Origin of the sequence: Thermoanaerobacter siderophilus SR4 (assembly GCF_000262445.1) — a bacterium.
Taxonomy (GTDB): domain Bacteria; phylum Bacillota; class Thermoanaerobacteria; order Thermoanaerobacterales; family Thermoanaerobacteraceae; genus Thermoanaerobacter; species Thermoanaerobacter ethanolicus.
This window is the reverse complement of sequence record NZ_CM001486.1, coordinates 23,501-138,843: the sequence shown is the minus strand read 5'-3', so window position 1 is coordinate 138,843 and position 115,343 is coordinate 23,501. Positions and strand designations below refer to the sequence as shown.

General features: G+C 34.0%; 104 protein-coding genes, 3 tRNA genes, 15 pseudogenes and 1 riboswitch. Of the genes and pseudogenes, 99 read left to right on the top strand and 23 right to left on the bottom strand.

All coding sequences use genetic code 11. The features are described 5' to 3' along the window. The first annotated feature begins 19 nt into the window (after positions 1–19). The 7 genes from THESIDRAFT1_RS00705 (at position 20) to THESIDRAFT1_RS00685 (ending at position 3,722) form a co-directional block, all read left to right on the top strand. Positions 20–715 (top strand): CPBP family intramembrane glutamic endopeptidase, encoded by a 696-nt coding sequence (locus THESIDRAFT1_RS00705; RefSeq protein ID WP_006569188.1) that lies wholly within the window; start codon positions 20–22, stop codon positions 713–715. 262 nt (positions 716–977) lie between these two features. After that, a complete protein-coding gene (locus THESIDRAFT1_RS00700) occupies positions 978–1,418 on the top strand; it encodes a radical SAM/SPASM domain-containing protein (RefSeq protein ID WP_244262694.1) in 441 nt (146 codons plus the stop codon). Continuing rightward, positions 1,406–1,954, top strand: a complete 549-nt coding sequence (locus THESIDRAFT1_RS13610) for an MFS transporter (protein WP_083837411.1) — start codon at positions 1,406–1,408, stop codon at positions 1,952–1,954. Before THESIDRAFT1_RS00700 ends, THESIDRAFT1_RS13610 begins: the two co-directional genes overlap by 13 nt. Continuing rightward, complete coding sequence (locus THESIDRAFT1_RS13605; RefSeq protein WP_083837410.1) at positions 1,930–2,598, top strand: MFS transporter; 669 nt, start codon at positions 1,930–1,932, stop codon at positions 2,596–2,598. Before THESIDRAFT1_RS13610 ends, THESIDRAFT1_RS13605 begins: the two co-directional genes overlap by 25 nt. Positions 2,599–2,600: 2 nt before the next feature. Continuing rightward, positions 2,601–2,753 carry a hypothetical protein gene (locus tag THESIDRAFT1_RS13140; protein WP_157631998.1) on the top strand — a complete coding sequence of 51 codons (153 nt, stop codon included), beginning with the start codon at positions 2,601–2,603 and terminating at the stop codon, positions 2,751–2,753. A 182-nt stretch (positions 2,754–2,935) separates the two neighbouring features. Continuing rightward, a complete protein-coding gene (locus tag THESIDRAFT1_RS00690; protein WP_157631997.1) occupies positions 2,936–3,223 on the top strand; it encodes a helix-turn-helix transcriptional regulator in 288 nt (95 codons plus the stop codon). 250 nt (positions 3,224–3,473) lie between these two features. After that, the gene (locus THESIDRAFT1_RS00685; protein ID WP_006569185.1) at positions 3,474–3,722 is read left to right on the top strand and encodes a hypothetical protein; all 249 of its coding nucleotides are present in this window, start codon (positions 3,474–3,476) and stop codon (positions 3,720–3,722) included. Between the two features lie 146 nt (positions 3,723–3,868). Here the strand turns inward: THESIDRAFT1_RS00685 and THESIDRAFT1_RS00680 are convergent, their stop codons facing one another. Further along, on the bottom strand, positions 3,869–4,786 hold the full coding sequence (locus THESIDRAFT1_RS00680) for a 1-phosphofructokinase family hexose kinase (RefSeq protein ID WP_006569184.1): 918 nt from the start codon (positions 4,784–4,786) through the stop codon (positions 3,869–3,871). Between the two features lie 235 nt (positions 4,787–5,021). Here THESIDRAFT1_RS00680 and THESIDRAFT1_RS00675 point away from each other — a divergent pair, with 235 nt between their 5' ends. From THESIDRAFT1_RS00675 to THESIDRAFT1_RS00645, 7 genes and pseudogenes are all read left to right on the top strand, one after another. Then, complete coding sequence (locus tag THESIDRAFT1_RS00675; RefSeq protein WP_003867113.1) at positions 5,022–5,351, top strand: DUF1648 domain-containing protein; 330 nt, start codon at positions 5,022–5,024, stop codon at positions 5,349–5,351. 66 nt (positions 5,352–5,417) lie between these two features. Continuing rightward, a complete protein-coding gene (locus THESIDRAFT1_RS00670) occupies positions 5,418–5,741 on the top strand; it encodes a DUF1648 domain-containing protein (RefSeq protein WP_006569183.1) in 324 nt (107 codons plus the stop codon). A 268-nt stretch (positions 5,742–6,009) separates the two neighbouring features. Continuing rightward, a complete protein-coding gene (locus THESIDRAFT1_RS00665; RefSeq protein ID WP_244262693.1) occupies positions 6,010–6,207 on the top strand; it encodes a hypothetical protein in 198 nt (65 codons plus the stop codon). 14 nt (positions 6,208–6,221) lie between these two features. After that, complete coding sequence (locus THESIDRAFT1_RS00660; RefSeq protein WP_006569182.1) at positions 6,222–6,935, top strand: ABC transporter ATP-binding protein; 714 nt, start codon at positions 6,222–6,224, stop codon at positions 6,933–6,935. Further along, a complete protein-coding gene (locus tag THESIDRAFT1_RS00655; protein WP_006569181.1) occupies positions 6,932–8,524 on the top strand; it encodes a putative ABC exporter domain-containing protein in 1,593 nt (530 codons plus the stop codon). Before THESIDRAFT1_RS00660 ends, THESIDRAFT1_RS00655 begins: the two co-directional genes overlap by 4 nt. A 12-nt stretch (positions 8,525–8,536) precedes the next feature. After that, on the top strand, positions 8,537–9,310 hold the full coding sequence (locus THESIDRAFT1_RS00650; protein WP_006569180.1) for a helix-turn-helix domain-containing protein: 774 nt from the start codon (positions 8,537–8,539) through the stop codon (positions 9,308–9,310). Positions 9,311–9,429: 119 nt separating this feature from the next. Continuing rightward, a pseudogene (locus THESIDRAFT1_RS00645) lies at positions 9,430–10,063 on the top strand (transposase); the annotation flags it as partial. A gap of 8 nt (positions 10,064–10,071) precedes the next feature. Here THESIDRAFT1_RS00645 and THESIDRAFT1_RS00640 read toward each other — a convergent pair. Beyond that, positions 10,072–11,300, bottom strand: a pseudogene (locus THESIDRAFT1_RS00640) (IS256 family transposase). A gap of 104 nt (positions 11,301–11,404) precedes the next feature. On the opposite strand from THESIDRAFT1_RS00640, the pseudogene THESIDRAFT1_RS12785 reads away from it, so the two are divergent. The 18 genes and pseudogenes from THESIDRAFT1_RS12785 to THESIDRAFT1_RS00565 form a co-directional block, all read left to right on the top strand. Continuing rightward, positions 11,405–11,860: pseudogene (locus THESIDRAFT1_RS12785) on the top strand (transposase); the annotation flags it as partial. Positions 11,861–12,036: 176 nt separating this feature from the next. Further along, complete coding sequence (locus THESIDRAFT1_RS00635) at positions 12,037–12,669, top strand: SPASM domain-containing protein (RefSeq protein WP_039929062.1); 633 nt, start codon at positions 12,037–12,039, stop codon at positions 12,667–12,669. Then, complete coding sequence (locus THESIDRAFT1_RS00630; RefSeq protein WP_039929060.1) at positions 12,653–12,862, top strand: radical SAM protein; 210 nt, start codon at positions 12,653–12,655, stop codon at positions 12,860–12,862. The genes THESIDRAFT1_RS00635 and THESIDRAFT1_RS00630 overlap by 17 nt, the downstream gene beginning before the upstream one ends. A 46-nt stretch (positions 12,863–12,908) precedes the next feature. Further along, the gene (locus tag THESIDRAFT1_RS00625) at positions 12,909–13,874 is read left to right on the top strand and encodes an ABC transporter ATP-binding protein (RefSeq protein ID WP_006569176.1); all 966 of its coding nucleotides are present in this window, start codon (positions 12,909–12,911) and stop codon (positions 13,872–13,874) included. Between the two features lies 1 nt (position 13,875). After that, positions 13,876–14,643: an ABC transporter permease gene (locus THESIDRAFT1_RS00620; protein ID WP_006569175.1), complete on the top strand. Its 768-nt coding sequence runs from the start codon at positions 13,876–13,878 to the stop codon at positions 14,641–14,643. Continuing rightward, positions 14,636–15,457, top strand: a complete 822-nt coding sequence (locus tag THESIDRAFT1_RS00615; RefSeq protein ID WP_006569174.1) for an ABC transporter permease — start codon at positions 14,636–14,638, stop codon at positions 15,455–15,457. The genes THESIDRAFT1_RS00620 and THESIDRAFT1_RS00615 overlap by 8 nt, the downstream gene beginning before the upstream one ends. Further along, a complete protein-coding gene (locus tag THESIDRAFT1_RS00610) occupies positions 15,433–15,927 on the top strand; it encodes a nitroreductase family protein (RefSeq protein WP_006569173.1) in 495 nt (164 codons plus the stop codon). Before THESIDRAFT1_RS00615 ends, THESIDRAFT1_RS00610 begins: the two co-directional genes overlap by 25 nt. Then, complete coding sequence (locus THESIDRAFT1_RS13130; protein ID WP_167317668.1) at positions 15,917–16,075, top strand: hypothetical protein; 159 nt, start codon at positions 15,917–15,919, stop codon at positions 16,073–16,075. Before THESIDRAFT1_RS00610 ends, THESIDRAFT1_RS13130 begins: the two co-directional genes overlap by 11 nt. A gap of 166 nt (positions 16,076–16,241) precedes the next feature. Next, positions 16,242–17,455 (top strand): annotated as a pseudogene (locus THESIDRAFT1_RS00605) (IS256 family transposase). Positions 17,456–17,689: 234 nt separating this feature from the next. Then, the gene (locus THESIDRAFT1_RS00600) at positions 17,690–18,037 is read left to right on the top strand and encodes a DUF3796 domain-containing protein (RefSeq protein ID WP_006569170.1); all 348 of its coding nucleotides are present in this window, start codon (positions 17,690–17,692) and stop codon (positions 18,035–18,037) included. 311 nt (positions 18,038–18,348) lie between these two features. Then, positions 18,349–18,491 (top strand): annotated as a pseudogene (locus THESIDRAFT1_RS14860) (ATP-binding cassette domain-containing protein); the annotation flags it as partial. Between the two features lie 28 nt (positions 18,492–18,519). Further along, a pseudogene (locus THESIDRAFT1_RS00595) lies at positions 18,520–19,050 on the top strand (hypothetical protein). Between the two features lie 15 nt (positions 19,051–19,065). Beyond that, on the top strand, positions 19,066–19,797 hold the full coding sequence (locus tag THESIDRAFT1_RS00590; protein WP_006569169.1) for an ABC transporter ATP-binding protein: 732 nt from the start codon (positions 19,066–19,068) through the stop codon (positions 19,795–19,797). Then, positions 19,778–20,971: an ABC transporter permease gene (locus THESIDRAFT1_RS00585; RefSeq protein WP_006569168.1), complete on the top strand. Its 1,194-nt coding sequence runs from the start codon at positions 19,778–19,780 to the stop codon at positions 20,969–20,971. The genes THESIDRAFT1_RS00590 and THESIDRAFT1_RS00585 overlap by 20 nt, the downstream gene beginning before the upstream one ends. A 191-nt stretch (positions 20,972–21,162) precedes the next feature. Then, on the top strand, positions 21,163–21,783 hold the full coding sequence (locus tag THESIDRAFT1_RS00580) for a hypothetical protein (protein ID WP_003870933.1): 621 nt from the start codon (positions 21,163–21,165) through the stop codon (positions 21,781–21,783). A gap of 272 nt (positions 21,784–22,055) precedes the next feature. Continuing rightward, complete coding sequence (locus THESIDRAFT1_RS00575) at positions 22,056–22,322, top strand: peptidase (protein ID WP_083837408.1); 267 nt, start codon at positions 22,056–22,058, stop codon at positions 22,320–22,322. Positions 22,323–22,337: 15 nt separating this feature from the next. Beyond that, entirely contained in the window at positions 22,338–23,093 is a 756-nt protein-coding gene (locus THESIDRAFT1_RS00570; protein WP_003871092.1) for a DUF429 domain-containing protein, read from the top strand. 36 nt (positions 23,094–23,129) lie between these two features. Then, positions 23,130–24,074, top strand: a complete 945-nt coding sequence (locus THESIDRAFT1_RS00565; protein WP_003871093.1) for an alpha/beta hydrolase — start codon at positions 23,130–23,132, stop codon at positions 24,072–24,074. On the opposite strand, the gene THESIDRAFT1_RS00560 is transcribed toward THESIDRAFT1_RS00565, so the two are convergent. After that, entirely contained in the window at positions 24,057–25,004 is a 948-nt protein-coding gene (locus THESIDRAFT1_RS00560; protein WP_006569166.1) for an AEC family transporter, read from the bottom strand. The two genes, THESIDRAFT1_RS00565 and THESIDRAFT1_RS00560, sit on opposite strands and share 18 nt — an antisense overlap. A 65-nt stretch (positions 25,005–25,069) precedes the next feature. Here THESIDRAFT1_RS00560 and THESIDRAFT1_RS00555 point away from each other — a divergent pair, with 65 nt between their 5' ends. The 4 genes and pseudogenes from THESIDRAFT1_RS00555 (at position 25,070) to THESIDRAFT1_RS00545 (ending at position 27,711) form a co-directional block, all read left to right on the top strand. After that, positions 25,070–26,071, top strand: coding sequence for a YCF48-related protein (locus tag THESIDRAFT1_RS00555; protein WP_006569165.1), 1,002 nt, complete (start codon positions 25,070–25,072; stop codon positions 26,069–26,071). Between the two features lie 100 nt (positions 26,072–26,171). Next, entirely contained in the window at positions 26,172–26,339 is a 168-nt protein-coding gene (locus tag THESIDRAFT1_RS12770) for a stalk domain-containing protein (RefSeq protein WP_244262691.1), read from the top strand. Positions 26,340–26,351: 12 nt separating this feature from the next. Further along, a pseudogene (locus THESIDRAFT1_RS12765) lies at positions 26,352–26,810 on the top strand (copper amine oxidase N-terminal domain-containing protein); the annotation flags it as partial. Positions 26,811–27,252: 442 nt separating this feature from the next. Next, positions 27,253–27,711 carry a hypothetical protein gene (locus THESIDRAFT1_RS00545; protein ID WP_244262690.1) on the top strand — a complete coding sequence of 153 codons (459 nt, stop codon included), beginning with the start codon at positions 27,253–27,255 and terminating at the stop codon, positions 27,709–27,711. A gap of 41 nt (positions 27,712–27,752) precedes the next feature. Here the strand turns inward: THESIDRAFT1_RS00545 and THESIDRAFT1_RS00540 are convergent, their stop codons facing one another. Beyond that, positions 27,753–28,442: a peptidoglycan-binding protein gene (locus THESIDRAFT1_RS00540; RefSeq protein ID WP_003871099.1), complete on the bottom strand. Its 690-nt coding sequence runs from the start codon at positions 28,440–28,442 to the stop codon at positions 27,753–27,755. Positions 28,443–28,786: 344 nt separating this feature from the next. Between THESIDRAFT1_RS00540 and THESIDRAFT1_RS00535 the strand changes: the two genes are divergently transcribed. From THESIDRAFT1_RS00535 to THESIDRAFT1_RS14690, 5 genes and pseudogenes are all read left to right on the top strand, one after another. Next, entirely contained in the window at positions 28,787–29,857 is a 1,071-nt protein-coding gene (locus THESIDRAFT1_RS00535) for a beta propeller repeat protein (protein WP_244262689.1), read from the top strand. 46 nt (positions 29,858–29,903) lie between these two features. Continuing rightward, positions 29,904–30,101, top strand: a complete 198-nt coding sequence (locus tag THESIDRAFT1_RS13600; protein WP_244262688.1) for a hypothetical protein — start codon at positions 29,904–29,906, stop codon at positions 30,099–30,101. 29 nt (positions 30,102–30,130) lie between these two features. Then, complete coding sequence (locus THESIDRAFT1_RS13595; RefSeq protein WP_244262687.1) at positions 30,131–30,325, top strand: hypothetical protein; 195 nt, start codon at positions 30,131–30,133, stop codon at positions 30,323–30,325. A gap of 64 nt (positions 30,326–30,389) precedes the next feature. Continuing rightward, entirely contained in the window at positions 30,390–31,115 is a 726-nt protein-coding gene (locus THESIDRAFT1_RS00525) for a SurA N-terminal domain-containing protein (protein ID WP_006569160.1), read from the top strand. Between the two features lie 521 nt (positions 31,116–31,636). Continuing rightward, a pseudogene (locus tag THESIDRAFT1_RS14690) lies at positions 31,637–32,024 on the top strand (hypothetical protein). A 136-nt stretch (positions 32,025–32,160) separates the two neighbouring features. On the opposite strand, the gene THESIDRAFT1_RS00515 reads toward THESIDRAFT1_RS14690, so the two are convergent. From THESIDRAFT1_RS00515 to THESIDRAFT1_RS13590, 4 genes are all read right to left on the bottom strand, one after another. Then, positions 32,161–32,958, bottom strand: a complete 798-nt coding sequence (locus THESIDRAFT1_RS00515) for an ABC transporter ATP-binding protein (RefSeq protein ID WP_006569158.1) — start codon at positions 32,956–32,958, stop codon at positions 32,161–32,163. Beyond that, entirely contained in the window at positions 32,958–33,548 is a 591-nt protein-coding gene (locus THESIDRAFT1_RS00510) for a hypothetical protein (protein WP_003867548.1), read from the bottom strand. The genes THESIDRAFT1_RS00515 and THESIDRAFT1_RS00510 overlap by 1 nt, the downstream gene beginning before the upstream one ends. 150 nt (positions 33,549–33,698) lie before the next feature. Further along, positions 33,699–33,896: a GntR family transcriptional regulator gene (locus THESIDRAFT1_RS15025; RefSeq protein ID WP_341853114.1), complete on the bottom strand. Its 198-nt coding sequence runs from the start codon at positions 33,894–33,896 to the stop codon at positions 33,699–33,701. A 9-nt stretch (positions 33,897–33,905) separates the two neighbouring features. Continuing rightward, the gene (locus THESIDRAFT1_RS13590) at positions 33,906–34,469 is read right to left on the bottom strand and encodes a hypothetical protein (RefSeq protein WP_244262686.1); all 564 of its coding nucleotides are present in this window, start codon (positions 34,467–34,469) and stop codon (positions 33,906–33,908) included. A 159-nt stretch (positions 34,470–34,628) separates the two neighbouring features. On the opposite strand from THESIDRAFT1_RS13590, the gene THESIDRAFT1_RS13585 reads away from it, so the two are divergent. The 5 genes and pseudogenes from THESIDRAFT1_RS13585 (at position 34,629) to ltrA (THESIDRAFT1_RS00480) (ending at position 40,146) form a co-directional block, all read left to right on the top strand. Then, entirely contained in the window at positions 34,629–35,027 is a 399-nt protein-coding gene (locus tag THESIDRAFT1_RS13585; protein WP_244262685.1) for a hypothetical protein, read from the top strand. A gap of 216 nt (positions 35,028–35,243) precedes the next feature. Beyond that, positions 35,244–36,287: a M42 family metallopeptidase gene (locus THESIDRAFT1_RS00495; RefSeq protein WP_006569156.1), complete on the top strand. Its 1,044-nt coding sequence runs from the start codon at positions 35,244–35,246 to the stop codon at positions 36,285–36,287. Continuing rightward, positions 36,278–37,296: pseudogene (locus THESIDRAFT1_RS00490) on the top strand (M42 family metallopeptidase). Before THESIDRAFT1_RS00495 ends, THESIDRAFT1_RS00490 begins: the two are co-directional and overlap by 10 nt. Then, a complete protein-coding gene (locus tag THESIDRAFT1_RS00485) occupies positions 37,293–38,276 on the top strand; it encodes a M42 family metallopeptidase (protein ID WP_006569154.1) in 984 nt (327 codons plus the stop codon). Before THESIDRAFT1_RS00490 ends, THESIDRAFT1_RS00485 begins: the two are co-directional and overlap by 4 nt. A gap of 457 nt (positions 38,277–38,733) precedes the next feature. Further along, on the top strand, positions 38,734–40,146 hold the full coding sequence (gene ltrA, locus THESIDRAFT1_RS00480; RefSeq protein WP_006569145.1) for a group II intron reverse transcriptase/maturase: 1,413 nt from the start codon (positions 38,734–38,736) through the stop codon (positions 40,144–40,146). Between the two features lie 166 nt (positions 40,147–40,312). Here ltrA (THESIDRAFT1_RS00480) and THESIDRAFT1_RS00475 read toward each other — a convergent pair whose 3' ends face one another. From THESIDRAFT1_RS00475 to yjeM, 3 genes are all read right to left on the bottom strand, one after another. Further along, complete coding sequence (locus tag THESIDRAFT1_RS00475) at positions 40,313–41,401, bottom strand: VIT1/CCC1 transporter family protein (RefSeq protein ID WP_006569153.1); 1,089 nt, start codon at positions 41,399–41,401, stop codon at positions 40,313–40,315. A 297-nt stretch (positions 41,402–41,698) separates the two neighbouring features. Next, the gene (gene nifJ, locus THESIDRAFT1_RS00470; RefSeq protein WP_006569152.1) at positions 41,699–45,226 is read right to left on the bottom strand and encodes a pyruvate:ferredoxin (flavodoxin) oxidoreductase; all 3,528 of its coding nucleotides are present in this window, start codon (positions 45,224–45,226) and stop codon (positions 41,699–41,701) included. A 289-nt stretch (positions 45,227–45,515) separates the two neighbouring features. Further along, entirely contained in the window at positions 45,516–47,057 is a 1,542-nt protein-coding gene (gene yjeM / locus THESIDRAFT1_RS00465; protein ID WP_006569151.1) for a glutamate/gamma-aminobutyrate family transporter YjeM, read from the bottom strand. A gap of 313 nt (positions 47,058–47,370) precedes the next feature. On the opposite strand from yjeM, the gene THESIDRAFT1_RS00460 reads away from it, so the two are divergent. From THESIDRAFT1_RS00460 to ltrA (THESIDRAFT1_RS00380), 17 genes and pseudogenes are all read left to right on the top strand, one after another. Beyond that, positions 47,371–47,970: an HD-GYP domain-containing protein gene (locus THESIDRAFT1_RS00460; protein WP_006569150.1), complete on the top strand. Its 600-nt coding sequence runs from the start codon at positions 47,371–47,373 to the stop codon at positions 47,968–47,970. Between the two features lie 14 nt (positions 47,971–47,984). Continuing rightward, a complete protein-coding gene (locus tag THESIDRAFT1_RS00455) occupies positions 47,985–49,964 on the top strand; it encodes a methyl-accepting chemotaxis protein (RefSeq protein WP_006569149.1) in 1,980 nt (659 codons plus the stop codon). Between the two features lie 119 nt (positions 49,965–50,083). Further along, positions 50,084–51,733: a urocanate hydratase gene (hutU, locus tag THESIDRAFT1_RS00450; RefSeq protein ID WP_003869236.1), complete on the top strand. Its 1,650-nt coding sequence runs from the start codon at positions 50,084–50,086 to the stop codon at positions 51,731–51,733. A gap of 23 nt (positions 51,734–51,756) precedes the next feature. Further along, positions 51,757–52,652, top strand: a pseudogene (gene ftcD / locus THESIDRAFT1_RS00445) (glutamate formimidoyltransferase). Between the two features lie 9 nt (positions 52,653–52,661). Next, positions 52,662–53,909, top strand: coding sequence for an imidazolonepropionase (hutI, locus tag THESIDRAFT1_RS00440; RefSeq protein WP_004402001.1), 1,248 nt, complete (start codon positions 52,662–52,664; stop codon positions 53,907–53,909). Positions 53,910–54,197: 288 nt separating this feature from the next. Then, complete coding sequence (locus THESIDRAFT1_RS00435) at positions 54,198–54,839, top strand: cyclodeaminase/cyclohydrolase family protein (protein ID WP_006569147.1); 642 nt, start codon at positions 54,198–54,200, stop codon at positions 54,837–54,839. Between the two features lie 212 nt (positions 54,840–55,051). Next, the gene (locus THESIDRAFT1_RS00430; protein WP_004402538.1) at positions 55,052–56,107 is read left to right on the top strand and encodes a BMP family lipoprotein; all 1,056 of its coding nucleotides are present in this window, start codon (positions 55,052–55,054) and stop codon (positions 56,105–56,107) included. Between the two features lie 58 nt (positions 56,108–56,165). Beyond that, entirely contained in the window at positions 56,166–57,695 is a 1,530-nt protein-coding gene (locus THESIDRAFT1_RS00425; RefSeq protein WP_006569146.1) for an ABC transporter ATP-binding protein, read from the top strand. After that, entirely contained in the window at positions 57,695–58,753 is a 1,059-nt protein-coding gene (locus tag THESIDRAFT1_RS00420) for an ABC transporter permease (protein ID WP_003869242.1), read from the top strand. Before THESIDRAFT1_RS00425 ends, THESIDRAFT1_RS00420 begins: the two co-directional genes overlap by 1 nt. Next, positions 58,750–59,673 (top strand): ABC transporter permease, encoded by a 924-nt coding sequence (locus THESIDRAFT1_RS00415; protein WP_003869243.1) that lies wholly within the window; start codon positions 58,750–58,752, stop codon positions 59,671–59,673. Before THESIDRAFT1_RS00420 ends, THESIDRAFT1_RS00415 begins: the two co-directional genes overlap by 4 nt. A 15-nt stretch (positions 59,674–59,688) precedes the next feature. Beyond that, a complete protein-coding gene (locus THESIDRAFT1_RS00410; protein ID WP_003869244.1) occupies positions 59,689–60,414 on the top strand; it encodes a GntR family transcriptional regulator in 726 nt (241 codons plus the stop codon). Between the two features lie 15 nt (positions 60,415–60,429). Continuing rightward, on the top strand, positions 60,430–60,837 hold the full coding sequence (locus THESIDRAFT1_RS00405; RefSeq protein ID WP_003869245.1) for a cytidine deaminase: 408 nt from the start codon (positions 60,430–60,432) through the stop codon (positions 60,835–60,837). A 42-nt stretch (positions 60,838–60,879) separates the two neighbouring features. After that, positions 60,880–62,049 carry a phosphopentomutase gene (locus THESIDRAFT1_RS00400; RefSeq protein WP_004402531.1) on the top strand — a complete coding sequence of 390 codons (1,170 nt, stop codon included), beginning with the start codon at positions 60,880–60,882 and terminating at the stop codon, positions 62,047–62,049. A gap of 15 nt (positions 62,050–62,064) precedes the next feature. Continuing rightward, positions 62,065–63,360 carry a pyrimidine-nucleoside phosphorylase gene (locus THESIDRAFT1_RS00395; protein WP_003869247.1) on the top strand — a complete coding sequence of 432 codons (1,296 nt, stop codon included), beginning with the start codon at positions 62,065–62,067 and terminating at the stop codon, positions 63,358–63,360. A 121-nt stretch (positions 63,361–63,481) separates the two neighbouring features. Beyond that, on the top strand, positions 63,482–65,128 hold the full coding sequence (locus tag THESIDRAFT1_RS00390; protein ID WP_003869248.1) for a methyl-accepting chemotaxis protein: 1,647 nt from the start codon (positions 63,482–63,484) through the stop codon (positions 65,126–65,128). A gap of 122 nt (positions 65,129–65,250) precedes the next feature. Continuing rightward, on the top strand, positions 65,251–66,198 hold the full coding sequence (locus THESIDRAFT1_RS00385; RefSeq protein ID WP_003869249.1) for a DUF7916 family protein: 948 nt from the start codon (positions 65,251–65,253) through the stop codon (positions 66,196–66,198). 470 nt (positions 66,199–66,668) lie between these two features. Next, the gene (ltrA, locus tag THESIDRAFT1_RS00380; protein ID WP_006569145.1) at positions 66,669–68,081 is read left to right on the top strand and encodes a group II intron reverse transcriptase/maturase; all 1,413 of its coding nucleotides are present in this window, start codon (positions 66,669–66,671) and stop codon (positions 68,079–68,081) included. A 63-nt stretch (positions 68,082–68,144) separates the two neighbouring features. Here ltrA (THESIDRAFT1_RS00380) and THESIDRAFT1_RS00375 read toward each other — a convergent pair whose 3' ends face one another. Further along, positions 68,145–68,732: a Uma2 family endonuclease gene (locus tag THESIDRAFT1_RS00375; protein ID WP_006569144.1), complete on the bottom strand. Its 588-nt coding sequence runs from the start codon at positions 68,730–68,732 to the stop codon at positions 68,145–68,147. A 284-nt stretch (positions 68,733–69,016) separates the two neighbouring features. Here THESIDRAFT1_RS00375 and nagE point away from each other — a divergent pair, with 284 nt between their 5' ends. The 5 genes and pseudogenes from nagE (at position 69,017) to THESIDRAFT1_RS00350 (ending at position 75,094) form a co-directional block, all read left to right on the top strand. Next, positions 69,017–70,417 (top strand): N-acetylglucosamine-specific PTS transporter subunit IIBC, encoded by a 1,401-nt coding sequence (gene nagE / locus THESIDRAFT1_RS00370; protein WP_003869251.1) that lies wholly within the window; start codon positions 69,017–69,019, stop codon positions 70,415–70,417. 113 nt (positions 70,418–70,530) lie between these two features. Beyond that, positions 70,531–71,017 (top strand): annotated as a pseudogene (locus tag THESIDRAFT1_RS00365) (PTS sugar transporter subunit IIA). 17 nt (positions 71,018–71,034) lie between these two features. Further along, positions 71,035–71,861, top strand: a pseudogene (gene glcT, locus THESIDRAFT1_RS14680) (glucose PTS transporter transcription antiterminator GlcT). 131 nt (positions 71,862–71,992) lie between these two features. Then, positions 71,993–73,144 carry a homocitrate synthase gene (gene nifV / locus THESIDRAFT1_RS00355; RefSeq protein ID WP_004402522.1) on the top strand — a complete coding sequence of 384 codons (1,152 nt, stop codon included), beginning with the start codon at positions 71,993–71,995 and terminating at the stop codon, positions 73,142–73,144. A gap of 24 nt (positions 73,145–73,168) precedes the next feature. Next, positions 73,169–75,094, top strand: coding sequence for an aconitate hydratase (locus tag THESIDRAFT1_RS00350; protein ID WP_006569141.1), 1,926 nt, complete (start codon positions 73,169–73,171; stop codon positions 75,092–75,094). Positions 75,095–75,126: 32 nt separating this feature from the next. On the opposite strand, the gene panD is transcribed toward THESIDRAFT1_RS00350, so the two are convergent. The 7 genes and pseudogenes from panD to THESIDRAFT1_RS00315 form a co-directional block, all read right to left on the bottom strand. After that, positions 75,127–75,480: an aspartate 1-decarboxylase gene (panD, locus tag THESIDRAFT1_RS00345; RefSeq protein ID WP_006569140.1), complete on the bottom strand. Its 354-nt coding sequence runs from the start codon at positions 75,478–75,480 to the stop codon at positions 75,127–75,129. Next, the gene (panC, locus tag THESIDRAFT1_RS00340; protein ID WP_006569139.1) at positions 75,480–76,331 is read right to left on the bottom strand and encodes a pantoate--beta-alanine ligase; all 852 of its coding nucleotides are present in this window, start codon (positions 76,329–76,331) and stop codon (positions 75,480–75,482) included. Before panC ends, panD begins: the two co-directional genes overlap by 1 nt. Beyond that, positions 76,328–77,152, bottom strand: a complete 825-nt coding sequence (panB, locus tag THESIDRAFT1_RS00335) for a 3-methyl-2-oxobutanoate hydroxymethyltransferase (RefSeq protein ID WP_004402508.1) — start codon at positions 77,150–77,152, stop codon at positions 76,328–76,330. Before panB ends, panC begins: the two co-directional genes overlap by 4 nt. Beyond that, positions 77,112–78,003, bottom strand: a pseudogene (locus THESIDRAFT1_RS00330) (Rossmann-like and DUF2520 domain-containing protein). The gene panB and the pseudogene THESIDRAFT1_RS00330 overlap by 41 nt, the downstream one beginning before the upstream one ends. Before the next feature lie 197 nt (positions 78,004–78,200). Then, positions 78,201–78,965 carry a tRNA (adenine-N1)-methyltransferase gene (locus THESIDRAFT1_RS00325; protein ID WP_004402502.1) on the bottom strand — a complete coding sequence of 255 codons (765 nt, stop codon included), beginning with the start codon at positions 78,963–78,965 and terminating at the stop codon, positions 78,201–78,203. A gap of 73 nt (positions 78,966–79,038) precedes the next feature. Next, on the bottom strand, positions 79,039–79,422 hold the full coding sequence (locus THESIDRAFT1_RS00320) for a DUF4363 family protein (RefSeq protein ID WP_003869261.1): 384 nt from the start codon (positions 79,420–79,422) through the stop codon (positions 79,039–79,041). Between the two features lie 2 nt (positions 79,423–79,424). Further along, positions 79,425–80,099: a YetF domain-containing protein gene (locus THESIDRAFT1_RS00315; RefSeq protein WP_006569137.1), complete on the bottom strand. Its 675-nt coding sequence runs from the start codon at positions 80,097–80,099 to the stop codon at positions 79,425–79,427. A 222-nt stretch (positions 80,100–80,321) separates the two neighbouring features. Between THESIDRAFT1_RS00315 and THESIDRAFT1_RS00310 the strand changes: the two genes are divergently transcribed. From THESIDRAFT1_RS00310 to THESIDRAFT1_RS00290, 5 genes are all read left to right on the top strand, one after another. After that, positions 80,322–81,143, top strand: coding sequence for a Cof-type HAD-IIB family hydrolase (locus tag THESIDRAFT1_RS00310; RefSeq protein WP_006569136.1), 822 nt, complete (start codon positions 80,322–80,324; stop codon positions 81,141–81,143). Positions 81,144–81,460: 317 nt separating this feature from the next. After that, positions 81,461–82,477 (top strand): LacI family DNA-binding transcriptional regulator, encoded by a 1,017-nt coding sequence (locus THESIDRAFT1_RS00305; RefSeq protein WP_004402491.1) that lies wholly within the window; start codon positions 81,461–81,463, stop codon positions 82,475–82,477. Between the two features lie 53 nt (positions 82,478–82,530). After that, a complete protein-coding gene (locus THESIDRAFT1_RS00300) occupies positions 82,531–83,208 on the top strand; it encodes a response regulator transcription factor (protein WP_006569135.1) in 678 nt (225 codons plus the stop codon). A 10-nt stretch (positions 83,209–83,218) separates the two neighbouring features. Then, complete coding sequence (locus THESIDRAFT1_RS00295; RefSeq protein ID WP_006569134.1) at positions 83,219–84,619, top strand: sensor histidine kinase; 1,401 nt, start codon at positions 83,219–83,221, stop codon at positions 84,617–84,619. Between the two features lie 83 nt (positions 84,620–84,702). Then, on the top strand, positions 84,703–86,142 hold the full coding sequence (locus tag THESIDRAFT1_RS00290) for a Gmad2 immunoglobulin-like domain-containing protein (protein WP_006569133.1): 1,440 nt from the start codon (positions 84,703–84,705) through the stop codon (positions 86,140–86,142). A 2-nt stretch (positions 86,143–86,144) separates the two neighbouring features. Here THESIDRAFT1_RS00290 and yyaC read toward each other — a convergent pair whose 3' ends face one another. Continuing rightward, positions 86,145–86,654: a spore protease YyaC gene (yyaC, locus tag THESIDRAFT1_RS00285; RefSeq protein ID WP_006569132.1), complete on the bottom strand. Its 510-nt coding sequence runs from the start codon at positions 86,652–86,654 to the stop codon at positions 86,145–86,147. 93 nt (positions 86,655–86,747) lie between these two features. Here yyaC and THESIDRAFT1_RS00280 point away from each other — a divergent pair, with 93 nt between their 5' ends. After that, on the top strand, positions 86,748–87,392 hold the full coding sequence (locus THESIDRAFT1_RS00280) for a hypothetical protein (protein ID WP_006569131.1): 645 nt from the start codon (positions 86,748–86,750) through the stop codon (positions 87,390–87,392). Positions 87,393–87,394: 2 nt separating this feature from the next. Here THESIDRAFT1_RS00280 and THESIDRAFT1_RS00275 read toward each other — a convergent pair whose 3' ends face one another. Next, complete coding sequence (locus THESIDRAFT1_RS00275; protein ID WP_006569130.1) at positions 87,395–89,758, bottom strand: phosphodiester glycosidase family protein; 2,364 nt, start codon at positions 89,756–89,758, stop codon at positions 87,395–87,397. Positions 89,759–90,098: 340 nt separating this feature from the next. On the opposite strand from THESIDRAFT1_RS00275, the gene THESIDRAFT1_RS00270 reads away from it, so the two are divergent. The 18 genes from THESIDRAFT1_RS00270 to THESIDRAFT1_RS13565 all read left to right on the top strand — a co-directional run bounded on the left by THESIDRAFT1_RS00270 (position 90,099) and on the right by THESIDRAFT1_RS13565 (position 106,238). After that, positions 90,099–90,174 (top strand) — tRNA-Pro (locus THESIDRAFT1_RS00270). Between the two features lie 4 nt (positions 90,175–90,178). Beyond that, positions 90,179–90,254, top strand: a tRNA-Val gene (locus tag THESIDRAFT1_RS00265). Between the two features lie 22 nt (positions 90,255–90,276). Continuing rightward, positions 90,277–90,362: transfer RNA gene (locus THESIDRAFT1_RS00260), tRNA-Tyr, on the top strand. A 137-nt stretch (positions 90,363–90,499) separates the two neighbouring features. Beyond that, positions 90,500–91,003 (top strand): rubrerythrin family protein, encoded by a 504-nt coding sequence (locus tag THESIDRAFT1_RS00255; RefSeq protein WP_003866895.1) that lies wholly within the window; start codon positions 90,500–90,502, stop codon positions 91,001–91,003. 113 nt (positions 91,004–91,116) lie between these two features. Further along, positions 91,117–91,221: riboswitch (SAM riboswitch) on the top strand. Positions 91,222–91,279: 58 nt separating this feature from the next. After that, positions 91,280–92,467, top strand: coding sequence for a methionine adenosyltransferase (gene metK, locus THESIDRAFT1_RS00250; RefSeq protein WP_006569129.1), 1,188 nt, complete (start codon positions 91,280–91,282; stop codon positions 92,465–92,467). A 198-nt stretch (positions 92,468–92,665) separates the two neighbouring features. Further along, on the top strand, positions 92,666–94,873 hold the full coding sequence (gene recD2, locus THESIDRAFT1_RS00245; RefSeq protein ID WP_006569128.1) for an SF1B family DNA helicase RecD2: 2,208 nt from the start codon (positions 92,666–92,668) through the stop codon (positions 94,871–94,873). Between the two features lie 110 nt (positions 94,874–94,983). Further along, positions 94,984–95,673, top strand: coding sequence for a ComF family protein (locus THESIDRAFT1_RS00240; protein ID WP_003866891.1), 690 nt, complete (start codon positions 94,984–94,986; stop codon positions 95,671–95,673). A gap of 37 nt (positions 95,674–95,710) precedes the next feature. After that, positions 95,711–96,154 carry a TIGR03826 family flagellar region protein gene (locus THESIDRAFT1_RS00235; RefSeq protein WP_006569127.1) on the top strand — a complete coding sequence of 148 codons (444 nt, stop codon included), beginning with the start codon at positions 95,711–95,713 and terminating at the stop codon, positions 96,152–96,154. A gap of 30 nt (positions 96,155–96,184) precedes the next feature. Beyond that, complete coding sequence (locus THESIDRAFT1_RS00230; RefSeq protein WP_006569126.1) at positions 96,185–96,460, top strand: flagellar biosynthesis anti-sigma factor FlgM; 276 nt, start codon at positions 96,185–96,187, stop codon at positions 96,458–96,460. Positions 96,461–96,476: 16 nt separating this feature from the next. Then, positions 96,477–96,953 carry a flagellar protein FlgN gene (locus tag THESIDRAFT1_RS00225; protein WP_006569125.1) on the top strand — a complete coding sequence of 159 codons (477 nt, stop codon included), beginning with the start codon at positions 96,477–96,479 and terminating at the stop codon, positions 96,951–96,953. Between the two features lie 10 nt (positions 96,954–96,963). After that, positions 96,964–98,406 (top strand): flagellar hook-associated protein FlgK, encoded by a 1,443-nt coding sequence (gene flgK / locus THESIDRAFT1_RS00220; protein ID WP_006569124.1) that lies wholly within the window; start codon positions 96,964–96,966, stop codon positions 98,404–98,406. An 81-nt stretch (positions 98,407–98,487) separates the two neighbouring features. Then, positions 98,488–99,381: a flagellar hook-associated protein FlgL gene (flgL, locus tag THESIDRAFT1_RS00215; protein ID WP_006569123.1), complete on the top strand. Its 894-nt coding sequence runs from the start codon at positions 98,488–98,490 to the stop codon at positions 99,379–99,381. Positions 99,382–99,385: 4 nt separating this feature from the next. Beyond that, positions 99,386–99,943, top strand: coding sequence for a DUF6470 family protein (locus THESIDRAFT1_RS00210; RefSeq protein ID WP_006569122.1), 558 nt, complete (start codon positions 99,386–99,388; stop codon positions 99,941–99,943). 15 nt (positions 99,944–99,958) lie between these two features. Beyond that, complete coding sequence (fliW, locus tag THESIDRAFT1_RS00205) at positions 99,959–100,411, top strand: flagellar assembly protein FliW (protein WP_006569121.1); 453 nt, start codon at positions 99,959–99,961, stop codon at positions 100,409–100,411. Continuing rightward, complete coding sequence (gene csrA, locus THESIDRAFT1_RS00200; protein ID WP_006569120.1) at positions 100,392–100,619, top strand: carbon storage regulator CsrA; 228 nt, start codon at positions 100,392–100,394, stop codon at positions 100,617–100,619. The genes fliW and csrA overlap by 20 nt, the downstream gene beginning before the upstream one ends. A gap of 122 nt (positions 100,620–100,741) precedes the next feature. Next, positions 100,742–101,542, top strand: a complete 801-nt coding sequence (gene hag, locus THESIDRAFT1_RS00195; protein ID WP_006569119.1) for a flagellin Hag — start codon at positions 100,742–100,744, stop codon at positions 101,540–101,542. Between the two features lie 1,214 nt (positions 101,543–102,756). Then, the gene (locus THESIDRAFT1_RS13570; protein WP_244262684.1) at positions 102,757–104,946 is read left to right on the top strand and encodes a glycosyltransferase; all 2,190 of its coding nucleotides are present in this window, start codon (positions 102,757–102,759) and stop codon (positions 104,944–104,946) included. Positions 104,947–105,008: 62 nt separating this feature from the next. Further along, positions 105,009–106,238, top strand: coding sequence for a tetratricopeptide repeat protein (locus THESIDRAFT1_RS13565; RefSeq protein WP_039929047.1), 1,230 nt, complete (start codon positions 105,009–105,011; stop codon positions 106,236–106,238). Positions 106,239–106,277: 39 nt separating this feature from the next. Here THESIDRAFT1_RS13565 and asnB read toward each other — a convergent pair whose 3' ends face one another. Beyond that, positions 106,278–108,119 (bottom strand): asparagine synthase (glutamine-hydrolyzing), encoded by a 1,842-nt coding sequence (gene asnB, locus THESIDRAFT1_RS00180; protein ID WP_006569117.1) that lies wholly within the window; start codon positions 108,117–108,119, stop codon positions 106,278–106,280. 140 nt (positions 108,120–108,259) lie between these two features. On the opposite strand from asnB, the gene THESIDRAFT1_RS00175 reads away from it, so the two are divergent. The 5 genes and pseudogenes from THESIDRAFT1_RS00175 (at position 108,260) to flgN (ending at position 111,631) form a co-directional block, all read left to right on the top strand. Further along, entirely contained in the window at positions 108,260–108,445 is a 186-nt protein-coding gene (locus THESIDRAFT1_RS00175; protein ID WP_006569116.1) for a Spo0E family sporulation regulatory protein-aspartic acid phosphatase, read from the top strand. Between the two features lie 142 nt (positions 108,446–108,587). Beyond that, positions 108,588–108,929 carry a flagellar protein FlaG gene (locus THESIDRAFT1_RS00170; protein ID WP_003869289.1) on the top strand — a complete coding sequence of 114 codons (342 nt, stop codon included), beginning with the start codon at positions 108,588–108,590 and terminating at the stop codon, positions 108,927–108,929. Between the two features lie 15 nt (positions 108,930–108,944). Next, positions 108,945–110,756 (top strand): flagellar filament capping protein FliD, encoded by a 1,812-nt coding sequence (gene fliD, locus THESIDRAFT1_RS00165; RefSeq protein ID WP_006569115.1) that lies wholly within the window; start codon positions 108,945–108,947, stop codon positions 110,754–110,756. Positions 110,757–110,770: 14 nt separating this feature from the next. Further along, positions 110,771–111,156: pseudogene (gene fliS / locus THESIDRAFT1_RS00160) on the top strand (flagellar export chaperone FliS). Next, the gene (flgN, locus tag THESIDRAFT1_RS00155; RefSeq protein WP_006569113.1) at positions 111,143–111,631 is read left to right on the top strand and encodes a flagellar export chaperone FlgN; all 489 of its coding nucleotides are present in this window, start codon (positions 111,143–111,145) and stop codon (positions 111,629–111,631) included. The pseudogene fliS and the gene flgN overlap by 14 nt, the downstream one beginning before the upstream one ends. A gap of 309 nt (positions 111,632–111,940) precedes the next feature. On the opposite strand, the gene THESIDRAFT1_RS00150 is transcribed toward flgN, so the two are convergent. After that, positions 111,941–114,049: a methyl-accepting chemotaxis protein gene (locus THESIDRAFT1_RS00150; protein WP_006569112.1), complete on the bottom strand. Its 2,109-nt coding sequence runs from the start codon at positions 114,047–114,049 to the stop codon at positions 111,941–111,943. Positions 114,050–114,279: 230 nt separating this feature from the next. Here THESIDRAFT1_RS00150 and THESIDRAFT1_RS00145 point away from each other — a divergent pair, with 230 nt between their 5' ends. Beyond that, positions 114,280–114,477, top strand: a complete 198-nt coding sequence (locus tag THESIDRAFT1_RS00145) for a zinc-ribbon domain-containing protein (RefSeq protein ID WP_003869296.1) — start codon at positions 114,280–114,282, stop codon at positions 114,475–114,477. Between the two features lie 489 nt (positions 114,478–114,966). Continuing rightward, positions 114,967–115,343, top strand: a pseudogene (locus tag THESIDRAFT1_RS12735) (group II intron reverse transcriptase/maturase); the annotation flags it as partial.

Genomic DNA, 115,343 nt, shown 5'->3' with positions numbered 1-115,343 from the left:
CTGAAAAAAATTTGATTATATGAAATATGTCAAAATTTCTTTAAAAGCGTTTTTGAAATTGATAGTTTTTACGATATTACTGGTAGGAATTACAAAGTGTTTGTTGGATATATTTCATATATACAATTTTACTATTTGGACCGGCATAAAGGAGAAGTCGTTATATTGGGTTAGTTGGGTAGATTATGTAGGAGCAATATTATTTATTTTTTTATTTGTGTTTGTTGCCCTAACGGAAGAATACTTATTTAGAGTTATTATTTATCATAAAGTATCAGAAATAATTAGTCTGAAGAATAAAGTTTTACATGCAATAATTGCTGTTTTATTGACAAATATATTATTTGCGATAGGACATTGGCCTTCTCATGGTTACAAATTATTACCGTATTTATATTTAACTTTATGGGGAATATATTTTAGTTATTTGTATTTGCGGACAAAAAACATATATACAGCCTGTGTAATGCACTTCATATTAAATGCTGGAATTATAGTAACATGGCCTCTTAAGAATCTTTCACTTATTTTAAATGCAGGTGAGATTTTTTATATTATTGTCTCTATATTTTTAATAGAAGCATATAAAATTTTTAAATATTTCAATAGAAACAACAAAACTCTAAATAAATTATCAGAGAGAAATATTGAAACAGGTGAAAACCAGACCTTTTATGAAATTAATAAAAATGAGTTTTGGAAAAGGATGTTTTAAGGGAAAAGTAAGTTTCTAAAGCAATATCAATTTTAATCCGCTATTGATAACAAATTTGGAGGTATATGATTATAAGTAATGATTGAGGGCATAAAAATGTTTTTGAATTTGTTGATTTACCTTCTCAACAGAATTTTTTTTATTTTGATAATACTATTTAATTTATTTGGCTTCTGATATAACAACTGTAAAATTGTTAAGCGATTTGGGAGTTACTTCAGTTAAATTTGCACGCTTGAAACCTTGGGATTGGGGGCAACAATTGTCAAACATTGTACCAAATAAGGAGGAAATAAAGAAAGTTAATGAAAAAATTTGGGATATAATAGGGAAATATAAAGGCATTAAAATAATGGGAGATGTACCCAAGTCTATTGAAGACCAAAAGGTTCCAGGTTGCAATATAAACGTCGGTTTTGAAATTCAACCTGATGGGAATGTGCTTCCATGCCGTATTTTCGAGCAAAGAGTAGATGATAAAATAATTCTAGGCAACATAAAATCACAAGATATTTTTGAAATATGGAATAGTGAGAAAGCGAAAAGGATAAGAAGTTATTCCAAAAGATTAAGCAAAAAATTTCTGTGTACCAAATGTGAATTTGCTCGCTTCTGTTCTACGAATTATTGTATTGCTGAAAATTTCCTAAAATTTGATAAATTTATTCCTTCAGAGGAGGATTTAAATAAATGCAAAATTTAAAAAGGAATGAACGATTTTTCTTGACGGTAACATTGTTTTCAAGTTTTTTTACATCTTTAATGGCACCATTTTGGGTAATATATTTTAATAAAATTAATTTAGATTTTTCACAAATTTCACTCCTCATAATAATAAACCACATAGCGGTCATATTATTCGAAATACCTACGGGTGCTTTTGCTGATACATATAGCCGTAAATTTTCTGTTCTTTTATCTTTATTGATTGGCAGTTTAACTTCTATTGGGATATATTTCAACACCTCTTTTACAGTTTTATTATTTTTATATTTCTTATCAGGAGTTGGAGCAACTCTTAATTCTGGAGCCTTTGAATCTTGGTTTGCTGATTCATTTCTTTTCGGTCAAAAAGAAATAGACCTGACAAAATACTGGGGACGTCTTACAAGTTTTAACTATTTAGGTAGTACGATAGGATTTTTAGGAGGCAGCGTTTTAGTACGTTATAATATCTTTAGAGAAATCTGGCTAATAGAAGGTATAGGGATTTTTTGGTTTTTATTTACGTATTTTTAGCGGGCAAAGAAGCTAAATTACAGAAAAAAACGGACGAATACAGTTACAGAGAGTATTTTAATAAAATTGCTAAAGGAACTGTGTATCTATTTAAACACGGGATTTTATTATTTATTACAATTGGAGCTTTTTTCTTTTTCTTTTCATCGGGAATCATGTCAATGTTGTGGCAGCCCTATTTCGAAAGGGCAGGCATACCTGTAGAATTGTTTGGTATTATTTTAGCATTAACGATGGTACTTAGTATTTTTGTGCCCCGTTATGCTGACAGGATAGCTGAAAGATTTAAAGGGGCAGCTCGCACACTAATGATTGTCAGTATTACATCTGCATTGTTTATATTTATGATGTATGCGATTCCCAAGTATTCGTTTATACCTTATATTATTTATACAGCAGTATATTCTGCACACACTCCGATTTTTATGTCTTATTTTAATAAGTTAATACCTTCTTCAGAGCGTGCAACGATTATTTCAATATATAGTTTGTTTATTAGTGTTTCTACAATTCTATGTACTTACTCCTTTGGAGTCTTAAGTGACAAAAAGGGTCTTTATGCTGCACTTTTCTTATCTTTAATTACAGCTTTAATTTCCAGTATACCTTTTAAAAGGGCAATAGGATTAGAAAAAGAGCTGTGACTTTGAGTACTTTAGACAATAGGGGAAGAACTGGTGGAAGTCTTGAAAAAAGCAGGACTATTGGGTGGTTTAAATATCTGCCAGAGGGCTTTGAGGTAGTTTTTGACATGAGTAGTAGGTACGCCAGAAAAAATGGATTATTGGGTACATATTAATAAAGCGGTACACCGGGTATAAACAGTTTTATGATTTTTACTGCTATAAATCCGTATTTTTAAACAAATGCAGCAAAAGTGTTGTATGAAGCACTTGAAAGAGTAAAGAAGATGAGCGAATTTATTATCATGGTTATGTTGATATATCAACTATTAATAAAAAAATCACAAATGAAGTATCAATGGAAATAAAACTGCTGGCTGAGAAAATAGCAGTTGAATATGAAAAGATATTGAAAGAAGAGATAAAGATAAAATTAAATGACAACCAGATAAAAATACTGGTATTGGAGGCAAAGAAATACAGAGAATTAGACATAGCAGAAGCTCTTGGAATAGGGGTTGTGACTGTGAAATATCACAAGAGAAAGATATTAGAAAAACTTGGAGTAAAAAATATCAAAGAGGCAGTGATAAAAGCAGAAGTTAGGTTTAATAGATGTAGATTAAAATTTGAGACTATACTTTAGTATAGTTTTTTTCTTATTTATGTAAGCATTAACTGGAAATATAAAAAAGACTATACTAAAATATAGTAGACAGAGTATAAATTTGGATATTATAATGGTAGTAGGAAAAGTTTAGTATAAAAGGAAGGAGGTATATTATGGAAAATTTAAATGTTAACAAGAAAGAGAATGAAGTGATAGAAAGTGAAAATAAGAGAGACATAAAAAAACGTTAAAAACGATCTATTTTCTCATCGCCGAGGGAGGGTTAGTGTGCCTTCTGGCAGTAGGGTTTAATACATTGAAGGTGGAATATAATTTTGTGTATGGAATACTGCTTGCGATTTTATCTTTTCCTGTTTTTGCAGGTGTTGTGTATTATCCTCTTAGGAAATACGCCAGTGAAAATTTGCGGTTTATTAACGCTTCCGTTGACGGATTTATTTCTGATTTAATATTGGTACTATCTTTCCTTTTCTTCGTATTGATATTTAAGATTCCACTATTAAAATTGGGTTAAAAATATATAGGAGGCAGTGTGCATGTCTAAAAAATCTGAGATGACAAGATAATGTAATATGAATGGGCGTAGCCCTTGACAGACTTTGTAGCATTTATATATGTAGTGCCATTTTTTATTTTATGGTAGGCTTACGCCCATTTAAGTTATATCCTTTTTACAGTAGCTTTATCAAGAAGATTTACCACATCCTTTATTTTACACAGAGTTGTTCCTTCATTCATAACTGAAGCAGAACTGCTGGCTACCGCCCATTTTAATGCTTCTTCTACCGACTCATCTCTTTTATAAACAAATCCTGCAAGAAAAGAGTCTCCAGCTCCTACTGCGCTTTTTACTTTTACTTCTATTGGATCTATTTTGTATGTCTTTTTATCCACATAAACAATAGCACCATCTTTTCCAAGGGTTACAAGCACATCATTTATGCCGTATTTTTCACTTATTTCTTTTGCCGCAGAAGGTACTTCATCCTTTTTTAAATCTCTTCCTAATAATCTTGATAGCTCAAACAAATTAGGTTTTATACCAAAAGGATGTGCTTTTACAGCCTCTTTAAGATTATCCCCATCGGTATCAACATATACCCTAAGGCCCATATCATTACATAGTTTTACAATATCAAAATAAACTGATGGAGATAAACCTTCAGGCAAACTTCCAGAGACCACTAAAGTATCTTTCTTTCTTGTTATTGCTTTTAGCATATCTATTATAAGGTCGTATTCCAAACTTGTAAGCGGCGCACCAGGTAGGCTCATTCTATACTGGCCTTTTAAAGTTTGTATTATAATATTCATGCGTGTTTCTTTCTCTATTCTTATTGCTGAATATAATACTCTTTCATTATCAAGAAGAAATTGTATCTGATTTCCATTATTGCCTCCTAAAGGGCATATAGCAATGGAATTGCCGCCAATTTCTTTTATAACTCTTGAGACATTAATTCCTTTTCCTGCTGCATAATCTTCAATTCTATATACTCTTATTGTATCTTCAGGTATAAGCTCATCGATATATAAATATCTGTCTAAACATGGGTTTAGTGTCAGTGTAAAAATCAAAATTATCTCCTCCTTACGTATACTCTTTTTTCCATTATAAACTATTGGGAGATGAGTTACAAGGTATTATAGTTTGAGATACTATACGAAAGTATAGTGGATTTTATAGGAAGCGAGTGTTATAATTATAACGAATCTTTGGTTGATATTTTTAGCTCTTATATTTGGCTTGATGTATGAAAAGAAAAAAGCTAAATGAAGAGAAAAACGTAATATAAGAAGGGAGAAAAATTTTATGCGAGCAATAAATTTTTTAGGCAAAAATAACTGGTTATTTGCTGTTTTAACATTTATCATAAACATCATTTTTTATAAGGCATTGCCACAGACAGTTGCTATTCAGTGGCATTTTGATGGTAGTATTTCAAATACTGTCTCTAAAATGACATTTGTTTTTATACTTCCTTTAATACAATTGTTATTTTATGGATATGTAAGACTCAAGACAAAAAGTATAGGGGAAACACTTTATACGTATTTATACGCTATTTTTGTTAATCTGCTTATGCTAATTGTAGATGTAATAATTCTTATAATAAATTTAAAAAGCGTTTTGAAAGGGTAATTGTAATTTTAACTTTTTAAAAACATTTTATAGTAAAATAAGTAAATAAAGGTGGATGGTACTAAAATGTCAAGAAGAATAATAAATTATTTTTATAAATGTGGTTATATTTTTCCAGTTATAACCTTTATTATAAATATTTTCGCATATAAGTATCTACCTGAAAGTATACCACTTCAAAGGGATACATTTGGAAATATAAATTATGCTGTATCTAAGTTGGAATTTATATTTTTTATACCTATATTGCAGTTGTTTTCTTATATTGCAATAAAATATCCTCAAGCAAAAGGGAAAAAGAAAATTTTTCATGGGACATATGATATTGCAGCAGGGGCTATACTTTTATTTTTTGACATTTTTCTATTGTATGTTTTTATACGAAAATAGTAAGCTTTTTGATTATAAATAGTTAGAAGTGTGAAGAGGCAAGCTGATAAAGATTTGTTAAAAGCATGTAAAATTTTGATATGACTTGGAAATAAAAGAAGGATTTTGGGGGAATTTGTAGAATTTATAATATTGTGTTAAAAATTTCTTGTCTAATAACTTTTACGATAGAGGTAAGTCTCTTGATATATTTTATTGTTGCGATATTTTATCATTTTGAAGCTTTTTGTTAATAATTCTTGCAGGCTGTTCACAGAATGCAGAACCTATGGGGATTGATAAGATTCCGGGGGGAGATTATCAGAGATTAACGTATGATATTTTTGAAAATGATAAGCCAATCGGCACAGTTGAATTTACAATTGAAAAATCTCAGAGTACAGAAACTTATGAGATATCGTCTATCACAAAGATTGACTCAACACAACTGAATACTGTTACCACAACAGTTGAAAATTCACACTAAAATGGAGGGTTACGATGAATAGCGTATTGTCTATTAAAAATTTAAAAAAGTATTACGGCAAAATAAAAGCGGTTGATGGCATTACTTTTGAACTTTATCCCGGTGAAGTCGTGGGTCTTATTGGTCCAAACGGGGCAGGTAAAAGTACTACTTTAAAGACTATAATGGGACTTTTGAGAAAGACAGAGGGAGAGATAAAGGTATGCGGTTATGACTATAAAGACAAAGAGGCGCGAAAAAAGCTTTCCTACATACCTGAAATTCCTGACATATACCCAATGCTTACAGTTTGGGAGCATATGAAATTTATAGCTCTTGCCTATAATCTTGGCAACTGGGAAGAAGATGCTCTAAGATACCTTGAAGCCTATGACCTTTTGGATAAAAAAGATGAATTAGGAGCAAATCTGTCAAAAGGTATGAGGCAAAAGGTGATGGTTATTTGCGGCCTTTTGCACAAACCTGAGGTAATGCTTTTTGATGAACCCTTTGTAGGGCTTGACCCTAAGGCGATTAGAGAGCTAAAAGATACCATACGCGAACTTAAAAAAGAAGGCAAATCTGTTCTTTTGAGTACACACATGCTAGATTCAGTTCAAAATCTTGGAGACAGAGTGCTTATTTTAAAAGCGGGAAAGCTCATCTATGAAGGTACTCTTGAAGAGGTTATGGAAAAAGCAGGACCTAATGGCACATTAGAAGACCTCTTTTTGGAGGTGACAAAATGACAGAAATAAAGGCTTTGCTTACATTGGACTTATTAAGATTTAAAAATTTTGTGAAGGATATAATTAAAAACCCCAAAAGAATATTTATATATCTTCTTCAATTTATCTGGTTTGTATTCATTTTAATACCTGTGATAACAAACAGGGGAAAGACATTCAATGAAATAAGTACGATAAAATTTGAAGTTTTTAATGCAGTTTTGATAGCGGTTATGCTTTTGGGAGTTTTTGCTTCTTTATTTACCTCCTTAAGACAGCCGGGAATTATATTGAGCCCAGGAGATACAGATTTTTTGTTGTCTTCCCCGATAAGAGAAAGAATGATATTTTTCTGGTACATGGTAAGGAGCATTTTTAAAAATTTATTTATTGCTGTTCTATTTATCATATATCTGCCTTTTTTAAGTGTTACAATGGAAATTTTCAAATATTCACAGAACTTAATTTGGGGATACCTCGGAATATTTACTTTTTATCTTGCACTTAGTCCTTTAAGCTTTTTATTTTACTCCATTTCAATGAAGTTTAATGCAAAAGAGATAATAAAATACATTTTATGGAGTGTATTAGTCTTGGTTCTCGGTTCTGCAGTGTATTTTGCCTATAAAGAGCAAAACATTTATGGTTTTATTGAATATTTTGACTTAAAAGGATGGGATTATGTTCCTATTATAGGACCTTCAAAAGGACTTATACTTTCATATTTTACTGGTAATTCTCACAACGCAATAATACAGATAATTTTACAATTTGTAACAATAGGTTTGCTTGTATTTATAGGACTTTATTTTGCGACAGACTATTATGAGGAAGTTGTCACTTACAATGAAAATATAAGAAAAATAAGAGAAAAGGCCGATAAAGGTAACTTGTCAGGTACGGAAGAAAATATAAAAAAGAAAAAAAGAAAAGTAGAAGTGAAATTTTCACCAAAAGGTCCATGGGCATTTATATGGCTTAAAATGGTAGAAAATAAAAGACAGATAGGCTCTATATATTTTAATTTTTATAACCTCTTTTTGCTTGTAATTTCAATTGCTTTTGGATATTTTCTTCCTAAAAATGATAGCACTATAATATTTGTTTTGGCTTTTATGTACGCTTATATGGCTTGGCTTTTGAGTATGGTCTCAGCAATAGGGGCAGAATTAAATAGAATGTACATTTATATAATTCCGGGAGAAGGCATAGAAAAGCTTATTGCAGTAAACTTTGTACCTCTTTTAAAATCGTTTATAACGGCGATACTTCTTATAGTACCTGCTTCAATTTTTATAAAACCCGGCTTGCTTAATACTATTGCAGCTATACTGTTTATAATAAGTCTTTCGGTTTTACAGAATTTTTCCTACGCTTTTTTGCTTATTTTTATGCCATCAAAAGAAGACCTTAAAGTAGCAATACCTTTTTTTAGGTTGTTTGGATTATTATTTGTGCTTATACCTGTAGGATTAGTTTCCATTCCTTTGGGCATTGCGACAAAAAGTATGGGAATAGGCATTTTATCAGCTTCTATAATAATGCTTTTAGAAGCGGGAATGTTTTTGCTCTTTGCAAATTATATATTTGAGAGGTTGGAGCTGAAGTGAGGGAAAATTTTGATGGGAGATATGAAGTCTAATGAAATACTTTTTTCTTATAAAAAGTGTCTGGAAATAGGACTTACAAAATCGATAGTTACTCCATTAATATCTTTAGAAGAAGAGGAATTGAAAAGGAAATTACAAGAGAATAAAAAACTCATAGAAGTTTTTAGAAAATGTGTTAATAAGGTACGTGCACAATTGAAGAAAAGATATATTTTCTTGCTGGTAGATAGTGAAGGATACCTTTTAGATGTTTTATGTAATAGAAAAATATACAAGGATATTACTGACTTAGGTATTAAGAGAGGAACCTCTTTTAAGGAGGAAAGCTGTGGTACAAATGCCATTTCATTGGCTATGAAATTAAAGCAGCCAATTTACTTAAAGCCGGAAGAGCATTATTGTGATATTTTCAAACAATGGTACTGTATAGCCACGCCTTTTTACATAGATAATCAGATAGTAGGCTATTTGGATATATCAATAATAGAACATAATATGGCAGATGAAATGATGGGATTTATAGATTTATTAGTATATAAAATTGTCAACGAATATAAAAGAGAAATGGGTTTAGAATCACAAGAAGACCTTGAAAAATTGACAGATAAACAGATTGAAATAATAAAAAAGTGTGCAAAAGGATACACAGAATTAGCCATATCGATGGAACTCGGACTAAAACCATCTACGGTAAAGTATCATAAAAAAGAAATTATTAAAAAATTGCGAGTAAAAAACTTTCAACAGGCGATTGCAAAAGCTATTAAGCTTAATTTAATAGATTAAATTTGGACTATACTTTTGTATAGTTTCAGACTGTTTACAAAATATCGGGAACCCGTTATGATGAGAAGGGTTCTTTGTTTTTTTAACGGTACAAAGCAAAAGAGGAGAGGAGAAGAAAGATGTTATCAAAGAAAGAGGATACAAGACATCAAATAGAATTTGTAAGCATAGAACAATTAGTACCAAAAGATCACCTTTTAAGGAAGATAGTAAGAGTCATAGATTTTAGTTTCATATACGATTTAGTAAAAGACAAATATTCCGAAGATCACGGCAGACCAAGCATAGATCCAGTAGTACTCATAAAAATACTTTTCATTCAATATCTTTTTGGCATACCATCGATGAGGAGGACAATAGCAGAAATAAAAACAAATGTAGCGTATAGATGGTTTTTAGGGTATGGGCTGACAGAAGAAATACCTCATTTTTCAACATTTAGTCAGAACTACATAAGAAGATTCAAGGGGACGGATATATTTGAAAAAATATTTACGAAAATTTTAGAGGAAGCAATAAAACATGGGCTAGTAAATGCGGAGGAAGTATTCATAGATTCAACTCATGTAAAAGCAAGCGCCAACAAGAAGAAATACACAAAAGAGATAATAGAACAAGAAGCTAGGACTTATCAAGAAAAACTAGAAGAAGAAATAAACAAAGATAGAGAAGCTCATGGCAAAAAGCCATTAAAAAACAGACCCAGATAGCGGAATGTTAAACAAAAACGGAAAAGAAAAATGTTTTGCATATGAGACTTGTCAAGAATTTTGTGTTTCCAACTTATAACGTAAGTTGTAAAGTTGGGTTATGTTATTGATGCATTTTCTAATACTGGGAACTCCATGTTTCCATTTTGTACGGCGTAAGTTCTCTCGCTGTAAGTAAATATTAATTTCTAAGACTTCAACAGACTGAAAGTATCCACCTGAATTTACTCTAATCTTTTCAATCATGCTATTTACACTTTCAACGGCGTTTGTGGTATAGATATGCTTCCTTAATTCCTCAGGGTATTTTATATGGGCAAGATAAAACTCTGCTTTTTCTGATATTGCTTTAACAAATCGAGGATATTTTGAAAGGTATCCATCACAAAGTTCTTTAAATTTCAGTACAGCTTCGTCAAAATCGGAGGAAGAAATTCTAAGTCTGTCTAAACTCTTGTTAAAAGCTGAAGCATCCTCTTTTGTCATATGTTTTCTGACATTACGTTGGAGGTGGACAAAACACAGTTGATGGTCAGCAAGAGGATAAGCAAGTTTGACAGCATCTATAATACCAGGGAAGTCATCACTTATGACAACTAGAATCTCTTTTAGCCCTCTTGTAATTAAGTCTTCAAATACTTTCATCCAATCAGCCTTGTTTTCTTTGCCGAAGAAAGTGTAGACACCGAAAATGTCTTTTTACCTTCTAAGTCGATACCGAGGACAACATAACAAGTAGCTTGTTTAACCTTAGAATTATCCTTAACTTCACAATGATAACCATCGATGATGAGAGCAAAAGCACTTGTTGGTAGTTCTCTTTGTTTGAATAACTGAAGCTCATTTTTGAGGTCTTCTTTGATTTTTAGTATTTCATTTTCGGAATATGGAAGATTCAAAGCTTTCAAAGTCTGGACAAGGGAACTTTCGGAATAACCATTGACAACTAAAGACATAAGCAGGTCAGTGTATGAACTATCAACTCTTTTGTAGCGGTCAGGGAGGATAGAAGGTCGGAAATTACCAGTACGTGTGCGAGGGACAGAGATTTCAAGACTGCCAACAGGAGTTGCAAGTTTTCTATCGTAAAAACCATTGCCTTTGTCATTATCGTTTTTAGCAAGGTAAACAGTTCTTTCCGACAACATAAAACAATCGAGCAAGTTTTCTAAGAGTTGCTTTAAAGCTGGGCGGTTAGGATCATCTTTAGAGCAATACATATTTAATACTTGCTCTACAGCCATGTTTTTGGCAGTTTCATAAATTTCGTTTTTATTCATTCTCGGTGACCTCCTTTGAGGATTATTTCAATTCTAATTATACAGTGGACACAATTTTATTTTAACTCCCTTGCATATTCCTTTCACACAGCCTGCGATAAAAAATAAGAGAAAAGTGTACCCAAAGTAAAGACTATACAAAGAGGATATTCAGGCACATATGGGAAGGATATGTAGAAGAAGCAGAACACTTAAGGCATACACCTTACTGTAAAGAAGTATATGAGAGAAGGAAAGAGACAATAGAGAGAGTATTTGCAGATTTAAAGGAGAAGCATGGTTTGCGATGGACGACGTTAAGAGGGAAGGAAAAATTGTCCATGCAAGCGATGCTTGTTTTTGCTGCCATGAATTTAAAGAAAATGGCCTTATGGTTATGGAGGAAGGGCAAAGGGCCCTTTGACATTTCAAAACTTTATTCATTATTTGGAGTTTTAAAGAAAATTTTATCCAGATATATACAGCCCCTGCTTTCGGTACTAAGAAAACAGGGGCTAAAATTTTGCTTTGTCAACAAACTGGGACTATACTTTTGTAGAGTTTTTTTATTTTTTTGCTAAAACTATACAAAGATATAGTAGACATTGGAAAAAGTGTATTATAAAATAGAAAATAAGAAAGAACTTCAATCTATTAAAGATTTACCCTAATATGATATCTTCGTTGTGTTTTAACGATGGGACATTTGAGTATGTAACCAATATTGCTGATTGTAACCTTAGAGGCAATTTATCATTTGAAGAATGCTAATGTCCCTGTATTAATAGCTACTTTAGTCCATAAGAAAAATGTTGATGACTTATATGCATTAATCGATTTTTTAAATAGTGTTGGAGTATCAAATATGAGATTACAATTTCTATTGCCACAAGGAAATGCTATTAACAATTTAGATAAACTATTTGTTGATTTAGATAATACAAAGAGAATAATTTATAAACTTTATGAACACCCTCTTATTAAGCAAAAAAAGTTTGATTTGGTATTGCCATGCTTTATCCCAACTATAATAGGGCAGAAAAATTTTAATATTGGTAGAAGCTCTTTCTTGATTAATAGTTGTGGCGCAGGCACATATAGTGTAAATATTAATCCATTTGGAGATGTGACAGCATGTGGAGTTTTAACTGATGAAAAATGGGTATGTGGAAATATTAGGAATGATAGTTTAAAAAACATATGGAACAAAAGTGAAGGTTTTTCCATATGGAGACAAGTTCCACAGTTAAAAGGTAAATGTAATTCTTGCGATATTTTCAATGAGTGCAGAGGTGGATGCAGGGCTAGTGCATATCTTATAACTGGGGACATAAATGCATCTGATCCATTGTGCTGGAGAGGGGAGAAAGTAAATGAAGAGACCTGTTAGTTGCGAATGGAATATAACAAACTATTGTAATTTAAAATGTTCATTTTGTAGTATGAATTCTTCTAATCAAAAGGACTTTGAAAAACTTAACATTAGTAAAATAAAAGAGGTAGCAAAAAAAATTAAGGAAGTTGGATGCATATATGTATCATTAAGTGGTGGAGAAATAATGAGAAATTTAGAGAGCAAATAAAATCAATTATAAAGGCACAAGAAAATAATTTATTAAGGTGATAAAAATGGATACTGTAATTAATTGCACAAATATATATAAATCATATATTAAGAAGAGATGGTTTAAAGTTGTAAAAAGAAATGATGTATTAAAAAATTTAGATATAAAAGTAAGAAAAGGTGAAATCTACGGTTTACTAGGGCTTAATGGAGCAGGTAAAACTACCCTTATTCGAATTATAACAGGGATTTTATTGCCAGACAAAGGAAATGTTGAAATATTTGGAATGAGATATGATAAACATGAAAAAGAAATTAAATCCAAGATAGGTGTAGTTATGGGAGGAGATCGCTCCTTATATTGGAAACTGTCTGCGGAAGAAAATCTGGAATTTTTTGGGACTTTATATAATGTCCCAAAGAAAAAGCTTAAGAAAAATATAGAAATATATTTGGACTATGTTGGATTAGGTGAACATAAAAAGGATTTAGTTGAAACCTATTCTAAAGGTATGAAACAAAGACTGTTAATAGCTAAATCCTTAATAATTGATCCTGAAGTTTTAATTTTGGATGAACCAACAGTTGGATTGGACATACAAGTAGCATTTGAATTTAGAAAATTATTAAAAAGGTTAAATGAAGAATTAGGTTTGACTATATTATTAACTACTCATTATTTACATGAAGCAGAAGAGTTATGCTCCAGAGTAGGTATATTGAAGGGTGGCAGAATTGTTGAAGAGGGAACAATTGGTTATTTGAAGAGAAAAAATAAAATGGAAGAAGTGGTCGAATTTAAGTTAAAAACGGAGATAGATGATAATTTAGAAAAGGAGATTTTAAATTATGGTTCAATAAACAAATTATCTGTGGATAATTACTTTACATATCAAGTAAGGACTAGCAGTATATATAGAGAAAAAATCATTAGTTTATTAAGTTCTCAAAGTAAATTAACTTTTTTAGAGGTAAAAGGGGTTACTTTAGAGGATATAGTTTCAAATTATTTTGAAGAAGGGGTTATTTAATATGAGACATATATTAGCAGCTGCAAAGTCGGAGTTTTTAATTTTAAGTAGATATCCGCTGAATTTATTTTATAACATAATTGCTGCTCTTTTTTCTTTGTTACCATTATTTTATATTGCAAAAATTTACAACGTTGAACAAGCACAGTATTTGTGGATTTTATCTGGAAGCCTATTTTGGATGTATATATCTCAGGCACTATGGACTATAGGTCTTTCACTTAGAAAGGAACAAGAAATGGGCACATTAGAGCAAATTTTAATGTCACCTTCTAATCTGATTTACATAATGTTAGGAAAAAGTATAGTCACTGTTGGAATTAATAGTTTGACATTGTTAGTAGGTTTGCTGTTGATTAGATATGTATTTGATTGTCGGATTAATTATGCTTTAATAGTAGTAGTTATATTAATTAGTATGCCGGCTGTTTTTGGATTTTCGTATATAATATCTGGTATAGTATTAAAATTTAAAGAAATATTTGCATTTTTACAGGTTATAAGTGGAGTTTTGCTTATTTTTAGTGGTGTAAGCCAACCTGCAACATTCCTGCCTTACAATTTAGGGAAATTAAGTAGATTTATAGTTTTTGAAAAAATGATTTATACATTTAGACGAGTTGTAATTGATTCTGCATCTTTTTTAGCAATATATAGTCAATTGATATATATATTTATTTATGGATTTGTTCTGAATATAATTGCTGTCTTCGTCTTTTATTATTTTAAGAAGAAAGTGATGAAAAATGGGGATGTGTTTTATGTTTGATAAAGCATATGTATTTTTAAAAAAGGAATTACTTTTTCTAATTAGATATCCGATGCAAATAATTTTTGAAATACTTTTACCTGTGATTAATATGTTACCTGCTATATTTCTAGCAATATATCTAACATCATCTAACCATATTAAAAGTTTTGAGAAAGTTACAGGAACAAATAATTATTTTGTTTTTATTAGTATTGGTATTGTTTTTTCTATATTTAATTCTATCCAAGAACAAACAAGCTATGTTTTATCTAAAGAAATGTGGATGGGCACTTTAGAGCAAATTTGGATTTCTCCCGTAAAGAAAATTAATTTGGTATTAGGGTGGATATTCTTTAGTTTTATAAAGGCAATATTGTATACTATTGCTTCAGCAATAATTTTAAAGTTTATATTTATATACTTAAATATAAGTTTTAGTATTTATAGTTTACCATTATTAGTTTTATCGTTTTTGCTTTTATTAGCTGTTTCGGTTTGTAGCGGGATAATCATATGTAGTATTACTCTAAACATAAAGCAGGTAGATTCTTTTGTATTTTTAATAACGGGAGCTGTGCCATTGTTAAGTGGAAGTACATTCCCGATTTCTGTGCTTCCACCGAAAATACAACTGATTTCAAAGGTGTTGCCAACAACTTATATATTTGATTTAATTAGACATTCTATACTTAAGAGCAATACTATATTCGACCCAATTATGGAATTAACCCTGGTTTTCTTTTATGTGATTATTATGATGATTATATCTGTCTTTATCTTTAAACTATTAAAAAGAAGGGTTGAAAAATGTGGGACAATCTATATGATGTAAGAGATAAATTTTGTTCACGAAAAAGCGTTAGGAATTATTTGAATGTTAGTCTTGACCAGGATGTAATTAAAGTATTAATGGAAATCGGATATAGTGGACCTGTCTCAGGAGGACTAAGGTGTGTTTTTATAAAAGAGATAAGTAATAGCGAAGAAAAATACATTTGTTATAAAGGAACTTATTATCAGAAACATGTTTTAAGAGCACCACATATTTTTTTAATTGGATGTAATGATTCGATTATTGAAGAGAAATATAACGGAGAGTTTGTAAATATATTTAGTTGTCAAAATTCGGTTATTGCTGCACAAAACATTATTATTGCTGCACATGAAATGGGAATCGGGACATGTTTTGTAGGGGCAATTAGAAAAGATGTAATAATAGATGGGTTAAAACTGGACAAAGGCTATAACCCTTGGTGTATATTATGCCTAGGTATAGGTAGGGATGATAACATTGGAATATAAAAACATGGATATGATTATAAAATTTGATGATGAGCATAAAAATTTTATTCTTATAAAAGGTAATAATCAAATAGTAATGGATACTAAGCAGGCTATAGGCTGTATTGTTATATTTAGGGATATATTAGAAAAAATAAAGGGTAAATAACCTTAGAAGTTTTATCAAGATTTTAATCCAATATGAAACAGAGTTGAAAAACAGACAATAGGGAGTTAAGTCTATATAATTGTGTAAAAAGGAGTTGAGCCATTCCCCACTCCTGGTTAGAATAGAAATAGAAACGAACCAAAAAATCTAACCGGAGGGATAGGAAATGGCTCAATACAATATTACCATAGATTCTGAAATTTTGCATTATCTTTTTGTACAAGGGACTAAGGATGAAAAGCTAGCTAAGTTGTTGGAATCTGTACTTAATCAAATTTTAGCAGCTCAAGCTACTGAACAAGTTAAGGCTGAACCTTATGAAAGGACAGAAGAAAGACAGGATTATCGTAATGGTTATTATTCAAGAAGTTTAATTACCAGAGTTGGAACTCTCACCTTAAGAGTTCCAAGACTCCGCAATGGCAAATTTACCACTGACCTTTTTAACCGTTACCAGAGAAGTGAGCAGGCCCTTTTGTTGGCACTAATGGAGATGGTGGTTAATGGAGTATCTACCCGAAAAATCGAAGAAATCACTTATGAACTTTGTGGGACTGAATTTTCAAAATCCACAATTTCCGAGCTTTGCAAAAATCTCGATCCTATTATTACAGCGTGGAACTCAAGACCTTTAAGAGAAAAAAGTTTTCCCTTTGTTATAGTTGATGCGATGGTGATAAGAGTAAGAGAAGAGGGACGTGTTCGTCAACGCAGCGTATTAATTGCTGTAGGCATAAATGAAGATGGCTATAGAGAAGTATTAGGCCTTATGATAGGAGACAGTGAATCAGAAAAAGCTTTTGCGAATTCTTTTCATGGCTGAAGCAGAGAGGGCTCCATGGAGTTGATTTAGTAGTTTCCGATCATCATAGAGGACTTGTACAAGCTATTTGCCGACACTTCCAGGGAGCTACGTGGCAAAGGTGCCAAACACATTTTATGAGAAATATCCTTGATAAGACTCCAAAAGCTTTACAAAAAGAATTACATGCCAAACTAAGAGCCATATTTGAAGCACCAGATCCCAGAACAGCGAGAATGCTATTAAATCAAGTATTAGATGAATATAGAGATAAAGCTCTTAAAGCAATGGAGATTTTAGAAGAAGGATTTGAAGATGCAATAGCGGTTTTAGAACTTCCTGAGCCTTATCGAAGGAGACTTCGTACTACTAATATGTTAGAGCGTCTAAATGAAGAAATTCGTCGTCGTGAAAGAGTTATAAGAATATTCCCAAGCCGAGAATCTGGCATTCGTCTAATAGGAGCGTTGTTAATGGAACAAGATGAAAAATGGGCTTCAGGGAGGAAGTATTTAGATATGACTGAGTATTTCGAGTGGCAAAAAGACGGGCTAAAGCCCGGCGTAGCGTATCCTTGACACCATGGGGCGGAAGCAGTACAATGAATTGAACGGCGGTGATAAAGAAGATTCATATTCTAATCAGGGGGATTTTACACAAAAATTTGGACTTGACCCCTAATGTATTTGCAGTATATTTTTTTTATCAATTTTTCTTTTAATTTCAAACCATCTTTCTTATTGTGAAAAATATTAGTAATTTGGTATAATTTTAACATAAGGTTATAATTATGCATGTTAGGAGGAATTTGTATGAAAAAATTCTTTTGGTTGTTAGGCTTTCTTGGTTTTCTTGGCTTTTTAGGATTTTTTAAATCTTATATGTATTTTGCATTTTTTGCTTTTTTCTCTAACTTTTTTACTAGTCGATATATTAACATCCCACAAGATAAACAACTTCAAAACAAAATGGCAGAAGCGCATACAGTGAGTTTTGTTGTGACAAGTTTTTTCTTATCATTCATGCTAATAATGCTGATATTTAACGTAAGTTATGAAATTTTTAAAGCTATGTTTTGCATTGTTTTTGCTTTAATTTTTATTATAGATTCGTACTTACTTTATATAAATACACGGGAATTAATCAAAAATAAAACTTAGACTTCTGTTTTATCAGCCTATAACAGAATTATCAATTGGTACATAATTAACCTATTGGAGATGAAAAGAAATTACTCCACTACCTGCTGCAATATTTTTATGATTTGGATTACGCTTTAACTGTTAGAAATATAAAAAGGTAATAAGGTATAATTATGTTAAGCTTACGTTAAATTTTACTGTAGATTGGAAATAGAAGAAGGATTTTAGGGAATTTTGTAGAATTTATAGTATTGTGTTCCAGTGGTTGTTTTTTATTATAGTTTGAGAGATTATAATTTGTATAAATTTTGCATAAACGGAGGATGAAAATGGACAGTGTACTTTCAGTAAAAAATCTAAAAAATATTATGGGAAGGTAAAGGCAGTTGATGGGATTTCATTTGAGATGTATCCTGGAGAAGTTGTAGTGCTTATAGGTCCAAATGGTGCAGGGAAAAGTACTACTTTAAGGATTTGATAGTGAGATGGGAGTGAGAGATATGTCAAAAGAAAGAGAATATTATTACATAGGAAAGAGGAGAGATACTGATATATGGGAAGTTATGCTTAAATATGGTGTACTTTCAGCATCTCATTTTTAAGTTCGATTTCCTGATGATCCAACAATGACACTTTCTGAAGGAAGAGAAGAATTTCTTGGGTTACCTAAAATTTCTGTGGAGCCATGGAGTGGTATGAAGGGAGCTATTGCTATAAAAGGGGAGATGACAAAAGAGGCAAGAGAATTATTCTTACAAATTATAGAAACCAGAAGAATAAGACTTTGGGATTTTATACTTTTTAGGGATGGAAGAAAACTTCTATCGGTTTCAGATTTTGATGATCGCATTGTAACGGAGAATTTTGCTAAAGAATTTATGGAAAAACTCTTTCTTAATTGGTTTGAACCTATTCCAGAACCGGAAATTAAATCAGAGGGAATTTCAAGAGATTTTCTTGAAGAAGTCAGTCAGGCGATTCAAAAAGCATTATCTAAATTGGTACTAGACCTAGAAAATGATAAAAATTGAAGGTGAGGGATAATTTTGGTAGAAGTAAAGGGATTGACTAAAGTGTTTAAAAACATAAGAGCAGTAGACAATTTAAGTTTTAAGGTAAAAGAAGGAGAAATATATGGGCTTTTGGGTGAAAATGGTGCTGGTAAAACCACAACTTTAAGAATGCTTGCTACAATGCTTAAGCCTACGAATGGGACAGCCATTATAAATGGAAAAGACTTAATAAAAGAACCAGAAGAGATAAGAAAAGAAGTTGGGATACTTTTTGGAGGAGAAAGCGGTTTATACGACAGGCTTACTGCAAGGGAAAATATACTTTATTTTGCAGAGCTTCATGATATGGATAAAAAGGAGGCAAATAAAAAAATTGATATATTAGCCCGTAAATTTGATATGACTGAATTTATTGATAGACCAGCAGGCAAGCTTTCAAAAGGAATGAAGCAAAAGGTAGCAATTGTGAGGTCAATAATACATGACCCTAAGGTGATGCTTTTTGATGAGCCAACGTCAGGACTCGATGTAGGTTCAGTAAGAGAAGTGCACGACTTTATAAGGTTTTGTAAAGAAGAAGGAAAGACAATTATTTTCTCAAGCCACAGCATGTCAGAGGTAGAAAAACTTTGCGACAAGATAGGTATAATACACAAAGGAAAACTTATAGAGGAAGGGACTATTGCAGATTTAAAGGAGAAATACAAAACAGACAATCTTGAAGAGTTATTTATGGAATTGGTAGGTGAGAAAATTGAAGTTTAAGCATGTATACATAGTTTTGAAAAAAGAGCTAAAGGACATTTTTAGAGATAAAAAGACATGGATTGTTACAATTTTACTTCCTGCCTTGTTTATTCCTATAATGATGTACATAGTAATAGGTGGAGCAGAAAGCATATCAGAACAAAAAATAAGCGATACAAAAATAGCAATTATAGATGAAGGAAATAATGCAAAATTTATAAATTATTTAAAATCGACAGGAATAAGTATAGTAACGGGTTTGCAAAATCCCAAAGAAAGTCTTGAAAAAGGCGATATAAGGGCAATTGTAGTTATACCTTCTGATTTTGATAAAAATATAGAAGAAGGCAAGAACGCTGATTTAACAATTCAGGTAGACATGTCAAATATGAAATCTTCAAATGCAGAGAATATGATAAGAGGTCTTATAAAAGAATATGCGAATAATATTGTAAAAGAAAGACTTATAACAAAAGGCATAGATCCTAAAATATTAGATCCAATTGCAATAAAGACAGAAAATATTGCCTCACAGAGTAAAATGGCAGGGTCTTTTTTAGCATTCATTGTGCCAATGCTTTTGACTTTATGGACGGCAACAGGAGGTATGGGAGCAGCTGTTGATTTGGCAGCAGGTGAGAAAGAAAGAGGTACGTTAGAACCTTTACTTACGACTTCTGCATCAAGGCTTTCTATAATGGCAGGCAAATACTTGGCTGTAACAACCATGGCACTTATAAGTGCTATTGCTTCACTTTTGGGACTTTTTGCTTCCTTTTCTTTAAATAAAGATATGGCATCTTTAAATGCCGATTTTAGGTTGAGCGTAGCGGCAATAGTTGTCATGTTCGTGGCTGCCTTTTTTACAGCATCAATATTTGCTGCACTGGAGCTTGCTTTAAGTGCATATGCAAAATCTTTTAAAGAAGGGCAGACATATATTTCACCTTTAATGTTTATTGCAATAATTCCGGCATATTTGGTGATGTATAAAATGCCAAATGAAATACCTATATCTTATTTTGCAATACCTGTATTTGGAACTATTTCGGTTTTTAAAGAATTGCTTTATGGTATTGTAAATATGACACATATAGGTATATTTGTATTTTCATCAATAATATATGTGGGTATTAGTGTATATTTGGCAGCTTTGATGTTTAAGCAGGAATGGGCACTATTTAGGGTGTAAAAAATCTTTTATAATTTGCAAATAGCAGGGGAAACCCTGTATTTTTTTGCTTGTATATAGGACAGCAATTTACATTGTAACCATTTTGTAACCAGAATTTAAGAATTTCTTAATAAATTTTAACATTTAAAAGGGTATAATGGAAGAAAGAGTCTTTGAGATATTAAAAAATATATGGAAAGGGTCAATAAATGATGTTTAAACAACCTTTAAAAATCATGCTTGTTTTATTTACTTTATCCGGATTATTATCGGCATGTGGTTATACATTTAAAAATGAAGAAGACCATGTTAAGTATACAATTGAAAAGTTTTACAATGTGCAGTATAAAGCGTACTTAAAAATGGAATATATTGACACAACACCATATCTGGATATGACAAAAATACAGAATCAAAATAAAGTAATAGCACTTAAAGAATTAACATTTAGAAGAAAATATGCTTTTGAAAAAGGGTATGGATACGTTGAAAGAAGGCGATTTCCTTTGAAATTTAATTACAAAAATATAGATATAAATGGTAACAGAGCAAAAGTTGTAGTGGAATTAGAAATAGATCGTACTAAGGCTTACCCAATGTTTATATGTCCAGGTGATAATATCTTTGAATTGGAAAAACAAGACGGGCATTGGAAGATAATAAATCATACATATCAAGGCTTGACACAGTATGAATTATGGATTGATAAAAAATTACCTGAACCAGATTATGAAAAAATAAAGCGTCAATTAGATAAAGAATTTGGCGAAACAAATGGTACAGTATACATAGGTTCTATGGATTCTTACTTCTACGCAATAGGAAGATAATAAGACAGATATTTTTGCAAATGTAAGGAGGAGTTTAAAATTGAAAAGAATATTGGTTCATGGATTACTTCAATTTTACTAATAACTTCATTAATTTTAAACCTGCAACACTATAAAGTTATCCAGAATTATAAAGCTCAAATGGATAGTATTAATGGATATTTTATGAATAGTTTACGCTTTTTAAGTTTAAATATTGAAAAATTTGATGGAAGCGAAAGGGACTTAATATTTTTAGTTCTATATTTCTCATAGGTGTTTTATTTTCCTACATGTATCTAAAGACAGGGAATCTGTGGATGCCGATTGGATATCACATATCGTGGAATTATTTCCAAGGTTACATATTTGGGTTTAATGTGAGTAGCAATGCTATGAGAGGCATTTACAATGCTTTTCCGAAAAACAATTTCCTCTCCGGAGGGGAGTTTGGACTGGAAGGAGGAATAATTACTACTCTTGTTATCTTAATTACTTTTTTAATACTGTATTATTATTTTGAAAGATACAGAAAAGTGCAAGAAGTAGAATTGGGATAAAAAGAAGGGATAGCAGTGAATATTGACGAAAGAGTTTTAGGTATAGACGGTGCTAAAGGCGGATGGGCTGTAGCTACTTGTAAAAATGGGAAGGCTTTTGTGCAATTTTTTAAAAAAATTGAGGATGTATGGCATTCTTACAGGGATAAATTAGAACTTGTTCTCATTGATATTCCCATTGGTCTTCCTCATTCGGAGAAAAGGTATAGAAGCTGTGATGAAGAAGCGAGGAAATTTCTGGGGTATCCTCGCTCTTCCAGTATATTTTCTCCTCCTTGCAGAGAAGTTTTTAAGGCTAGAGATTATAAAGAGGCACTAGCTATAAATAAAAAGATTTTGGGGAAAGGGTTGTCAAAACAAGCCTGGAATATTGTTCCCAAAATAAAGGAAGTGGATGAATTTGTAATTAAAAATCCAGAAGCAGTTAAATTTTTAAAAGAATCTCATCCAGAGGTGGCTTTTAAAGGCTTAAAAGGAGAGGTAGCAAAATTTAGTAAAAGAGATGAGGAAGGGTATAAAGAGAGAATAGAGTTTTTAAGAATACTTTTTAGAAAGTTTGGATGTGAGATAGTTGAAGATAAAATTAAAGGCTTAAGAAGAGACGATATAGTGGATGCTTTGATTTTACTTGCAACAGGGATTTTGGCTATTAAGAAAGAGGGAAATATATGCTCTTTCCCTACAAATTTTAAAGAAAAAGACCTTTTGGGGCTGCCAATGGAAATTTTCTTTGTAAAATTTAGCAGGTTAAATGAAATTTTTATAGAATAAATATTATTGTAAAAAAGTGTGAAGAGGGGGAGCAAAATGGCAGGTAATTATAGCGGTTTTTTTATAAAAGGGGAGGATGGGGCAGATATATACCTTCATCTTTGGGTGCCAGAGGAAATTCCCAGGGGTATTATTCAGGTATTTCATGGAATGGCTGAACAGGGGGGAAGATACCAAAATTTTGCCCGTTATATGAATGAAAAAGGATTTGTAGTATGTGCCGATGACCATAGAGGTCACGGGAAAACAGCAGGGAGCCTGGATAATGTAGGTTACATAGGAAAAGATGGCTTTAATAAGATAGTAGAAGATGAATATCTGATAATGAAGTTTTTGAAAGAAAAATACGGAAATCTTCCCATTGTTATATTTGGCCATAGTTTTGGATCTTTTGTGGCTCAAGAGTTTATGATAAGGTATGGCAAAGAAGTTAATGGCGTTATATTGAGCGGTTCCTCTGCAGTTAAGGAATTGCCTCTTAGATTTGGTTATGCTTTGGCTTTTGTCGAAAAAACACTTTTTGGTGAGAAAAAGAGGAGCAAAGTTTTAGATAGACTTACATTTGGAAGCTATAATAAAAGGATAAAGGGCGATAACCTGAGCAAATTTGAGTGGCTTTCAACAGATAAGGAAGAGGTTAAAAAATATGAAGAAGACCCTTATTGTGGCGGCGTCTTTACAGCGGGATTTTTTTATTACTTTTTTAAAGGACTTTTAAATCTGTATAAGCCTCAAAGGTTACTGGCAATACCAAAAGATTTGCCTTTATTTATAATTTCTGGAGAAGAAGATCCTGTAGGTGAGTATGGTAAATTAGTAAAGAGGCTCTATGAGCTTTACAAAAGTATAGGATTAAAACAAGTGAATATAAAGCTTTATCCAGGGAAAAGGCATGAGCTTCTCAATGAAGTAGAGAGGGAAAAGGTTTATGAAGATATTCTTACATGGATTGGAAAGAGAGTATTAAATTACTCGCAGTAAGACCATCAAAAAGGGCATTATAACGACACTGGATATTGTTGTATATGTGATCATACTTGTGGCAAATTCATAATCTGCTCCGTAAACTCTTGCTATAATTGCAGAGTTTACCAGCACAGGCATTGCTGACATTATGACAAATACATCTCTCATAAGCTTTGGTACTGGAATGAATATGTTTAGAAGCAATACGAAAGCAGGAGTTATTAAAAATCTTCCGACAAAAACTAAAATGGCATCTTTGTCAAGTTTAAATTTATCAAAACCCATTTCATGAATGACTATGCCAATGTAGAATATTGATAAAGGAGTAGTGAGGTTTCCAATCATTTTAAAGCTTTCAAAGAGAAATTTTGGGAGAGAAATATTTTCAAGTACAAAAATTACTCCTATTATAAAACCTAAAAGAGGAGGGTTGAATATTCTCTTTACAGTATCCCAGTTTAATATATTTTTTTCATTTTCATTCACATCTTGTATAATGCTATAAGCTCCTAAAGTCCACAGTATTGTTGTATTTGCCATGTAGTATAAAAGGGCATAAGGTGTTGCTATATCTCCAAAAAGAGCTTGAGCCATAGGGAGCCCAACAAAGATAGTATTTGAAAGAGAAAATATCACTACGAACACACCTTTTCTTCCCTTTTTTATTTTAAAAGTTTCAGCAAATATGTAAGCCACTATATAGGATAGAAGTATAGATAAAAACGGAATTAAAAGTCCTCTTACTGAGTGTTCTAGTTGTTCTTTAGAAAAAGTTGTAGAAATGTTTACAATCATATTAAGAGGTAAAGATACATTAATTACAAGCTTTGCAAAAAGGTCTGATGTTGATTTATCAAACCACCCTATTTTTGATAGATAATAGCCAAGTGCTAATATAAATACAATTATTAAAACTCCCTGAACTGCAGAGAAGAAAGTTTCCATCAAAAGAGCCTCCTTATGAGAGAATATAGCACTGTGTTAGACTTATTTATTAAGGATAACATAAAATGATAAAAATTTCAAAGAGGGAAGATATTATATGTAACAACAAAAAGATCAACTGGATGTATAATGTTGTTAAAGAAGTTTTAGGAGGAGTAAGTATGAAAAAAATATTTATTGGCTTGTTAATTTTAACTTTATTTTTTAGTGGGTGCCAGATTAATGTCAAAAATCATGGTAATTTAGCAAAGCCCCCCAACCAAAATGTAAGTGAAGATGTTACTCCTAATGATATCCAAAATGAAAAATGGAGATGGAGTTTCAAAGATAATAAGATTTCATCCTTGAAGGATTTGCAATTGTATAAAAGTGATGATGGGGGTAAAACATGGACACAAATTTATATCCCCGTTAATAAAATTCCTGAGAGTGCTTATAAAGATGCTGAGAATATAGTACCTTACTTTATGGATAATAATGTGTGGATAGCATGGATTGTCCCCCAAACATTACATATACTTAAAACAAAAGATGGAGGTTTACATTGGGATATATTTAAATTTGAAATCGGCAAATATGGAGAAGTTATATCAGTTCTTCAATTTGTTACTCCTGAAGAGGGTTGGATTTTGACCACAATGAATGGTGCAGGAATGCAGATAAACTATTTATTGAAAACCAATGACGGAGGTAAGACGTGGGAAAATGTGAATATAACAGGCAAAAAGAACTATGATGGGATATATAGTGCGGCAAATCGTTCAAATATGAAATTTTATGATAAAAATAATGGATGGATTAGTATTTCAAATAACTTAGCTCCTGACCCAATACTGTTTAGAACAACAGATGGAGGTAAAACCTGGTCACAGATAAAATTATCTATACCCAAGAGTTATAAAAATTGTTATCTCTCTTCTGCAAATGTACCTGTATTTACTGATAGTAAAAATGGAAAATTGATTTTAGAGATTTATGGGCCTAATAAAGATAATAAATTAGAAAAACATATTTTAGTTTATGAAACAATAGATGGGGGTAATACGTGGAGATTAAGAAAGAATTAATAATTTGTAACCAATTTGTAATATCTGATAAACGAAATAATGGTATAATGATGGTAGAAATATTTTGGAAAGGGAAATATTAAAAATGGGGTAGATGTTATTGAAAAAGAGGTTGGTATTGGTTATTAGTGCTATTCTAATGGTGTCGTTTTTTACCGTAATTGCTTTTGCAAATAGTACAATCAAATTAATTGTAAATGGTAGTGAAATTAAACCAGATGTGCCACCGCAGATTATCAATGGAAGGACAATGGTGCCTATTAAGTAGGTAGCTGAAGCTTTAGGGGCAGAAGTAGAATGGGATAAACAGAATAAAATTGTTAAGGTCTCTTTTAACAAAAAAGTAGAAACAGATTTGATTAGCAATTATTTGAGGACAGCCCAAACTTCAAAACAATTTGTAGAAAATTTCGCTCATGCTTTGCAAGAACGAAATGGAGCTGTGGCTCGTTTATTTTTAAGTCCTGAAATTAGGGGGCAAATAAAACCTGAAATAATAGGTCCTTCTACACCTGTAACAAAAATAGAAATTAAAGAAGTTTCTTATAGTAATTATTATTGGGTATATAATGTTAAGGCATATTATGGTCCTTATGATAATAATTCACCAACATTAGCTTTTGAAATAAAGTTGACAGTAGAACCAGAAAGATATCCTGACTGTTCAGTGGTTTCGAGTAGGTATTTTATTACCAAATTGGATTGGATTAATGGTAAGGCTGAATTTATACCTAATTAAAGAGAAATATTGTCTGGGTTTAAGAAAGTTTCAGAGAAAAAGTTTTCTTGAATGGGTTATATACCATCAATAGATATAGGGGATTGGGCTTATTGTAGCTAAAGGCTAATAAGATATAACAATCAATATCGTAATTTTAATATTAATTGTTTCTCTTAACTCTTATTGATGATGCTGGAAAGATATAGATGATAAATTTTGAAATTAATGAAAACATATATTTTAAGGAGTGAGTCTGGATGAGAAAACTTCTCATTATTTTAATGGTAATATTATTTTTGAGTGGCTGCTATATTAATATCACAAAAACTGATAAAGACAGCTCAGAAAGCATTATACCTCCTGTGTCTAAAACAAAAGAAAATTTTAGTGAAAAAAAACAAACAAAATAAATATTAGTGAACTTCCTAAAAGCAAGGAAGAGACTGCGACTATTGAAGGTGTGGATTATAAAGTTTCATATACACTTTTTGATTGTTCTAAATTATCACCTGGTTTTATAACTTATATTCCGGAAAACATGAAAACAAGTATTAATAATTTTGGAGATGGAAGCACAACTGTGCGTATAGAAACTTCAAAAATAATAAATGGACAATTTCTTCATGACTATGACTATATTGAAATAACTTTTTTGCCGAGAAATGTAGATAAATCTTATGCAATTGAAAAAGTAAAAGGTCTTGCAAACAAATATAAGCTTAAAGAAGAGCAAAAGATTTTTAATTGGGCGATATTTCAGAGGAATGGAGTTTATGGAGTTATAGTTTTAGGAGAACATGAAGGGAGATATTTCTATATTATTATTCATCCTACTCTTGAATCGTCAGACATGTTTAATCCAATAGCTAAAAATGTAATCAAGGAATTTATATGGGTAGATACAGGTACGAGATTATAAAAAATTACTCCCTCACATTTTAATTGTGAGGGAGTTTTAGTTTAGGTATCAGGTAGCAATGCAGACCAAGTTTGAGAACCAACAATTCCATCAGGTGTTAAGTTATGGTCTTTTTGAAACTTTATAACTGCGTTTTTTGTAATATCTCCAAAAATTCCATCTATATCAGTAAGTGTGAGATAACCATTGTAATATAGTGCATCCTGGCAAGTTGCTACATAAACATTTTGACTACCGTATTGAACTATTGGATAATATGGGGAACCTGGATCTCTTGCATCACCATGAACATGACTGCTATAATCTGGTTCAACGAAAGTCCAATAGGATAGAGCAATTTTATACATTTGCTCTAATGTTATATTTCCGTAATAAGGGACCATATCAAATGCTTTTCCTGCCATATGTTGAGAATATTTTGCTACTTGTCCAGGATATTTACTTGCTAAATCTTTATTGTGTTTAACAGAGCAATATGCGCGGGTGATACGTATAGGAGTTCCTATTGCTTTTCTATAGTTATTCCATTGATTTAGTGTTTTTGTATCTGTAAAAATATAAGTAGTATATAATTTATCAAAATCAGAGCTATAATCTGCCAATTCGTATACTGATAAATTTTCTGCTTTTGGCATTGGTTCTAATCCTTTTAGAGTATATCTTTCCCATTGAGAAGTATTTGTATTAAATATGTTTACTGAGAAAATTGTATTTTTAAGATCGGTACTCATAAGATTCCACCTCTTTCTATTATTTATTTTTTCAAGGACTAATCGGCCGATTTACCCTTCTACCTATTAAAGAGAGTTTTATATGCTAATTTACAACCCATCTAAGAAATCTTCTCCTAAAAATTCTCTCATTTTTTCAATGCTCTTTTCTTTGTTTTATTTACTGCCTGCTGCGAAATATGGAGCTTTAAGGCTATTTTCTAAGCAAATTATTAAGGGGAATTAATAAAAATTTAATAATTTGTAACCAATTTGTAATATCTGACAAACGAAATAATGGTATAATGTTGGTAGAAGAATTTATGGGAGGTTTTGGTGAGGAATGAAAAAAAGCTCTTGTAATTTTGATAATTTTAACTTTGTTATTTGGCGGATGCCAAACAAAAAGAGAGGTTAAGGAGAGTAATACGTTTCACAAACTAATTCCTAATTTTCAATATTTCCAAATGATAGATAGAAATAATGGATGGGCTATTGGAGAAAATATGGGAGAAAATAAAGTATTTATTACAAATGATGGAGGCACTACATGGGTGACTGCTTTGACTTCTGCCATAGGTGACATTCGTGAATGGTTTTTTATGGATTCTGATCATGCTTGGATACTTTATTCTAATGAGACTCTCTATAAGACGGAAGATAGAGGTAAAAACTGGGATGCTGATGAAGTGCCTTTTGGTATGGGTAAATTATTTTTTATAAATTCCGGTGGAGAATATCAAGGTTGGACCCTTAAGGAATATGGGCCTGCGTCTGGGAATGTGCCTGTGGATGTTTATAAATTAATAAACAATAAATGGACTCTCATTCACGAAGGAGAATTGCCTAACAGTACTTCAGCATCTCCTAATCCACTTCCATATGAAGGGGAGAAAAAGAGCTTTGTTTTTTTGCCTGATGTAAAAACGGGTTTTATTACAGTGGAAAGGTGTGAACCAGGAAAATCTAGTTTATACATGACCACTGATGGAAGATATACATGGAATAAAAAAATTATTCCACTGCTTTCAAGATTTGATGAAGAATATATTTCTGTATATTCTCTTAAACTTGTTGATGGTGAAATCATTTGGCCAATATCTGCATTTGATGATGTGAGAGGGGATTTTGAGGAAGTGTTTTTAGTAAGCAAGGATAATGGGAATACTTGGAAAGAGAAGGCTTCTTTTGTATCCAAGAATTCCCCCAGAGAGGTTTATGTAGTAGATGAAGAAAACTGGTATGTTTTATTTGAAGATGAATTATTTAAAACAAATAACGGAGGAAATACATGGGAGAAGCTAAATATTCCTCAAGGTACATTTCAAATTCAATTTATAGATAATAAAACAGTGTGGGCTTTAGCTTCAACATCGGGTGGGACAAATTTATTTTACAGTGAAAATGGCGGTTATACGTGGGATAAGAAGTTTTAAAATTTCAATTGGTGTATAAGGAGAAAATGAGGAGGATGAGAACAGAATGTATAGAAAAATAAGAGTTATTGTATTAATTGTAATAATTTATTTTATCGCTATTTTGGCTAAAAATCTGTATGAATATAGAGTAAAGACCATTGATGAAGCCATTGGATTTAATCTTGATAATGTTTATAAAGTAGAGATATTAAGAAATGAGCAACCAAAAATAACAGAAGATAAAGAAAAATTAAAGAATTAACCGAATGGTTAAGAGGATACAAATATAAAATGAGCAGCACGGTAAAAGGAAAAATAGATTTTTCTTATTATGTAATAAATTTTTATTCTCATGTAGAGAACGGCTTTATAGCTTTTGATAAAGATAATAAAAAAATAATTATAGTAAATGGGTATACATACGATGTTTTCGATAACTCTATTGTACAGGATTATTTACAGTCTTTTTGGGAATCTATCAGATAAGGCGAAGTAAAAAATAAAATAAATTAGGAATGGAAGGATTAATATTTGTTTGGAGGTAGGTGCAATGAGGAAAACAAAAACTTTTTTATTAATCGCTTTTGCCATTGTTTTATCATTGAGTATAATTGCCCTTGGATTGTCAGTCTCGAGAGTTAGTGCAGGGGATGGGCCAAATCAATCACAGTTTGATAAAATTATTGAAAAAGTAGGCAGTTTTTTAAAGGGTAATAAAGACAAATTGAAAGTCAATGAAGGGGATGTGATTGCAGAGGCTAACGGTATACCGATATATAAAAACGAATTTGAATTGCGTAAGGGATTGACATTGGCATCGGAAGGACAGGTAAACGATATAAATAATTTTGTTTTAAATAAATTGGTGAGAGAGAAAGTAAAAGAATATCTTGCTATGAAATACAATCTAAAGGTATCTGAAGATGAAATAAATTCATATATTGAAAAAGAGAAACAACAATTTAAAGAATTTCCTGAAGCGGAGGGAAAATTGAAAGAGTTAATTTCTGCAAGTGGTATGACATATGAGGAATACTGGAACGATTATGAGAGATACAATGTAAAAAGAATGTTGCTTTTTGATAAGCTGTACAATGCGATAATCAATGAAGGAATTAAAAATGGGGAATTGAAGAAAACGGATAAAATGACCATAGAGGTGCAAAATGAGTATAAAAAGTATTTTGACAATATAATAGATCAATATGTAAAACAGGCTAAAATATCGATTGATGAAAAATATAAAGATATGTTTAGAGGCTTCAGAGTAGATTGATTTTGTAGAGGTAGGAGAGGGGAATGAAAAAATTTTTTATAATACTATTGCTCTATAGACGTTGGAAAAAATATATATTATAATAACCGTAAAGAATACTTAAGAGGTTTTACACTAAGATTTAAAAATGTATAAATTTTACAAAATATTAAAAAATATCAATTGATAATAGTAGCAATGAGAAAAAATATAAAACCTTTACCTTTTACTAGAACGCCTTTTAAACCAGATGTCCTTTGGATACGAACACATAACCTTAACTTCTACAAAATATTTTTATCCGACATCAAACTATTATTACTATGATCTTTCAAGTTATGGTTGGCTACCTGTAAGAACGGATATTTTGCATGGATATGTTTCTACTTCATGGGTAACACTTCATAGGGAGACTAGTAGTGAATGGGTGTTGATGTTAAATAATGGATATGTAAATTGATATTAAATTAAAAGAATTGAAAAGTATTACAATAACACAGAGGTATTCTTTTTTATAAAAATAAAAGAAAGGGAGAGTGTTAATGAAAGAAGAAAATGTAGAGTTTAAGATATTTTTTATATTGCTAATATATATTTATTTAATGGTAGGTAACATATTGTTACAAAAGATAATCCGTATTTCAGAAGTTACATACAACCAAATAATACTTGTGTGGGGTAATTTAATTTTTTATTTCGTTTTAGGAATATTATTAACAATTCCTTTCTTTTTAAGTGAAACAAAGAAAGAAGGGAATTGGATGATAAATTATAAATGTCTATTGGCTTTTATTTTACCCTTATTTGCAGTAGTTTTTTTTGTATTTTTATCCCATCTTATTGGACCTTTCTTATGTACTAGGACATGTTATTAATGCACTATCTGTGGTAGCAGGATATTCATTGATTTTTATAGTCAGCAAGAAGTAAGAAATAGCTTTAAAAATAAATTGGTACACCAACTGTGAAAATACCCCTCTGAGCTAGATTTACATCTCAGAGGGGGAGAATCAAATAGATGTTTTATAGGAAAATCAATTTAAATTTCTTATTGTTACCTTGTTTATTAGGTACTTTTTAAGTAGCCTACAATTATTTGATTTAAGCGGGGATATTCACCTATATCTTCTTCAGTTTGTACTAAAACTTCGTTATTCATTACTGCGATTACTTTTGCCCCTTTTATGTTTTCATTTAGGCTAACTATTCTGTGTTTTTGTTTCGCTTCATCAATGGAATCTGTATATAGTATTTTTCCATCTTTTATTATGGCAAAACTTGTGGCGTATTCTTCTAATTCAAATATTTCATGAGAAGAAAGTAAAATAGTGCCCTTCTTTTCATTGACGTATTGCTTTATTATTTCTATAAGTTCAAACCTAGCAGCCGGGTCAAGGTGCTGTGTAGGCTCATCCAGTATTATGAGTTTTGCATTTGTTGAAAAAGCTAATATCGCTAATATAAGGTTTTTTTGACCCCTTGAGAATTTTTGCATCTCTTCATTTAAGTTAAAGCCATATCGGGAGAGAAAGTTTTTAAAAAACATATCATCCCATGATGGATACAGAGTTTTGTACAGTTTGTAATAGTCTGCCAGTTGTAAGTTGTTAAAGACTTTTCTGTGTTCTGTAACAAACGCTATATCTTTTTTTATAGAAGGGTGAAAAGGCTTTTCGAATATGAATATTTCGCCTGAATCCTTTTTTACTGCGTTCATTATGCATTTTAATGTTGTGGTTTTTCCTGCACCGTTTGGACCCACAAGTGCCATTATTTCTCTTTCTTCTACTTTAAAAGTTACATTGGAGAGTATTTGTTTTCCATCAATTTGTTTACTTAGATTCTTTACTTCTAATGTGTACATTAATTTTCACCGCCTTTTATTACATATGACCAAAAGCCTAAGAGACAAATGAGGGACGAGAATATTAAGGACAGAGGTAAATTTCCCTGCCGAGTAAAACTTATCAGGCTGTAAGGATTGAAGGCAAAGCTATTAATATCTGTTGTGCCCATATATCCGAAAAGTGCATCTAAGAAAACTATAAAAGCGCTCCAACCTAATCCATCCATCTCAAAGCCTGAAAAAGTCATTTGAAGTCCAAATATTGCAAGTAAAAGTATTAAACTTCTCAAAATAGGCTCAAATTTATTTATAAAAGGGCCTTCTAAAAATATTCCTTCAATAGCAGAGGTCACAATCACAACGAGGCTTAAAAAAATGAGATTGTAAAGGAACAATTCTTTTTTAGAAAAAGGTAGGAAGTATAAAAGTTCTGCATTTTGATGCTTTATATCATACACTATAAAAGTGGCAGATAAAAACAAAAGTGCAATTGTTTTGATTAATATTACTGGTATGAATAGTAGAAAAGTAAGAAAAAGTATTCTTACAGTTTTCTCCTTTAATTCTTTCTGTATATAAATATCCATTTTATTTATCACTTCATTCATTTTTCCAGACCTCCTCAAAAATTAACATAGAAGTATAATAGTCTATACGACTGTTTTTCAATTTTGTGACACATTCTCTTATAATTTTTATTACACCTTCTTCTACATCAATGTCTTTCTTTATAAAATATCCTATGCCTTGCTCTGACTCTATATATCCTTCGTTTTTAATTTTTCTAAAGCTTTTATAACTGTATTTATATTTACGTCAAATATCACCTGTAAATCTCTGATAGATGGAAGTTGACTGCCTTTTTGAAGGTTACCTAATAAAATTTCTGATTTTATCATGTTTACTATTTGTAAATATGCAGGCACTCCACTGTGTTTATCTACTTTTCTTAGCATTTTGCACCATCACTCTCTGATTAATTTTATAATGCCTGAATTTTTTATGTCGATAGGAGCTTTGCTTTTGTTTATAATTTTTAAAGAACCGCCTGTTGCATCTATATAAAATTCACCAGTTTCATCAGAAGTATTTAAAATTTCAAGTGTTCCATTTAAAGAAGTGGCATTTATATTAAAATTATTAAATTTTGATTTTATATCAATATTTACACCAGTGGCGTCTAATATGATTTTATCAAAATCTAATTCTCCTTTTATGTTACTCCCTGTAGTATTGAGATTTAAGTTTTTACCTTTTAATTTGCCATTCAAGTCAAAACCAACAGTGTTTATATAAATGTTATTTTCTGATACAATATCAGCATTTATTGTAGTTCCAACAGAGTTTATATGAATGTCTTTAATGTTTCCACTACCAATTATCTTGACTGATGTACAATCAATATCAAGGTTTTTTTCAAGTGATGTACCTAATTTTATAACATAAGTAGAATTTTTTATAGGAGAAAATTCTTCTAAATGTAAAACTTTATTATCTCCGGTTTCTATCAATCGAGAAGAATAAGACAAAGTATCGCCCTCAACAAGTTCCAACTCAATTTCTGAGGAGACTTTAATAGATATGCTATCTATGTCTTTTACTGAAATTGATTTATCCGGCAGAAAATTTTCATGAGGGCGTAAGTCATAATTAGAACTATTCGGGATAGTTATTGGAGGAATATTAATATGAATACCTGGAATATCAATTTTTGTGCCATTGTCTTTTATAGTTTTTGTCTTAACATTAGTAAAAATAAACCCATTCCTAAAATTGGTACGGTAATTACCATTATAAATAATACGAGTAAAACAATTGAAAGTGAAGAAGATAGCCCTTTTCTTATAGGGAAGATACTTATTAAAAGTACAAAAGATAAAATAAAAAGCAATACTTTTAAAGAAATCCATGGAGAAATCCAAGCTAATAAGATGCTAACTCCTGATGCAGCTACTCTTATAGTGGCACTTTCTTTAAAAGTTTTTACAATGGGCAAATTTGAAGTTTTGCTTGAGAACAGGAAAATAAAACCGGTTACTAAAGCTACAAAAGCCACTAAAAATACAATAGTTTCAATTAAATTTTGATTCATAAGACGACCTCCCAAAGTTTTATACTGTTATATAATTATATAACACTATAAAACTTTTTTGTCAATGAGTTTTAAAAAATTATTAAAACAATTTTTAAGCTAGAAAAAATAAGAAGGAATTTAAAGATCTATGTAGAAATAATAAACTTGTAGAGGTTAATCATTAAAATTTGAAGGTGGTTTAATAAAACTATACGGGAAGGGGTAGAAAATGGATTATAAGGATTTATTAAAAAAGCTTAGTGAAAGCTACGGGGTTTCTGGGCATGAGAGAGGAATTTATGACCTCTTAAAAAAAGAATTTGAACCAATTTCAGATGAAGTTAAAGAAGACAATTTTGGCAATCTTATTTTTAAAAAGAAGGGCACAAAAGGCAAGTACAAGGTGATGTTAGCAGCTCATTTAGATGAAATAGGCCTTATGGTGAAAGATATTGATGAGAAAGGATTTATAAAATTTACAACAGTAGGAGGGGTTGATCAGAGGACTCTTCCTTCCCAAGAAGTTATAGTTCACGGTAAAAAGGATTTGTTGGGAGTTATAGGAAGTAAGCCACCACATCTTTTGTCTTCTGAGGACATGGAAAAAGCTATAAAAATAGATGATATGTATGTGGATGTTGGACTTCAAAAGGAGGAGGTAGAAAAACTTGTAAGTATTGGAGATATAATAACCGTAAAAAGGGAGTTTAAAGAGCTTTTGAATGAGAATGTTTCGGGAAAAGCTTTGGACGATAGAGCAGGGGTTGTGGTGATGGCAGTATGCCTTGAGGAGCTCAAGAAGGTGTACCATTATCACGACGTATATGCTGTAGCCACTCTTCAGGAAGAGGTGGGAGTAAGAGGAGCTACGACTTCTTCTTACAATATTGAACCTGATATAGCTATAGCGATTGATGTGACTCATGCGAAAGCGAGGGGAGTTAGCCGAGACATAGAGGTAGGGAAAGGGCCTGCGATTGGGAAGGGGCCTAATATTCATCCTGCTGTATATAAAGGGCTTGTAGATATAGCTAAAAAATACAATATAAATTATCAGATAGAGCCGCTTCCTGGGCATTCAGGCACTGATGCATGGGCAATCCAGGTGTCAAAAAAAGGAGTTCCTACAGGGCTTGTGTCAATACCTTTGAAGTACATGCATACTTCTGTGGAAACTGCTAATATGAAAGACATAATAGAAAGCGGCAGACTGCTGGCACACTATATTGCCAATCTGCCGCCTGAGGAATTGGAGGGACATTTATGTTATTAAAGGAGTTAACTGAGCTTTTAGGTGCTTCTGGAGATGAAAAAGAGGTAAGAGAGAAAATAAGAGAAATAGTAAAACCTTATGTGGATGAGCTTTATGTAGACAGAATTGGAAATTTAATAGCCTGCAAAAAAGGGAAAAGGAAAAGCCAAAGGTGATGCTGGCTGCTCACATGGATGAAGTTGCTTTAATGGTGAAGTCTGTAAATGAAGACGGGACATTGAGTTTTTCTCCTGTGGGCGGAGTTGACAACCGTATTCTGGTAGCCAAAGCAGTAAAGGTAGGGGAGAAGAAGATAAACGGGGTAATAGGTGCAAAACCTATACATCTTCAGAAAAAAGGAGAGCAGGAAAAACCTCTTGACTTTGATGAACTCTATATAGACATTGGAGCAGCATCTAAAGAAGAAGCTTTAAAGCACGTTTCACCCGGTGACTATGTCTACTTTGAATCAAATTTTGAACTTTTGGGGGATGGATACGTTAAGGCAAAGGCTTTAGACGATAGGATAGGTTGTAACGTGCTGATAGAAATTCTGAAGAATACATATGAGTATCCTGTTTGTGCAGCTTTTACAGTTCAAGAAGAAGTTGGTTTAAGAGGCGCAGGTGTAGCAGCTTACAATGTAGATCCTGATTTTGCAATAGTGGTAGAAGGCACTGTCGCTGCAGATGTTGTGGATTCAGAACCTCATCTGGTTTCTACAGAACTAGGGAAAGGACCAGCGATTTCACTTATGGATAGAACTACTTTGTATGATAGAAAGATTATCGATAAAATCGTCAAGATAGCAGAAAAGAATAAGATACCCTATCAGTTTAGAAGAATAGCTAGCGGTGGTAATGACGCAGGGAAAATTCACCTTACAAAGGGAGGAATAAAGACGGTAGCTATATCTGTACCTTGCAGGTATATTCATTCCTTCAATTCTGTAGCTAATCTGAATGACTTTGATAATACAGTTAAACTTGTAGACTTAGTGATTAAAAATATTGAGGAGGTATTAGGATGAGTGTAAATGTGGAACTTATAAAAAAGCTAACACAGGCTTTTGGACATTCGGGAAGTGAGGAGAAGGTTTTTGAGATTATAAAAGAGGAAGTCAAAGGCTTTTGCGATGAAATTACTCATGACGCAATGGGCAACATGATATGTGTGAAAAAGGGAAAGGGCAAAAAGATAATGGTGGCTGCTCATGCTGATGAAATAGGCATTATGGTTACGCATATTGAAGAGGAAGGCTTCTTGAGGTTTACAACGATAGGTGGCGTTTATGTAGAGCATCTGGTGGGAAGAAGAGTTGTGTTTAAAAATGGTACAGTAGGAGTGATTGGAGTAGAACATTTGGAAGATAAAAAGGATTTTAAACTAGAAAAGCTTTATATAGACATAGGAGCAAAGGATAAAAAAGAAGCTGAAGAGCTTGTCAGAATAGGAGATAGTGGGGCTTTTGTAGGGGAGTTTGTAGAAGCTGGAGATAGGTTAGTCTCCAAAGCTTTTGATGACAGAATAGGTTGTTATGTAGCGATTGAAGCGCTAAAAAACGTGAAGACAGAAAATGCGCTGTATTTTGTCTTCACAGTGCAGGAAGAAGTAGGTTTGAGAGGAGCTACTACAGCTGCTTACAGTATTAATCCTGATTTTGCTATTGCTGTTGATGTTACAGCAACGGGAGATACTCCTAAAGCGAAGAAAATGGCGGTAGCTCTCGGTAAAGGCGCAGCAATAAAGGTGATGGATAGGTCAATAATTGTGAGCCCTTCTGTAAGAGATATGATGATTGAAACTGCGAAAGAGAACAATATTCCGTATCAGTTAGAGATTCTAGAATTTGGGGGTACTGACGCAGGGGCAATTCACCTTTCAAGAGGGGGAGTACCTTCAGGGGTGATTTCTATTCCCACAAGGTATGTCCACAGCGTTTCAGAAATGGTGGATAAAAATGATGTGGAGGCAAGTATTAACCTCCTGATAAAAATACTGGAAAAATAAAGCAAAAGACCCTGCTTCTTACGCGGGGTCTTTTTATGTGCGCCCGGCATGGGCGATAACTAGGCGGTGAAAGTCCGCTGTGGGCTTGGTAGTGGGAACCACTAGCCAAGAGCAAGGGTGTCCATCGTGAGGTGGAATCTGAAGGAAGCTTAAGGCAAAATCTCGGTCTGATGAACAAGAACCAGATAAGAGGCTGAATTGGGATGGATGAGTTTGCGTAACAAAACGAAGTCCAACACTACCCGAATCCCATACAGTAAATCTGGCAGATATATGAGATGAAAGTTATCGTTCTTACCCGGGGAGGTCTCAAGGATAAGTCATGGAAGTAAAATCTGAAGTGACAACCCATACAGTGATGTATGGTTGAACCTTGAGAAGTCAGCAGAGGTCATAGTACTTATCTAGACATGAATAGATAAGGAAGGACCGAACGTTAGGAGGTTTTGGAAATCTTATGGACTCGAAAGATATGCAGAGACTGCAGACAACTCAACAAAGAGGCTATCCGTTGAATAGAGAAATGGAATTTCAAAAGACAACGGAAGTGCATAGTATATCATCGGCGTCGGAAGATGGAAGAAACGAGGTACAAAGATATACCGGCAAGATGCTTGAAATGATAGTAGAACGAGGGAACATGGAAGCAGCATACAAGCGCGTTGTTGCAAATAAAGGAAGCCATGGAGTCGATGGGATGGAAGTAGATGAACTTCTACCGTATCTCAAAGAAAACTGGCCAACCATAAAACAACAACTGCTGGAGGGGAAATACAAACCACAACCAGTGCGAAGAGTAGAAATTCCCAAACCAGATGGAGGAGTAAGACTACTAGGAATACCTACAGCACTAGATAGACTAATACAACAAGCAATAGCCCAAATACTGAATAAAGTCTACAACCATACATTTTCAGATAGCAGTTATGGATTCAGACCAGGACGCAGTGCAAAAGACGCAATAAAAGCCGCAGAAGCATACATAAATGAAGGATACACATGGGTTGTAGATATGGACTTAGAAAAGTTCTTTGACAGAGTAAACCACGACATAATAATGTCCAAACTAGAAAAGCGGATAGGGGACAAAAGAGTACTAAAGTTAATACGAAGATACCTAGAATCAGGAGTAATGATAAACGGAATCAAAATATCAACAGAAGAAGGGACACCCCAAGGAGGGCCATTAAGTCCCCTATTAGCAAACATAATGTTGGACGAACTAGACAAAGAACTTGAAAGGAGAGGGCACAAATTCTGCCGATATGCAGATGACTGCAACATATATGTAAAAAGCAGGTCTGCAGGAAACAGAGTAATGAAGAGCATAAAGAAATTCATAGAAAGCAAATTAAAACTAAAAGTCAACGAAGCAAAAAGTGCTGTAGATAGACCATGGAGAAGAAAATTTCTTGGATTTTCATTCTACACAAAAGAAAACGAAGTAAGAATAAGAATCCATGAAAAATCCATCAAAAGGTTTAAGGAAAAAGTAAGAGAAATAACCAATCGGAACAAGGGAATAAGCATGGAAAACAGAATAAAAAGACTAAATCAAATAACAACAGGATGGGTCAACTATTTTGGATTAGCAGACGCGAAAAGCATAATGAAAACCCTTGACGAATGGATAAGGCGAAGACTAAGGGCATGTATATGGAAACAATGGAAGAAGATAAAAACGAAGCATGATAACTTAGTAAAACTAGGAGTAGAAGAACAAAAAGCCTGGGAATACGCCAATACAAGGAAAGGCTACTGGAGAATATCCAATAGCCCAATCCTAAATAAGACTCTTACAAATAAATACTTCGAAAGCATAGGTTATAAGAGTTTATCCCAAAGATATCTAATTGTACACAATTCCTAATGAACCGCCGTATACCGAACGGTACGTACGGTGGTGTGAGAGGACGCTGAATAAAATAATTATTCAGCTCCTACTCGATCTGAACATCTTTTTTAATGAGTTTTTTATTGTACTGTTCTATTTCTTGTCTACAGTTTATGAGGAGGGTTTTCGTCCTCCTTATTTTTTATGCACTTATTCCAAATACTTTTTGCACTAATGTTCCAAAGAGATATGATAAAACTGCTGCTCCAAGGCCTGTTGCTACCATTTCTAAAACCTTTCCTTTTATAGACAGACTTTCTGAAGCGACAGATACTATAATTCCTACTATAGAAAGTGCTATTGCTGCAAAAATTACTGAAAATGCAAGAGCTACTAAAGAGGATGAAGTGATTATAAAGTAAGGCAAAACGGGGAATACAAGTCCTACAAGGTATGCGATACCAGTATATAGAGCAGATTTTATTTCGTTTTCAGAAATCTCTTCAGTTAAAAGATTTGTCATGGCATCTTCATTGTCACTAAGTTTGTTTACAATTTCTCTCCCGACATCTTCTGGTATACCGGATTCGGATAGTTTATTTAAAAATTCCTCTTTTGCCCTGTCTTTTGAGACTTTAAATAAAAGCTCCATTTTCTTTTTTATACCCTCATTTACTTGTCTTTGAGACCTTACAGAGGTGTATGCACCTATTGCCATAGAAAGAGCACCAGCTACTCCTACTACCAAGCCAGCAGTGCCAACAGTAATGGGGCTTTTTGGATAAACAGCTGAAAGTCCCGTTACAGTTCCTAAAATTTCCACAAGACCATCGTTCATTCCAAGTATAAAGTCTCTTATGTTTTCTATGCTGAATTTATCTTTTTGTCTGCTAAACATTTTTTCATGTTCCAGTTCATCTTCTATGATTTTTGATAGAATTAATTTTTCTTCTTCTGTAAGATAAGCTTCGTTAAAATAGCGATAATAGGATTCGGTACTTGTTGTTTCATTCATCTCAAGTATTGTGACAAATAATTTACTTCCTAATAAAGTTCTCAATATTTTATAAGTAAAAAGCCTAAATTTACGAGATTTTTCTTCCGGAATTTCTATATTTCTGTCTTTTAAAAATTGATGCCAAAATTTTGCGTGAGCTTTCTCTATTTTTGCAAGTGCTTCAAAATTACTTTTAGTTTGTGGATTTTTCTCAACTTTCGCGAGGTATGTATAAAGGTCGGCAGCTTCAACTTCTTCTTTGTAAAAACTGATAGCTTGGTCTATAGGATTCATTTACCATACCGTCCTTTCTGAGTGAAATTTTAAATGAGCAAGAATAACAAAAAATAAATGGAATGCTATACTAGTGCATATAATTTTACATATGATATATTTACAAAGGTGACAAACACCCGTATATATTATACCACATTAGAATTAATATTAATGGTTACAGACATTTGCAGTGTGTATCACAAGTTTGTAGGTCGCGCGCTTTGTGCATAATGTCAGCTATATTATTTTTCCTACTAAAATTTTACACACATGCCTTTTGCAGAGATAAAAAAGGAGGGAATGTTCCCTCCTTTTTTATTCATCTTTTGCCAATCTTTCGTAGATTTTATACCTCTCTTGAGCTTGCTTCTCAGCTTCTTCAAAGAGCTTTTGTGCTTTTTCAGGGAAAGTCTTCTCAAGAGCTGAGAATCTGATTTCGCCCTGCAAGAAGTCTTTAACAGAGAGTTTTGGCGGCTTAGAATCGAGGATGAATGGATTCTTTCCTTCTTTCTTGAGAAGCGGATTGTATCTATAGAGAACCCAATATCCTGCTTCTACAGCTTTCTTTTCTTCTAATTGGCTGCAGCTCATACCTTGTTTTATGCCATGAGCGATACATGGAGCATAAGCTATGATGAGAGATGGTCCTGGATAGCTTTCAGCTTCGACTAATGCCTTAATTAATTGTGTCTGGCTTGCTCCCATTGCAACTTGTGCTACATATACATATCCGTATGTCATTGCCATTCTTCCTAAGTCTTTCTTGCCAATTGGTTTACCTGCTGCTGCAAATTGTGCTACTGCACCTACTGGTGTTGCCTTTGAAGATTGTCCACCTGTATTTGAATAAACTTCTGTATCGAATACTAAGACGTTTATATCTTCTCCCGAAGCAAGTACATGATCTAATCCGCCATAACCTATATCGTATGCCCAACCGTCGCCACCAAATATCCATTGAGACTTCTTGATGAGGTAATCTTTTCTTTCAAGTACTTCATTAATAAGCTCTTTTACTTTTGCGTCTTCTGCTTTATAGTTTTGAAGTATTGGTAACAATTTTATGGTAGCTTCTTTTGATTTTTTGCCGTCCATCATGTTGTCAAGCCAGAATTGCAATGCTTCTTTTAGCTCTGCTGTGATGTTAAGCTCCAACAGTTCTTTTACTATATCAGCTAATTTTGCTCTTTGTTGTTTTACAGCTAATGCCATGCCAAGACCAAATTCTGCGTTGTCTTCAAAAAGGGAATTTGCCCAAGCTGGTCCTTTTCCTTCATGGTTTGTACAATATGGTGTAGATGGTGCACTTGCTCCCCAAATTGAAGAACAACCTGTAGCATTCGCTATCATCATTCTATCGCCAAAAAGCTGTGTGACAAGTTTAGCGTAAGGTGTTTCACCGCATCCTGCGCAAGCACCTGAGAATTCAAGCAGAGGCTTTTCGAACTGGCTTCCTTTTACTGTTTCTTTGTTCATTGGGTTTTCTTTTGGTGATAAAGTCATTGCGTATTCCCAGTTCTTTGCTTCTTCCATTTGTGTTTCTAAAGGCTTCATTACAAGTGCTTTTTCTTTTGCAGGACACTCATTTACACAAACGCCGCAACCTGTACAGTCAAGGACACTGACTTGAATTCTGTAGTATAGTCCTTCAAAGCCTTTTCCAATAGCCTTTTTAACTTTAAATCCTTCTGGTGCGTTTTTAACTTCCTCTTCTGTGAGCAAGAAGGGCCTTATTGCAGCATGTGGACATACAAAAGCGCATTGGTTACATTGTATACAGTTATCTATTTGCCACTCAGGTACGTCAACAGCAATTCCACGTTTTTCATAAGCTGCAGTACCTGGTGGAAATGTACCATCTTCTCTTCCGAGGAAGGCACTTACAGGAAGTTTGTCTCCTTCCAATCTATTCATTACATCGGCAACATTTTTTACAAAATCAGGTGCTTGTCTTTCTTCTTTTGGCTCATCTTCAGCATCTGCCCAAGAAGCAGGTACTTCTACTTTGACTAAAGAATTTATACCTCTATCTACAGCCTCGTAGTTCATCTGTACTATCTTTTCGCCTTTATGTCCGTATTCTTTTACGATAGCTTCTTTTAAGTGTTTTACTGCCTCTTCAATTGGTATTATGTTTGTGAGTTTGAAGAAAGCAGATTGCATTATCATGTTAATTCTTCCGCCTAAACCTATTTCTTTTGCGATGTCTACAGCGTTGATGATGTAGAAGTTAATGTTATGTTTAGCTAAATATCTTTTGATTGAAGCAGGCAATTTTTTGTCTAATTCTTCAACTTTCCAATTGCAGTTTAGAAGGAAAGTACCGCCATCTTTTAATCCTGCCAATATGTCATAGTTGTAAACGTAAGATTGCTTATGGCAGGCAATGAAGTCTGCTTTGTTAATTAAATAAGTAGACCTTATTGGCTTTTTACCAAATCTTAAGTGGGATACTGTTACACCGCCTGACTTCTTTGAATCGTAAGAGAAGTAAGCTTGCACATACAAATCTGTATTGTCGCCTATAATCTTTATAGCGCTCTTGTTTGCACCAACTGTACCATCAGAACCAAATCCCCAGAATTTGCAGCTGGTTGTCCCTTCTGGGGCTGTGTCGACTTCTTCTCCTACAGGAAGGGATGTAAAGGTCACATCATCTATTATTCCTATTGTGAAGTGGTCTTTTGGCTCATCAGCTTTGAGGTTGTCAAATACAGCAATGATCTGTGCAGGTGTAGTATCTTTTGAGCCAAGACCATAACGACCTCCAACAATGACTGGACGCAATTCACTATCAAAGAAGGCAGTTTTTACATCTTCATATAAAGGTTCGCCAATTGAACCGGGTTCTTTTGTTCTGTCAAGCACGGCTATTTTCTTTACTGTCTTTGGTATTACGTCTAAGAAGTGTTTTATAGAGAAAGGCCTATAAAGATGTACTTTTACGACACCTACTTTTTCTCCTTTTTTCATCAAGTAATCTACTGTTTCTTCAATAGTTTCTGTTACAGAACCCATTGCAATTATTATTCTTTCTGCATCTGGTGCACCATAATAGTTGAACAGCTTATATTCTCTGCCTGTTAATTTGTTTATTTCATTCATGTAATATTCTACGATTTCAGGTATAGCATTGTAGAATCTATTAGCAGCTTCTCTTCCTTGGAAGAAAATGTCTGGGTTTTGAGCTGTACCTCTTGTTACAGGATGTTCTGGATTTAGTGCTCTTTGTCTGAATGCTTTTAAAGCTTCATAGTCTACAAGTTTTTTGAGGTCTTCGTAATCTAAAACTTCGATTTTTTGCACTTCGTGAGATGTTCTAAATCCGTCAAAGAAGTGCAAGAAAGGTACTCTTCCTTTAATTGCAGAAAGGTGTGCGACGCTTGCTAAATCCATTACTTCCTGTACACTGCCAGAAGCAAGCATAGCAAAACCTGTTTGACGGCATGCCATAACGTCAGAATGGTCACCGAAAATTGAAAGAGCATGTGTTGCAACGGCACGTGCACTTACATGGAATACTCCAGGTAAAAGCTCCCCTGCAATTTTGTACATGTTGGGAATCATTAAAAGAAGTCCTTGTGATGCAGTAAATGTCGTTGTTAGAGCTCCTGCTGCCAGTGATCCGTGAACAGCCCCTGCAGCACCTGCTTCTGACTGCATTTCAATAACTTTTACCGGCTGACCAAATATGTTCTTTCTTCCATGTGCACTCCATTCATCTACCACTTCTGCCATTGGAGACGATGGAGTTATGGGGTAAATCGCAGCTACTTCCGTAAAAGCATAAGCCACATGGGCAGCAGCTGTGTTACCATCCATGGTCTTCATTACTTTAGCCATTTCTTTACTCCTCTCCTTATTTAAATAATTAAATAAAATGGTCAAAAAATCACCAATCAAAGAAGGATGTACCTGATATAGCACAGTATACAATATTTCATCTTATTATATAACAGGTATTTATAGAGTGTATAACAGCCCGTATTAATTTAGATTTTTGCTTTTATTAAAGCTATATAACAGGTACATAATAATTATACCACACCGTCAAAAAAATTAAAACTTTTTTATGATAAATCTATATCAAAAAATAGAACTAGAACTAGAAAGAGGGCTTTTAATGCCCTCTTTATCTGTGTCCTGGTCTTATTTTTGTCTGAATAGCTTTGCCTTTTGCAGCTTCTTTCCTGTTTTCATAACGTCTATACATTAAAAGTGCGACGATGGAGAAAAATAGTGGACCTACAATCATCCAGATAGTAGAGTTTGTGTCTCCGTTAATTGCCGGTTGGATTATTGTAAAGAAGTTAGCGAAAGCCACTGTTGCTGTAACAATTATTGTTGCTATAAGTGCACTGCTGTCAGTTTTAAATATTGCAAAAGGTTTTTGGATTTGTTTATTTTTCTTAAAGGAGTAGAAAGCACCTGATAAAAATACATAAGGCAATGTCATAGCTACATTTGTCATCAATATGAGTTTTGCGAAAAATTTAGCTGCAGCTTCTCCTCCAAAAGAAACAAGGATAATTATTACAACCGCTATTGCACATTGCACCCACATAGCATTTTTAGGAATATCGCCCTCGATTTTACTCATTTTACCTGGCCATAACTCTGCAGGAGTTCCTTCTATTATTTGTTTTAAAGGTGCATAAGATAAAGTGAAAAAAGCGCCACTCAATGCTAAAAACATTGATAATCCTACATACCTTGCAAACCAAGCACCTATAGTAAGAGATGTAGCTTCATTAAGTCCTAATCCTTGTCCTATTTTGTAACCTAAATTTTGCATTACTACATATGCTACATTTGCCATATTGACATTTTGAGTGCCTAATACTTCTTTCCAGTTAGTAAATGTTCCTACCATAAAAATTCCTATTGAATATCCAATAGAAATAAGCAGTGCAGAAATCAATAATCCTTTTGGAAAGTTCTTTTCTGGCTTTTCTGTCTGGTCTACAAGTCCTCCTACTACTTCCAATCCTCCATATGCAAATATAGCAAAAACTAAAAATGCAAACATGGCGATAGTTGATTGATAAGCAGGATTTGGTGATGTAGTAAATGAATGAGCTGAAATAATTGGTTGAGCAACTTTTCCACCGTTAGCGATTAGGACAAATATACCTCCTAAAAGTAAGACTATATTTAATAAAGCAACTGCAGTTCCACCTACAGAAGATACCTTTGAAATACTTTTTAATCCTTTAGAAGCCACATAAGTTACAGTGATTACCCATATTACCCCCAAAAGTCCTAAAGTTTGAGTTGATTTTAAACCAAAAAGGTTCCACGTAGAAGTAGTGTCTTTTCCGAATAAAGCATTGGAAAGAGGTATCCATATAGAGGAGCTTACGTTTACCATCCATATGATATAAGAAGCATACCACATGAAAGTTCCTATAAAAGCGTACTTTGGGTTTACTGATTTCTCCATCCAAGAATATATGCCACCTTTTTCTTCTTTAAAAGCTGAACCATATTCTGCCATCATAAAGGCATAAGGTATAAAGAAAGTTATACCTGATAGAATATACCATGGGATAGCTCCATATCCCATCAAATAGAAAGAACGAGGAATATTTGTAAAGCCAAATACCGAGGTAAAGATCATTAAAATGAGGGGAATCAAAGCTAATTTTTTTGCATCGTTTACATTTGATGTCATAAAAAAACCTCCATCTTACACGTTTTTTTTAACTACAACATTTTTTTAATATATACAAAAATATTCCAACGCATATTATATAGCTTTTTTAGATTTTTGTCAATGGTTTCTCTTTTACAGTTTATCCAGATTGTCCTTTGTTAATACATCCTTAAATAACTCATAGAAAAAATAAATATCAAGAAAAATATCGCAAGAAAAAACAGTTTATTTTTTTTTTTTTTTTTTTTTTTGAAACTTTTTTAAAATTGACATTATAAGAAACAAATGGTATAATTTTTTTGTCAAATTATGTCGAGAAGAAGGGAAAACGGTGGAAGTATACAATTACAGCGAGTATTATCTTATAAAGCATTTAATGACGAGTTTGAAACATTATCATTATATAACTTATTTACACAGTATAAGAGTTGCGAAACTTACTTATTTAGTTTCTAAAAAATTGGGATTACCCAAAAAGGAGCAAATTTATAACTGTAAGGGGGGATTATTACACGATATTGGCAAGGTATTAGTACCTGTCGCCATTCTTGACAAGCCAGGTTCGCTTACAGAGTTAGAATACGAATTTGTGAAGATACATCCGAGTTATGGCGCGGAGATGTTAAAAATTTTTCCTTCTTTGAGGGATTTAATTCCAGGGGTACTTTACCATCATGAAAGGCTAGATGGTTCTGGCTATCCTTTTGGTGTCAGTATTATTCCTTTAAATGCTCAAATAATAGGAATTTGTGATTCTTTTGATGCAATGACTACAAAAAGGCCTTATAATGAAAAGAGGTTAAAAAGTATACACGAGGCAATATTTGAATTAAAAACCCAACCACAAAAATATAATTACAAAATCGTAGAAGCGTTAGAAGAAGTGTTGTGGGATAAAAAGGGGGATCAACAACACTTTATTTCTATATAATGGGAGGGTAACAAATGAAAAGCATTAGAACAAAACTTTTGGTGTTTATACTCTTGTTTATTTTAATTCCCCTTGTCATAACAGGATATTTTTCTACAAATATTGCAGAGAGTGTTCTTAAAACCAAGATAAACGATTCTAATCAAGCAGCTTTATCGGTTTTAAATAAGTACATAAATTCTATTAAACAAGACACAGAATCAATGCTTGAAATGTTAGCTGAATCAAATGCTATAATGAATTATGATGGGAGCAGTGCTTCAGATGAGGCAGTACTTAAAAAATTAGAAGAAGTAAAAAAATCTATGCCAAATGCAATGAATGTGTATTTTGCGACACCTGATAAAAAGATGATTTTGTACCCACCTCAAAAACTAGAAAATTACGATCCAACAGAAAGGCCGTGGTATAAAGATGCTGAAAAAGCTGGAGGTAATATTGTCTGGACAGATCCTTATGAAGATTTCAATACTAAGGCGCCAGAAATCACTGTTACTAAAGCCATTACGGGTTCGAGTGGTAAGTTAGTAGGCATATTAGGAATTGATATAAGTTTAGAACAACTTTCTAAAAATATATCTAGTGTTAAACTTGGAAAGACAGGGTACATATACCTAGTTACAAAAGATGGTACTGTTATTACTCATCCGGATACTACTAAGTTGTTTACTTCTATAAAAAAATATGACTTTGGGGAAAAATTGTTAAGTCTTAATAATGCTACTATACAGTACAGTTCAAACAATGTGTACAAGTTTGCCAGTGTGAGAAATCTTGACAGCTTTGGGTGGAAAGCAGTAGTTACAATGGAAAATAGCGAATTAACAAAAGATGTGACGAAAATACGAGATTTTGTAATCACTGTAAGTATAATAGTATTACTCATAGGATTTTTAATAGCATACTTCTTTGCAAATTCTATATCCTCAGGAATCAAAAAAGTGGTAACTGCTATGTCTGCAGCAGCTAAAGGGGATATTACGGTTAAAGCTAATGTAAAAGCAAAAGATGAAGTTGGAATATTGGCAAATAGCTTCAACACCATGATTGAAGGAATAAAAAGGCTTGTTTTTGACATAAGAAGCGTATCAGAGTCTGTAAATCACTCAGCGGAAAACATGGCTGTAGCTTCTGAACAAGCAGCACAAGCCACACAAGACGTTGCAAAAGCCATTGAAGAAATCGCACAAGGAGCTTCTAGCCAAGCAAGAGAAGCAGAGGAGAGCGCTAATGCCACTGTATTACTTGGGCAATTGATAGACCAATCCCTTAAAAACGCTGATGAGATAAACCAAGAAGTAGCGAATGTCAGCATGGTATCCAACGAAGGGCTTGTGATTATAGATGACTTAATTAAAAAGACAGAACTGACAGTAGAAGCAAATAACAATGTAAAGGAATCCACAAATTATCTTTTAGAAAAATCTACGGAAATAAGCAAGATTGTAGAGACGATAACGGGCATAGCAGACCAGACAAATCTTTTATCACTAAACGCAGCGATAGAAGCAGCAAGAGCAGGAGAGGCAGGAAGAGGTTTTGCCGTTGTAGCAGATGAAGTGAGGAAATTGGCAGAGCAGTCCTCACAGGCAGCGAGAAATATAGCTAACTTAATATCTGAGATACAAAGCACGATTAACGATACTTACAAGACAGTAGAAGACTCAACAAAATCAATAGAAGAGCAAAGCAATGTAGTCAATACCACAAAAGATGTATTTGAAGGAATACTTCATGCAGTGAATTTCATAGTAGAGAAGATTGACAATCTAAACAAATCATTAAAGGAGATAGAGGAGCATAAAAACAAGATAGTAGATTCAATACAGAACATAGCGGCTGTATCAGAAGAGTCAGCGGCATCAGCGGAAGAAGTATCCGCAACATCACAAGAACAGTCGGCAATTGTGGAAGAGATGGCATCAACAGCAAATGAACTTAAGAATTATGCCAATATGCTTATTGAGGCAATTAAACAATTTAAAGTTGAGTAAAGGCGGGGTCATTCCCGCTTTTTAAATTTAAAAATGTATAAATATTAGCAGGATTTTTGAAGTGATAAATAGAAATATACTATATCACCAAATTAAAAAATTTATGGGGGGATTTAAATATGTCAAGAGTTATAAGAGCGCCAAGGGGGACCACATTACATTGCAAGAATTGGCAAATAGAGGCGCCTTACAGGACTTTGATGAACAATCTAGATCCGGAGGTAGCAGAGGACCCGGCGAATTTGATAGTGTATGGAGGAGCAGGAAAAGCTGCAAGGAATTGGGAAGCTTTTGATAAAATAATAGAGAGCTTAGAAAATTTGGAGGAAGATGAGACACTTCTCATACAATCTGGGAAACCTGTAGGAATTTTTAAAACTCATACAATGGCACCAAGAGTGCTCATATCCAATGCAATGTTAGTACCTGCATGGGCTAATTGGGAAAATTTCTGGGACCTTGAGGCAAAAGGGCTTACCATGTATGGGCAAATGACAGCAGGAAGTTGGATATATATAGGAACACAAGGGATTATAGAAGGAACTTTTGAGACTTTTGCAGCTCTTGCTAAAAAACATTTTGATGGAACATTGAAGGGAAAGTTTGTACTTACAGCCGGACTTGGAGGTATGAGCGGAGCGCAGCCTTTAGCAGTTACCATGTTGGATGGCGCATGCCTTGTAGTAGAAGTGGACAGAAATAGAATACAGAGAAGATTAGATACTAAATACCTTGATGTAATGACAGACAATCTTGATGAAGCTTTAGAAATGGTTTTGAAAGCGAAAGAAGAAGGAAAGCCTTTGTCAGTTGGACTTGTCGGAAATGCCGCAGATGTTCATCCTGAGCTTGTAAGGAGAGGAATAATTCCAGACGTTGTAACAGACCAGACATCAGCCCATGACCCATTAAACGGATATGTGCCAAATGGAATGACACTAGAAGAGGCATTTGCTCTTAGAAAATCAAATCCGGAGGAATATATAAAGAGAGCTAAAAAAGCTATGGCAGAGCATGTTTCAGCAATGCTTGAGATGCAAAAAAGAGGAGCAATAGCTTTTGATTACGGCAATAACATAAGGAGAATGGCTTATGATGAAGGGGTAAAAGAGGCTTTTAATATCCAAGGTTATGTTCCTGAGTATATAAGAGATTTATTCTCTGAAGGGAAGGGACCTTTCCGCTGGATTGCATTATCAGGAGACCCTGAGGATATTTACAAGACTGACGAAAAAGTTTTAGAACTTTTCCCTGAAGATAAACTGCTTGAAAGATGGATTAGGTTAGCGAGAGAAAAGATTAAATTCCAAGGATTGCCTGCGAGGATTTGTTGGTTAGGATATGGCCAAAGGGCGGAATTTGGACTTGCAATAAATGAAATGGTGAGAAAAGGCGAACTGAAAGCTCCTATTGTAATAGGTCGTGACCACCATGATACAGGTTCTGTTGCATCCCCTTACAGAGAAACGGAGGCAATGAAAGATGGCAGTGATGCTATCGCAGATTGGCCAATACTTAACGCCTTGTTAAATACTGCTTCAGGAGCTACATGGGTATCAGTACATCACGGCGGTGGAGTTGGAATAGGATATTCAATACACGCAGGAGTAGTGGTGTGTGCCGATGGAACAAAAGAGTCTGACTTGAGAATAGAGCGGGTTTTGACCTCTGACCCTGGTTCTGGTGTTATGAGACATGCAGATGCTGGATATGAAATTGCAATAAGAACTGCGAAAGAAAAAGGAATAAAAATGCCTATGCTAAAATAACGTTGGAAAGGATGAGGAAATAAATGGATCAGATAATTGAATGTGTACCTAATTTTAGTGAAGGAAGAGACCAAGAAAAAATAGCACAGCTTGTCAAAGAAGTTGTGTCGACGGAAGGAGTAAAGCTTTTGGATTACTCTTCCGATAAAGACCACAACAGGACAGTTATAACCTTTTGTGGAGATGCAAAGGGAGTAAAAGAAGCGGCTTTTAAGCTCATTAAAAAAGCTTCAGAGATAATTGATATGAGGTACCATAAAGGGGAGCATCCGAGGATTGGGGCAACAGATGTAGTACCCTTTATACCTGTGAAAAATGCTACAATGGAAGAATGTATCCAAATTGCAAGAGAAGTAGGAGAAAAGGTTGGAAGAGAGCTTAATATACCTGTGTATTTATATGAAGAAGCTGCTACAACTCCTGAAAGAAAAAATTAGAGAATATAAGGCGAGGAGAATATGAAGGCTTTTTTGAAAAGATAAAACAGCCGGAATGGAAGCCTGACTTTGGCCCTCAGGAGATGAACACCAAAAGCGGTGCGACAGTGATTGGCGCAAGAAATTTTCTCATTGCCTACAATGTCAATCTTGCTACAGACAATATTGATATAGCTAACAAAATTGCTAAAGCTATCCGATTTTCAAGCGGCGGTTACCGGTATGTAAAGGCGATGGGGGTGGAATTAAAAGAAAGAGGAATTGTACAGGTGTCGATGAACCTTACTGATTTTAATAAAACACCTATTTACAGAGTTTTTGAAACAATTAAAGCAGAAGCTAGTAGGTATGGGGTAAATGTTATAGGCAGTGAAATAATAGGGCTTGTGCCAGCAAAGGCTTTGTTTGATGTGGCAGATTATTATTTAAGAATAGAGAACTTTTCTGAAAATATGGTTTTAGAAAACAGAATATACGAATGAGGTGTTAAAATGGAGGCAGATTTGTTAATATACAACATTAAGAAAATTTATACACCTCTTGGCAATTGCCCACAATGTGGAAGTGACATGGAAAATATAGAAGAAATTGAAGATGCTTATATTGCAATAAAAGATGGAAAAATTTTAGCGGCAGGAAAATCACCTGCCGCAATTTCTGCAAAAGAAAAAATTGACGCAAAAGGCATGATTGCAATTCCTGGATTTGTAGACCCTCATACTCATCTTATACATTATGGCTCAAGAGAAAATGAAGTGGCACTTAAATTAAAAGGGTATTGTTATGTAGACATATTAAAGCAAGGTGGAGGAATACTTTCTACTGTTAATGCAACCAGAAATGCTTCTGATGACCAATTGATAGAAAAAGCTATGAAAAGCCTTGATATAATGCTATCTCATGGCACTACTACTGTAGAAGTAAAAAGCGGATATGGACTTAGCACAGAAGAAGAGATAAGGCTTTTAAGACTTATGAATAAGCTTAATTCAATCTCTCTTGTGGATATTGTTCCTACTTTTTTAGGGGCTCATTCAATACCCACGGAGTTTAAGGAGAATTCTTGGGGATATGTTGATAAAATTATAAATGAAATGATTCCCAAAGTAAAAGAGGAAAATCTTGCAGAGTTTTGTGATGTTTTTTGCGAAGATGGAGCTTTTGACTATGAACAGTCTAAAAAGATATTAGAAGAGGCTAAAAAGTATGGAATGAAACTTAAAATTCACGCTGATGAGTTGACACAAAGTGGTGGAGGAGAATTGGCGGGAATATTAGGTGCTGTAAGCGCAGACCATCTTGAAGAGGTATCTGAAAAAGGAATTGAACTTATGAAAAAAGCAGGTACTGTAGGGGTACTTCTTCCTGGAGTTTCTTACTTTTTAGATAGACCTTATGCCAATGCAAGAAAATTAATTGAAAAAGGTCTTGCTGTGGCTCTTGGTACGGATTACAACCCGGGGACAAGCCCTACAGAAAATTTACAGCTTATAATGTCTTTTGCGTATATAAAAATGAAAATGTCTGCCAAAGAGATTTTAACTGCTGTAACTTTAAATGCAGCTTGTGCTATTGATAGGGGAAATGAAATAGGCACAATAGAAAAGGGTAAAAAGGCAGACATACTCTTAATTGACGTACCAAACCTTGACTATGTGATGTACCACTTTGGAATAAATCATGTAAATACAGTTATAAAGTCAAAAGGGGACAAGGCGGTTGTAATTGGGGTAAGGTAAAAATGCGTATTTTACAACGTGCAGCAGATTTTAAATATGTTTATGATAAATATAATGAGGAAGTTTTAGAAAATTATTAATAAACGTGGTGAAAAGTATGACGTCAAAAAAATCCACAGTATGCGCTGTGGATTTTTTTATACAAATATATCTTTGAAAACCCCCAAATAATATAAAACTCTCAAAAATATTGTAACAATTTTTTTGGCAGTTGTATTACGGAAATTATATATCATTGGTATAATAGGTAGTGGGGGAAAATATATACACAGAGAAGGAGATGATTTTATGCTAATTGATGATTCATTAAAGGAGTATATTGAAAAAGTGGCCTCAAAATCACCAACACCGGGAGGAGGAAGTGTATCGGCGGTATCAGCAAGCCTTGGGATTGCCCTTTCTTCTATGGTTTACAATCTTACAATAGGGCGAAAATTTTATGAGGAATATACTGATGATATTAAAGAAGAGATTCAACAAGGGCTTAGTATATGTAATCGACTTCTTGCAGAATATGTAAAGCTTATTGATGAAGACACTGTAGCTTATGACGAAGTGATGAAAGCCCTTAAAATGCCAAAAGATACTGAAGAAAATAGAAAAATAAGGAACGAAGCGCTTCAAAAAGCTTATATTAACGCTATGAATGTTCCTCTAAAACTTGCGAGATTATGTGGAGAGGCATTTACCCCGACGATGTTGATTGCGGAATACGGGAATCCTAATGCCATATCTGATGCGGCAGTTGGGGCTATTCTACTATATGCAGCTATAGAAGGAGCTGTTTTAAATGTAAAAGTGAATTTGCCTTATATTAAGGATAAAGAACTGGCAGAAAAAGCGCGGATAGAATGCGATGAAATTTTAAATAAATACAAGGAAGTAAGAGATGAAGTTGTAAATAAAGTATTAAATAAAATTTCAGGGTAATAGTAAAATAAAAAATATAATTGTGAAAGATACATAAAGAAAAACGGAGATTTTTAGAGAAATTGTATGCCTTTTAAGTAAAACTGATGAATTTAGGAGTTGTATATGACCTTTGATAAAGTTATAATAAAGTTAGATGTCAGACAAGCTTATATGTTTACCGAGTGCAAAATCGGTAAACGGTAACAAAATTTTTTGTAGGAGGTTATATGATGAAAAGGTGGCGTGTTGTTTTAGCATCCTTGTTAATTGTAGTGTTATCAGTTTCAGTGCTTTTGTCAGGATGCTCTTCAAAGACAAAGCAAGAAAGTACACAACCCCAAACTACGCAAGAATCTAAAAACAAAGATTTTAAAGTAGGTCTTGTAACAGATGTGGGTGGCATCAATGACCACAGCTTTAACCAAATGGCTTATGAAGGCTTGCAAAGAGCTGCTAAAGAATTAGGTGTTACAGTGAACGTAATACAATCAAAGAAAATGGAAGACTATGTACCAAACTTAACAAATTTTGCACAACAAGGGTACAACTTGATAATTGCAGTAGGTTTTATGATGCATGATGCTGTTGAAGAAGTATCACAAAAATTCCCAGACACGAAATTTCTTATAATTGACTCAGAAGTGACAGACAGACCTAATGTTTCATCAGCTATGTTCAAGACAGAGCAAGTCGGTTATCTTGTAGGTGCTATGGCTGGATTAATGGAGAAAGAAAAAGTCGGTAAAGTAAAAGGTACAAACACCATAGGTGTGGTTGGAGGAATGCAAATACCACCAGTTGATAGCTTTATTGCAGGTTATCAACAAGGTGCAAAAGCTGTAAATCCTGACATAAAAATTATTATCAATTATACAAATAATTTCAATGACCCTGCGGCAGGTAAGCAAATGGCTTTGACAGAGATAAGCCAGGGTGCAGAAATAATCTTCCAAGTTGCTGGTGGTACTGGTGACGGAGTAATAAAAGCGGCACAAGAGAAAAACGTATATGCTATTGGTGTTGACGCAGACCAAAGCTATTTAGCTCCTGATCATGTTTTGACATCAGCAGTAAAAAGAGTTGATGTTGCAACATATGATGTTATAAAGGATACTTTAAATGGTAACTTCAAGAGTGGTATTGTATACTTTGATTTGAAAAATGAGGGTGTAGGAATAGGTAAAGTGAATAAAGATGTTCCACAATCTATCATAGATAAAGTTAATCAATTAGCACAGGATATAAAAGACGGTAAGATAACAGTATCTGATAAAGTTTCAAAATAAACTAAAACCATAAAAACCGGGGCTGAATACTGTTCAGCCCCTTTTTGGAGGTAGGAGTATGAGCGCGATATTAGAAGTAAAGAATATTACGAAAGTATTTCCTAAGGTTGTAGCAAATGACAATGTCAACCTTACAGTTGAAAAGGGAGAAATTCACGCTATACTTGGAGAAAACGGTGCTGGCAAATCTACTTTAATGAATATTATATACGGTTTATATAAACCGGATTCAGGTAAGCTTATTTTTGATGGGGAAGAACTCAATCTAAGTGGTCCTCATGAAGCTATTGAAAAGGGTATAGGAATGGTACACCAACACTTTATGCTTATTCCTGTTTTGACAGTTGCAGAAAACATCGTATTAGGTGCAGAGCCTAAAGGCATAACTTACGATAGGAAAAAAGCAAATGAACTCATAAGAGAGATTTCACAAAAATATCACTTAGAAATAGATCCTGAAGCAAAAGTAAAAGATTTATCTGTTGGTCTTCAGCAAAGGGTTGAAATTTTAAAGGCTTTCTATAGGAAAGCGAAACTTTTGATTTTAGATGAGCCGACAGCTATGCTTACTCCTCAGGAAACAGAAAAATTATTTGAAATAATGAGAGAACTTGTAAAACAAGGTATGTCAATAATATTTATAAGTCACAAATTAGAAGAAGTATTAGAGATTTCTGATAGAGTTACTGTTATGAGAAGAGGTAAAACTGTTGGTACTTTGAACACAAAAGAAACAAATGAGCAAGAACTTGCTAATTTAATGGTTGGTAGAGAAGTAGTATTGAGAATAGAAAAGAGTGAGTACAAGCCAGGGGATGTCGTTTTAAGTGTTAAAAATTTAAATGTAGTTGACCAGCAGAACGTTCCTAAGGTTAAAAATGTAAGTTTTGAAATACACGAAGGAGAAATTTTTGGACTTGCAGGTATTGATGGAAATGGGCAATTAGAATTAGTGGAAGCTATAATGGGATTAAGGCCTAAGAAATCAGGCAATATTTTATTTTATGGAAAAGATGTTACAAATTTTACTACAAGACAGCTTTATAGAGAGGGTATATCGTATATTCCACAAGACAGGCAAGCAGATGGACTTGTTTTGGATTTTACAATTGCAGAAAATTTGATTTTGAGGGAATATAAAGATCCCACCTATTCTCGCTATGGTGTAATTCAATATAAAAAAGTATATGAAAATGCCGAGAAAAAAGTCAAAGAATTTGACGTAAGGCCTCCCGAATACATGCTTAAGGCTCGTGGTTTATCAGGAGGAAATCAGCAAAAAGTTATTTTGGCAAGAGAGGTAGGATACAATCCTAAGCTTTTGATTGCAGTTCAGCCTACAAGAGGTATGGATGTTGGCGCCATAGAATATATCCATAAGAGAATACTGGAATTGAGAGATAAAGGTGCTGCTGTATTTCTCGTTTCATTAGAGCTAGAAGAAATAATGTCATTATCAGATAGGATTGGAGTTATATACAATGGACAGCTTATGGATGTTTTGGACGGCAAAACTGCAACGAGAGAACAAATAGGAATGCTTATGGCTGGTTCACGATTTGATAAGACGACATTGGAGGCGAGATAATGAAGAATCTTTTAAAAGAACTGTATATTCCTGTTGTAGCTGTGCTTATAGCAATAATAGTTGGTTCTATTATAATGCTTATTACAGGATTTAATCCTATAACAGCTTATATATCTTTATTTATAGGTGCTTTTGGTTCAGTTAATAATATTGCAAATACTCTTGCAGCTGCTGTACCTCTTATATTGACAGGATTGGGTGTAGCTATATCTTTTAAGGCTGGACTATTTAATATAGGTGCAGAAGGACAGTATTGGATAGGTGCAATAGTAGGTGTTTGGATAGGCTATAGTTTTACTGGATTGCCATGGTATATTCATATACCCTTTGCACTTATAGCTGCGATGATAGCAGGAGGACTTTGGGCAGGACTCATTCCAGGACTTGCAAAAGCCTATACTGGTGCTAATGAAGTTATAACTACCATGATGATGAGTTATATTGCTATATATTTTAGCCATTTTTTACTTGAGTTTGGCCCTATGATGGAGAAGGGAGGAACAATTCCTCAATCTCCTGTAATTAAGGAAAGTGCAGTAATACCATTTTTGATTCAAAACACTCAACTTTCTTATGGAATTTTTATTGCTCTTGCTGCTGCAATTTTTGTATATTGGCTTATGTTTAAAACGACATGGGGTTTTGAAATGAGAGCAGTAGGATATAATCAAAGAGCAGCAAGGTACGCAGGAATGAATGTGCCTTTGAATATGGTGCTTTCATTAGGACTAAGTGGCGCCTTTGCAGGACTTGCAGGTGCTGTTCAGATGTTAGGAGTCCAGCATAGGCTTTATGACAGTTTTACTTCTGGATACGGTTATACAGCAATAGTTGTAGCGCTTCTCGCAAACAACAATCCGATAGGAGTTATATTTGCGGCAATTTTGTTTGCGGCTTTAGGTACTGGTTCTCAGTATATGCAGCTTAATGCGCAGGTACCAGGTCAAATGGCAGACGTTATTACAGGGCTTATAGTATTCTTCGTTGCAGCTCATAGAGTAGCAGAAGTTATAAAAGGTATGTTTGCTAAAAAGCAAAAGAAGGAGGCAGAAGCATGAAGGAAATATTTTTAAATCCACAACTTTGGGCAGCTACTTTGGCTATGGCCACACCATTAGCATTACCTGCGCTAGGTGGTACTTTTTCTGAAAGATCTGGCGTCGTAAATATAGCGATGGAAGGTATTATGCTTATTGCAGCGTTTTTTGCAGTTGTATTTGCTCATGCGACAGGTAGCGCTTGGTTAGGATTTTTAGGTGCTATAATAGTAGGGCTTATAGTTGCTTTGATTTTTGCGTGGGCGGCTGTAAGCTTAACGGCTAATCAAATAATTTTAGGTATGGCAATTAATATTTTTGCATCGGGTATTACGGCGTACCTTTTAAATACGATGTATGGTTTTACAGGTACTCCTACTGATACTCCTATGCTTCCCACTATAGATATTCCAGGCATTAAGAATATACCATTTTTAGGTCAAGTTTTAAGTGGGCACAGTGTAGTAGTATATTTGATGATAATAATTTTATTCATATCAGATTATTTTCTGTTCCACACAAATTTGGGACTAAGACTTCGAGCAGTTGGTGAAAATCCTGAGGCGGCTGAAACAGCGGGTATTGATGTTATAAAATTAAGGTATCTTGGCGTTGCATTAAGCGGTATTCTTTCTGCGATGGGTGGCGCTTACCTGTCAATAGGTGCGTTAAATAGTTTCAACCCTGATATGACAAGTGGTAGAGGTTATATTGCGTTGGCAGCAATGATTTTTGGTAAATGGACACCTTTTGGGTCTTTTGGTGCTGCACTTCTCTTTGGATTTGCAACAGCTCTCAGCATGCAGCTTCAGAATACGGCATTTTCTAAGAATATAATCATGATGTTGCCCTATATATTGACAATACTTGCACTTGTGGGTGTCGGTGGAAAGAGCGTGCCACCTGCTGCAGATGGAGTACCTTATACACCAAAGAAATAAGGGGATTTTATGTCGATGTTGTTACCTGAGAAAAAACCGCTGTATGAGCTCGCCTTAAGGAAAATGGAAGAATTGATAAAGACAGGGCAGTGGAAGGAAGGGAGCAAGCTCCCTTCTGAATCACAGCTTGCCAAACAATTTGGCATTAGTCGAGCTACTTTAAGGGAAGCAATGAGAATTTTAGAAGATGAAGGACTTATAGTGAAACAGCAAGGGGTAGGAACTTTTGTAAGGAGAAAACCACTTATAAAGAGTGGCTTGGAAGAGTTATTTAGTGTTACCACTTTAATTGAAAGACAAGGAATGGTGCCTGGTACAAAAGATTTTACCGTATACAAACTTCCTGTTACAGAAAATGAGGCAAATCATCTTAGATTAAAGCCAGGAGATATCATATATAAAGTAGAAAGGGTAAGGACAGCTGATGATGTGCCTGTTGTTTACTGTATAGATAGATTGCCTCAAAATATTGTAGGGGAATCTTTTACGGGATTTGAGCAATCTGTGTTTGCTTATCTTGAAAGTGAGCATTCTATAACAATAACTTATGCAGTTTCCAATATAAGAGTCATAAAACATGACCCTGTAGTTGAGAAAAAACTTATGATGGATAAAAATGATTCAATACTTCTTTTAGAGCAAGTCCATTACGATGAAAACAACATGCCAATCCTTTATTCTTCTAACTATTTTAACGCATCTAAATTTGATTTCTATATTATACGCAAAAGGACATTATGAAAGTAGGTGCATAAGATGGAATATAAAGATTATGAGAAGCTTATAGATCTAGCAAAAGAGGCGAGGGAAAGGGCTTATGTGCCTTATTCCCATTTTAAAGTAGGTGCTTGTGTTCTTACTGAAAATGGCAAAACTTATCAAGGCTGCAATATTGAAAATGCTTCTTATGGTCTTACAAATTGTGCAGAAAGAACAGCTCTCTTTAATGCTTATGCAAATGGAGAAAGGAAATTAAAGGCAATTGCTGTTGTTGCTGACACTGAAGGTCCTGTCTCTCCTTGTGGTGCTTGTAGGCAGGTAATGATGGAACTTGGTGGAGAAGACATGGTCGTGATACTCAGCAATATGAAAGGCGATTACGCTGTTGTTACTGTTAAAGACTTATTGCCAGGTGCTTTTACCTCAAAAGATTTAAGGGAATAATGGGGAATAATACGTACACAAGTTCATAGAAGAGGTGGTAAAATGTTCAAAAGAGTCATACTAATAGTTTTAGATAGCGTCGGAGTAGGAGAATTGCCAGACGCATATAAATTTGGAGATGAGGGTTCTAATACTTTAGGTCACGTCACAGAAAAAACAGGTATTGGACTTCCTAATATGGGGAAATTAGGTTTGGGAAATATTATACCTTTAAAAAGCGTTCCTGAAAACCCGAATGCTGTTGGCGGATATGGCAAAATGGCTGAAAAATCAGCAGGCAAAGATACTACAACAGGCCATTGGGAGATAGCAGGACTTATTACTGAAAAGCCTTTCCCTACTTATCCCCATGGTTTTCCTGAGGAAATTATCAAAGAGTTTGAGAAGAGGATTGGGAGAAAAGTTTTGGGAAATAAGCCTGCTTCAGGAACTGAAATAATAAAAGAATTGGGAGAAGAACATGTAAAAACAGGATATCCTATAGTTTATACTTCTGCTGATAGCGTATTTCAAGTAGCGGCCCATGAGGATGTCATACCTCTTGAAGAGCTTTATAGAATTTGTGAAATTGCCAGGGAAATACTAAAAGGAGACCATGCGGTGGGAAGAGTCATTGCAAGGCCTTTTACCGGTACTCCTGGAAATTTTGTGAGAACAGGAAATAGGAGAGATTTTTCGTTAAAGCCTTTTGAGCCTACTATATTAGATATGTTAAAAGAAGCTGGATATGAGGTTTTTGCTATAGGAAAGATTGAGGATATTTTTGCTGGACAGGGAATTACTGAAAAAAACCATACGACAAACAATGACGAGGGCATTACAGCTACTATAAAAGCGATGGATGAAATTAAAAATGGCTTGATTTTTACAAATTTAGTTGATTTTGATATGTTGTATGGCCATAGAAATGATGTTGAAGGATATGCAAAAGCTCTAACACATTTTGATAACAGACTTCCTGAGATAATGGGAAAACTTACAAAGGAAGATTTACTAATTATAACTGCTGACCATGGGTGTGACCCTACTACACCAAGTACTGATCATTCAAGGGAGTATGTACCACTATTAGTTTATAGTCCTTCAATGAAACATGGAGTAAATCTTGGAGTGAGAAGTACTTATTCAGACGTTGCAGCTACAATAGCCGAGATATTTAAAGTTGGACCTACAAAACATGGCACATCTTTCTTGAAGGAATTACCTTTATGAGTGGGGGTATAATTTATGCGAATGTATGACCTTATAATGAAAAAGAGAGATGGTGGAGTTCTTACAAAAGAAGAGATTGATTTTATAATCTCTTCTTACACAAAAGATTATATTCCTGATTATCAGATGAGCGCTTTAGCAATGGCCATATATTTTAGGGGAATGACACCAGAAGAGACTGCCAATCTTACTATGGCTATGGCTTATTCTGGCGATGTGATGGATTTATCAGCGATTAAAGGAATCAAAGTGGATAAACACTCAACCGGTGGTGTAGCTGATACTACCACATTAGTACTTGCTCCTATGGTAGCAGCCTGTGGAGCTCCTGTTGCCAAAATGTCAGGAAGAGGTTTAGGGCATACTGGTGGAACGATAGACAAACTGGAGTCAATACCAGGAATGAGAGTAGAACTCAGCGAAGAAGAGTTTATTGACAACGTAAATAAATACGGTATTGCTGTGATTGGGCAGACTAAAAATCTCACTCCTGCAGATAAAAAGTTATATGCATTAAGGGATGTTACTGCGACAGTAGATTCTATTCCGCTTATAGCGAGCTCTATAATGAGTAAAAAGATTGCTGCAGGAGCGGATGGAATAGTATTAGATGTAAAAGTTGGAAGAGGAGCTTTCATGAAAGACTTAGAAAGTGCCAAAGCCCTTGCTAAGTTGATGGTGGATATAGGAAATTCTGTAGGGAGAAAGACTGTAGCCCACGTTACAAATATGGATTATCCGTTAGGGCTTGCGATAGGAAATGCACTTGAGATAGTAGAAGCTGTTCAAGTATTGAAAGGTCATGGTTCTAAAGATTTATTGGAAGTATGTATGCTACTTGGTTCTGATATGCTTCAAATTGCAGGTGTTGCAAAAGACGACAAAGAGGCGAGGGCAAAACTAAAAGAAGCACTTGATAGCGGAAAAGCCCTACAAAAATTTAAAGAATTTATAAAGGCTCAAGGTGGAGATGAAAGAGTAGTTGACGATTTATCACTTTTACCACAGGCTAAGTATATAAGACCTTGGATTGCCGACAGGGATGTATATATAAAAGACCTGATGGCTTTAGATTTAGGCCTTGTAGCGATGAAGTTAGGAGCGGGAAGAGAGAAAAAAGAAGACAAAATAGATTTAGCAGTCGGTATAATGTTAGGTGGAAAAGTTGGAGATATAGTTAGAAAAGGTGAGCCTATTGCTACAATATATGCTAATGATGAGGGTAAAGCTGAATGGGCTTTAAATGAAATTAAAAAGTATATTCTTCTCTCTGATGAGCCTGTGGAAAGGCCAACATTAATATTTGAGTAACAAAAAAGCGGTTCTTTTTAGTGTTTTGTAAGAAGAACCGCTTATTTCTATTAAGTTTTGCTGATTTAAACCGATAAATAAATATGGAATTTTTTATTTTATCTAGAGGGGAGAAGTGCAAATGGGAAAAACTATTCGAGCTCAGGTTGTGCGATCTTTTGTAATTATAGGTATTTTAACAGTTATACTTTCGGTGATTGTGAATTTAGGACTTATAAATACTATTAACAACATTGAAAAATTAAGAAAATATGTGGTAAATCAAGTCATTAACGTGTCAAATGCCCAAGTTCAAATTGCGGTATTAAGTGGCAATATTCAACAAACTTTAAATGACTATATGAATGGCAATGCGACAAATTTTTCCGTTGGAGTTCCAATTAGTTCGATGGAGACCTACATTGCTAATATCCAAAATAGCTTAGATGACTATAAAAATACCAAGAATTACGACTCACTTAATAAAAATTTATTGCTAATTAAAGAAGGTATTCAGAACCTAAAGAAAGCAGTAAATGAATTACCCGAAAAGTATGACTCTGTTAATGATAGCGACAAAGTAGTAACTATTACTTATTATTTGAATCATATACAAAGTGCTTTGAATGATTTTAGTTCTACATATTCCCAGGGCTTTTTACCCTATTTTAATCAAATGATAGAAAATAATAAAAGAAATTTTTACATATCACTAGGAATGAGTATTGTAATACTATTGATAATTTTAATTTATGCAGCGATAATAATAAGAAAATTAAGGAAATATGCGAAACTTATTAATTCTGAAATTATAAATGCAGAAAAGCAATCAGAAGAAGTCATGAATTATGCGGTAAACATAAGAAACAAATCAGAAGAAAATACTATGAACATAACTTCTTCAAAACAAGGTTTAGAGGATTTAGTAAATGGAATTAACATAATTTCGGAAAATATAAATGAAGTTGCTGAGTCTATTACTAAAGTTTCAGAGACTAATGAAAATTTGTCACAAGTCTCCGATAAACTTATGAGAGATATGAATGAAGCAATGATGAAAATCAAAGAAATAGAAGAAAATGCAAACAGGCAAGGAGAAGAAGTTAAATCATTAATTGAGTCTTTACAAGAGAGCTTGGAAAACTCCAAAAATACTTCAAAACAACTAAATGAGCTAGATAAAAGAATGGGTGGTATAAAAGATATTCTTTATTCAATATCAGATATAGCTGAACAGACGAATCTTTTGGCACTTAATGCGGCAATTGAAGCAGCAAGGGCTGGAGAAAATGGAAGAGGATTTGCGGTTGTAGCAGAGGAAATAAGAAAACTTGCAGCGCAATCGACAGAAAGTGTAGAAAGAATAGGAGAAATAATAGAATCTCTTACCCAATTTACAAGAAATACTGTGGATAATGTCATCAAAAACATTGATAATTCTACAAAAGCATCTCAGGAGGTAAATAAAGTATTAGATATATTTGAGCAGACAAAAGAAGGGTTTGACAAAGTCGCTGATATTATTAGTGAAATTTCTGTTGCAGCAGAAGAAACAGCCGTAAGTTCTAGTCAAACGCTACAAGCCATGAAAAACGTAATGTCAGCATCACAAAATATATCAGCACAGGTAGAAGAATTACTTGCCTCATCTGAGCAGCTTCTTGCAGAGATAAATGTAGTAGATGAAAATAATTTAAAAAATCTTGAACACATAAAAGAACAAGTTGAATATGCAGAAAATCAAAAAGCTAATATGCAGAAAATTACAAGTATAGTGATGCAGTTGTAATAATTGACATACACTACTTCATGGTATATAATTTAGTTAAACAGCGTGCGACGGGTTACGGCATGAGCTGGTAAGGTAGCTATTACCTTGCCAGCTTTTAATTTTGAGAGAGGAGGATTTTTATGAAAAGGATTTTTGAGCTTACAATGAAAGACATTGAGAGAATGGACAAAAATACACTCATTGAAACAATCAAAACTTCCGAAGGAAGGACGGTAATGGCAGAGACTATTGTAACAGTTCCACCGCTGGTTTATGGAGTATCAAACATGGAGCTTGCAGCGGCTTTTGGCAGTGATATGATTACGTTGAATTTTTTTGATTTTCAAAAACCATTTATTTTTGGTATAGATGATGCAGGAATAAACTTTTCAGCTGGGCCTTCTGAATTACAAAAAATAGTCGAAATAGCCTCCAAAAACGCAGAAGATTTTGACTACATCAAGAGAGTTAAAAAAATTGTTGGAAGGTTTATAGGTGTAAATATAGAGCCTGTTCCTGAAGGAGTAGAATATGTAGAGGGACGAAAATTAAATAAAGAAAATCTTTTAAAAGCTAAAGAATACGGATTTGATTATATCGTTATAACTGGGAATCCCAATACAGGGGTAAGTGTAGGCACGATAATAAAAGGAATAGAATTAGCAAAAGAGATTTTGGGCGAAAATATGATGATCATTGCCGGAAAAATGCACGGTGCTGGTTCAGGAAACATATATGAAGACAAAATTTTAAAAGATTTTGTAAAAGCAGGTGCCGACTGTATTTTGATACCAGCGCCTGGTACTGTTCCAGGAATTGATTTAAATCTTGCAAAAAGACAGATAGATTCAATACATGAAGAAGGGGCATTAGCAATGACTACAATTGGCACCTCACAAGAAGGCTCACAAAAAAGCACAATAGAATTTATCGGGGTTCAATCAAAAATGGCGGGAGCAGACATACAGCATATAGGAGATGCAGGATATGCAGGAGTGGCACTTCCTGAAAACATAATGGCACTTTCTATTGCTATAAGAGGAGTAAGGCATACTTATAGGAGAATGGCATATTCTTTGAATAAGTAATTATGGTTATAAAAAAAGGCCTATGATGAATTCACCATAGGCCTTTTTACGTGCGCCCGGCATGGGCGATAACTAGGCGGTGAAAGTCCGCTGTGGGCTTGGTAGTGGGAACCACTAGCCAAGAGCAAGGGTGTCCATCGTGAGGTGGAATCTGAAGGAAGCTTAAGGCAAAATCTCGGTCTGATGAACAAGAACCAGATAAGAGGCTGAATTGGGATGGATGAGTTTGCGTAACAAAACGAAGTCCAACACTACCCGAATCCCATACAGTAAATCTGGCAGATATATGAGATGAAAGTTATCGTTCTTACCCGGGGAGGTCTCAAGGATAAGTCATGGAAGTAAAATCTGAAGTGACAACCCATACAGTGATGTATGGTTGAACCTTGAGAAGTCAGCAGAGGTCATAGTACTTATCTAGACATGAATAGATAAGGAAGGACCGAACGTTAGGAGGTTTTGGAAATCTTATGGACTCGAAAGATATGCAGAGACTGCAGACAACTCAACAAAGAGGCTATCCGTTGAATAGAGAAATGGAATTTCAAAAGACAACGGAAGTGCATAGTATATCATCGGCGTCGGAAGATGGAAGAAACGAGGTACAAAGATATACCGGCAAGATGCTTGAAATGATAGTAGAACGAGGGAACATGGAAGCAGCATACAAGCGCGTTGTTGCAAATAAAGGAAGCCATGGAGTCGATGGGATGGAAGTAGATGAACTTCTACCGTATCTCAAAGAAAACTGGCCAACCATAAAACAACAACTGCTGGAGGGGAAATACAAACCACAACCAGTGCGAAGAGTAGAAATTCCCAAACCAGATGGAGGAGTAAGACTACTAGGAATACCTACAGCACTAGATAGACTAATACAACAAGCAATAGCCCAAATACTGAATAAAGTCTACAACCATACATTTTCAGATAGCAGTTATGGATTCAGACCAGGACGCAGTGCAAAAGACGCAATAAAAGCCGCAGAAGCATACATAAATGAAGGATACACATGGGTTGTAGATATGGACTTAGAAAAGTTCTTTGACAGAGTAAACCACGACATAATAATGTCCAAACTAGAAAAGCGGATAGGGGACAAAAGAGTACTAAAGTTAATACGAAGATACCTAGAATCAGGAGTAATGATAAACGGAATCAAAATATCAACAGAAGAAGGGACACCCCAAGGAGGGCCATTAAGTCCCCTATTAGCAAACATAATGTTGGACGAACTAGACAAAGAACTTGAAAGGAGAGGGCACAAATTCTGCCGATATGCAGATGACTGCAACATATATGTAAAAAGCAGGTCTGCAGGAAACAGAGTAATGAAGAGCATAAAGAAATTCATAGAAAGCAAATTAAAACTAAAAGTCAACGAAGCAAAAAGTGCTGTAGATAGACCATGGAGAAGAAAATTTCTTGGATTTTCATTCTACACAAAAGAAAACGAAGTAAGAATAAGAATCCATGAAAAATCCATCAAAAGGTTTAAGGAAAAAGTAAGAGAAATAACCAATCGGAACAAGGGAATAAGCATGGAAAACAGAATAAAAAGACTAAATCAAATAACAACAGGATGGGTCAACTATTTTGGATTAGCAGACGCGAAAAGCATAATGAAAACCCTTGACGAATGGATAAGGCGAAGACTAAGGGCATGTATATGGAAACAATGGAAGAAGATAAAAACGAAGCATGATAACTTAGTAAAACTAGGAGTAGAAGAACAAAAAGCCTGGGAATACGCCAATACAAGGAAAGGCTACTGGAGAATATCCAATAGCCCAATCCTAAATAAGACTCTTACAAATAAATACTTTGAAAGCATAGGTTATAAGAGTTTATCCCAAAGATATCTAATTGTACACAATTCCTAATGAACCGCCGTATACCGAACGGTACGTACGGTGGTGTGAGAGGACGCTGAATAAAATAATTATTCAGCTCCTACTCGATACTCTTTTGAATATGTCTTTTAAATTTATAGTGAGGTCATCGAAGATACTCACTTTTATGCTATCATCTTCTGAGTAGGTTTTAACTATTCTGTAACGTCCATCTTCAAGGATAAACACCATAACGACTTTTTGCTCAGGTTCGACTATCCAATATTCCTTTACTCCCGCTTTTTCGTATAGATTAAATTTTTCTACCTTATCTTTTCTTGCAGTAGATGGTGATACAATTTCTACAATTAAGTCAGGAGCTCCTTTACATCCTTCATCATCTAACTTTGATTCGTCACATACGACCACTATATCCGGTTCAACGATAGTCTTTATTTCTTTATCACTTTTTTCATTGCCAGAAGGAAACCTTACACCAAAAGGTGCACTGTATACTCTACAACTTTTATCTTTCAGATATACAGAAAAAGCAGTTAATAGTTCTCTTGAAATTTCTTGGTGAATTCTCGATGGAGGTGTCATCATAAAAGGCTGTCCATTAATTAATTCAATTCTTTCTTCCTCTGGCCACATCAAAAGGTCACCATAAGTATATACCTTATCTTCTTTTGGCAATGGCATTATCAGAAACCTCCAATTTAAATATATTTTTATTATTCCTTAACTTTAATTATAAATTATTTTTCAAATAATTCAATGAAAAACGAGGGTGCGATTTAAAGATATACGTGAAATTATCAATAATTAGTTATTGACAAACTGCAAAATAGATTATATAATATTCGTAAACGAATACTAAATTACGGCGTGTTACTGCAAAAGCAGGCATGAGCCGGTCAAGGTGTTATTACCTTGCCGGCTCTTTTTGTTTAAATGCCTGAAAAATAAAATAAGGAGGTTTTTATATGAAGTGGTTAGCAAGTGTTCAAAAACTTGGTAAAGCCTTAATGCTTCCAGTTGCTGTGTTACCTGCAGCTGCGTTGCTTTTGAGGCTTGGCGCACCTGATGTTTTCAACATTCCTTTTATTATGCAAGCAGGTGCAGCGGTATTTGACAATTTACCTCTCATCTTTGCTATAGGTATTGCAATAGGTTTTGCTGATGGAGATGGTGTAGCAGCTCTTGCCGCAGCAGTTGGCTATTTTGTACTGACAAAAGGTGCGACAACTATAAACAAAGATATCAACATGGGAGTTTTAGGCGGTATTTTAATGGGTATCATAGCCGGTTATCTGTATAACAAGTATCATGATATTAAACTTCCTGATTTCTTAGGCTTCTTTGGTGGAAAAAGATTTGTGCCTATTGTAACAGCTTTCGCGGCAATTGTGTTAGCTTTTGCAATGGGATATGTATGGCCTCCAATACAGAAGGGCATATATGCTGTAGGTGAATGGATAATTGGAGCGGGAGCACTTGGAGTATTTGTATATGGTGTACTCAATAGGCTTTTGATTCCTTTTGGACTTCATCACGTTATAAACAGTCTTGTCTGGTTTGTATTTGGTACTTTTAAAACAGCAGCTGGCAAAGTTGTAACTGGGGATTTAAACAGATTCTTTGCAGGCGACCCAACAGCAGGAACATTTATGGCAGGGTTTTATCCTATTATGATGTTTGGGCTTCCAGCAGCAGCACTGGCTATGTTGGCGGCAGCAAAGCCAAACCAAAGAAAAGCTGTGTCTGGTGTGTTAATAAGTGCAGCTCTTACAGCATTTCTAACAGGTATTACAGAGCCTATTGAATTTTCATTTATGTTCTTGGCGCCAGTACTTTATGTAATACACGCTCTTTTAACAGGTTTATCTCTTGCTATAACTTATGTTCTTGGTATAAAGGATGGCTTTGGCTTTTCAGCTGGTCTCATTGACTATATCTTAAGCTATGGTATAGCTACAAAACCTCTTTTGCTCCTTCTAATAGGTATAATTTATGGTGCAATATACTATGTAATTTTCTACTATATAATAGTGAAATTCAACCTGCCAACTCCTGGCAGATTAGAAGAAGAAGCTGTTGACCAATATGCAGACATGTCAAAATCAGAACTTGGTGATATTGCTGCACAATACGTAGAAGTATTGGGTGGAGCAGAAAACATCCAGTCTTTGGAGGCTTGCATAACAAGGTTGCGCTTGACTGTGAAAGACGATACAATAATAGACGATGATAAACTTAAAAAATTAGGAGCAACAGGTGTTATGAGAATGGGCAAAAATGCGCTGCAGGTAATTGTTGGTACAAAAGCTGATTTGATTGCACAAGAAATGAAAAAACACATGAAAAAAGCAGGAGGTAAAATTTAAGGTGAAAATGTTTTAGGCGGCCGTAAACTGGCCGCCATCAAAATTATTTTAAGAAGTTTGAAATATATGGGTATAATAAGATATTATTAAAAATACAGAAAGGGATGGTATACATGTTTAACATATTTAAAAAGAAAAAATACGTAGATATATATTCTCCTATTAATGGCAGATTATTAAAAATTGAAGATGTCCCAGACCCTGTGTTTTCTCAAAAAAATGGTAGGAGATGGAGTGGCATTAGAACCTAAAGAAGGTATAGTATATTCACCGGTTAATGGCACTATTATACAATTATTCCCTACAAAACATGCTTTGGGAATAAAAACAGAAGAAGGTTTGGAGGTACTAATTCATATTGGGATGGATACAGTAGAAATGAAAGGAAATGGATTTGAAAGTTTTGTTTCCGAAGGTGAAAAAGTCAAAGTAGGAGATAAGTTGATAAAATTTGATATGGAATTGGTTAAAAAAGAACACCCATTGACATCTCCAATTATTATTACTAATATGGATATAGTGGATAAAATTGTAAAAGAACCTGATGGTGAGGAAGTAAAAGCTGGAAACACAAAGGTTATGAGAGTATACCTCAAGTAAAAAGTGAGGTATTGATTATGTATCGAGTAATAAAAGTTCTTAACAATAACGTGTGTATGGCAAAGGATGATAAAAATGTGGAATGCATAGTTGTGGGAAAAGGTATAGGATTTGGCAAAAGACCGGGTGATATTATTGAAGAAGATAAATTAGAGAAAATATTTTATGTACAAGAGGATGTTAATAAGATTAAATTTTCTGAGTTAATGGAAAAGATAAGAGGAGATGTAATAGGGATTGCAGAAGAAATAATAGCGATGGCAGAAAGAATAAAAAGCAAAAAACTTAATGAGCATATACACATTGCACTTGCTGATCACATTGCCTTTGCGATTGAAAGAATAAATATGGGAATAGAAATAAAAACCCTTTTAATATAGAAATAAAAGCTTTGTATAAAGATGATTATAATATTGCATTAAAAGCGCTGGAATTGATAAATCAAAGACTTAACATTTCACTTCCTGAGGATGAAGCAGGCTTTATAGCTCTTCACTTGCATGCTGCTTTAGAAAATGCTGGTTTATCAAACACTTTAAAAAATACTAGATTGGTATCTCAATTAGTGTCAACAATTGAAAACCACCTAGGGAAACATATTGACAGGGATTCGATTGATTATCTAAGGCTTGTAACTCACTTGCGTTTTGCTATTGATAGATTAGAAAAAAATTCACCTGTGGTAAATGAACTTTTAGCCTCTATAAAGAAAAAATTCAAAAAAGCTTATAATATAGCAATACAAGTAGCAAAAGTAATAGAAGATACGTTAGGAAAGAAAGTGCCTGAGGAAGAAATAGGATATATTGCAATACACATTCAGCGATTAATCAATACTATTTAACAAACCCGAACTAAAAGTAATTTTAGTTCGGGTTTTGCAATTTTTATAATACAAAATTGCAAAATACTATTGACTTTATAAGGGGTTACATATAAAATATGTTATAAAGAGTTTTTGAAGGGGGAAGTGAAATGACTTTTAAAAAAGGCAAACCGGTCTATATTGTAGACACTACTTTGAGGGACGGAGAGCAAACTGCTGGTGTTGTATTTGCAAATAACGAAAAAGTCAGAATTGCGCAAATGTTAGATGAAATTGGAATAGATCAATTAGAAGTAGGCATTCCCACAATGGGGGGGGATGAAAAGGAAACAGTTGCAAAAATTGCAAAACTTGGGTTAAAAGCCAGTATAATGGCATGGAATAGAGCAGTTGTAAAAGACGTTCAGGAATCTTTGGAATGCGGCGTTGATGCTGTTGCAATTTCTGTGTCTACTTCTGATATTCACATTGAGCACAAACTTAAGAAGTCAAGGCAATGGGTTTTGGACAATATGACAGAAGCAGTTAGGTTTGCCAAAAAAGAAGGTGTATATGTTTCTGTCAACGCAGAAGATGCTTCTCGTACGGATATGGATTTTCTTATTGAATTTGCAAAATGCGCAAAACAAGCAGGAGCTGATCGTTTGAGATTTTGCGACACTGTAGGATTTTTAGATCCTTTTAAAACATATGATATGGTCAAGGCAATAAAAGAAGCTGTTGACATTGATATTGAAATGCATACTCATAACGACTTTGGGATGGCTACTGCCAATGCTCTTGCAGGTATGAAAGCAGGGGCAAAGTTTATAGGAGTTACAGTAAACGGCCTTGGCGAAAGAGCCGGAAATGCTGCTTTAGAAGAGGTTGTAATGGCATTAAAGCACGTCTACAAAATAGATTTAGGAATAGATACAACTAGATTTAGGGAAATTTCTGAATACGTTGCTTTGGCCTCAGGAAGACAGTTACCAGCATGGAAAGCTATAGTTGGAACAAATGTCTTTGCCCATGAGTCAGGTATTCATGTAGATGGTGCCCTTAAAAATCCTCACACATATGAAATATTTAATCCTGATGAAGTAGGCCTTGAAAGACAGATTGTGATAGGCAAGCATTCTGGCACTGCGGCTCTTATAAATAAATTTAAAGAATACGGCAGAGTTTTAACAGAAGAAGAAGCAAATCAACTTTTGCCTCATGTCAGAAAATTAGCTATACAGCTTAAGAGGCCGCTTTTTGATAAAGAGCTCATGTACCTTTATGAGGATGTTATCAAAAACAGAGAAAAGGCTATATAAAATTATGTTACAGGAGTGAAGGCAATGAATCTTACACAGAAAATACTATCTTCTCACCTTGTCGAAGGAGAAATGAGAAAAGGTCAAGAAATAGCCATTAAAATTGACCAAACTTTGACTCAAGACTCCACTGGTACCATGGCGTACCTACAATTAGAAGCTCTTGGGATAGACAGAGTAAAAACTGAGCTTTCAGTTGCTTATATTGACCACAATACATTGCAGCAAGGTCCTGAAAACGCAGATGACCACAGATACATCCAGACTGTTGCAGCAAAATACGGCATATATTTTTCAAGGCCGGGAAATGGCATTTGCCATCAAGTGCATCTTGAAAGATTCGGAAGGCCAGGGAAAACTCTTTTAGGTTCTGATAGCCATACGCCAACAGCAGGTGGGTTAGGAATGTTAGCTATAGGTGCAGGAGGCTTAGATGTTGCTTTGGCTATGGCGGGAGAGCCTTACAGGATTATTATGCCTTCCATTGTCAATGTAAGGCTTACTGGGAAACTTAGACCTTGGGTATCGGCAAAGGATGTGATATTGGAGCTTTTAAGAAGACTTACTGTAAAAGGTGGAGTTGGAAAGATTTTTGAATATTCAGGGGATGGGGTAAAAACTCTATCAGTACCCGAAAGAGCTACAATTGCCAATATGGGAGCAGAGTTAGGAGCTACTACTTCAATTTTTCCCTCAGATGAAAGGACTTATGAATTTTTAAAAGCCCAAGGAAGAGAAGATGCATTTGTGCCTTTGGCTGCCGATGAAGATGCAGAATATGATGAGGTCATTGAAATAAACCTTGATGAACTGGAACCATTAGTAGCACTCCCTCATAGTCCTGATAATGTTGTAAAAGTTAAAGATGCAGGCAGACCAAAAGTTGACCAAGTTGCTATAGGGTCATGCACAAATTCCTCTTATGCTGATTTAATGAAAGTTGCTTCCATATTGAGAGGCAAGGTTATTCCAGAACATGTAAGCCTTGTAATTGCTCCTGGTTCAAGACAAGTTCTTAACATGCTTGCAAAAAATGGTGCACTTTCAGACCTGATATCGGCAGGTGCAAGAATACTCGAAAGTGCTTGTGGACCTTGTATTGGCATGGGTCAAGCTCCCGCAACAGATGCAATTTCGATTAGAACCTTTAATAGAAACTTTTACGGCAGAAGTGGTACAAAGTCGGCATCAGTTTATCTCGTAAGCCCTGAAGTTGCTGCTGCTGCAGCTTTGACAGGGTATTTAATAGATCCGAGAGAGTTAGGGGAAGCACCTGAAGTACCTTATGTGGAGAAATTTGAAATTAATGATAATATGATTATAAAACCGCCAGAGGATAGGGAAAAGGTGGAGATAATAAAAGGACCTAATATAAAGCCATTCCCTCTCAATACACCTCTTTCTGATATAGAAAAGAAGGTGCTAATTAAAGTAGGAGACGATATAACTACAGACCATATAATGCCTTCAAATGCTAAATTGTTACCCTTAAGGTCTAATATCCCTGAGCTTGCTAAACACTGTTTCGAAATAATAGATGAAAACTTTTCTAAAAGAGCGATTGAATGGGGCGGTGGCATAATTGTCGGTGGAAGCAACTATGGACAAGGCTCTAGCCGAGAACATGCGGCATTGGCTCCACTTCAACTGGGAGTAAAGGCTGTTATAGCAAAGTCATTTGCGAGAATACACAAAGCAAACCTTATAAATAGTGGAATTCTTCCTCTTACTTTTGTAGATGAAAAAGATTATGAAGACATTGAGGTTGGGGATGTTTTAAAGATAGAAAATGCGGTAGAACAAGTAAAAAGAGGCGGCAGGATAACAGTGAAAAACCAAACAAAAGGTACAACCTTTGAAGTAGATCTTGAGGTTTCAGATAGAAACAGAGAAGTACTCATAGCAGGTGGCATGATAAATTATGTAAAAAGTAAAAAGAAAACAAATTAAGGCACTTACTATAAAGTAGGTGCCTTGATTTTTTACATATTTACAGGTTTATTGTTTTCATCTACAAATATTACTTTAGGCTTATAATTTTTGGCTTCCTCATCCTCCATTATTGCATAAGATATTATGATGATTATATCGCCTACCTGACATAGTCTTGCTGCTGCGCCGTTTATACATATTGTACCTGAGCCTCTTTCGCCTTCTATTGCGTAAGTGTCAAATCGTGTACCGTTGTTGATGTTTAAAACTTGTACTTTTTCATTTGGCAGTATATCAGCAAGTTCCATTAAATTTTTATCAATTGTTATAGAACCCTGGTAATTTAAGTTGGACTCTGTTACAATTGCTCTGTGTATTTTAGATTTCATCATAAACCTTTGCATTATATTTTTTCCCCCCACAATAGATTATCTATAAGCCTTGTTGTCCCAATAAAGCAAGCTATTGCAATAAGTGCTTTATCTTTTATATAAGTTAAGTCTTCTAATGTATCAGGATGAACGCAGGAGACATATTGCACTTTGCATAAAGGCTCTGAGTTTAAGACTTCATTTACTTTTTTTATTATAGTATTAGCATTTCTTTCGCCATTTAGAAGTAATTTTTCAGCTTCTTTTAAAGATTTCGAAAGTATTAAAGCTGCTTTTCTTTCTTCAGAATTTAAATAGACATTTCTCGAACTCATTGCTAGACCATCAACTTCTCTTACAATAGGCGCTTTAATTATTTCTACAGGGAAATTTAAGTCTTCCACCATTTTCTTTATTACTGCAACTTGTTGGGCGTCTTTTTGTCCGAAAACTGCGATGTCTGGGGTGAAAATGTTAAATAATTTTGCTACAACTGTTGTGACGCCTTTAAAATGACCGGGCCTGAAAGCTCCACAAAGTTTATCAGTAATTTTATCTACATTTACTGTTGTGAGAAGTTCAGAAGGATACATTTCCTCTACAGAAGGAGCAAAAACAAGGTCACAGCCTTCTTTTTCAAGAAGTTTTAAATCTCTTTCTAAATCTCGAGGGTATCTGTCAAAGTCTTCATTGGGTCCAAACTGAATTGGATTTACAAATATGCTTACAGATACAAAATTTGAATGCTTTTTTGCAATTCTTACGAGGGACAAATGGCCTTCGTGCAAATATCCCATTGTAGGTACAAGTCCAATTTTTTTACCTGACAATTTTTGTTCTTTAATTATATTTCTTACATCACTAATTTTTTCTGTTACTATCATTTATTCTCCCTCTTTTCTAAAGTAAAAGAATGTTCTTCATCTGGAAATAAACCTTGTTGTACTTCTTTAATGTAGGCATTTATGCCCTCTATCATTATTTTTTCAATATCAGCGTATTGTTTTACAAATTTAGGCCTATGACCTTGTGTTATACCTAACATGTCATGGGTGACGAGGATTTGGCCATCGCAGTAAGGACCTGCTCCTATTCCAATAGTTGGAACTGAAATATTTTCTGCAATGTCTTTTGCAAGCTCCATTGGGATACTCTCAAGCACCAGGGCACATATGCCGGCTTGTTCTAATACTTTTGCATCGTTAAAAATTTTTTTGGCTTTTTCTTTTTCTTTGCCTTGGACTTTATATCCTCCCAATTGATGTACTGATTGAGGAGTAAGTCCGAGATGGCCTACCACCGGTATTCCTGCATCTACTATGGTTTTGACTATGGAAGCTATTTCTTCTCCGCCCTCCAACTTTACGGCGTGAGCTCCGCCTTCTGCAATAAGCCTTGCAGCATTTGCCATAGTCTGTTCTTTTGATATGTGATATGACATAAAAGGCATGTCGGCAACTACAAAGGCACGATTTACTGCCCTTGAAACGGCTTTTGTGTGATGTATCATGTCCTCCATTGTGACAGGTATTGTGCTTTGGTATCCTAAAACCACCATTCCAAGGGAATCTCCTACTAAAATCATGTCAATTCCGCAATTATCGAGGATTTTAGCTGTGGGGAAGTCATAAGCAGTTAAAGCTACAATCTTTCTTCCTTCTTTCTTAAATTTCCTTAGTGTGAGAGTTGTTACTTTTTCCTCCATTTAATATACCCTCCAATTCAAAATATTTTTCATTGTTAAAACTTCCTTTTTCATAAGCAATCTCAAGAGTTAATTTACCCAAACTTTTATAAAGCTCTTCAAGACTTGGATCTTTTATATTTTCAAGATGAAGTTTTACAGTGTTTACATCCCCTCTTGCTATAGGACCTGTCAAAGCATCAGTTGTGCCTTTTTCTTTTATATTTTTTAAAGTTCCCTCCATTAAAGAGATTAAGGCATCAGGATAATTTTCAAAAGGAAAACCTGATTCTTTTAGAAGAAGCAAACTAAATTTTGAAAGAGCTACAAGGTAATTTGAGGCTACAACACAAGCAGCATGATAAAGGGGTCTTACTATATTGTTTAAAACTATGTATTTACCTGATATTTTATTTACAATTTCTTTTCCAATTTCAACTGCTTTTTCATCCCCTTCTAAAGTGAAATAGGATTTTGGGAGAAGTTCTAAAGCTGATGATACAGAGGGACACGTTTGTATAGGATGCATTACCATGATAAAATTATTTTCATCTTTAAGAGGGTTTAAAACTTCTAAATTTAAAGCTCCACTTAAATGAGCAAAAGTTTTTTCTTTAAGTGTTTCTTTGTACTGACTTAAATTATTTACTACTTCTGGTATGCTGTTGTCATTTGTGCTTATTATAATTACATCAGAATTTGTGATGACCTCTTCATAAGAAGAAAAGACACTGGATTGTGTAAATTCAGCTGATTTTTTGGCTGATTCTAAACTCCTGCTTAAAAAAACCTGAAATATTAATACCATTTTGGGATAACAAAAAAGCGAGGCTTGTTCCTACAACGCCAGCCCCGACAAATCCAATTTTCAATAGTTTTCCCTCCTTTTAATTAAGACAAAAAACCTTCCACGGATGGGAAGGTAAATCTTCTTTATTTCCCGTCCCGGTCTTGTGATCCTGGCGGGGCATATAAGCCCTATTAAGTTTTTATGAAGTGTGTGGTTCTATGAAGATACCACCACTTTTAAAATAGCACAATGTTTTTATAGAGTCAATAAAGACAATTACTATTCTAGCTTCCTTGCAAAAATGAGATAACCTGTGTGACCTACCATCAGGTCTTCTGGCCTTAACCTCTGAGGGATTAATTTATATTTTCTAAGCATAATTTCACTGACTTCTGAAATATAAAACCCATTTTTTTCAAGTGCAGCTAAACTTTCAGATACTTGATTTGTAGTGGGAACTAATATTCCTAAGTGTCCTGCAGGTTTTAGTGCTTTTCTTACTTCTTCTAAAACTTCCCATGGTTTTCTAACATCTAAGAAAAATGCGTCCAAATCTCTTTCTTTGATTCCATCATTTATAGATTTATTGTACATTATGACATTGTCAAATTCCAAAAATTCGCTGAGATTTTTTTGTGCAAGCTTATAAAATTCCTCTCTTTGTTCATATGTATATACTCTTCCATAAGGTCCCACAGCGCGAGAGAGGTATACAGTGAAAGCTCCAGAACCTGTTCCTGCTTCACCTACTCTTTTGCCTGGAAAAATGTCAAGGCGCATTGCTATGTAAGCTCCCTCTTTTGGATAGACAATTTGTGTTTGGCGCTTTAAGGAGTGCATTATGTAGTCAAAAGTATCACAATTAAGTACGTAATATTTTACTCCGTGTACTTCAAAACTATTGCCGGGTTTTATTTGGGACAAAAAATCTGTATCAATTTGACCTTTTGGCAGTCCTATTTTAGAGGTAGAGGATAGATCAACTACTTTTTTAAAATTATCTGGCCCTATTATTACTCGTTTTGTAGTGATTTTTGAATCCACATTTTATTCCCCCTTTCTTTTAAAAGGGTTTTTTATGCCTATATTATAACACATTATATTATAAAGTTACAGATTAAAGGATATTTTCAAGAGTTGGTTTTTCATTTTGGGGTATATGTCTTATTAACATTTTAATAGCTTTAAGCTGTGCCATGCTTAAATCTTTGTTTTTTGTTTCTACATAGCTTTTTAATTTTTCCATGTTTATTTCTATTTCGTCAATTTCTCTATGTTCTATCAGTATTGCCCATTTCTTGTCTATATTTTTCCATTCTTTTTCTGCTTTATCTATGTTTTTCTTTGCTTCAGTCCAGTTTTCCTTTTCTATATTTTGTTGAACTATTGTCAGCATTTTATCTAAATTTTCAGAGGTTTTATCAAGGTAGTTAAAAGATACAATATCTAAAAGCAGGACGAAAGCGACAATGGATATCATCAAAGGAACTACATATCGCACATTTAACCTTCCTTTCTGTAAACAGTCAAAACTTTATTGGTATCTAAAGAGGCAAAAAGCACTTCTTTGACATTTTGTATTTTCCACATTTTAAGTTGTGCGTTTAGCCATTCCATGTCAATACTCGCTTTTTGCATATTTTGGTGCATAATTCTTCCATCAATTATTATTGGAAGAGGCAAGCCTTCGTATTGAGGTGTCAAATTTAAATCTTGTGGTGTAACTGGTCTTTTATTGGATTTTGGTATTACGCTTAAACTGCCATTTGTTTCGAGTATTGCGTATTCTACATCAGCTATGTTAGGATATCCCTTGACTCTTAACTCTTCCAAAAGGTCATTTATGTTGTACCTTTCTTTTTGGAGCTGAGATGTAAGGATTTTTCCGTTTTCAACTAAAATTGTAGGAGTACCACAGATTATAGCCCTGGCTCGCAAACTTTTTATTGACAAATAAGATAAAAAAAGCTGAGAGACTAATAAGGTTAAAATAGGTATAATACCTGATACAAGAGGTATCCCTTTGTTTTGCATAGGAATTGCCACTAAGTCTGCTATCATGATTGCTACAACTAACTCGTAGGGCTGAAGTTGACCTATTTGCTGTTTTCCTGAAATTCGCATGAATATTACGACGAGAGCATATAAAATTATTGTGCGAAAAAACAGTATCAGCATGTTTTCACCCTTTCTAAGTCTTCCATATATAGTATTGTTGAAGGATTTTGAAAATATTCATTTACATTTATTCCAATCTTTTGCAATAAAGTTTGTTAAAAAACTTTTTGTAATGTAAAATTTTCAGTGGTAACGTTTTATAACAATTTATGATATAGTATGTAAATTTACAAACTGTTATAATATAGGTAAGGGATAAATAAAAAATAGGGGTTGAAGAATATGTATAAACTTTTTGTCACAGATGCTGATGGGAGCTTATTAAATAGTAATTCTGAAATCTCTGATAAAAATAAAGAAGCAATAAAAGAGGTGATTTCAAGGGGAGTCATTTTTACTATTGCTACTGGACGTATGTTTTCTTCTATTTTGCCTTATGCCTTTGAACTTAATGTTAATGCTCCGGTGATTTCTTATAACGGTGCTTTAATAAAAGATATTTACACTAAAAAGGTGTATTATTACAATCCTATACAGACAGAAGATGCAATATTTGCAATAAGATTGCTAAAAGAAAGTGGATACCATATTAACCTCTATATTGATGATGAGTTATACGTGGAAGAAATAACTGATAGAGTAGAGTGGTACCTTTCTTTTAACAATGTTACTGTAAATGCGGTGGGGAATTTGGAGGAATTTCTTAAAAGAACGGGAAGCGTAACGGCTAAAATCTATGCGTTGAATGATATGAAAAATCCTATTTCTATTGATGCAGAAATTTACGACGAAATTTCAAAAAGATTGACCATTTCTACTTCTGGAGGAGGACATTTAGAGATTAATGCAAAAGGAGTAAGCAAGGGAAATGCTTTAAAAACTCTTGCCAATATGTACAGTATAAAAAGAGAGCAGGTAGTGGCGATTGGAGACAATCTAAATGACCTGTCAATGATAGAATATGCAGGATTGGGAGTAGCTATGGGGAACGCTCCTGACATTGTAAAAATAAAAGCGGATTATACAACTTTATCAAATGATGAAGATGGAGTTGCTCATGTAATAGATAAATTTTTCTTAAATAAAAAGACAGTAGCTGTATAGTAACAAGTTTAAACGAAAGGGAATAAAATATATTACCGCGAGGGCGGTAATATATTTTTTATTTTAGGTGATGACCATGGAAGGTATGGTTATAAAATTTATCAGTTTGGTTATTATATTTGTTGGGATTTTATATATGTTATTCTCTTTTTTGCCTCTATTTTGCGAAAAAGAACAAAAAAGAGAGTTAAAAGATGAGTCAGTCAAAAAAATTCATGAAAATGAATGAAAAAAATTGAAAAAATCTATTGACAAAATTCTTTTTAAAAAGTAAAATAACATAAAGCGAAAACGATTAATCCTGGGAGTGATGTGCAATGAGTGCAACGATAAAAGATGTGGCGAGAGAAGCAAAGGTTTCAATTGCTACGGTTTCTAGAGTGTTAAATAACAGTGCTGTTGTTACAGACGAGACGAGACAGAGAGTATTAGAGGCTATAAAAAAGACGGGATATAAGCCTAATGCGTTAGCTCGTAGTTTAAAGATCCAAAAGACTCATACTATAGGGCTTATAGTTCCTGATATTTCTAGTACTTTCTATCCTGAGGTAGTTAGAGGGATAGAGGATATTGCGGCGATGTATAATTATAACATATTTTTGTGTAATACTGACCAAAAAGAGGAAAAGGAAGTCAAATATATAGAAATATTAGGAGAAAAGCAAGTAGACGGGATTATCTTTATGGGGGATATTGTAAGGGATAGTGTTATACAAACGTTTAACGAATTTGGTGTACCGGTGGTGCTGGCAGGTACTCAGGACAAAGATAAGAGATTTCCTAGTGTTATGATTGACAATGAAAAAGCCGCATACGACGCAGTAAAATATTTGATTTCTTTAGGGCATAAGAGAATAGGTATGATTTCAGGGCCTATGCATGACCCTATAGGAGGGCTTCAAAGAATTGAAGGTTACAAAAAAGCTCTCGAAGAACACGGCATAAAATATGACCCTGAATTAGTAGTAGAAGGAGAGTTTAAAACTCGCAAAGCGTATTTAGCTATGCTAAAGCTTTTGGAATACAAGGTAGATGCAGTGTTTGCAGCATCAGATGATATGGCTGCTGCTGCCATAAACGCCATATTTGACTCAAACCTTAAAGTGCCCGAGGATATCCATGTAGTGGGGTTTGACAATACTTACATTTCTACTATTTTTAGACCGACAATTACTACAATACAACAGCCTGCTTATGATATAGGGGCTGTGAGCATGAGGCTTTTAACTAAGCTTTTAGCAAAAGAACCTATTGAAGAAATGCATGTTATTTTGCCTCATCAGTTGATTGTAAGAGAATCTACTGGCTTTGGAGAAGAAAAAAATAGCCGTTAAGGCTATTTTTTTTGTAAATTATTATGATATACTGGTGTCAGGGGGAGGTTTAGATGGAAAAATTGTTGATTATAGACGATGAAGAGATGTTTGTAAAAGGTTTAAAACTTTCTTTAGAAGAAGAAGGGTTTGAAGTTGATACTGCCTACGATGGAGAAGAAGGGCTTGATAAGGTTCGTTTAGGGAATTATGACCTTGTAATTTTAGATATTATGCTTCCTAAGTTAGACGGTTTTTCAGTGTGTAGAGAGATAAGGACTTTTTCAAATATTCCCATAATTATGCTTACTGCAAGAGGAGATGATATTGACAAGATTGTAGGGATAGAAATAGGAGCTGATGATTATTTAGCGAAGCCCTTTAATACTAGAGAGCTTATTGCGCGAATAAGAGCACTTTTAAGAAGAGCTACAAATCCTTATACTAAGAGGAAAGACGAAATAAGAAGGGGAGAACTTTATATAAATATTCCAGAAAGAGCAGTTTACAAGAGAGGCAAGAGAATTGAGCTTACAAATAAAGAATTTGAAATTTTAGTGTTGTTAGCTTCTAATCCAGGAAAAGTCTATACGAAAGATAAATTGTTAGACTTGATATGGGGATTTGATTTTTACGGTGATACTAATACTGTTACAGTGCATGTGAGAAAACTTAGAGAGAAAATTGAAGATGACCCTGCAAATCCTCAATATATTTTCACCAAATGGGGTGCAGGATACTATATGAAGTAAAGGTGATAAGATGAGTTTAAGGTGGAAAATCTTTTCTTTATATTTGATAATTTTAATAATTTCATTGGCATTAACTGGGTTTTATCTTTACCGTTATATTGAAAAAAGCTATTTAGACAATGTCAGAGTCAATAATTTAATGCAAGCCAATATGGTATCTAATTTTGTATCAAGATTTGTAGGAACCTCTTCTTCTTATCTGATTGAGCCCACTATAATGGAGTATGCAAAACAAATAAATTCAAGGATACTTTTTACTAATATAAATGGAAAAGTATTGGTAGATTCTGCTTCCTCAAAGGAATTTGAAGGAAAAGTAATAAAGGATTACAGCGATATAAAAGAGGCTTTAAATGGCAAGGGTTCTACAAGTATTCATGATATAAATGGTGTAGGTTGGGCGATGTATACTGCAGTCCCCGTTATAGCAAAAAACAATGTAGTAGGGGCAATACTTATATCTTCTTCTATAGATAACATAATAGACCTTTTAAACTCTATAAAGTATCGCATGATATATACTTTTACAGGTATTGGATTTTTGGTAAGCCTTTTAAGCCTTTTAGTGGCTTCTTACATTACTAATCCTTTAAAACGATTAACAGAAGCAGCAAATATTTTATCTCAAGGGAAATTGGATTATAAGGTGGACGTAAAAAGTAATGATGAAATAGGAAAATTGGCGAGAGCTTTTAATAAAATGAGTTTAAGCCTTATGCAGATTGATGAAGAGCGCAAAAGATTTGTTTCAGATGCATCTCATGAACTTAAAACTCCTCTTGCGTCAGTAAAGGCTTTGGTTGAATCATTAATAGATAGCAGAAATGAGGATGTACATTTTTATAAAGAAATATTGAGGGATGTGGACAGTGAAATTGATAGGATGACAAGACTAGTTAACGACCTATTAGAGTTGGCAAGAATGGACAAAATTAAATCAGTGAGAGTGAAGAAATGCGAAATTAGTGAAATCATATTGGACGTCATAGAAAGTCTCGCTCCGCTTGCAAAGGCAAAAGAAATAAACCTTGCTTTTCAAGGCAAAAGTAATGTCTTCGCAGAAGTGGATGCGGATAGATTTTACAGAATGGTGTATAATATAGTAGAAAATGGAATAAAATACACCTATAATGGTGGCAATGTCATAGTGGGTTTGGAGGAAGATGAAAATAATATTTATTTAACAATTGCTGACAACGGAATAGGTATAAGTGAAGAAACTCTTCCCAAAATATTTGACAGGTTTACAAGAGGAGATACCGCAAGGTCTAAAAAGAGCGGTGGTTTTGGCTTAGGACTTGCTATTGCTAAAGAGATAATAGACATTCATGAAGGCAAAATCACAGTGGAAAGTAAAGTGGGAGAAGGAACTGTATTTAAAATTTCCCTGCCCAAAAAGAAAAAGGATTAAGCTTTTTTAATGATTTTTTTATGTTTATTTAATGTTTATGTAACAAAAGTATAGTAAGATTAAACTAGAGGGAGGGAATAAAAGTGAAAAGAATTGCCTTAGTATTGATAGGTTTATTTATTTTGACACTGTCGGGGTGCTTTGCGAAAGTTAATAGCAATGATGAAAATGCCCCTATAAATCCAAAGCCTATGGTACAAGACGTGTCAAAAGAGATTTCTCTTTATTTTTTAAATGATAAAATGAATGGACTTATTTTAGAAAAAAGGCTTATTTCTAAGGATGCTGATGTTTTAAAACAAGTTGTAATTGAAATGATTAAAGGGCCGACAGATGAATACGCAAAACCGGTATTCCCTAGTGGCACAAAGCTAATCTCTATAGAATTACAAGAGGGAACTGCTTTTGTAAATTTATCCAAAGAATTTTTACAAGACAGTGAAGATGAAGAAATAGACAAATTAAGAGTTGCGGCACTCATAAATGCTTTGACCGATATACCCGGAGTTGACAGTGTTCAAATACTGGTAGAAGGAAATAAAATTGATGCGGTAGGGAAATATAAAATAGGTTTAGATCCTTTAAAAAGAATGATATTAATAGGAGATGTATACAATAACCCAGATAGGATAAAGAAATTACAAGAGAGAGCAGATTTAGGAAAAGAAACATGGCGTTTTGACCCTATCCAACTCCTTAGAAAAGAAGGCGGGATAATAGGGATTGGAAGTGAAGATGATTTGACTTTAAAAAGCGAAGATAATGGTGTAGCTTATGTAGAGGCGATACACGATAACAAAATGTACAGCATAACATTGGTTCAGCCTCTTGGCAAAGGGAGTAACTATATTTGGGTTATAGACAATGTCAAAGCCAAGTTTACTCAAATACCTGAAGCAAATTCTCTTAAAGGAGAATCTTTCATATACGGTATAGTGAAGGCTATTGACTATCAAAACAGAATTATAACAATTGAAAGAGAATACCAGGACTCTCAGGACGTAAGAAATCAAGTAGGGCCGGATATAAAGGTATTGCCTGATGCTATTATACATTTTCAGGCGAAAGTAGGTTATGACAGCCAAGGAGGATTTAAGTATGCGGAAAAAGACATAAACTTTGCAGAAATAAAAATAGGTGATGAACTGGGTATAATACTAAATAAAGATAAAGAAGCGAGGGCTATAATAGTTTCGGATAGAAGTAACATATCTTATGAGCCTAACATAAAAGTAATATCTCCTGTAAGAAACAATGTTGTGACAAGCCCATTTAAAGTAATAGGCAAAGCGAGAATATTTGAAGGGAATGTAAATATAAGGCTTGTTGACAGCAATGGAAATGTTTTAAATGAGACTTTTGTACAAGCAAGTAATGCTGCTCCTTCTTGGGGAGATTTTGAAGCTATAATTTCTTATAAACCATTGAAAGAGCCTCAAAACGGTATTCTTCAGGTCTTCTCTTTAAGTCCTAAAGATGGTTCTGTGCAAAACCTCGTTTCTATCCCATTAAAACTTAAGTGAATTTAGTATTTCAAGGCTAATTGAATACTTTTGGCAATTACTTCGGCTATGTCAAATACAAACCCTAATCTTACGGAATTTAAAGGAATTGAGTCATATACATCGACAATGCCTACTATTGAAATATCTCCAACAGGAGGAAGCATTTTCCCCACACCTTTTCCAGGGTACAGTGGGGCTTTTTTTATTGAGATTTTTCCTATACTTTCTTTGTCTCCCAACGAAGCATCTATAGCTATAATTTTACTATTAGGATGCTTCTTTTTTATGTATTTTATATTTTCTTCTAAGTTCATAGCATGAATCGGAGACTTTAATGTGCCGTAAACGAAATAATTTGATGGAATAGTTTTGGAAAGCAAGTCACCCACAATAGGTCCTAATGAGTCGCTTATGAATTTGTCTGTGCCGATACATAAAAAAATTGAATTAGGACTTAAATATGTACTTAAAAAATTTGATATGAAATAAATTGCATTTGAGTCGTCATATTTAAGTCTTAATTCCTCCATATATAAATAGCCTCCTTTAAAATAAGCTGAATTAAAACCTTTATGATAAGTAATAATAAAAATGTGCAATATTAATGAAAGGAATGGTTGTTGATGAAGGGGTTAAAATATTTGGCTTTGATTACTGCAATTGCTCTTTTTACTACTATGTTTATGTTGAAGACAAAGTTTGAAGAACCTATTTATTTTTCTCAACAAGATTTGTGGGATAAAAGTGAAAACCAACTTACAAAAGAAAATGAGACAGTTTGTAAAGAAGAGCAAACTGCCAGTTCAAAAGTAGATAAAGAAGAAAAAGAAATGGCAAAAAGAAATCAAGGAAGTGAAAATGCCAGAAAAGTAAGGATTTTTAAAGAGAAAATGTTAGAGGACCTGCTTAAACAAAAAAACAGAGAAGTTTATGATTTGGAAAATAACAAAAAAACGGAAAAGGAAAATAGTGGCGATGACAACATAATAATTACTCCAGAAAAGATTTTACAAGTGCAAAATGAGATGGAACCTTCACAAAAAATCAAAGTAATGAATATTATCCTTAAATTAGGAACAGATGATATGAACGAAATTATGAAAATGGCTCAGAAGGGTTTGACACAGAAGGATAATGACAAAATAATGGAAATATTAAAAAATAAGCTTTCCTCTGAAGATGTTCAGTACCTTGTAGAAATAGCAAATGAATATTTTGCAAAAAATAAACCCCTCCTTAAAATTAGAAGGGGTTTTAAATTTCGCTAAATTTATTTATTTATAAGATTTTTAAACTGATAGTTTACTTCTTTGCCGTTTACCATTACAGAAATGAAGCCAAAGTCATTGTATATGTCATTTGTATTGCCTTCTACGTCTGTACCATAAGTTGTGATGTATCTTATTTCATCATTTAAAGTAGTGTAAAACTTGCTTTTGCTGTTATATATAATCCACACATTTTTACCTGTATTTTTGTTAAATTCTTTTAGAGTCTCTTCAAATAAAGTAGCTTCTTTTACGTCTTTAAAACCATCACTTCCCCATACTGGTTTAGGAAGTATGACAAAAAGGTTATCTCCTTTTACGTTGCTGAGCTGTTCTTTAAACCAAGTCCATTGGTTTTTATCAGGACTTAAAAGACTTCCACTGCGATTGTTAAGGGCAATAAATGTTGAATTGTTATAATTATATACCTCATACTTCTCATTGGTGGTAATGTATTTAACCTTCAAATTATTTAAAACTTTTTCATCTACATCTCCTAAAAATATAGCCAGTGGGTATTCTTTGTTTGCAATATCAGCCGCTTTTAAAGATATTTGCAACTTCAAAAGGGTATTGTATTTTGTATCACCAAATACCATAAATTTAAAAGAATTAGAAGTATTTTTCACAGGCACTTCTTTGTTAGCTGGGTCTATTTGTGTAAACTCTGTAACTTTAGGAAGTACTGACGTGTCAAATTCTGAACCTTGCCCTACTTTAACGGGTAAAATGGCTTTTTCTCCCAGTATATTTGCGACAAGTGCACCACTCGCATCGAAATTAGAGGATATAAATACTCCCTTACTATCTATATTGCCAATGTTGTTATAAACATCCCAAGTGATATCTTGCGGTTCTATTAAAGCTCTGTAGCCTTTTATGTTCTTTGCAGTGACTGTTATGGGTACTGCTTTGTTTTTATCAACGACTATATTAGCTGGATTAAATCGTATGTCTACAGGTTTGTCAAGTGAAGTTATCTTGATAGTCCCAATAGCATTTCCTACTCTTGCAGTTATAACACCTTCTCCTACGCTTGTTGGCATAAAAGCATTACCACTAAATACTCCAGTAATTCCACTTACTGAAAACAAAACTTCTTCAGGATTAATTATGACAGGATTGTAATTTTCATCGTATCCTTTAACTGTAATTGTCCTGTGAAGTCCTTTAAACACGTTAGTATCTGATACTTCTAATTTTAAAGCGTATAGATTTCCCTTAGGAGCTGTGTTAAATATTCCTATTCCATTTGCTACTTTTCTTTCATAGCCTTCAGGAGCATAATTTGCAAGTTTAGCGTCAGTATCCCCTATTGGTCTTATTGCCATTTGTGTTGACCCGCCACCGTCTAAGTTTAAAGCATCATATGCACCTAAGGATATCATTAAATTTGCCATTTCTGTTTGTGTCATTCCACGGCTTGAAGTACCGTCAACAGTGGCGATGAACAAATATTTTTTGTCTTGAGTATAGCCTATTGCTGTTCGTGCTGTGTAGCCTTTTATTTCATGAGTGAAAGGCGCAATTTCTCCGTCTTTTACAAGGATTGTGCCGCCACTTACAGCCATTTTGAGATTTTGAAAGGGAGGATTTGTATTTATGTCTTTTTGTATTATATCTCCTGGCTTTAAAGTGAGTAAATTTTCACCTACATAACCTGCACCAGCCAACACATATCCGCCTTGTGGTATTTCGACAGAAGGCTGTCCTTGACGCACTTCTAATACTCTGTCATTTTCATCTACAACGACTTCTACCAATTGAGGTACATTTTCATTTGCTCCCGGAGATGTTGTAAACCAATCCCTTGTGTACATTACTAAATACTCAAAAGTATTGCTTATTTTATTTATTGCGGCAAGAGGAAGTTTCGTGCCGTTTGGAAGAGTAACGGACATACTTTTTGACCAATATTCTATAGAGGGAACTCCATTTGCGTCAATGGAGAAAGTGGCCAGTTTACCCTCATTTGAAGGGTCTGTTATTAACTTTCCATCTTTTACTGTTGCTCCTATTACGAATCCTGTTTTTGTATCGAAGAAATCGCCGTTCACAGCAGCCACAGCACCATAAGAATTTGCCATTTCACGCACTGGCATTCTATCTTTTATGCCAGTAGGATTGAAAATTACTGATACATCAGTATATTTATCAGTTAAGTCCACTTTTAACACGTTAATGTTTATCCATCCTTCAGTCGTAAAATAGGTTATATTTTTATGTACTACTCCTTTACTTAAATTTTGTGCAAATTCTTTTGCCTCAAGGATTGTATATGTATCGGCCTTTACATTTTGCATTGGAAAAGCTAAAAATAGTAGAAGAGAGCTGATGCATAAAGATAAGATTTTTTTAATTCTCAATTATATCCCTCCAGTTGGTTTTTATTGTGTTTTTACAGGTTAATTGTACCATTGCATTATTACAGGTGTATTACAAAAACATAAATATTTGGTTAATATATTATTATTTGCTGAGTAGATAAAGTTAAAACATTAAGCTTATCCTAAGGATAGAATTAGTTTGAATAAAAAATTCAAAAAATTCTTTGCTTCTATTTTAAATCAATTGATTTAAAATATGACGTATTCTTAAAAAATTTAAAGATTACAAGCGATAAATCAATAAAACGGCCATTTTTAAGCTTCTATGCCTATTGTGAAATTTCATTTTTTCTATTATAATTTATTTCGTCACTGATGTCGGGATGTGGCGCAGTTGGTAGCGCACGTGCTTTGGGAGCATGGGGTCGGGGGTTCAAGTCCCTCCATCCCGACCATTGTGGTCGTATAGCTCAGCTGGGAGAGCACCTGCCTTACAAGCAGGGGGTCATAGGTTCGAGTCCTATTGCGACCACCATTTTCAAAAAATTAAATATTGTGGAGGGATACCCAAGTGGCCAAAGGGGGCAGACTGTAAATCTGTTGGCTGTCGCCTTCGATGGTTCGAATCCATCTCCCTCCACCATTGAAAAAAAAGACCGTGAGGTCTTTTTTATTTTTCTCCTTCAAATATCTTGACATGGTAAAAAAGTGTAGTATAATATTATTTGAAAGAGAAAATAATTATTTATTAATAAAAATTTGATTAAGGAGGAATCTTTTATGAGAGAAATGACGAGACACAATCTTAGTGAAGCCTATGCAGGAGAGAGCCAAGCTCACATGAGATATCAAATTTTTGCTGATGTAGCTGAAAAAGAAGGCAAACCTAATATTGCAAGACTTTTCAGGGCTATTTCCTATGCTGAATTGGTACATGCCACAAATCATTATAAAACTCTTGGAGAAGTTGGAAATACAGTAGAAAATCTTGAAAAAGCTATAGAAGGGGAAACCTTTGAAGTAGAAGAGATGTATCCTGCTTATAATGCTGTTGCAGAACTTCAAGAGGAATCTGGAGCTAAAAAAAGCATACATTATGCTATTGAGGCTGAAAAAATACATGCAAAATTGTACACTGAAGCAAAAGAAGCAGCATTAAAAGGAGAAGATATAAAGATATCAAAAGTTTACATATGTCCTGTTTGCGGATATACCTCTGTTGATGTATTGCCAGAAAAATGTCCTGTATGTGGAGTTCCTGGAGAAAAATTTGTAGCATTTTAAATATAATTTTTTAAAGAAAAGAGCATGTTTTAGCATGCTCTTTTTTGATGCAAAAATATTTGACATAGTAGATAAAGTGTGCTATAGTAGACATCAGAAAATTTAATAACATGCTCTTATCAAGAGAGGTGGAGGGAAAGAGCCCGATGAAACCCAGCAACCTGTCCTATAGGACAAGGTGCTAATTCTCTCAGAAGCATGCTTCTGAAAGATGAGGGTATGTGCCTCTTCTTTTGGAAGGGGTTTTATTTTGTTTTTAAGGAGGAATAGAAAAAAATGCGTAGACTGTTTACATCTGAATCAGTCACAGAGGGGCATCCTGATAAAATTTGTGATCAGATTTCTGACGCAATATTAGATGAAATTTTGAAAAAAGATCCCTATGCCAGAGTTGCTTGTGAGACTGCTGTAACTACCGGTTTGGTTTTAGTAATGGGAGAAATTACTACTCAGTGCTATGTAGATATTCCGAAAGTTGTAAGGAAAGTAGTAGAAGAAATTGGCTATACTAGAGCAAAATTCGGTTTTGACGCTGATACTTGTGCGGTTATCACTTCTATTGATGAGCAATCACCGGATATTGCCCTCGGTGTGGACAAGGCATTAGAAGCTAAAAGAGGAGAACTTTCAGATTCGGAAATTGAGGCTATTGGCGCTGGAGACCAGGGTTTAATGTTTGGTTTTGCTTGCGATGAAACAGAAGAATTAATGCCTATGCCTATAATGCTAGCTCACAAGCTTGCAAGAAGACTTGCGGAAATTAGAAAGAACGGGACATTAAGCTATTTAAGACCAGATGGTAAAACACAAGTAACAGTAGAGTATGAAGATGACAGGCCTGTGAGGGTAGATTCTGTTGTAGTATCAGCTCAACATGCACCTGAGGTTGACCATGATACTATTGAAAGAGATATTATTGAACATGTAATAAAACCTATAATTCCTGAAAATATGATAGATAATAGGACTAAAATTTTTGTAAATCCCACAGGAAGGTTTGTAATTGGTGGACCTCAAGGTGATAGCGGACTTACAGGAAGAAAAATTATTGTAGACACCTATGGCGGATATGCAAGGCACGGGGGCGGAGCTTTTTCTGGTAAAGACCCTACAAAAGTTGATAGATCCGCAAGTTATGCTGCAAGATATGTGGCAAAAAATATTGTGGCAGCAGGACTTGCTAAGAAGTGTGAAGTGCAATTAGCTTATGCGATAGGTGTTGCTACACCTCTTGAAATAGGTATTGATACTTTTGGCACAGGTAAAATATCAGATGAAAAGATTTCGGAAATTGTAAAACAAGTTTTTGATTTAAGACCTGCAGCTATAATTAGGGATTTAGATTTAAGAAGACCTATTTATAGACAAGTTGCAGCTTATGGCCACTTTGGAAGACACGACTTAGACCTCCCATGGGAGAAAACAGACAAAGTAGATATATTAAAAAAGTTGGCAGGAATATAAATTTGAAAGCCCGGGTAAACCCGGGCTTATGGCATTTTTTATATATCTTTTTTAATGCCATAGAATTTATGTTTTGTAAACGCTTCGCTACCTTAATTATACCACAAAAATTGAAAAAAAGAAATGAATTGGCTTTAATTTGCTTTAAATATAAGGTAAAATTAAATAAAGAAAAGAATTAAAACAGGAGAATCGGCTATGATTGACATAGAGGGTGTAGTTGAAGAAATAATTTTTAGAAATGAACAAAATGGTTATACGGTTTTAGAATTAAGTACCCAAGGTTTAGTAGTCACTGCTGTAGGTTATATGCCTTATGTAAACATTGGGGAAAGAATTAAAATTGAAGGAGAATGGGTAGAACATCCTGATTATGGTGAGCAAATTAGGGTTTTAAATTATGAAACCTTGGCTCCCACCACTTTAGAAGGAATAGAAAAGTTTTTATCTTCTGGCTTAATTCCTGGAATAGGTCCTGTTACAGCAAGAAAAATTGTAAAAAAGTTTGGCGTTGATTCTTTAAATATAATTGAAACTGCACCAGAAAGATTAAAAGAAATAAAAGGTCTAAGCGATGAGAAGATAAAAAGAATTTGTGAAGCTTATGAAATGCAAAAGGGCATAAAAGAAGTGATGGTATTTTTGCAGGGGTACGGTATTTCCACTACAATGGCTATAAAGATTTATAAAGAATACGGAAACAACGCGATTGAAATTATTAAGCAAAACCCTTACAGATTGGCTGACGATATATTTGGAATAGGATTTAAAACTGCAGACAAAATAGCAGAGAACCTAGGAGTTGACCCTCATTCTCTATATCGCATATCTTCTGGTACTCGATATGTTTTGATGCAGTATGCGGCAAATGGTCACACCTATGTGCCGAAAGAATTGTTAAAAAAAGAAGCAGCAAGTTTGTTAGAAGTAAGCGAAGAAGAAGTAGAAGATTCTTTTGTGCTTTTAGTACAAAATGAAAAAATACATATTGAAACTTTTGAAGATAATACTGTAGGAATCTACTATATACCTTATTATATAGCTGAATTACACACAGCAGAGAGATTGTTTAACATGACACTAATGGAAAATGAAGATTTAGGTTTAGATGTCCAAAAAGAAATTAGAAATTTTGAAAAAGAAACAGGTATTTTGTTGGCAGAAAATCAAAAATTGGCTGTAGAAGAAGCTGTTAAAAATTCTGTTGTTGTCATAACGGGAGGTCCAGGCACAGGAAAGACTACGATAATAAATTGTATAATACGTATTTTTGAAAAAGCTGGTAAAAAAGTGGCTCTTGCAGCCCCAACAGGAAGAGCCGCAAAAAGGATAACGGAAGCTACTGGAAAAGAGGCGAAGACTATTCATAGGCTTTTAGAATATACTTATTCGGAGGAAGAAGGGAAGGGCTTTAACAAAAATGAAAAAGACCCATTAAAATACGACGTTATAATAGTTGACGAAGCTTCAATGGTAGATATATTGCTTATGAATGCTTTATTAAAAGCCCTACCTATAGGGGCAAAACTGATTTTAGTAGGGGATGCTGATCAGCTTCCATCTGTTGGAGCCGGAAATGTCCTAAGAGATATAATAGACAGTGGAATAGTAAAAGTGATACGTTTAAAAGAAATTTTTAGACAGCAAAAGCAAAGTTTGATAGTAGTAAATGCTCACAAGATAAATAATGGAGAATATCCAACCTATAACGATAAAAATAGTGATTTCTTTTTTATAAATGCTAACACCCAAGAGGATATATTAAAAACCATATTGGAGCTTGTGACAAACAGACTTCCTAAAGCTTATGGATTTCACCCTATTAATGATATTCAAGTACTTACCCCTATGAGAAAAGGGATAATTGGTGTTCACAATTTAAATTTAGAGCTGCAAAAAGCATTAAATCCCCACGACAAAACTAAAGCCGAAAAAATAATGAAGGAGTTTGTCTTCAGGGTAGGGGATAAAGTGATGCAAATAAAAAATAATTACAAGATAAAATGGAAAAAAGGCGAGGAAGAAGGAGAAGGAGTGTTTAATGGAGATATAGGAATAATCCAATCAATAGACGAAGAATTACAGGAATTGACTGTATATTTTGACGATGAAAAATTTGTCACTTATGACTTTTCTGATTTGGATGAACTAAATTTGTCTTATGCTATAACAGTGCACAAAAGCCAAGGCAGTGAATTTCCTGTTGTCATAATGCCAATTACTTATGGGCCTCCTATGCTACTTACAAGAAACCTTTTGTACACTGCCGTTACAAGGGCAAAGAAATTGGTTATTTTGGTGGGTCAAGAGAAATATTTGAAATTTATGATTGACAACAATAGAATCTCAAAAAGATATTCAGGGCTTCTTTCAAGGCTTAAAAAAGCACTTTTGTATGTAAATTAAATTTTGCATTAAATAAAAGGGAATTTAGTGTAAAATGATAATTTTCAATTAATTTTAACAGAAGAGTGCCGATATAGATTATAAGAAAAAATATTGTAAGGGGTAAAAAGATGATTTTTTTAGACCTTTTATTTCCACCAAAAACAACCTGTATTATTTGTAAAACTGCTATAAAAACAGGATATTTATGCGACAAATGCAAAAGCACATTAAAATTTATTGAGGGTAATAGGTGTAATATTTGTGGTAAACCAATAGACTATGAAGGAACATGTCTTGATTGCTTAGAGCATGGCCATGAATTTAAACAAAATATAAGTCCTTTTGAATACGATGGTGTTGTAAAAGACTTAATAGGGCGGTTCAAATATTTCAAAGAAAGAGAATTGGCACCTTTTTTTGCAGACTATATGGCTGATGCAGTTAAAAAAATGGACTGGCCTATCGATGTCATAGTACCTGTTCCTCTTCACAAAATTAGACTTGACGAAAGAGGTTACAATCAGTCAGAACTTTTGGCAAGAGAACTTTCTTATCGGTTGAATATTTTTATGTCTAAAGCTTTAAGAAGAGTGAGAAATACAACAACACAGACTGCTTTGCACAAAGAAGAGAGGATAGAAAACGTAAAGGGTGCTTTTAAAGTGACTTACAAAGATACTATTGTTGGGAAAAATGCGCTACTGGTAGACGACGTGTTGACAACAGGTGCTACTTTGGACGAGTGTGCCAAAGTCTTAAAAGAAAATGGGGCAAAAGATGTATATGTGGTTACTATAGCAACTGGCAAAAATATGTGATGGGGAGTTTGAAGTATCAAAAAGGGGATGAAAAGAAATGGAAATAAGAAATTGTAAAAGGTGCGGAAGGCTTTACACGTATACAGGAATTGATTTATGTCCAGAATGTTATAGACAGGATGAAGAAGATTTTATGAAAGTGCGGGATTATTTAGATGCTCACCCTTCAGCTACCATGCTGGAAATATCTCAAAATACACAGGTTTCTACAAAGAAAATAATGGATTTTTTAAAGGAAGGCAGGCTTATTTTAACCTCTAATAACGTCAATATAGGTCTTAGGTGCGAAAAATGTGGTAAACCAATACTTACAGGTAGGTTTTGTGACGAGTGCAAAACCAAATTAGCTAAGGAACTAATGAAAGGCTATTCGATTCAATCCGATGACAAAGAAGAAGAAAAACAAACAGGAGAAAGGCTGTACGTTTATGAAAACCAAAAAAGAAAAAATGATTTTTATATTAAACTTTTAAATTATTAAGTCGATATTAGTAGTACGGGGGTGTTAAAAATGAAAATTTATAACAACAATATTGAAAAAATAATGTCAGTTTATCGAGTAGATCCGGTAGAAAAGGTTACCAGCAAGAAAGCGGAGATAAAAGATAAAGTTGAGATATCAGAAGAAGCAATTAAACTTGCACAAAGTTCAATTGAATTTGAAAAGATTAAGAATCAAAAGATTGAAAACATAAAGTCAATGCTTAATGCAGGAACTTACAATGTAAAAGCTGAAGATGTGGCGGATGCTATTCTTAAGGGAATATTGTTGAATAAAAAAATTTAAAAAGGGTGTGCTGGCAATGGCTAATAGCCAAAAGCTTGTAGATGTATTAAGGGGAGAAACAGAAATTTACAAAGTTTTATTAGACTTAGCGATAAAAAAAACTGATATTATAATTGCAGGGAAAGTAAAAGAATTAGATGAAATAGTTCAAATAGAGAAGCAACTTATAAAAAAACTTATGGAATTAGAAGAACAAAGAGAGGATATATTGGAGAAGATTGATATAGAAGGCAAAATGACAATAACCGACTTGATAGAATCCATTTCTTCAGAAGAAGCAGAAAACCTAAGAGATATCAAATATAATCTGACTAATATTTTAAAAGAACTTGAAGAAAGAAACAAATTAAATGCTGCTTTAATTGAACAAGCGTTAGAATATATAAACTATTCTATTCAAACAATATCAAGTGCCTTAGAAAGTGATGATGGTGTTTATGGGAATAGTGGCAATATAAAAAGATACACCAGCCTAATTGACAAAAAGGCATAGGGGGATGAAGATGTCTACTTTTCAAGGATTAGAAATAGCAAAGACAGGATTGTTTGTAAGCCAAAAGGCTTTGGATGTCACTGGACACAATATTGCAAATGCTAATACTCCTGGGTATACTCGTCAAGTAGTAGATATGGCCTCAATTGCACCACCCACTACTTTTGGCATGTATGACCAATGGGGAAAAGCCATAGGAGAAGGCGTAAAAATACAGGATATAAGACAAATCCGCGACCAATTTTTAGACAACCAATTCAGAAGGGAAAATAAATTTTTGGGTGAATGGGAAACAAAAGCCCAGGTTTTAGCTGCTGTTGAAGATATATTTAACGAACCTTCGGATAGCGGAATAAATACAGTGCTTAATGACTTTTTTAATTCCCTTCAAGAGTTATCCAAGAGTCCAGAAAGTTTGACGGTAAGAGCGGAAGTTAGAGAGCGAGCTATTGCTCTTGCTGATACTTTTAATACTGTATATCAGCATCTTTATGATAAATTAAACGAATTGAATTCCACCATACAAAGTAGGATTTCAGAAATAAATTCTTATGCCGACAGAATAAGCAAATTAAACAATGAAATATATAGATTTGAACTTACCGGACAGACAGCAAATGACCTAAGAGACCAGAGAAATCTCCTTGTCGATCAGCTTTCTAAGTTGGTGAATATTACTACTTATGAAGATTCTAATGGAAATTTCAGAATCGACATAGCTGGACAAGCTTTAGTTGATGGGTCGACTGCTTTTACTATGAGTATGGATAGCACTGGAAATGTCGTATGGGATTTGACGGGAACCTCTGTAAACCCTTCAAGTGGTATATTAAAAGGCTTACTTGATATGAGAGATGGAGATGGCACCAACGGGATAAAAGGAGTACCCTATTATATAAATGAATGGAATAAACTGGCATATAGCATATCGAAGGAAATAAATGCTGTCCACAAAGCAGGCTATGGGCTTGATGGTTCTAATGGTACACCGCTTTTCACTGATTTTGCAGATCCATATGACTCTGGAGTTAAATATGCTCAGTTAATTAAAGTGGATTCAGCTATTCTCGATTCAAATGGCTTGCAAAAAATAGCTGCTGCATCAAGTACGGCTACTCTTCCGGGCGATAACACAAATGCATTAAAGCTTATTGCTTTAAGGGATCAAGGTAATGCGGTACTAAATGGAGCCACATTTGATGACTTTGCAAGGTCATTAATATCAAATCTTGGAGTGGATGCACAGCAAGCAAACTTAATGCAAAAAAATCAGGAAGTCATGGTAAAACAAATTGATTTAAACAGACAATCGGTATCTGGTGTATCTTTAGATGAAGAGATGACAAACATGTTAAAATATCAGAAATCCTATGCTGCTTCTGCAAGAGTGATAACAGTTATGGATGAACTTTTAGATACTCTTATAAATAGGATGGGCATTGTAGGAAGATAATATGTCATCCTGAGACGAAGCCGAAGGATCTCAGACCCAAGAGGAATACCATACAGTATTAGACTAAGGCAGGTGTAAAAAATGAGAATTACAGATAACATGCTTATAACGAATTTTTTAAACAACTACAACAATAACCTTGAACGATTACAAAAAAATCAAAACATGTTATCTACAGGCAAAAGAATATCGAGGCCTTCTGATGACCCTGTTGCAGTAGCTACAAGCCTACGTATTCGAACAGATATGGCAAGTAATGATGCTTATACCAAAAATGCCGATGATGCAAAATCCTGGTTGGACATAACTGATACTGCTTTAAGTCAATTGAATGACCTGTTACAACGCACAAGAGAATTAGCAGTTGAGGGATCTAATGGGACTTTGACACAAACAGATATGCAAAAAATAGCTAACGAGATAGAGCAGTTAAAAGCGCAGATGATACAAGTAGGGAATACTCAATACAATGGAAGGTATATATTTGCAGGTTTTAAAACTACAACCCAGCCTTTTAGTGAGACCAATAATTCTTATAGTGGTGATAATGGTGTAATAGAGTTTGAAGTAGGAGCAGGAGGAAACAAAATAGCTGTAAATGTAACTGGAGATAAAGTTTTTAATGTAGATTCGACAGGAATTTCTCAACTTCTTACTGTGATGGATAAACTAAAAAATGCATTAGACTCGGGAGATCACCAGGCTGTAAGTAATTTAATAGCTGATATAGATAAACAATTAGAAAATGTACTGGCTGTAAGAGCAGAAGTAGGTGCAAAATCAAACAGAATTGACCTCATACAAAACAGGCTCCAAAATGATAACTACAATTTTACAGTTCTTCTTTCAAAAAATGAAGATGCAGATTTGGCACAAGTTATTACAAATCTCAAAATGGATGAAAATGTGTATAGAGCATCCTTAGCGGCAGGGGCTCGTATTATGCAGCCCAGCCTTATAGACTTTTTAAGGTGATAATATGAACATAGTGATACATCAAACTTTTGGCAGGATAGGTATAGAAACTTTTCCTGCCCAAATTTCTATAGAAAGCCAAAAAGCAGACCTTGAAATAAAACAAATACCTGCAAAAATGGAAATAGACCAAAAACTTCCTCAGGTACATATAGATCAGTATCAATGTTTTTATGAAGCAGGCCTTAAAAATATTTTTGACCTTGTACATGACGAGGCACAGTGGAGCAAGCAAATAGCTTTAGAAGAAATAGGTAAAATTGCTGAAGATGGAGACACACTTGCATCAATAGAAAATCATCAAGATGTAATTGTAAGTTTAAGTGAAAAAACCCTGAGTCAGGATATAGACTTCAACGTTGACCTTATGCCAAAGTCACGGCCCCAAATATGGTTTGAAGGATATTTAAACATAAATTGGCAGTTAGGCGGCGTAGAAATAAAAGCGACACCCCACAAACCTCAAATATCAGTAGCACCGGCACATGTAAACATATATATAAGACAATATCCATCAATAAAGATACAATATGTAGGAAATAATGTCGATAGGAGAATATGAAAGCGAGGAATTAATATGCGGATAAATACAAAAAACTTTGGAATCATAAAATACAATCCTGAAGACGTAATTTACTTCGAAGAAGGAATACCAGGCTTTGAAAACTTACACAATTTTTTAATAATCACTGACAACAAAGAAGACATGCCTTTTAAATGGCTTCAAGCAATTGATAATACAGATATAGCCTTTGTAATTATTGACCCTAAAGTTTTTAAACCTAATTATTCTTTTGAAATTGATGAAGAATTAATACAAGCTCTTCAAATAGAGGATGAAAATCACCTTCTTATATACGTAATCGTAGTAATCCCCGATGAAATAGAAAAAATGACAGCAAACCTAAAAGCCCCTATAATTATAAATGCTAAAAATAACAAAGGCAAACAAGTTATTCTTGACAATGATGAATACTTAATAAAGCATCCAATATTGGAGGAACTTAAAAATGCTTATTCTAACGCGTAAAGTAGGTCAATCCATAATTATAAGGGAAGATATAGAAATTAGAATATTAGAAATTGACGATGGTCAAATAAAATTGGGGGTTACTGCGCCAAAAAATATATCTGTTTTAAGAAAAGAGCTTATAGAAATCAAAGACGAAAACTTAAAAGCCGCATCTGTAAACAAAGAAGCTTTGAGTAAAATAGAAAAATTTATTAAAAAACGCTAAAGTAAATTAAAAATATATCGATATATATAGTGGAAACAAAAGATAAAGCAGTTGGCCAACTGTGGACCTTAAAAACTTAAAAAGGCAAGGATGCCAAATAAAAAATTCAAGGAGGAAGGATTATGATTATCAACCACAACTTAAGTGCGCTAAACGCATGGAGAGCACTTTCAATTAACACTGCAAACACACAAAAAGTGTTAGAAAAACTTTCATCAGGTTACAGAATAAACAGAGCAGGGGATGACGCAGCAGGCCTCGCAATTTCAGAAAAAATGAGAGCACAAATAGCTGGTTTGAATCAAGCTCAAAGGAACGCTCAAGATGGTATATCACTCATTCAAACAGCGGAAGGTGCATTAACTGAAACTCATGCAATACTTCAAAGAATGAGAGAACTTGTTGTACAGGCAGGTAACTTGGGTACCAATCAGAGCGAGGATTTACAGGCAATTCAAGACGAAATAAATCGTTTAAATGAAGAAATTACAGGTATTAGCCAGCGTACTCAGTTTAATGGAAAAACGTTACTTAATGGAGATTATTCAACTACAGCATTGGTATTTCAAATAGGTGCTAATCAAGGACAACAAATGAGTTTAACAATTGGTGCAATGGATGCTAGTACCTTAGGAGTGCAAACCATATCTGTAACAACTTTCTCAACTTCTGCGGATATTGATGCTGCATTGAGTGCGATTGATAATGCCATTAATACGGTTTCTTCTCAGCGTTCTGCTTTAGGTGCTACACAGAATCGTCTAGAACATACAATTAATAACTTAGGTGTAGCTTCAGAAAACTTAACAGCTGCAGAATCCCGTATAAGAGATGTAGACATGGCAAAAGCGATGATGGAATTCACAAAAGACAACATACTAAATCAAGCAGCGACAGCAATGCTTGAGGGAATGGCAGCATGAGCCATTTCTCACAGGCGTCCTGAGAAGCAATTCTCAGGAGTATCACCGGGTGAATTGCTGGAAAAGTCTTAGAGCCCTTTATACCACAGCATAGCCGGAAACGGCAGGTGCGATGGTTTGAAAAATAAAGGGATTGGCCAACCAGCAGCCAAGCTCCTGTACCGAAAGGTTGGAGAAGGTTCAACGATCAGGACATACCACCTATGGGCATAAAGCCTATGGTGATGAAGTCCGTAGGGTTAAAAGATTTAGCCCGAAGCGCCCGGCTCCTATCAGATGACTGATAGGATGAAGATATGATCTATTCGGTATCCGAAAGGAACCGGCCTGGAGAGCTCAGGCAAATCAATTACCACAGACTGTTTTACAATTACTCAGATAATAAAAAGGGAGGCTTTGCCTCCCTTAAATCATATTTTGGCTTTTAATTCTCTTATATTTTCTATATATAAACATACAAGTCCTACTGGTTCATTGAGCAGTTTATGTTGTCATAATTTATTGCTTTCTTTTTGCTAATATAAAATTTTCCATACAAACCTGAGAATATTGGATAAGAGATTGATTTTAAAGTGTTGTTTTTATCGATTTTGAAACCCAAATCTTTTAATTGTGTATATTTCCATGATCTATATTCATATTATTCTTGAGAAAAGTGTTCTCTATAATAAGCATTTCTTCTTCTTGGGGCATGTGACAAATTTCCATCTCCTAAAATACTACCAAAAATAATGTTTAATTGATAATTGATTGGATGTAAGTCTGGAATACTCGAGAGATGTTTGGCTTCTTTTGCTTTTAAAATAAATTCATGCTGTCTTTACATATATTCTTTACTTTTTCTAATATTATATTTTGATGCTAATCTCCTGAGTGATTGCTTGGTTATACTAAGATGCTTTGCTAAAATTTTATTGTCAGTATTAGGATGAAATTTTAGCAAATATTCTAATTTGACCATAAAATTATCAGTCATTTAGATTATTTTTGCCTTATTCTAACATACAAAAAATTGAAATCTGTTTTTACAATTAACATCAAATAGAATTTTGTCGACATATACATTAAAATGGAATGAGAAGAGGTAGCTAAATGAATCAAAAAGTATTATCAAAGAGTTTTGATAAAAAAGCAAGTTTAGAGTAAAGTTTTAAATTATTCTAGTTGGTCTGACAACAGAATGAATACAAAAAGTAGATAGAGGAGGAAATTTAATGAAAAAAGTTTTGATAGGCACTACTGTAAGGCAAAAACCAGAAATTTTAAAAGAGTACTTATTATCACTAAAAAATTTGAAAAAACAAAATTTAAAAGTAGATTATTGTTTCATTGATGATAATGTTGATCCAGTTTCAAAAAGCTTATTAAAAGAATTTAAAGATAATGACTCTATTATTTTCATTCTTGATTCTAAAAAGATAGACATAGAGTATATTAAAGATTCCAATACTCATTATTGGAATGAGGAACTAGTTTGGAAAGTTGCTGAAAATAAAAACATGATATTAAATATGGCCAATGATAAAGGATATGATTTTGTTTTCTTTGTGGATTCTGATATAGTACTACATCCTAATACATTAGAACATTTAGTTTCGTTAAATAAAGACATAGTAAGTGAAATATTTTGGACTAAATGGGAAAAGAACTCAATTGAATTACCACAAGTATGGCTTTCCGATCAATATAATTTATTTTATAAGAATAGGGAAAGAAATGTTACAAATGAAACTATCAGTAGACAAATTGATGAGTTTCTAAATCTTTTAAAAGTTCCAGGGGTATATAAAGTTGGAGGAGTAGGAGCCTGTGTATTAATAAGCAGAAGAGCAATCTTAAAAGGAGTTTCTTATGATGAAATATATAATATTTCATTATGGGGTGAAGATAGACATTTTTCGATAAGAGCAGTAGCATTAGGTTTTGAACTGTATGTTGATACACATTTTCCTGCTTTTCATATATATAGAGACGAAGATTTGACGCGATTAGAAAAGTATAAAAAATACATTAAAAAATATAAAAATCATATTTTTCTTCCTGGTGATAGAATAGTAAAAAAAAGTCATAATAAATTAACATTATCTATGATAGTACGGAATGAGGCTAGTAGATATTTATCTAATGTATTAAGACAAGCAGCACAATTTATTACAAATGCCGTAATTATTGACGATGCTAGCACCGACGATACGGAAAATGTTTGTAAAGAAATACTAAAAGATATACCGCTAATTTATCACAAAAACGAATATTCAAAATTTTCTAATGAAATAGAGTTACGAAAACAATTATGGGAATTAACAATATCCACCAATCCAGATTGGATCTTATGTCTTGATGCAGATGAATTATTTGAGGGTAAAATAGTGAAAGAAATAAATAATCTAATTAATCAACCGGTTTATGATGTAATTGCATTCAGAATATATGATTTTTGGAATGATAAACAATATAGAGAAGATAAATATTGGAACGCACATAAAAGATACTGGCCAATGCTAGTTAGATATCAACCCTTTTTTGAATATCGTTGGAAAGAAACACCTCTACACTGTGGGAGATTCCCCGTGAATATTATAGAACTACCAATAATGAAATCTAATGTAAGGATAAAACATTTTGGATGGGCTCGAGAAGAAGATCGAATAAATAAATACAAACGATACTTAGCATTAGATAAAGAATTTAAATATGGGATAAAAGAGCAATATTATTCTATTCTTGATAAAAATCCCAATTTAGTAGATTGGATTGAAGAGGAAAATACAGAAAGTAATCAATCTCTTTCCCTCTGTCTCATCACTAAAGACGAAGAGAAAAACCTAGCGCGTTGTATAAACAGTGTAAAAGATATTGTTGATGAAATAGTTGTTGTTGATACTGGTTCAAAAGATAAGACGGTGGAGATTGCGGAGAGTTTTGGGGCAAAAGTCATACATGCAAAATGGGAGGATGACTTTAGTAAGGCTAGAAATATAGCGATAGAAAATGCTACTGGTGATTGGATATTATTCCTTGATGCAGATGAAGAAATTAGAAAAGATGATGTATCAAGAATAAGGCTGCTTTTGAATGATGATACAGTAGAAGCATATATTTTCAAGTTTATAAATTATGGAGGAACAAATATAGCAAACGGTTTGACGGAAGTGCATTACAATTTTAGACTGTTTAGAAATAATGGAAAGCTAAAGTATATTTATCCCATTCATGAAAACTTAAGAAACGTAGAAGAAAACAGATTGCCTATTTTTAAAAAAGCAGATGTAACGATACTTCACTATGGATATCTTTTAGAAACACGGATAGAAAAAATAAAACGGAAAAATATATTAAGCTTATATCCAAGTACCTTGAGGAACATCCTGATGATAAATTCCAGCACGGTAATCTTGCAGTAGAGTATTATAATGCAAAAGAATACCATAAAGCATTGAAACATTTGCTAATAGCCACAAAAGGAATGAATGTTAATTCTCCTATTGCTACGCGGTTAATAAGATATTTGATAGCAACTTATACTGCATTAAAAGACTATGATACAGCATTAAAAATTGCTAATGATGCAAAAGCCTTTTATATTGATATACCTGATTTTAAGTTTCTTGAAGGTATGATCTACGCAGAGCAAAAGCGTTACGAAAAAGCGATAGAAATGTTTAAAGAATGCGTTGCAATGGGAGAATATAATGGAGATTTTATAACAATGGGAGGAACAGGAAGCTATCGGGCAAAATATATGGCTGCCCTTTGCTATGAAAAACTTAATAAGCTTAATGATGCAGTTAGAGAATACATTGAAATATTAAAAGAAAATCCTAGTTATCAAGAAGTGTTTATAAAATTTTTCGATGTGCTGATAAAAAATGAACCTCCTGAGGATGTGTACAGATTTTTTGAAAAACATGTTGATACTAAAAATCCTGTAAATAATGCTATATTAGCAAAGTTATATATCAATTTAGGAATGTTTGAAATGGCAAAAAGATATATTGATAACATAAATATCGATATAGAGGGATTAAACAGTTTAAAAGGAAGTGTATATTTAGGGCTTAAAGATTATAAAAAAGCAATCGAGTATTTTGATATGGAGTATGGCAAAGCAAAAGAAGAGGCAACGTATCAAAAAGTGCTGTGTTATATACTTTTAAAAGAAATGGACAAGGCAAAAAATCTATTATGGGAGATATCAGAATCTTCTGACAAGAAATTGTATATGACAATAGTTGGGGAAATGAAAGCTAAATTTGATGATATTAAAGATAGTTATTTTGCATTACTGGATTTACTTATTAGTTTAAAAGAATTTGATTTATACAATGATGTGCTAAATTTGTATGTAAATAAATTTTCTAGAGAAGAGTATGAAAAATATGGACAACTTATGATAAAATATGGGCTTGAAGAATTAGCTGTTGAAGCTTATATAAGGGCTGCAAATTTAAACAGTCAAAATTCTGAGGTGTATAGATATCTTGCTGAAAGAGCATTGGAACAAGGCATGTATGATGAAGCTCTATCTTTAGCAGCAAATGCTTTTAATATTGATAGAATTGATGTGGACAATTATGTATTGATATATAAGATATACAAAACTATAGGAAAGCATGACGAAGCTGAAGAAATTGACAGGATGATAAAAGAGATATACCCAGAGATAAATCTCAAGGACAGGACGGGCTTATACTAAATGGCGGGGATTTCCCGCCATTTAGCGTATTTTTATTTATTACACTATAGAAATTTTATAATCTTTTAGCCACATATTTATTTGTACGAGGTAAGCGAAGAGTTGGGCGGAGCCCATAAGCTGTGAAAACCAGGCAGGGTCATAGGCTTTTGCATCTGTTTCTATAAGTTCTGCGATTGCTTTTTTATCTACAAGTTGTAATAAAGGCGATGTACTGTCATCAATTATTTGTTTTAGCCATTCTTTAACGATGTTTTTAAATACTGGATTGTGTGTTTTAGGGTAAGGACTCTTTTTTCTTTCAATTACTTCCTCTGGGATGTAACCTTTTAGAGCGTATCTAAGTATTCCTTTTTCCCTTCCGTTGAGATTTTTCATTTCCCACGGTATATTCCATACATATTCTACAAGCCTGTAGTCTAAAAAAGGTACTCTTGCTTCAAAACCTACTGCCATACTCATTCTATCCATTCTATCAAGAAGCATGGGCATAAATCTTGTTATGTTAAGGTAAAACATTTCCCTCATTCGAGCATTATAGGGGTCTTCTCCATTCAGCTTTGGCACTTCATTTAAAGCTTCATTATATCTATCATTTAAGTATTCTATAGGTCTTATACATTTTACAACTTCTGGCAAAAGCAATTTCATGCGTTCATTGACCATTCTTATCCATGGGAAGGTGTGACTTTCAATTGCTTCTTTGTTTCTAAACCAGGGATAACCTCCAAAAACTTCATCAGCACCTTCTCCTGATAGAGCGACTGTGGCTCCTTTTTTTACTTCTTTTAAAAATAGATATAAAGATGAATCTATATCTGCCATACCAGGAAGGTCTCGAGCGTACAAGGCTGGCTTTAGAGCATGTGCAAGTTCTTCGTTATCTATAAATACATAGTTATGGTTTGTGTCAAGTTTATTTGCAACAAATTTTACCCAGTCTGCGTCAGAGTTTGGTTGAAATTCGTTTGGCGTAAAATATTTATCATTACCCACATAATCTACCGAGTATGTTATAAGTTTTTGACCTTTTTGTTTTAATTCTTCATTTGCGAAGAAGGATACAGCAGTTGAATCAAGTCCACCTGATAGCAATGAACATAAAGGCACGTCTGAAACAAGCTGCCTCACTGAAGAATCTTTAAGGAGATACCTTATTTTTTCCCCTGTTTTCTCAAGGTCATCTTCATGGGGAAGACTTTGTAATGACCAGTATTTGCTTATGTTTGCTCCATTTTTAGTGAATATGAGGTAATGCCCGGCTTTTAATTCTTTAATGTCTTTAAAGACACCACATCCGGGAGTTCTTGAAGGTCCCATTACAAATATTTCTGCAAGACCTTGTGAGTCTATCTCTGGTTTTACATGAGGATGTGCTAATATTGCTTTAATCTCTGAACCGAATATCAAAGACCCGTTTTTAATGGTATAAAATAGTGGCTTTATTCCGAGATGGTCCCTGGCAATAAAAAGCCTATTTTGCACTTCATCCCATATTGCAAAAGCAAATATTCCATTAAATTTTTTAACACATAAAGGACCCCATTCTATATAAGATGTCAAAATAATTTCAGTATCTGAACGGGTTTTAAAAGTATATCCCAAGGATATGAGTTCGTTTTTCAATTCATCCATATTGTAGAGTTCTCCATTGTGGATGATGACAAAATTTTTTTCACCGTATTTTTTTATCATTGGTTGACTTCCACCTTCTGGATCTATTACAATTAATCGACGATGACCTAAAGCACAATGTTTTGACAACCATATTCCAGAACCGTCAGGTCCTCTTTTTTTAAGAGTGTCTGTCATTTTTTCGATTACTTCATTTTGAAGTGATAAGTCCATATCAAAGTTAACCCATCCCGTTATTCCACACATAAAAATCCTCCTAAAATTTAAATCTATAAGTAAATATATTCTCTTTTTTTGCCATTGATACATGTTATAATTTTCTAATGAACTTTTAATTTCTACATGATATAATAAAAACATAAATGTTTTAGGAGGATGCGGCTTATATGGAGAAAGTGATAAAAGAGCATTATTACGAAGAAAACGACATTGCTGAAAGAATAAAGCTTTTAAAAAAGAAATTAAATGAATGCAATATAGAGCTTCCTAAAGCTTTAGAGCTGAGCCGTGAATTAGACGAATTGATTGTCATGTACATGAAAAAAGAAAAACAAGTAAAACAGGTAAAATAAAGTGCTGTTTTACTTGTTTTTCTTTTTGCGTGAAAATTACATAAAAAAATTTAAACTTTTTAAAATATATGTCGATATTTATAATAGCAAAAAGGGAAGTTGTTACAAATGATAAATTTTTATTCCAGGAGGTAATAACGGCATGTTGCAGGGGATAAGTACTGCGGGAACGGGGCAAGTAAATTCGCAGTTTAAAAGAGATAGTGCGTTAGTAGAGGAAATAAAAGCAGTAAAAGATATACTTAGTAAACCTGTGGATGAAGCTAAACTTAATAGTGAGCTTAATAAAGAAAATAGGAAAATAAGCATTAACGATCATACATATTTTGAATTTTCTGTACACAAGCCTACAAACACAATAGTGGTCAAAATTGTTGATAGCGATACAAATGAAGTTATTGACGAGATTCCTCCTGAAAAAATACTTGACCTTGTGGCAGGATTATGGAAAATAGCTGGACTTTTTGTGGATAGAAAAATATAGTTGGGGGTATGAAAAATGGATCCAATAAGTATGAATAGCTACAATGTGAGCAATTTATTGAGAATCAGTGGTCTTGCGACAGGACTCGATACTGATTCTATGGTACAGCAGCTTATGAAGGCTGCAAGTATACCTCTTGATAAATTAGAACAACAAAAGCAATGGTATCAATGGCAGCAAGAGGATTTAAGGGATATAAACGCACAGCTTATGTCACTCCGAAATGACATTGTTTTTAAGCTCAAACTACAGGGGACTTTTATGGCAAAAACTGTTACATCGTCAAATCCTTCAGTTGCAACGGCTACAGCAGGTGTAAATGCGATAAATGGAACTTATACTATATCAGTAACGCAATTAGCTCAAGCTGCGACAACTGCAAGTACAGATAAAATTGGTGCTGCAACTAAAAATTCTGATGGAACATATACGTATAATACACTTAATAATACAGGAAACGATATATATCTTTATTTAAAGGGATTAGACGGTACAAATAAACAAATAGTAATAAAAAATGGTGCAACAATAAATGATGTAGTTGCTGCGATAAATGCTCAGACTAATGCGACAGGCGTAATTGCTACATATGACCCGGGTTTAGATAGGCTGTTTTTGGTATCAAATTTTACTGGAGCAAATTCAAAGATTGATTTTAGTGGTACAAATGTTGATGGAGCAAATTTTTTAGCAAACAAGCTAAAAATTAATATTGCGCAATTAAGCAGCAGTGCTGCTTTAGGTCTTGGAGGAAATAGTGGTATTGTAAACAATACTGGAAGCGATATATCACTGCAATTGAATGGTAAAACAATAATCGTAGCAAAGGGTGCAACTGTACAGAACTTCGTAGATGCTATAAATGCTGCTGGAGCAAATGTTACGGCTTCGTATGATTCTACATCAGATAAAGTAATATTAACCGCAAGCGCTGGTTATTCAATAGATTTTACAGGAACAGGGCCTGACGGAATGAATTTGCTTAACAACACGTTAAAACTAACAATATCTTCGATTTCAGCACAAGGACAAGATGCCAAATTTACTTTTAACGGTGTTCAAATGACAAGTTCAACTAACAATGTCACAGTAGCAGGAATAAATATTACCCTTACAGGAACAAGTAATAGCACAACAACCCTTACTGTTTTAACAGATGTTGACAAAATATATAACACAATAAAAAGCTTTGTTGACAGTTACAATGATATAATTACAAAGATTAATGCAAAGCTTACAGAAAAAAGATATTACGATTATCCACCTTTGACTTCTGAACAAAAACAAGCTATGAAAGACAGTGACATAACATTATGGGAACAAAAAGCCCGCTCTGGGGATTTGGCTAATGACGAAACTCTTATGCAACTATATTACTCCATGAGAAAAGTTGTTTCTTCTACAGTTTCCGGTGTAGGCTCTTTAAGTTCAATTGGTATTACTACAGGCCAATGGTATGAAGGTGGGAAGTTATATATTGACGAAACAAAGCTTAGAGATGCTATTGCAACCAATCCTCAATTGGTAATGAATATATTTACAGGTACCTCAACTTCTCAAGGTATTGCACAACAGCTTTACGATACCTTAAACAGTGGCATTGATGCCATAACTCAAAAAGCAGGTAGTACCACACAGCTTTATGATACAAGTTTTATAGGAAACAGAATAAGAGAAATAGATGATAGGATTGCTCAAATGCAAGATTATCTAAATAACCTTGAACAGAGATATTATGCACAATTTACACAGTTAGAGATGTATGTAAGCCAAATGAATTCACAAAGTGCGTGGCTAAGCCAGCAAATTGGTGTTATGACGAAATAAAAGGGGGTGCAGCAATGGTAAATCCGTATCAGCAATATAAAGAGAACGCAATTTTGACTGCCAGTCCTGAAGAGCTTGTTTTAATGCTTTATAATGGTATAGTAAGGTTTATAGAAGAAGCAAAAGGGGCGATAGAAAAAAAGATTACATGGCAGCTAATAACAGCATACAGAGGGCACAAGACATTATTACAGAGCTTATGCTTACCTTGGATATGAATTATGATATATCTAAAAACTTGTACAGCCTCTATGACTATATGTTAAGAAGGTTAATTGATGCCAATGTAAAAAAAGACGTGACAATTTTAGAAGAAGTAAAAGGATTTGCAATAGAATTAAGAGATACTTGGAGTCTAGCCCTTAATAAGGTTAGAGAGAAAGTCTATGCAAAGGGTTGATGAGATGCATAATAATGTAGAAAAGCTTACTCAAATTGTACAGGATAAAATTCAAAGATTGAAAGAACTTTATGAGGTTACTGAAAAAATAGGTGTATCTATAACTTCCAACAATTTAGAAGAATTGAAAAATCTTCTTATTACAAAGCAAAAAATTATAGAAGAAATTGACAAATTAGATGCCGATTTTATCCCTTTGTATAATGTTTTTAAAAAGCAAAATAAAGTGGAAAGTATTTTTGCTTTGGAAGGGAAAGTTACGGAAGAAATAAGTAAATTGAAAGCACTCTTTATAGAAACAAAAGCCCTTTTGGAAAAAATAAAAGAGAAAGACGATAAAAATCTTCAAAATATAACTGCTATTTTCGAAAAAATAGAAAACAAATTAGAGGAATTGTCAAAGAATAAAGAAGGGTATATAGAATATCTTAAATATTATACACCTGACAGTTATTTTTTAGATAAAAAACGCTAAAAGAAGCGGCAAATTACCGCTTCTCAATTTGTTGACAAAGTCAAAAATATTCAAAGGAGATATTTTGCAACGTCACTCCGATGTTCCAAAGCGACAAAACTAAACTCGACCTTCGGGTTCCGGCAGGGTACCGGGCACATTCGACATCCTTGTCTTAGTGCCCGCCTCCGCCATCCATGGCTTCGGCCCTGCCTCCACCCTCGGCCTTGCTAAGTTTTGTTGCCGCTTTGTCACAAGTCGTTCCTTATGCAAAATATCTCCTTTACGAAAGTTTGTCTACAGTCTGAGAAGCGGCAAATCGCCGCTTCTTTAAATTTTAAATTTATTTATTGTACTCATCAAGGTATTTGCAATATTGCTCAAATCTTGTGCGGATTTTGATATTTCTTCTATTGCAGTTTTTTGTTCCTCTGTTGCAGAAGATATTTCTTGGGTAGAGGCAGCAGCTTCTTCTGTTACTGCGGCGATATTTTGTATGGAATCTAACATTTCACTTCTGCTTTGAAAAATTTTCACCATTGAGTCATTGAGTTTATTAAGCTCCTCTACGATTCGATTTACTGCTTGCTGAATGCCGTAGAAAGTATGAACTGTTTTTGCTAAAGATTCATTTTGTTTTTCTATAGAAGCACTTGCTTCTTCTACTACTTTATGGGTATCATCAATGTTTTGCTGTATTTCTTTTATAATAGTTTCAATATTTTTAGCGGCTTCTGAGGACTGATTTGCTAATTTTCTCACTTCCTCGGCTACTACAGCAAAACCGCGACCGGCTTCTCCTGCACGGGCTGCTTCAATTGCAGCATTTAATGATAAAAGATTGGTTTGGTCAGCTATTGCGGTTATTGTTTCTACAATTTTTCCTATTTCATGAGATTTTTCCTTTAAATAGGAAGTAGATTCTTTCACTTTGCTGTGCATTAGTTCTGTGACTTTAGTCTTTTCGCTTAATTCTTTTATATTTTCTAATCCAGTATTTGCTGCTTTTGTTACAGAATCAGTTTCTTCATTTATATTCATTGAATTTTTCATTGTCACATCTAAATTTTGACTTAACAAATTGGTAATAGTTGCAGCTTTTTCAGCTTCTTTTGCTTGCTCCTGCGCGCCTTTTGCTATTTCTTCCATAGCTGCAACTACTTCATTTGTGATTTGCTCAGCTTTATTTGATGCAAAGGATACTTTTTTAGAATATTCGTATACAGAATTTGCGGCAGATAATACGTCGGCTACGAGGCTTTTTATACCATCTATCATAAGGTTAAAGCTTAAAGCCAGCTTGCCTATTTCGTCGTTTGATTTCACTTCTACTTCTTGTGTCATATCCCCATTTGCAGCTTTGCTCATTACTGTCATGACTTTTCCTATTTTTGAAGTAATATTTTTTGAGAAGAAATATGCTACTAATATTCCTATTAAAAGACTTATTAAACTAAAAATTATTGTGTTGTCTTTTATTTGAGAAGTTTTTTCAGCAAGTTCTGAAGAATCCATGGTTATTGCAGCTTTCCAACCAAAATTATTTAAAGTTTTTACAGATGCAAATTTATTTGTTCCATTGTCATTGTACTCAAAACTTCCTTCTTGCATAGAGAGAATCTTTTTGCCGTAATCGTATTTTGTTATGTAGGAAAATAAATTTTTCTTATCTTTATCAGCGATTATAATGCCTTCATTAGAAATTAAATACACATTTCCTGTTTTCCCTACTTTTATAGAAGAAATCATGTTAGAAAGAGAATCTAAATTTATGTCAAAAGCCAAAACTCCTACGACATCAGAAGCAGCTGAAGTTAAAGAACTTCTAACGGCTTTTGAAACAGTAACTACTCCTCCATTTGTCCCATCATTGCTGTAAGGGCCAGTCCATATTATTGCATCCGGATTTTCAATAGCTTTTTTATACCATTCCTGGCTGGTAGGGTCATAGTTTGGGTCGAGGGGAAGGTCAGGAGATTGAATTATTTTTTTATCTGGTGTTGCAAAATAAATAAGAGATATTTTAGTACTTTTTGCTTTTAAAATGGTTGTAAATAAATCTTGTAAATTCTTTTTATTAGTTTCGAAATCACCTTGTCCTAAATTTAGAATTTGAGGATTGACAGAGAGAATAGTAAGCTGAGTTTCAATATCATTTTTGAAAAGGTCTACATAATTATTTATTAGTCCTAATGTATCAGCATTAGAGAGGTTAATAGTATCTTGTAAAGTTTTTATTGATTTGCTTGTAGACATATAACCAGTGAAAGCAAGAGGTACGATTATTATAAAGGCTATGAAGGTCATTAATTTAGCAAATATGCCGCTGCCACTGTTTGAAAGCTTTAGTCTAACGTTTGCCTTAGGAATTTTGAAAAACGAAATTTTAGAGAACCTTAGTTTTAACTCTTTCTTTTGAATTCCTTTTTGCCTTTTCATTAGTTAAACACCTCCAAAATGGGTGAATTAAGTTATGCAAGCGGTTGTATAAATATATTATACCACTGTTAGATGGATTTTACAATAAAATGTCGGAATTTGTATTTTGAGATCGTAAAAATTTTATTAAAATTTTATTGCTATTTAAGGTTTAAGGTGATATAATACACGTATAATATAATCGAAAGATTATATTGAACCAAAAATTCAAAGTGAGGGGATTATTAGTTATGTATCAAGACAAAGTGTTAGTGTGCAAAGATTGTGGAAAAGAGTTTGTGTGGACAGCAGGAGAACAACAGTTTTATGCGGAGAAAGGCTTTCAAAATGAGCCTGTAAGATGTAAAGCGTGCAGAGAAGCGAAAAAAAGAAGAAACCATCAGTACAATGCTAGAAGAGACAAGAAAGCTTTTGGCATGAGCAGATAATCCCCTTACTTTTTCGCAAGAAAAGTAAAGAGGATTATACAAAAGACACCATTTTGGTGTCTTTTTTACGTGCGCCCGGCATGGGCGATAACTAGGCGGTGAAAGTCCGCTGTGGGCTTGGTAGTGGGAACCACTAGCCAAGAGCAAGGGTGTCCATCGTGAGGTGGAATCTGAAGGAAGCTTAAGGCAAAATCTCGGTCTGATGAACAAGAACCAGATAAGAGGCTGAATTGGGATGGATGAGTTTGCGTAACAAAACGAAGTCCAACACTACCCGAATCCCATACAGTAAATCTGGCAGATATATGAGATGAAAGTTATCGTTCTTACCCGGGGAGGTCTCAAGGATAAGTCATGGAAGTAAAATCTGAAGTGACAACCCATACAGTGATGTATGGTTGAACCTTGAGAAGTCAGCAGAGGTCATAGTACTTATCTAGACATGAATAGATAAGGAAGGACCGAACGTTAGGAGGTTTTGGAAATCTTATGGACTCGAAAGATATGCAGAGACTGCAGACAACTCAACAAAGAGGCTATCCGTTGAATAGAGAAATGGAATTTCAAAAGACAACGGAAGTGCATAGTATATCATCGGCGTCGGAAGATGGAAGAAACGAGGTACAAAGATATACCGGCAAGATGCTTGAAATGATAGTAGAACGAGGGAACATGGAAGCAGCATACAAGCGCGTTGTTGCAAATAAAGGAAGCCATGGAGTCGATGGGATGGAAGTAGATGAACTTCTACCGTATCTCAAAGAAACTGGCCAACCATAAAAACAACAACTGCTGGAGGGGAAATACAAAACCACAACCAGTGCGAAGAGTAGAAATTCCAAAACCAGAATGGAGGAGTAAAGACT

Bases quoted from the DNA above. Each gene is read 5' to 3' on its own strand.
- THESIDRAFT1_RS00705 (WP_006569188.1), top strand. From the start codon at position 20: ATGAAATATGTCAAAATTTCTTTAAAAGCGTTTTTGAAATTGATAGTT.
- THESIDRAFT1_RS13610 (WP_083837411.1), top strand. From the start codon at position 1,406: ATGCAAAATTTAAAAAGGAATGAACGATTTTTCTTGACGGTAACATTG.
- THESIDRAFT1_RS00690 (WP_157631997.1), top strand. From the start codon at position 2,936: ATGGAAATAAAACTGCTGGCTGAGAAAATAGCAGTTGAATATGAAAAG.
- THESIDRAFT1_RS00675 (WP_003867113.1), top strand. From the start codon at position 5,022: ATGCGAGCAATAAATTTTTTAGGCAAAAATAACTGGTTATTTGCTGTT.
- THESIDRAFT1_RS00670 (WP_006569183.1), top strand. From the start codon at position 5,418: ATGTCAAGAAGAATAATAAATTATTTTTATAAATGTGGTTATATTTTT.
- THESIDRAFT1_RS00665 (WP_244262693.1), top strand. From the start codon at position 6,010: ATGGGGATTGATAAGATTCCGGGGGGAGATTATCAGAGATTAACGTAT.
- THESIDRAFT1_RS00660 (WP_006569182.1), top strand. From the start codon at position 6,222: ATGAATAGCGTATTGTCTATTAAAAATTTAAAAAAGTATTACGGCAAA.
- THESIDRAFT1_RS00655 (WP_006569181.1), top strand. From the start codon at position 6,932: ATGACAGAAATAAAGGCTTTGCTTACATTGGACTTATTAAGATTTAAA.
- THESIDRAFT1_RS00650 (WP_006569180.1), top strand. From the start codon at position 8,537: ATGGGAGATATGAAGTCTAATGAAATACTTTTTTCTTATAAAAAGTGT.
- THESIDRAFT1_RS00630 (WP_039929060.1), top strand. From the start codon at position 12,653: ATGAAGAGACCTGTTAGTTGCGAATGGAATATAACAAACTATTGTAAT.
- THESIDRAFT1_RS00625 (WP_006569176.1), top strand. From the start codon at position 12,909: ATGGATACTGTAATTAATTGCACAAATATATATAAATCATATATTAAG.
- THESIDRAFT1_RS00620 (WP_006569175.1), top strand. From the start codon at position 13,876: ATGAGACATATATTAGCAGCTGCAAAGTCGGAGTTTTTAATTTTAAGT.
- THESIDRAFT1_RS00615 (WP_006569174.1), top strand. From the start codon at position 14,636: ATGTTTGATAAAGCATATGTATTTTTAAAAAAGGAATTACTTTTTCTA.
- THESIDRAFT1_RS00610 (WP_006569173.1), top strand. From the start codon at position 15,433: ATGTGGGACAATCTATATGATGTAAGAGATAAATTTTGTTCACGAAAA.
- THESIDRAFT1_RS00600 (WP_006569170.1), top strand. From the start codon at position 17,690: ATGAAAAAATTCTTTTGGTTGTTAGGCTTTCTTGGTTTTCTTGGCTTT.
- THESIDRAFT1_RS00580 (WP_003870933.1), top strand. From the start codon at position 21,163: ATGATGTTTAAACAACCTTTAAAAATCATGCTTGTTTTATTTACTTTA.
- THESIDRAFT1_RS00575 (WP_083837408.1), top strand. From the start codon at position 22,056: ATGTATCTAAAGACAGGGAATCTGTGGATGCCGATTGGATATCACATA.
- THESIDRAFT1_RS00565 (WP_003871093.1), top strand. From the start codon at position 23,130: ATGGCAGGTAATTATAGCGGTTTTTTTATAAAAGGGGAGGATGGGGCA.
- THESIDRAFT1_RS00560 (WP_006569166.1), bottom strand. From the start codon at position 25,004: ATGGAAACTTTCTTCTCTGCAGTTCAGGGAGTTTTAATAATTGTATTT.
- THESIDRAFT1_RS00555 (WP_006569165.1), top strand. From the start codon at position 25,070: ATGATAAAAATTTCAAAGAGGGAAGATATTATATGTAACAACAAAAAG.
- THESIDRAFT1_RS00540 (WP_003871099.1), bottom strand. From the start codon at position 28,442: ATGAGTACCGATCTTAAAAATACAATTTTCTCAGTAAACATATTTAAT.
- THESIDRAFT1_RS13600 (WP_244262688.1), top strand. From the start codon at position 29,904: ATGTATAGAAAAATAAGAGTTATTGTATTAATTGTAATAATTTATTTT.
- THESIDRAFT1_RS13595 (WP_244262687.1), top strand. From the start codon at position 30,131: ATGAGCAGCACGGTAAAAGGAAAAATAGATTTTTCTTATTATGTAATA.
- THESIDRAFT1_RS00525 (WP_006569160.1), top strand. From the start codon at position 30,390: ATGAGGAAAACAAAAACTTTTTTATTAATCGCTTTTGCCATTGTTTTA.
- THESIDRAFT1_RS00515 (WP_006569158.1), bottom strand. From the start codon at position 32,958: ATGTACACATTAGAAGTAAAGAATCTAAGTAAACAAATTGATGGAAAA.
- THESIDRAFT1_RS00510 (WP_003867548.1), bottom strand. From the start codon at position 33,548: ATGAATGAAGTGATAAATAAAATGGATATTTATATACAGAAAGAATTA.
- THESIDRAFT1_RS15025 (WP_341853114.1), bottom strand. From the start codon at position 33,896: ATGCTAAGAAAAGTAGATAAACACAGTGGAGTGCCTGCATATTTACAA.
- THESIDRAFT1_RS13585 (WP_244262685.1), top strand. From the start codon at position 34,629: ATGAATACCTGGAATATCAATTTTTGTGCCATTGTCTTTTATAGTTTT.
- THESIDRAFT1_RS00495 (WP_006569156.1), top strand. From the start codon at position 35,244: ATGGATTATAAGGATTTATTAAAAAAGCTTAGTGAAAGCTACGGGGTT.
- THESIDRAFT1_RS00485 (WP_006569154.1), top strand. From the start codon at position 37,293: ATGAGTGTAAATGTGGAACTTATAAAAAAGCTAACACAGGCTTTTGGA.
- ltrA (WP_006569145.1), top strand. From the start codon at position 38,734: ATGGACTCGAAAGATATGCAGAGACTGCAGACAACTCAACAAAGAGGC.
- THESIDRAFT1_RS00475 (WP_006569153.1), bottom strand. From the start codon at position 41,401: ATGAATCCTATAGACCAAGCTATCAGTTTTTACAAAGAAGAAGTTGAA.
- nifJ (WP_006569152.1), bottom strand. From the start codon at position 45,226: ATGGCTAAAGTAATGAAGACCATGGATGGTAACACAGCTGCTGCCCAT.
- yjeM (WP_006569151.1), bottom strand. From the start codon at position 47,057: ATGACATCAAATGTAAACGATGCAAAAAAATTAGCTTTGATTCCCCTC.
- THESIDRAFT1_RS00455 (WP_006569149.1), top strand. From the start codon at position 47,985: ATGAAAAGCATTAGAACAAAACTTTTGGTGTTTATACTCTTGTTTATT.
- hutU (WP_003869236.1), top strand. From the start codon at position 50,084: ATGTCAAGAGTTATAAGAGCGCCAAGGGGGACCACATTACATTGCAAG.
- hutI (WP_004402001.1), top strand. From the start codon at position 52,662: ATGGAGGCAGATTTGTTAATATACAACATTAAGAAAATTTATACACCT.
- THESIDRAFT1_RS00435 (WP_006569147.1), top strand. From the start codon at position 54,198: ATGCTAATTGATGATTCATTAAAGGAGTATATTGAAAAAGTGGCCTCA.
- THESIDRAFT1_RS00430 (WP_004402538.1), top strand. From the start codon at position 55,052: ATGAAAAGGTGGCGTGTTGTTTTAGCATCCTTGTTAATTGTAGTGTTA.
- THESIDRAFT1_RS00425 (WP_006569146.1), top strand. From the start codon at position 56,166: ATGAGCGCGATATTAGAAGTAAAGAATATTACGAAAGTATTTCCTAAG.
- THESIDRAFT1_RS00420 (WP_003869242.1), top strand. From the start codon at position 57,695: ATGAAGAATCTTTTAAAAGAACTGTATATTCCTGTTGTAGCTGTGCTT.
- THESIDRAFT1_RS00415 (WP_003869243.1), top strand. From the start codon at position 58,750: ATGAAGGAAATATTTTTAAATCCACAACTTTGGGCAGCTACTTTGGCT.
- THESIDRAFT1_RS00410 (WP_003869244.1), top strand. From the start codon at position 59,689: ATGTTGTTACCTGAGAAAAAACCGCTGTATGAGCTCGCCTTAAGGAAA.
- THESIDRAFT1_RS00405 (WP_003869245.1), top strand. From the start codon at position 60,430: ATGGAATATAAAGATTATGAGAAGCTTATAGATCTAGCAAAAGAGGCG.
- THESIDRAFT1_RS00400 (WP_004402531.1), top strand. From the start codon at position 60,880: ATGTTCAAAAGAGTCATACTAATAGTTTTAGATAGCGTCGGAGTAGGA.
- THESIDRAFT1_RS00395 (WP_003869247.1), top strand. From the start codon at position 62,065: ATGCGAATGTATGACCTTATAATGAAAAAGAGAGATGGTGGAGTTCTT.
- THESIDRAFT1_RS00390 (WP_003869248.1), top strand. From the start codon at position 63,482: ATGGGAAAAACTATTCGAGCTCAGGTTGTGCGATCTTTTGTAATTATA.
- THESIDRAFT1_RS00385 (WP_003869249.1), top strand. From the start codon at position 65,251: ATGAAAAGGATTTTTGAGCTTACAATGAAAGACATTGAGAGAATGGAC.
- ltrA (WP_006569145.1), top strand. From the start codon at position 66,669: ATGGACTCGAAAGATATGCAGAGACTGCAGACAACTCAACAAAGAGGC.
- THESIDRAFT1_RS00375 (WP_006569144.1), bottom strand. From the start codon at position 68,732: ATGCCATTGCCAAAAGAAGATAAGGTATATACTTATGGTGACCTTTTG.
- nagE (WP_003869251.1), top strand. From the start codon at position 69,017: ATGAAGTGGTTAGCAAGTGTTCAAAAACTTGGTAAAGCCTTAATGCTT.
- nifV (WP_004402522.1), top strand. From the start codon at position 71,993: ATGACTTTTAAAAAAGGCAAACCGGTCTATATTGTAGACACTACTTTG.
- THESIDRAFT1_RS00350 (WP_006569141.1), top strand. From the start codon at position 73,169: ATGAATCTTACACAGAAAATACTATCTTCTCACCTTGTCGAAGGAGAA.
- panD (WP_006569140.1), bottom strand. From the start codon at position 75,480: ATGCAAAGGTTTATGATGAAATCTAAAATACACAGAGCAATTGTAACA.
- panC (WP_006569139.1), bottom strand. From the start codon at position 76,331: ATGATAGTAACAGAAAAAATTAGTGATGTAAGAAATATAATTAAAGAA.
- panB (WP_004402508.1), bottom strand. From the start codon at position 77,152: ATGGAGGAAAAAGTAACAACTCTCACACTAAGGAAATTTAAGAAAGAA.
- THESIDRAFT1_RS00315 (WP_006569137.1), bottom strand. From the start codon at position 80,099: ATGCTGATACTGTTTTTTCGCACAATAATTTTATATGCTCTCGTCGTA.
- THESIDRAFT1_RS00310 (WP_006569136.1), top strand. From the start codon at position 80,322: ATGTATAAACTTTTTGTCACAGATGCTGATGGGAGCTTATTAAATAGT.
- THESIDRAFT1_RS00305 (WP_004402491.1), top strand. From the start codon at position 81,461: ATGAGTGCAACGATAAAAGATGTGGCGAGAGAAGCAAAGGTTTCAATT.
- THESIDRAFT1_RS00300 (WP_006569135.1), top strand. From the start codon at position 82,531: ATGGAAAAATTGTTGATTATAGACGATGAAGAGATGTTTGTAAAAGGT.
- THESIDRAFT1_RS00295 (WP_006569134.1), top strand. From the start codon at position 83,219: ATGAGTTTAAGGTGGAAAATCTTTTCTTTATATTTGATAATTTTAATA.
- yyaC (WP_006569132.1), bottom strand. From the start codon at position 86,654: ATGGAGGAATTAAGACTTAAATATGACGACTCAAATGCAATTTATTTC.
- THESIDRAFT1_RS00280 (WP_006569131.1), top strand. From the start codon at position 86,748: ATGAAGGGGTTAAAATATTTGGCTTTGATTACTGCAATTGCTCTTTTT.
- THESIDRAFT1_RS00255 (WP_003866895.1), top strand. From the start codon at position 90,500: ATGAGAGAAATGACGAGACACAATCTTAGTGAAGCCTATGCAGGAGAG.
- metK (WP_006569129.1), top strand. From the start codon at position 91,280: ATGCGTAGACTGTTTACATCTGAATCAGTCACAGAGGGGCATCCTGAT.
- recD2 (WP_006569128.1), top strand. From the start codon at position 92,666: ATGATTGACATAGAGGGTGTAGTTGAAGAAATAATTTTTAGAAATGAA.
- THESIDRAFT1_RS00240 (WP_003866891.1), top strand. From the start codon at position 94,984: ATGATTTTTTTAGACCTTTTATTTCCACCAAAAACAACCTGTATTATT.
- THESIDRAFT1_RS00235 (WP_006569127.1), top strand. From the start codon at position 95,711: ATGGAAATAAGAAATTGTAAAAGGTGCGGAAGGCTTTACACGTATACA.
- THESIDRAFT1_RS00230 (WP_006569126.1), top strand. From the start codon at position 96,185: ATGAAAATTTATAACAACAATATTGAAAAAATAATGTCAGTTTATCGA.
- THESIDRAFT1_RS00225 (WP_006569125.1), top strand. From the start codon at position 96,477: ATGGCTAATAGCCAAAAGCTTGTAGATGTATTAAGGGGAGAAACAGAA.
- flgK (WP_006569124.1), top strand. From the start codon at position 96,964: ATGTCTACTTTTCAAGGATTAGAAATAGCAAAGACAGGATTGTTTGTA.
- flgL (WP_006569123.1), top strand. From the start codon at position 98,488: ATGAGAATTACAGATAACATGCTTATAACGAATTTTTTAAACAACTAC.
- THESIDRAFT1_RS00210 (WP_006569122.1), top strand. From the start codon at position 99,386: ATGAACATAGTGATACATCAAACTTTTGGCAGGATAGGTATAGAAACT.
- fliW (WP_006569121.1), top strand. From the start codon at position 99,959: ATGCGGATAAATACAAAAAACTTTGGAATCATAAAATACAATCCTGAA.
- csrA (WP_006569120.1), top strand. From the start codon at position 100,392: ATGCTTATTCTAACGCGTAAAGTAGGTCAATCCATAATTATAAGGGAA.
- hag (WP_006569119.1), top strand. From the start codon at position 100,742: ATGATTATCAACCACAACTTAAGTGCGCTAAACGCATGGAGAGCACTT.
- THESIDRAFT1_RS13570 (WP_244262684.1), top strand. From the start codon at position 102,757: ATGAAAAAAGTTTTGATAGGCACTACTGTAAGGCAAAAACCAGAAATT.
- THESIDRAFT1_RS13565 (WP_039929047.1), top strand. From the start codon at position 105,009: ATGAATGTTAATTCTCCTATTGCTACGCGGTTAATAAGATATTTGATA.
- asnB (WP_006569117.1), bottom strand. From the start codon at position 108,119: ATGTGTGGAATAACGGGATGGGTTAACTTTGATATGGACTTATCACTT.
- THESIDRAFT1_RS00175 (WP_006569116.1), top strand. From the start codon at position 108,260: ATGGAGAAAGTGATAAAAGAGCATTATTACGAAGAAAACGACATTGCT.
- THESIDRAFT1_RS00170 (WP_003869289.1), top strand. From the start codon at position 108,588: ATGTTGCAGGGGATAAGTACTGCGGGAACGGGGCAAGTAAATTCGCAG.
- fliD (WP_006569115.1), top strand. From the start codon at position 108,945: ATGGATCCAATAAGTATGAATAGCTACAATGTGAGCAATTTATTGAGA.
- flgN (WP_006569113.1), top strand. From the start codon at position 111,143: ATGCAAAGGGTTGATGAGATGCATAATAATGTAGAAAAGCTTACTCAA.
- THESIDRAFT1_RS00150 (WP_006569112.1), bottom strand. From the start codon at position 114,049: ATGAAAAGGCAAAAAGGAATTCAAAAGAAAGAGTTAAAACTAAGGTTC.
- THESIDRAFT1_RS00145 (WP_003869296.1), top strand. From the start codon at position 114,280: ATGTATCAAGACAAAGTGTTAGTGTGCAAAGATTGTGGAAAAGAGTTT.